We start from the raw sequence: 115,343 nt of genomic DNA, 5'->3' as shown, positions 1-115,343 counted from the left end.
ACAACGCTTGTATGGGTGTACGAAGATTTTAATCATTCATGGGTATGCGCTAACGGAAAATACGTACGTCCTGCTGCGGCAGAGAAGAAGACTGTGGATGTCATTTTACAGGTGACAGATTTGACAACAGAATAATGCTTTTTCTCTACACTTGCCGCACGGCACGTCTATTTCCTTATGCCGCCCACATTACAATCATTGGACGGAGGAATTTTATAATGTGTGGTATTGTAGGATATATTGGTAATCAGAATTCGCAGGGGATCCTGGTAGAAGGACTTAAAAAGCTGGAGTACCGTGGTTATGATTCAGCAGGTATTGCTGTTTTCACGAAGGAAGGCTTGCAGGTTGTTAAGGCAAAGGGCCGTATGGCTAACCTGGAATCCAGACTTGAAACAACTCCGCTGACGGGCAGTGCCGGTATCGGACACACCCGCTGGGCGACTCACGGTAAACCATCCGACGAGAACTCCCACCCGCACACAGATAACAGCCAGAAATTCTCGGTTGTACACAACGGGATTGTCGAAAACTACCTGGAACTCAAAGAAGAGCTGATTGCCGGCGGATGCCACTTCACTTCCGAGACGGATACAGAGGTTATTTCCCACCTGATTGCCCGTGAATATGAAGGAGATATCGTTAAGGCTGTTCAGAAGGCAATCACCCATATGCGCGGTGCATTTGCCCTGGGCGTTCTGACTGAGCATGAGCCGGATAAACTGGTTGCTGTACGTCAGGCGAGCCCGCTGATTATCGGTCTTGGCGAAGGTGAAAACTTTATCGGGTCGGACATTCCGGCACTGCTGGAATATACCCGTAACGTATATATTTTGAACGACGGCGAAATGGCTGTACTGACAAGAGATGCTGTCGAACTGATGACGATTGAAGGCAACTTTATTTCTCGGGAAATGATTACTGTCGATTGGGATGCAGTTACCGCAGAAAAAGGCGGATACGAGCACTTCATGCTGAAAGAAATCCACGAGCAGCCTAAGGCTTACCGTGATACTATGCGCGGACGCATCAACGCCGAAGGCACGAAAGTTATCCTGCCGGAACTCAACCTGACTCCTGAGCAGATCAAGAACATCCGTAACATCCAGATCGTTGCTTGCGGTACTGCATACAACGCGGGTCTGGTTGGCCGCGGTCTGATTGAGTCCCTGGTTCGTATTCCGGTTGAGAATGATATTGCTTCCGAATACCGTTACCGTTCACCGATCGTAACACCGGAAACACTGGTTATCGTAGTCAGCCAATCCGGTGAAACTGCGGATACCCTGGCTGCCCTTCGTGAAGGTCAGGCTAATGGTGCACACGTACTGGCGATCACTAACGTAGTAGGCAGCTCCATTGCCCGTGAAGCTAACGATGTACTGGTTACTCTGGCTGGTCCGGAAATTGCTGTAGCATCGACGAAAGCTTACACTTCGCAGATTATTGCGTTCACCCTGCTTGGCCTGTACATGGCTGAAGTACGCGGAACCCAGACCGATGCACAGGTTGCTGAAATTCTGGCTGCCATGAACACCCTGCCTGAACAGGTTGAAGAAATCCTGGCTCAGAAGGATGCCATCAAAACTTATGCAGAGCAAATCTCCAGCCACAAGCACCTGTTCTTCATCGGCCGCGGCGTAGACTACGCTGTAGCTCAAGAAGGCTCGCTGAAGCTGAAAGAAATCTCCTACATTCACTCTGAAGCTTATGCTGCAGGTGAGCTGAAGCACGGTACACTGGCTCTTATCGAAGACGGCGTTCCGGTTATCGCCTTGGCGACTCAAGAAGCCGTACTCGAAAAGACTGTGAGCAACATCAAGGAAGTGAAAGCCCGCGGCGCAGACGTACTGGCGATCACTCACCAGGAGCACGTAACCGACCTGCTGAAATCCGTTGACCAGGCCTTCGTTATTCCAAAGACCCTGCCGTTGCTGACTTCCGCTCTGTCGGTAGTTGTAACCCAACTGCTGGCTTACTATGCTTCCCTGGCTCTGGGTCATGACGTTGATAAGCCAAGAAACCTGGCTAAGAGTGTTACTGTGGAGTAATTGTAGGGCTGCTTTTGAAGTTATTGTTAGAAGAAAATAAAGTGTTAGACTGAAAAATAAAGTATTAGACTCGGAAAATAAAGTATTAGACTGAGAAAATAAAGTTGTAGACTGGGAAAATAAAGTATTAGACTGACGTAATTGGCCATACTGCTATTAGGAGCTCTTCTACTGTCTACAGAACCTACATCCAGAATAACATCATGACTCCAAACGGGGCTGCCTTCGGGTAGCCCTGTTTTCTTTTAAGGAGGTGTTGTCATCTTGGCCAAAAGAAAACGTGAAATTACGGACGCGAAGATTGATAGGTTTATCAAAGAAGGCAGAGGACAAGGAACGGGAGCCGATTATCTTCCGTGGCTGCGAGTACAGGATGTGCCATCAACAGGCAGATCGACTCGGGGTGTCGGCTGGACCACAGGCAGACAACACACCTTCTTGTCCGATTTGGAACGCGATTATTTCTATGCCCTAGATTATGCCGATGGAGTAACAGACATCCGTGAGCAATATCCCCTCCTCCCGCTTGAAGAGACGAAGCTGATTGCTGACAAGCTTGGTATCGCACATCCCAAAGACCCTAGAACTGGCATGGATATCGTCATGACTACAGACTTTGTAATTACATATAAAGATAAGGAATATGCGAGGACGGTTAAGCCTGCTAAAGAGTTGGAGAATGAACGCATATTAGAGAAATTTGAGATTGAACGAATATACTGGGAGTCACATCAGGTAGATTGGGGAGTTGTGACTGAGCGTGATTTGCCTTATACGTTAATCCGCAATGTCGAATGGATTCATAAAGAGTATCACAATGAGGATGTCGAGAAACTTGGGATCTTTGCTGTCCAGAGCTTGGAGCGTTCACTCGCTGCTTTAATACAATCAGGGACTGCAATAGCTAAAGCGTGTCTCGCATGCGATGAACAAATGGGGTTAGAAGCCGGGACAGCCCTGGCTATGTTTAGACATTTTGTAGCCCGGAGAATCTGGTCTGTAAATATGAATGAGAAGATTAATCCATCGAATAGTGCTAATGGGTTTCATATCACTGGAGCAGATGGCTTATTGGCGAAAGGCGGCTGAGATATGCAGATACTCTATGAAAATATGGTAGTCGAATGGCAGTTGCCAGAGTCCGATGTGCGTCAGGTTGAGAGAATACTATGGATTTCCCCAAATGAGGAATACCTCTACAGCATTGCAATGGATGATGATAAAGCTTTTCCTGTTATGAAAGCTTATTCGGAATATGCTGCAGGTATTGCATCGAAGCTTTGTAGGCAAGTGGATTGGATTAATGATAGCGTCCCTGTAATTGATACTGATATTGCCCCTGAGCATTTGGCACTCCGTGATAAGTCATGGGACACCATCAAAGATATCGTCCTTGATGAACCAAATTGCTATGACAAGAAATTCAGAGGCGCTCAAATCCAAGAGGTTCAGGGTCGAACTGCTGTTCATAAAAGTACAATTTATCGCTACTTACGCAGATATTGGCAAGGTGGGAAAATGAAGAATACGCTGCTGCCTCACTATAACAATTGCGGTAGTTACGGCAATGATCGTACTCCTACCGAGGCCAAACGTGGGCGTCCTCGAAAGTTTGAACATGAGCCAGCGGGTATAAACATCGACGAAGAAACCAAGCAGTTACTGAGATCAGGAATACAATTATTTTATAACACTCAGGAGAAATCTCCTTTAAAACATGCTTACCAAAAAACACTGGAGAAATTCTTCGCGAGCGGGTACCGCCAAGAAGGACAAGCTCTGATTCCCGTTCTCCCTCCTCCGGAGAAGTTACCCACATTTGGCCAATATAAGTATTGGTTTCAGAAAGAGCAGGACCTTGAAAATACACTTAAAAGTCGACACGGTAAAAAAAGATATGAACTGAATCACCGTCCAATACTCGGGAGCTCTACTCTTGAGAGCTTCGGTCCAGGCTCCAGATTCCAGATTGATGCTACGGTTGCAGATGTTTATCTGGTTAGCGAATATCAGCGCGAATGGATTATTGGCCGTCCGATTGTTTACATTGTCATCGATGTGTTTAGCCGCTATATAACAGGGATATACATTGGTTTGGAAGGCCCTAGCTGGGTTGGCGCCATGATGGCTTTAGCTAATACAACAGCTGATAAAGTAAGGTATTGTGCCGAGTACGGCATTGAAATTACTGAGCAGGAATGGATGAGCAGCCATTTGCCGCAAAAGCTTACAGCAGACCGTGGTGAGCTTGAGGGTGATAAACCGGCTAGACTTATTGACGTTCTTGGTGTGGATGTCGAAAATGCGCCACCTTATAGAGCCGACTGGAAAGGAATTGTAGAGCAACAGTTTCGTCTGGTGAACTTGAGAAGTGTTCGATTTATGCCGGGGGCTATCAAGGAACGCTTCAGAGAACGCGGCGAACGGGATTATCGTCTTGACGCTAAATTGACGTTACGAGAGTTTACTCAGATTATGATCCAATACGTTCTTTATCATAACAACAAACACCGTATGCTCTGGTATGATCGCAATGAATTTATGGTAGCAGATAATGTTGAGCCGATCCCATACCAATTATGGCAGTGGGGAATAATAAACCGGACGGGGCGCTTAAAGAAGCTTCCGGAAGCTATTGTTAAGCTCAACCTTCTTCCCCAGGGAGAAGCTACCGTAACATCAGCTGGAATCCAGTTTAAAGGTGTCCATTATGGCTGCGATTTGGCTATGCGAGAGCAATGGTTCGTTAAGGCCAGAGTCGGCAAGACTTGGCGTGTAAAAGTGTGCTATGACCCGCGTTCCACTAATGAAATCTACTTATGGTTGGATGCGGGAAGACAGTTCGAGGTATGCACGCTACTTGATCGAGAAGAACGATATCTTAACAAGAGATTTGAAGAAGTAGACGACTTATTGGAGATTGAACGATATCATGGCAGACATCACGAGATAAATAATATGTTGGCCAAGATTGATTTGGATGCGCAGACCCAAGCCATTGTAGAGCAAGCGACGAAAAAGACAAATGAGGCGTTACGCAATAGTGATACAAGTAGTAACCAGCGTGTTAAAGGAATCAGGGGAAATCGGAGCGGAGAAAAGCAGTTGAATCGGCCACAGGAGGTTTTCCAACTAGCTGAATCTCGTACAGTTGAAGGAAAGAGCTCGAAGGATGATAACGTAGTACCGATTAACCGGGATGCGACAACAAGACCGCAAGAAGCCTATATACCTCCGGCTGACAAGCTTTCTAAGATTAAAGCCTATTTGCAGGAAGACGGTGATGAAGAGTGAACGAGATGGATGTTCCCTTATTTCACTTCAGTCGTGGTCATTTTGTGGAGGCAGATTATCAAGATCCGCTGCTTGAGGACTATAGGAATAATCCTCTCTTGGAGGCGTTGCCGCCTATTTGGGACGACAAGACTGTAGCAAAGCAGCTGGCATCCAATCCGAGTTTCAATGTTGCTGAACGAGAACTACCGGTCCACTTAAGAATGCATTGTGTACAACGGATTTCGAGAGATTTCTTCAGGCCATTATCGAGACATCTTGAACTGCAACAGAGTATCTCCAGACTTATAAGGGATGGTTATGTAGGCCGAAATCCTCTTACCCCTAATTATGCCTTCAGAGCCCGTAAAGACGCTTATGAGCTCATTATAAAAGGTCATACAAATGGTTATCCCGTGAACACACCGACATCGGCAGGCTTTGCTCTGGTTGGCATATCCGGAATCGGGAAATCAAGCAGTCTGATGCGTATTCTCCAGATGTATCCGCAAGTCATTTTGCATCGAAAGTATAAAGGTCAGGATATGCCTGCCCCCTATCAGATTGTATGGCTAAAAATGGACTGTCCGCATGATGGATCTATACGAGGTTTATGTTTGAATTTTCTATTGGCGGTCGACAGTTTAGTCGGGACGAAGTATTACAAGAAGAATACAACAAAAACGACGGATGAATTATTGCCGATTATGGCTCAGGCTGCCGCCGTACATTGTCTTGGCGTACTTGTCATTGATGAAATTCAGAATCTGCAGGAAGCGAAGGATGATCGGGCTGCGCAAATGCTGAACTTCTTCGTCCAGCTGGTGAATACGATTGGTCTTCCTGTCATTCTAGTTGGTACCTATAAGGCACTGCCTGCCCTAAATGGTGAATTCAGGAATGCGCGGCGCAATAGCGGGCAAGGTGATGCAACCTGGCACCATTTTCAGAAGGATGAGGAATGGGAATGGCTTCTGCAGGGGTTGTGGAAGTACCAGTGGACCGACAAAAAAGTGGAGTTAACACCTGAGTTTATAGATATCATGTTTGAGGAATCTCAAGGTATATCGGATATTGCAATTAAGCTCTTTATGCTGACGCAGTGGCGTGCGCTGGACAAGGAGATCAAGCATATTACACCGGAACTTATCCGCTCTGTGGCCAGAGATCGATTTACGCTGATTAAGCCAGCACTAGAAGCGCTACGATCAGGGAAGAAGAATCAAATTCAAAAGTTTGCAGACATATATGACAGCGTATCTATAGATGACTACCTGGATCGAATTGAAGCAGAGAAACGGAAGGCTGCTCGGCTTGAGGTGATAAAGACGGAGCTTGGATATGACCTGCAAGAGCAAACGGTGTCTGAAGTTAATGTGTGGCTGATTGAGGTTGGCATAGGAGAAGCCATGGCATTAAAAGCAGCGCAGGCTGTAGTACAAAAGCATCTTCATGAAATTGATACCGTAGATTTGCACAAAGAAGCGCTGAAGATTGCTTTACAGGAGCAGAGTAATACTTCTTCCACTAATAAGTCTATTCCGCGAAGCAAATCGAAAGTGAAGTCAAAACCGACAGAGCCAAATGATTTACGCGTAATTGTATCTCAGGGCAAGAAGCAAAAGCTGCCGGCATACGATTCCCTCAAAGTTGCCGGATATATTAAAGATCCAATGGAGTTTATCGGATAGAAGGCGGTGAAAGTATGGATATGTATAGCGGTATGCCTCTCCCTTACCCGGATGAGTTACTCTATAGCGTGATTACTAGATATCACCTGCGGATGAACAACTCCAGCCCGAAATGGACATTTCGGGAATTATTCGGTACAGATCAGGTTATTCCTACATTGGATCTTCCCAGTCATCTCGATAATCTATCCCCCAGAAGCCAGATCATAGGTATAACATCAGATCAATGGATTGACGAGCATACGTTATATTCATATTACGCCCCCTTTCTTCCTCAGAATAGGAGCCGACAATTACAGCAGATGATGAGGAGCAATGATGGTTCAGGAATTCATGCGCTGGTTGGTATTACAGCGAGTTCCATGGAGCGGAATGCTGAATTGCGATTTTGCCAATCATGTTATGAAGAAGATATCCAGCGGTTTGGCGAGCCCTATTGGCACCGTGTGCATCAGGCTACCGGGGTGATGGTTTGTCCTAAACATCGTATTGTGCTTCACAGAATAACACATCCTGTTTCAGATCGGCATGGTTTAACGGTGTTGCCTATTGCAAGACACTTATTTCAATTCAATCCATTGGTATTGCCTGACCCAGAAAGGACTTACCTAAGATTGCTTGAAATTGCTCAGGATGTTCAATTGTTGCTTAGCGTTGGTCACTCACTTCATCTGTACGATTCCAGAGACTCTCTATTACATAAATTAAGTGAACAAGGCTATTTAACCCCATCCAATCGAATTCGGCAGCGCGAGCTTGAGATGAAATTGAGTTCTCATTATGGCAAAGAAATGCTGGAGTTCCTGAACTGTCAGACCTATGGAAATGATTACTCCTGGCTGGCAGTGTCTACAAGGAAAGCTCGCAGAGCCGTTCACCCTTTAAGACAATTATTGCTTATACGCTTCCTCTTTGGTTCTTTCAGTAGCTTCCTGGAGCAAAGAGATACGAGCTATTCTCCTTTTGGTAAAGGCCCATGGCCATGTCTAAATAGGGCTGCAGATCATTACAGAGAACCATGTATCCGTCACTTAAAGATTACGCGTTGTTCAGACACTGGAGGACCGGTAGGAACATTCTCTTGTAGCTGCGGGTTCTGTTATTCCAGAAGAGGTCCGGACCATAGCTCAGAGGATCGTTACCGAATCGGACGCATTAAAGCCTTTGGACCTGTCTGGAAGAATCAACTAACAGCTTATATGGGAAAGGGTTTATCGTACCGAGCTGCCGCTGAGAAGCTTGGCGTGGATACAAATACCGTCATCAAGTACGCACGGCTTAGTCCGGCAAATGAGAGCTTCAGTGATGAAGTGAATTTACCGTCTGTGTCCCCCCTAACAATAAAAACGGGAGCTCTCAAAAAGAAACGTAACGCGCATGACCTACGTTACATTCGTGTTGACTGGGAGAAGCGCGACCTCGAATTGAGCTTGGAGGTTGAAGAGGCGTGCAATAAGATGCTTTCTGATCGGGACATGAAGCCTATTCGAATTACATATGCCTCAGTTGGTAAACGTATTAGAAACCTTGCATTAATTGAAAAGCATAAAGATAAGCTTCCGATCACGATGGCTATTTTATCGAACCGTCTCGAAACAGTTGATCAATTTCAAATACGCAGAATTGGATGGGCAGCAGAACATATGAATGATGAGTTTCCCATTAAACGATGGAAATTAATCAGAAAGGCCGGATTACGACCAGGTTATTCTAGTGCGGTAACTGACGCGCTTGATTATTACAGCGGTCAAGGATTACATACCTTGAACTTTGCAGATAGGGTGGCGACGCAGTGGCTTCAGTAGAATTTAGTCCTTGGCCGTTTGAAGAAAATGAGGATGTTGAACTGATTTGGTTCGGATCACCGTACACAGATTATAAAGGTGACTGGAGAGTTCGAATTGCCTTTAGAAGAGCACGTGGTGAGGTTAAAGTCCTGTCTCGAGCCTGGGGCGCAATTCCTCTATTAAGATTGGGCCAAATATACACGAAGGGTGTTCTTAATCAAGTCCGCCCGATGAGCGGATCGTCCTATACATTCACCATACCTTCACTTGATCAGGGGAAGATTGTAAATGGATTTCAATTGCCAAAGCGTCTCATTGACTTTGGAAAGAATCCAGAGTTAGGAACGCAAAATATTATTCAGTATACAGTGGGGAATATAACGGTCTGTATTCCTGTTATCGAGCTTCTTAGAGCAATGTTTATTAACTCGCAGCTAATGGCATATTCGCTAATGCAGCCCCATGGTCTAGAACAACTAATTGAACGATGTGAATTTGAGAATAATGTTCTACACTTTTATTTAGGAAACCGGGTACCTAATACAATGGCTAATGAGAGTAACGCCCGTCATATGTCTTGGATTTATCTGGACTCCCAAATATATACCATGTGGAATTCCATTTATCAAAGATTGTTAAGTAGAGCAGTAGCTGAGTCTCCTACTAATCCAAAAAAGGCATTTAGAAAGGGGAATCTTCTTGATGTGGAGCTTCCCTCTACCGGTCCAATCGAACTGATAGTAAGGGGCGATCAATTCATGAATATGGTTTTGGTGAAAGAAATCGTGGGGTTCTCCGGCTTCACGCATCCGGCAACCGAAATTGACTTCTGGCATCACTCCAAAAAGCGGCAGGAATCAGTCTTTGGAAACAGGCGGTTAAGGATACCCGATCAATTCAAGAACGACGACGTTATAATTAATGATAACAGTGAACATGCAAAAGAAGATACAAATCAGGATGTACTTGAAGCACCCCCTACTTTTATGAAATTTATTAATTTCCCGATCGTGAGAATTCGAAAGAAGAATCTGAAACAAACGCATGCGGGGGACGATATAGTTGTTAACTCGGGTAGAGGCGGCAAGAGCCTGGACCAACCAAGACAAGTCAGTGTTCAAGATTCAATCGTGGGAGGCGATACTCCACCTATAGATTTTCAAAGTTTAGAGATGGTTCCAATCTCTGAAGCTATTGGGCTTGAAGATTTTTTCAAAATGATAACACTACTGAAAGAAATGACTTCATATTCCATTCGAATGTCTATAGTGCGAATTCCTCCTGGTAAACGCTTTTCAATATGTCCGAATGGTACGCGCCGGACCTGTGCAATTGTTCAAGTATCCAATAGTATGTTTACAAAGTACATACTAGAGGTTGCACGGCCGGATGATTGGTCGATCTCGACGCTAATACTCGATCCAACCAATCTAATCCATTTAAAAGCTATTGAGAGGACAATCACGCAACTTCTCGACGGATTAGTACAAAAAGGTGGGCATTGGGATCAGTACGTTCTGAGTCAATGTTCTGGTGCACATATTGAAAAGCTAAAGCATTATCAGAGTGATAGTCCGCGTGACTGGTCAATAAAACTTAAAGGGAAATTGCTAAACTAAAGGATTGACTGATGTCAGTTCTTTTTTTAGTATTGTAATACTAGATTTTATTGTGGTATTATTTAGGAGTAAGTTCCTAGTGCTAGAGGGTGATAGATTGATTGAGACATTTTGGAATATTTGCTTACTTCATAACATTAGCACAAGGGATCAATTGCTACGAGAGGCTGTGCGGGTAGTTCAAACGAATAGAGCGTTACAGTTGCAGGGGGCAGAACATAGATCGATTCTGGAACCTGAAACGCTATTCCGATGGATGAACCAGTATGCCGGTGAGCGTGAATTCGGACATTTTCCTGGTGATCGGGAGTTGTTCTTTAGGCTCTATCAAGCAGGCAAAGATATGGATTTATTAGACTATGCTATTCAGACGATACAGCAAGACCGAGTAACAGGTGCGATTACCGTTCATACGAGCATTATGGACAGATTTAAAGATATGTGTGAACGACATCACTATCGAACGCTGTTGATTGCAGAAGCAGAGAAATACTTGCGCGGTCTAGCCGAAAGTCAATTGTACAAGCGTTCGTTTACGATTACGCTGGTAACCGAGAATTACATTATCGCCAAGCTGTTGAAGACTTATTTTGAGTCTTATCTGAATGTCCGCATCATTCAGGGATCGATTTATCAACCGTTGCCCCTGTCTGAGAAGTATGACGCTATCTTAACCATTCCGAAATTCGGAATAAAGATGGATGAAGTTGAAGATGCGATCATTAGAGACTCGGAAGGCGTTGCGGTTAATCACTTACTCCCCCTGTTACAAGATACCGGGAGGATAAGCGTTACACTTCCTGCACGGATGTTGTTTCAATCTGGGCGTAATGCGCAGTGGCGAGAACAGATAAATGAATCTGCTCCTATCCAATCTGTACATATGCTGCCTGATGGGTTATTTCGGCCTTATATATCGGTCAAGACTTATCAGATTGAATTTGGAAGGTCACCTTCACAGCAAGTGATTATAGGTCGTCTACTGCTTCATAAGATGTCCTTGGAACCAGAGCGAGAAATTTCAGTTCATGCTGAAGCTTTTGCGCGGCTTGAGAACTGGCGAATAGATATGCTGCTTGATGAAGATCAAGATACGTTGAGGTCTTTTCAACAAGCCCCTGTTCTTAAAGTAAAGTTAAGGGATGTTGCAGATATATTCCGGGGCAAATCTGTTCTTAAGCAAGATCTTAGAGCAGGAAACATCAAAATATTAAATATTTCCAACATTGAAGACGGCGAAGTACGAACGGATCAGTTGGAGACGATCGATGAAGAAGAACGGAAGATCAAACGCTATGAAATTCTTCCCGGAGATCTGGTCATGGCTTGTCGAGGCACGGTGAATAAACTGGCTGTCTTTCCAGAAACAGAAGGAACGGTAATTGCTTCTGCCAATATTATTGTCATTCGACTTAAAGAGTCCATTAGTAGCGGATATGCAAAGATATTCCTGGAAAGTCCGGTGGGAGTGACACTGATCCAGAGCTTCCAGCGAGGGACAACCGTTCTGAATTTGAATCCTTCAGATGTGGGTGAAATAGAACTGCCTCTTCTTCCCCACGACGAGCAGAATAATCGGGTAAAACGCTACAATGAGGAAAAAGAACGGTATAAGCAAAAGATTCGTGAGGCTACGGATCGATGGGAGCAAGTAAAAAACGAAATATACAGCGAGCTCTACTGAGGAGGAACTAAGAATGTCAACAGCAAATCTAGGTTTTGAAGAAAAATTATGGAGCATGGCCGACAAGCTACGGGGCAGCATGGATGCGGCGGAGTATAAGCATGTCGTTTTAGGCCTGTTATTCCTTAAATATGTATCGGATGCTTTTGAAGAGAAATATGAAGCACTGAGCAATGAACCTTATGCTGATCCCGAAGATCGTGACGAGTATGTTGCTGCGAATATCTTCTGGGTGCCGAAGGATGCTCGTTGGAGCCACATTAAGAATAATGCCAAGAAACCGGAGATTGGCCAAATCATTGACCAAGCGATGGTCGATATTGAGAAGGAGAACGCATCTCTGAAAGGTGTTTTGCCTAAGGATTATGCAAGACCTGCTCTAGATAAAACACGCCTTGGTGAAGTTATTGACTTGTTCTCGTTCAAAGTTGGCGATGAAGATAGCCGCTCTAAGGACGTGCTTGGCAGAGTATATGAATACTTCCTTAGTAAGTTCGCTAGCGCCGAGGGTAAGAACGGTGGGGAGTTTTACACGCCAAATAGTGTTGTTCGCCTGCTCGTAGAGATGATTGAGCCATTTAAGGGTCGTGTCTATGACCCGTGCTGCGGCTCTGGAGGCATGTTCGTACAGAGCGAGAAGTTCGTAGAAGAGCATCAAGGCAGGCTCGGAGATATCGCAGTATATGGACAAGAGTCGAACTCGACGACTTGGAAGCTTTGCAAAATGAACTTAGCGATCCGCGGTATCGACAGCAACTTGGGCGAGCATCATGCGGATACGTTCCATAATGATCTTCATAAGAACCTGAAAGCCGATTATATACTGGCTAATCCACCTTTTAACATTAGTGACTGGGGCGGGAACCGGCTCACTGATGACGCACGTTGGTCGTATGGAATTCCTCCAGCAGGCAATGCCAACTATGCTTGGATTCAACATATGGTAAACAAGCTGGCGCCAAGCGGTGTAGCCGGCTTCGTCTTGGCGAACGGTTCCATGTCTACGAGCACGACAGCGGAACTCGAGATTCGGAAAAAGTTAGTCACTGCGGATTTGGTGGATTGCATCGTTACGCTGCCAGGGCAATTGTTTTACTCGACGCAGATTCCTGTTTGCCTCTGGTTTATGGTGAAGAACAAAGCTCCAAGAGGACTGCGCGACCGCCGTGGGGAAATACTGTTCATCGATGCTCGCAAAATGGGACAAATGGTCGATCGTACTCATCGTGAGCTGACGACGGAAGATATCAAGAAGATAACGGATACTTACCACGCCTGGCGCGGGCAGGCTGACGCCGGAGCTTATGAGGATGTTAAGGGATTCTGCAAGGCTGCAAAACTTACGGAAGTGCAGGAGCATGAGTATATATTGACTCCTGGTCGGTATGTAGGTATTGAGGATGTTGAGGAGGAGAGCGAGCCGTTTGAGGATAAGATGGCTCGGCTGACGTCGGAATTGGCAGAGCAATTTGCAAAATCGCGGCATCTGGAAGATGAGATTCGCAAGCGGCTTGGGGGGATTGGGTTTGAGTTTTGAGAATCAAGAATGGCGAACATTTGAGTTAGATGAACTATGTACAGTTACTGATTGTCAACATAAAACTGCACCTGTAGTCAATTATAAGACTAATTTTAGAATGTTAAGAACAACAAACATTCGAAATGGTCGAATTAATTCAGAAGATGCGAGATATGTAACGGAAGAAACTTACAAGGCATGGTCTGTTAGAGGTAAACTCGTTGAGGACGATGTGATTCTAACTAGAGAGGCCCCTATGGGGGAAGTTGGCATTATCAAATCTTCAAATGAAAAGTTTTTTCTTGGACAAAGAATGCTTCAATTAAAGGCTAAAACAGATGTTATTCTACCATACTTTTTATATTACTCACTTTTGACGCCTGAAGTGCAAAATCAAATCAAAATGCATGAGGGTACTGGTTCAGTAGTTAGTAATATTCGAATTCCTGCTCTGAAAAAGTTCAAGCTTATGGTACCTGTATTGAAAATACAAGAGTCTGTTTCGACAATGTTGAGACTGATTGATGACAAAATTGATCTCAACAATGCCATCAATAAAAACCTCGAAGAAATGGCCCAAGCCCTTTTCAAACGCTGGTTTGTGGATTTTGAGTTCCCGAATGAAAACAGTGAACCGTATAAGTCTAGCGGCGGTGAGTTTGAGGAAAGTGAGTTGGGGCTGATTCCGAAGGGGTGGAAGGTAAAGACATTAGGCGAAGTCTCGATACAGGGGATTGTATGTGGAAAGACCCCAAGTACGAAGGAAAAAGATAACTTTGGAGAAGAAACCCCTTTTATTACGATTCCGGACATGCATAACAAAGTATTCGTAACGAAGACTGAGCGTGCGCTCTCTAGCAAGGGAGCGGGAACACAAGCTTCAAAGACAGTCCCAGCTTTTAGTGTATGCGTAAGCTGTATTGCAACACCCGGATTGGTAGTATTGACTTCTGAACCAAGTCAGACAAATCAACAAATAAATACGATTATTTGTAATAGTAATGAATGTTACTATGTTTATTTATCTCTTTCCCGTATTTCGGAGTACATTAAGAATATGGGATCAGGCGGTAGTGTCGCATTAAATCTGAGCAAATCGCGGTTTTCTAATATTAAAATGGTTTTACCAGAACAATCTATATTAGACCAATTTCATAACTTGGTTGAACCAATGTTTGCTACTATTCTGCTTATTCAAAAAGAAACGGAAAGCTTGTCTATCACACGTGACACCCTTCTCCCCAAACTCATGTCAGGTGAAATCCGAGTCCCTTTGGATGAAGAGTATCCATATTCTCAATCTTCCGACTTGCCACTAGCAGCCGAAAGCAAAGCCCAATACTCCACTACCTAACTGAAGGAGGTGTACCCATGGCCATTTACACCACATCTTATGCCGAGAGCGACTTGGAGCTTGCCACTTTAGAGTGGTTCGAAGAACTCAACTACAACAAAGCCTACGGGCCCGAGCTCTCACCTGAAGGAGAATATCCGGAAAGACAGTACTATCAGGACGTCATCCTAAAAGAACGCCTACGTGAAGCCCTTATCCGTATCAACAAGCATCTGCCGCGTGAGGCCATAGAGGAAGCGATTCGTATCATCGAAGTGCCTCGGAGCCCGAGTTTGATGATCAATAACAAAGCATTTCAGAAGATGATCACGGACGGCATCGATGTCCAGTATCGGAATGCTAACGGTGATTATCCGACCGAAAAAGTCTGGTTGTTTGATACTCATTTGGACCACGCTGACAATAACGATTTTCTTGTGGTGAATCAGTTTACGGTGATTGAGAACCAAGTCGATAAACGCCCGGATGTTGTGGTGTTCGTCAATGGCCTTCCGATTGCGGTTCTGGAACTGAAGAGCGCTTCAAATGAAGAAGTGGGAATTAGTGATGCATACAATCAGGTGCAGACTTATAAAAAGGCGATCCCGTCCCTATTCACATACAATTCCTTTATGGTCATCAGTGATGGGGTCAATGCCAGAGTAGGGACACTGACGGCTGACGAGGAACGATTCATGATGTGGCGCACCATTGATGGAGAGGATGTTGCATCCTCCTCCCTGCCGCAGCTCGAAGTGCTGATTAAGGGCATGTTCGAAAAAAGCCGGCTGCTCGACATCATCAAGCATTTTGTTTTATTTCAGACAGATGGTGAACATCTATTCAAAATATTGGCCGGATATCATCAGTATCATGCTACGAATAAGGCGATCGCGGCTACAGAAAGAGCGACACTGGAAGAAGGCGACCGCAAGATCGGCGTCATCTGGCATACACAAGGATCTGGTAAAAGCCTGTCTATGGTTTTTTATGCAGGCAAACTGGTCCTGACTCTTGATAACCCGACAATTGTGGTTGTAACGGACCGTAATGATCTGGATGATCAGTTATATGCCACATTTAGCAAGTCTATAGACTTGCTCCGCCAAACTCCGCAACACGCCGAAGACCGTGCTCACTTAAAGCAGCTGCTTTCGGTAGAATCGGGCGGGATTATTTTTACAACCGTGCATAAGTTCTCACCTGAAGAAGGCGAATCCCAGTATCCTGTGCTCACAGACCGTCGTAATGTCATCGTAATGGCGGACGAAGCACATCGCAGTCAATACGGCTTTCAGGCGGAAATGGTCGCATCGGATGAGGAAGCAAACATCAAATACGGCTATGCAAAATATATGCGTGACGCCTTACCGAACGCTTCTTATATCGGGTATACTGGAACACCTGTTGAGTTGACGGATAAGAACACTCCGGCTGTTTTTGGTGATTATATTGATATTTATGACATGACACGGGCTGTAGAGGATGGTACGACCGTCAAGATTTACTATGAGAGCCGGATCGCCAGGTTGGAGTTGTCGGATACGGAGCGGCCGGTTATCGATGAAGAATACGAAGAGATTACCGAGTATCAGGAGTATACTCAGCAAGAGAAGCTTAAGTCCAGATGGGCGCGTCTTGAAGCGCTTGCCGGTGCGGAGAAACGGATCAAAAAGGTCGCAAAGGATATGGTTGAGCATTATGAGCAGCGCCAAGGAGCCATGTTCGGCAAAGCCATGATCGTCGTGATGTCGCGGCGCATTGCTATCGACCTCTACAAGGAGATTATCGCTCTTCGTCCGGACTGGCATAGTGATGACGACAACGAAGGTAAAATCAAAATCGTCATGACCGGAAGCTCAAGCGACCCTGTAGAATGGCAGCCTTATATCGGGACAAAACGGCGCCGTGAGCATTTGGCCAAACGGATGAAGGATTTAAACGACCCGCTGGAGATCGTCATCGTGCGTGATATGTGGTTGACCGGGTTTGACGTGCCAAGCATGAACACCATGTACATTGATAAGCCGATGAAGGGCCATAACCTCATGCAGGCTATCGCCCGTGTTAACCGTGTATTTCGTGACAAACCGGGGGGGCTGATTGTAGATTATATCGGCATTGCAGATATGTTAAAATCGGCACTCCAGCAATACACCGAAAATGACCGTAAAACTGCAGGAATTGATACGGACCAAGCGATTGATTTCATGTTGGAGCGTATACAGCTCATTCGCGAACAATTGCATGGACAGGACTTTTCGAAATATGCGTCGGAGAAAGCTTCTGAACGGATGAAGGCAATTGTCGAGACTGTTGATTATGTGCTTGGGCTCGGCGATCAAGGCAAACGCAATTTTGTTAATTGGACCACGGAACTGGCAAAGGCCTATGCACTATGCGCAACGACAGAAGCTGCAGAGTCGGTTAACCTTGAAATTAGCTTCTATAAAGCAGTAAAATCGGGAATTGTCAAAATCATTACCACAGAGAACAAGAAGAAAACGACGAATGAACTTGATGCGGAACTGAACCAGTTGATCTCCAAGTCGGTCATGTCTGATGAAGTCGTCGATATTCTCGAAGCAGTTGGTTTGCAGAAGCCTAACATTGCGATTTTGTCGAATGAGTTCCTGGAGCATGTTCGCGGGTTGAAGCAAAAGAACCTCGCTGTCGAACTGCTCAGAAGACTCCTTCAAGGCAAGGTGAAGGCTGTATCTCGCACAAGCATCGTGCAGTCGAAAAAATTCTCTGAAATGCTCGATGAAGCTATTCGTAAGTACAATAATCGAACGATTGAGACAACCCAGGTCATTGAAGAACTTATTCAGATGGCTAAAGAGATGAACGCAGCCGTAAAGCGCGGTGAAGATCTAGGGCTCATTAAGGAAGAAGTTGCTTTTTATGATGCGCTTGCTTCTAATGAGTCAGCTAAGGAGCTTATGGGGGACCTGGTTCTTAAGCAAATTGCTCACGAATTGACACAAGCCATCAAGAACAACATCAAGGTGGACTGGACTCTTCGGGAGAATGTCCGGGCTCAGATGCGTATTACGATTAAGCGATTATTGAAGAAATACGGATATCCGCCAGATCTTGAAAAATTGGCAATTGATTTGGTGCTTCAACAGGCGGAGTTGATGGCACAGGCAGAGACAGAAGAATTTAAATACTAACTGACATCAGGCGTAGCTAAAAGAGCTGCGTCTTTAGAATGCAAAAGCTTATTGAATAAAAAACACTCGAAAATTGTAAGGAATTAGGTATAATAAATTAATAGGAATTATAGTAATTATAGGAATCTGGAGGGAAAATGGTCGGACATATTGTTGAATTATGCAATGATTTGCTGGAGGCTATAGAGAGCGAGGATTTCAAATCTGCTAAAGGCTTATACTACACAAAATACTTTTCTTTTATTAATACAGAGTTATCAATGTTAAATATAATGGAATTTGCTCCATCATATCGAACGCAATTTTTATTTTTAAAATCGGACTTTGATAATTTTTCAAAACAAGCTGCTGGTTTGACTTTAAATGATATATTTAAAACAAATTTACGTGATAAAACAACACAATTAATTAATAATCTAAGTTCATATGGCCAAATTGCTGCATCAAGAATGATTGATCTATCTTTTATGGTTGATCCGGAATTGAAAGCCTTTGCTACCAGAGATTTTCACGACCTCGCAACGAAATTGATACTTGACCGAGCGTGGAAAAGTGCAGTTATATTAGCTGGAAGTATCTTAGAAGCTATTTTATTTGATGTGATAAGTAATCCAATCCACAATTCTAGGGCTAGACTAGCTCGAAGAGCTCCAAAAGAAAGAGGAACGAATACGGTATTAAGACTTGATAAGTGGAAATTAAAAGACCTAATCAACGTTGCTGTTGATATCAATTTATTGGATCGTACAACTGAGAATACGATTCATCAAGTTTTGCGAGATTACCGGAATTTTGTTCATCCCCTTCTTGAAAAAAACATGGGATTACAGTTGGATGAAACGGAAGCAATACTTGCAAAGGGTGCAATTATGTCGGTTTGTAAGAAACTCTTGCAAAGTGTGTAGCAGTATATTCAGAGGAAAAGGAAGAATAACTTCATGTACAATGAATGGGGCTTTAAGAGATCACCCTTCGATACTAATCCGTTACCTGCAAATAATGAGGGTAAGGAATTATTAATTGGAAGACAAAATGACTTAAATAAAATTAAGAGACGATTGGCTAGCTCCTCAAACATTATAACAGTCGAAGGCAATAATGGTATTGGAAAGACTTCTCTTGCAAACATCACCGCATATGCAATGTATAATGATTACTTAGAATCAGGTGAGGGTGTTTTCTTGGTCCCTTGTTCTGAACCTATTCAAATGACTTCAGATAAAGATTCTGAGGAGTTTATTGATGAAGTGCTTATTAAAGTATTTCAAACATTATTAACAAAGGGGCATGAACTTGCTGAAAGTGGATATCGATCGTCGTCAAAAAATATTAATATTTGGTTAAGTCAAGTTGAACCAATGGAGCAATACTTTAAAGACATGAAAATTAGTATAATTGGTAGTGCAAGAGTTGATTTTAGGATAAAAATATTGAATTGGTTAAAGGAAATATTCCCCTATAACACAAATGGGGGAGTTGTTTGCATCCTAGATAACTTAGAGTTGTTGAATACGTGTGATGATGCTCGTAAAAAAATAGAGGAATTCAGGGATACGTTATTTGGTTATACCGGTATAAGGTGGATACTTAGTGGGGCATTGGGGATTGTGTATGGATTAATGTCTTCTCCTAGGCTTGAAGGTAGATTAAGCCCTCCAATCGAGTTATATGGAATTGATAAGAAGTTTTCCTCCGAGATTCTTCAATCAAGAGTTAAAAAATATGCTCAAAGTGAAGATATTTACTTACCTTTAAATATTGACGAATTTAGCCACTTATTTGAGTTATTGAAAGAAAACACGCGTCATACACTCAGTTATTGTGATGATTATTGTATTTGGATTTCCGACTATTCCCATAATCCACAGACATATGAAGAAAAGAAGCAAATGTACTTTACTTGGCTTGAAGTGAAAAGTAAAAAGAAGGTCGAATCCTTAAGAAAGAACATTACGCCAACTACCTTAAAGACATTTATATCTGCGGCAGAAATGGGTGGAGAATTTACTCTTAGTGACTACGAAAGTTTTGGATTTAAAAGTATTAATAGCATGAGACCATACATTAATAATCTCGAACAATATAACTTAGTCATGAGGTCAACTGATGAGAATGATAAAAGAAGAAAAACTATTCAACTAACTCCTGAGGGATGGATTTATAACTTCGGATTGAGTCTACTTCAACAAACCTAGGGATGCCCATTTAGTGATCCATACTGCTACAGTTCGGATAAGTTCTAGTCTAATACTTTATTTTTCACTGTTCATAAACATAGGAATGAGTTTTTAGATTTCAGTCTAAAACTTATTTCTCAATACCTGACGATTTTGTAACCAAAAAACCGCGTCAGATCAACAACCTTAGTCTAATACTTTATTTTCTTCGAACAGTTATGAAATTAACCAGTAACAAAAGCATAATGACTAAATTCGACGAGCCGTCCTGAAATTCAGGACGGCTTTTTTTGCGCAATCAACTTAATTGAATTTTCTTGTGTGTAAATTATTGTAGAGCAAAGTTATTGTTTTCCTATTAAGCAGGGATAGCGAAGTAATCCTCCGAATATTCTGCATAAAGAGGATGTTTTCAAAATTTAAATCCTTTATGAACAGGAGAAGAACTATGTGGTTAGTTATTCCTGAATTAATACTGTTGTTGTTATGGATTGGAATTAGATCCGTCGTGTTCATTTATTACAACGGAAGCAGTCAGAATTCATATTTCGTTCATTACCTTTATCATTCCTATTTTGGCTTTCCAATAGTATTTATTTTGATGCTATTGGTCTTGGGGATATTTATAATTCATTTTAAGATTAAAGAATTAAAAATAAAGAGAACCTTTAAGTTACGTATACTTGTTAATTCGTTGCGTATTTTAAGAATATTTTCCTTTTTATTTGTTATCTTAATGTGTATTTCCAGGGGCTCTCAAATTCAGGCTGATTACCATAATTACACTTCCAAGAAGATAATTAGGAACACTTTAACAATTACCGATTTCAAATTATCGGATGGGGCAAGAATTAGTAAAAGTGTTTTACCCTATCTGATCTACAGAACCATGTGTCCCTTGCCTTTGACTGAATAACGGCGGTACAGCCGGAATATACTGTAGGCTTTTTAGATAACCGAGTAATAAGCAACCGACTCTTTCATCAAAACCTTCGTCTGCAGATATCCGCTCTGCTCCCCGATCCCCTCAAGGGCAGCCTCCAATAAGCCAAGCTGGTTGGGGGCCAGCTCCTGTCCGTGCATCTGGACGTACTGTGCGGCTTCCTCAACTGTACAATGACAAATATTTTTTAGAAAAGCTCCCCATTTGATTAGATCCACTGCATGATCCCCTGCACAAAGAACACAACCCCCATAGCTGATCTGGTGTCCGCAGGTGAGCTTTAATACCCCATACCAGCATCCGTAAGGCTCTGAATGATGCATGAAGGTGGGGCGGCTGCTAAAGGCAAACAATTCGATCCGTGCCAGCCTGCCGTTAACCATGGATACAACCTCCTGGCATATCTACAAATTTAAACGCATGCTGCAGACGGTGGATCTGCTCAGCTTTGGTAATACAGGCTGCCAGCTCATCTTCATTCTCACAGACTGCGGCATGCTCAAGCCAAACCGAGACTTTTGTTTTGCGCACAATAGACAGGTGCAGAGGAAAAGCTCTGCGGGATCTCAGGATATACCAGCCCGGCGGCACATTGCTCCAGGGTTTTTTGAATGCGGCCAGAATAGACAGCCTCCTGCTGCATTCCCAATCCTGTTCCTGCTGTTTATCTCTGATGCTCCTGTAGATTTGATAAAGCACCTCTTTATCCGAACAGGTAAGATGCAGAGAGAACGCTCGGAACTGGGCTAATACGGAAAGCTGTGCTGCGCCGAACCCGTAGCCCACGATATGCCTCTGATTATTGTCCACGTACCAGAATGCGCCGAAGCTGGAGTACTCAAGACTCACCGGCTCTAGCACGTTAGGGTGGATGCCAAAATAATAGATTCGATTATTGTTCATTCCCTCTGCTCCTCATTCATCATAATCTGACCAACGCAAAAGCATGGAATTCTGCATTTGTTCAACAGGAATCATACGCCGGGGTGACTGTGTTTGTAAAATATATGAAATCAGTTTAACGCGCTATAAATGCGCTATTCCACTATAAGGACCTGCTTACTGGAACAGACTTGCTATATATCTTTGATTTTCTCCAAAAACCGCCTGTTTTCGGGCTCTTAATGCAATCTTAACTGGCCTGGAAATACCCTAATCCTGATCTAATGGCCGGGGTGTTAATCTGATTACAAAAGAGGAGAGAGGCGGTAAGGGCAATGACTGATGTGTATATGGCAGCAGCACTCGCTGTATTATTCACTCTGATGTATACATTCGTACAATGGTGCGGACGGGTTGTTGATGATAAAGGAGGGGCAGACCAATGACTGTGGTTATAGCGGCAACTGTATTGCTGTTTCTCTATCTGGTATATGCCCTGATTCATCCGGAGAAGTTTTAAGTGTTACAAGAGAGAGCAATTCATTTTAAGGAGGGGCATTCGTGGGTATTCTGCAAATCGTCATCGTTATTGCCATACTGGTACTGCTGGTAAAGCCGGCAGGAACTTATCTGTATCATGTATTTTCTAATGAGCCAAACCGGACTGACCGGATATTCGGAGGACTGGAGCGGGGGATATTCAAGCTCGGTGGACTCAGCAAGCGCGAAGGTATGTCATGGAAAAGGTACGCTGTCAGCTTTTTGACAACCAATATCGTGCTGGTGGCCTTCGGCTATCTGATCCTGCGTCTTCAAGGGGCACTGCCCTTTAATCCTGGCGGGATCGGTACGATGGAGCAGACGCTGGCTTTTAACACGGTAATCAGCTTTATCACCAATACTAACCTGCAGCATTACAGCGGGGAAACCGGGGTTTCCTACTTCTCGCAGATGGCAGTCATGACCATGCTGATGTTCACCTCGGCGGCGAGCGGGTTTTCTGTAGCGGTTGCTTTTGTCAGAGGGATAACCGGCCGTAAGTCGCTGGGTAACTTCTTTGAGGATTTTGTCAAAGTCCATATTCGGGTCTTTATTCCGCTGGCTTTGCTGGTAACGCTGCTTCTGATTGGGCTGCAGGTGCCGCAGACCTTGAAGCCGACACTCGAGGTCACTACGCTTGAAGGGCAAACCCAGCAGATTGCTGTCGGCCCGATTGCTTCCCTGGAATCGATTAAGCATATCGGTACGAACGGCGGCGGCTTTTTCGGGGCGAATTCGGCCCATCCCTTTGAAAATCCGAGTCCGCTCACTAATGTTATAGAGATCCTATCCATGTGGCTGCTGCCGGCTTCACTTCCTTACATGTACGGCAAATTCGCCCGCAATAAACGCCAGGGGTGGATGATCTTCAGCGCCATGATGACCTTATTCGTATTGCTGCTCGGTCTGAACTTTTATGCGGAATCGCAGGGGAATCCGGCTATTAATGCCATGGGTATTGATGCCTCACAGGGCAGCATGGAAGGTAAAGAGGTCCGCTTCGGCATCGCCCAGTCTGCACTGTTCACTACGGTAACAACCGCTGCGACCACAGGCAGTGTTAACAATATGCATGATACGCTAACCCCGCTGGGAGGGATAACCCCGCTTGCGCTGATGATGCTGAACAACGTATTCGGCGGCAAGGGTGTCGGGCTGATTAACATGCTGATGTATGCGATTCTGGGTGTGTTCTTATGCGGGCTGATGGTCGGCAGAACACCGGAGTTTCTTGGACGGAAGATCGAAGCGAGGGAGATGAAGCTGATTGCCATCGCCATCCTGATCCATCCGCTGATTATTCTTGTGCCGACTGCAGGGGCATTTTTGACAGCCTTGGGGCATGGCTCGATTTCAAATCCGGGCTTCCACGGACTAACCCAGGTTTTATATGAATACACTTCGTCTGCTGCCAATAACGGCTCAGGCTTTGAAGGCTTGGCTGACAATACCTCCTTCTGGAATATGACAACCGGGGTTGTTATGCTGCTTGGACGCTATGTATCGATTATTGCAATGCTGGCGGTCGCCGGCTCCATGATCCGTAAAAAGGCAGTGCCCGAAACCATCGGCACGTTCCGTACAGATAACGGTTTGTTCACGGGTATTCTGATCGGTACGGTACTGATTATCGGCGCGTTGACCTTTCTTCCGGTCATTGTGCTTGGTCCGGTTGCAGAATATTTGACTCTACGGTAGGGGAGAGAGTATAGAATGAGTACTGTGCCAAAAAAGAAGCTGCTGACAGGTCCGATCCTGCAAAATGCGCTTAAAGAGAGCTTCATTAAATTAAATCCCGTGACCCTGATTAAGAATCCGGTCATGTTCGTTGTAGAGCTCGGAACGTTTATCGTCCTGCTGATGATCCTGGCCCCCGGCTATTTCGATGCCCGGGATACGGCCGGATTCAATATTTCGGTATTCTTCATCCTGCTGTTTACCGTATTGTTCGCGAACTTTGCAGAGGCACTGGCAGAAGGACGCGGCAAGGCGCAGGCGGATACGCTCAAAAAAACCAAGCAGGAGATTTCCGCCAATAAGCTGACAGCCGGCGCGGTCAAGATCGTACCTTCCTTTGAGCTAAAAAAAGGGGATGTTGTGATAGTCAGCCAAGGCGAGCTGATTCCCGGCGATGGTGAGGTTATTGAAGGGCTCGCGTCTGTCGATGAATCAGCTATAACAGGAGAATCGGCTCCGGTCATTAAAGAAGCAGGCGGAGACTTCAACTCCGTCACTGGAGGAACAAGAGTAGTCAGCGATGAAATAAAGGTGCGCATTACAAGCGATCCCGGGGAATCCTTCCTTGACCGGATGATCTCCCTGGTGGAGGGAGCGAGGCGCCAAAAAACACCGAATGAAATCGCCCTGAATACGCTCCTGATCAGCCTTACAATTATCTTTCTGATTGTGGTAGTTACACTTCGTCCTATCGCAGCCTATCTGGAAATCGAGCTTGAAATTCCCGTGCTGATCGCCCTGCTGGTCTGCCTGATTCCAACAACCATCGGCGGCCTTCTGTCTGCGATCGGGATTGCGGGGATGGACCGGGTTACCCAGTTCAACGTCCTTGCCATGTCGGGAAAAGCGGTCGAGGCCGCCGGGGACATCAATACGATGATTCTCGATAAGACAGGTACGATTACCTTCGGTAACCGGATGGCCAGTGAACTGATTCCCGCAGGCCGGGAGACCGTAGAGGAGCTGGCCGTCTGGGCGGCTATCAGCTCGGTCAAGGATGAAACGCCGGAGGGCCGCTCTGTCATTGAGCTGGTCAAAAAGCTGGGCTACAGCTATGATTCCGGTCTGGAAGCAGGGGCAGAGTTCGTCGAATTCCGTGCGGAGACGCGGATGAGCGGAATGGATCTGAAGGATGGCCGGAAGGTCCGCAAGGGCGCAGTAGATTCCATTAAACGCTGGGTGGCTTCACAGGGCGGATCGATACCGGATAATCTGGAGCAGGGCTCGAATAGTATTGCCGGTAAGGGCGGGACTCCGCTTGCTGTAGCGGTGGATAACCGGATCTATGGGCTTATTTATCTGAAGGATACCGTTAAGCCGGGGATGAAGGAGCGCTTTGATGAGCTGCGCAAAATGGGCATCAAGACGATCATGTGCACCGGGGATAATCCGCTCACCGCTGCAACCATTGCCGCCGAGGCGGGAGTGGACGGCTTCATCGCTGAAAGCACGCCAGAGGATAAAATAGAAGTCATCCGTCGCGAACAGAGAGAGGGCAAGCTCGTGGCTATGACCGGAGACGGTACCAATGATGCACCGGCCCTGGCGCAGGCGGATGTAGGGCTTGCCATGAACAGCGGAACCTCAGCGGCTAAGGAAGCGGCCAATATGGTCGATCTGGATTCAGACCCGTCCAAGATCATTGAGGTAGTATCGATCGGCAAGCAGCTGCTGATGACACGCGGAGCATTGACAACGTTCAGTATTGCGAATGATATTGCCAAATATTTTGCCATCATTCCTGCGATGTTTACACTGGCTATTCCGGAGATGAATGTACTGAACATCATGGGCCTGGGCTCTCCAAGCTCGGCAATCCTCTCGGCGCTGGTCTTTAATGCGGTCATTATTCCCTTGCTCATTCCGCTGGCGATGAAGGGTGTATCGTATAAACCGATGAGCTCGATTAAGCTGCTGCGGCAAAATATTTTGATTTATGGCCTCGGCGGAGTTGTTGTACCGTTTCTCGGTATTAAGCTGATTGATATGGTCGTCAGCATCTGGATCTAATATACATGCGCTCGGGTGGCAGAGAGGATGAGAAAAGTGAGCAGTGAACATATAAATGTACAAGAAGAGGATTATGAGCATGGGGATGGGGATGTATCAAAGACTTCCTTTATTTTCAGTGTAATACGGCTTAGCGCCATCTTTATTATCATCTGCGGAATTGCGTATCCGCTGGCTTCCACAGCTATTGCACAGACGTTTATGCCTTCCCAGGCAAACGGGAGCCTGCTGAAGAACAGTGCGGGCCAGGTGGTCGGCTCCGAGCTGATCGGACAGAGCTTTACCAATCCGGCCCTGTTCAATGGCCGTGTGTCCAGCATTGAATATAACGCCGCCGGTTCCGGCTCGAATAACTACGGCCCGTCCAATCCCGATATGCTGCAGCGTACGAGCGACTCTATTCATCAGTGGAAGACGGATAACCCCGATGTTCCTATCACTGAGCTTCCGGCAGATCTGATTACCAATTCAGGCTCGGGTCTGGACCCGCATATCTCTCCGGCGGCGGCAGCCGTACAGATTCCCCGGATCAGTAACCTGACGGGCATTCCGGCGGAGCAGCTTGAGGCACTGGTAGCAGAGTATACGGAGGATCGCGATCTCGGATTGTTCGGGGAGAAGCGTGTTAATGTGCTGAAGCTGAATATGGCTGTACTGGAAAAGTAAAATATGGCACCGTACAAGCGCAAAACGCCGGAGGAAATCCTGGACTCGATCTCACGCCTGCACGCCGGAAGGCTTAAGATCATAATCGGCTCTGTCAGCGGCTCGGGTAAAACGTATCAGATGCTGCATGAAGGAAAGCTTTTGAAGCGGCAGGGAATCGATGTGGTAATCAGTGCAGTCTCGACCATGCAGCGGGCGGATACGATAGAGCAATCGCTTGACCTGGAACGGGTGCCCAGCATCCGCTGGCAGAAGGACGGCCGTGAGCAGAAGGATCTGCCCCTTACGGCATTGATCGAACGGAATCCCGAGGTAGTGCTGGTAGACGGATTGGCTCACCGTAACCGCAGCGGGGCACGTTTTCCGACCAGGCTTGAGGATATCCGTTATTTAATGGAGCAGGGGATCAGCATCATTACAACGATCAATGTGTATGAGCTGGCCGGAGTCGCCATGATTATCTATGAGAAAACAGGTCTGCGTGCGGAAGAAACCGTACCGCTCCACACGCTGGAGCTGGCCGATGAGGTCAGGCTGATCGACGTATCACCGGAAACGATTCTGAACCGGATCAGTGAAGGGGTACTGGGCGATCAGCTGCATCCGGCTATGTCTCACCGAGGAAATCTTGGAGTGCTTCGTGAAATCTCCCTTAGACTGGTGGCTGAAGGAGTCAATGATTCACTTGAAAAATACCGGGAGGAGCAAGGACTTATCGGCCCTTCCGGTGCAATCGAGCGGATTCTGGTATCGGCACAGTATCATTGGAACGGCTCGCTTTATGTCCGCAGAGGCCAGCAGATTGCCAAGCGGCTGAACGGTGATCTGCAGGTGGTAACCTTTATTGTGCCCAATCAGAAGCTGACGAAGGACCAGCAGGTGTTCAAACGCTCGATTCAGAAGCTGGTGAAAAAAGTGGATGCCAGGTTTGAGGAAATCCTGCTGCCGCATCGGCGCAAGCTGCCTTCCATGTTAGTCCGTTACGCGACCCAAAATAATGTAACACGGATCGTCATGGGCCACTCTAATAAAAACCGCTGGCAGGAATTCATGCAGGGCTCTATCGGAAACAGGGTGCTGAGAAGAACGCGGAATGTCGATTTGTTTCTTATGGCTGACCGTGCCGAGCAGGAGGGGGAACGCATTCTTCCCATAAAGGCTAAGCCCAAGGGAGCCGAGGAGCCTTTTCACCGCCTGAGCCGTACGGAAATTGAGCAAAGAATTGAAACCATCCGCCGGGGAACGTTCAAGGTATACATTGGAGCCGCACCGGGCGTAGGCAAAACCTATAAAATGCTTCAAGAAGGAAACCTCCTGCTTAAAAAGGGCATAGATGTTGTTATCGGCCTTCTGGAGACACACGGGAGGAAGGAGACTATTCAGCAGGTTGGAGAGCTGCCTGTTTTTCCGCGGGCCAGGGTCAGCTACCAGAGCACCCAACTGGAGGAAATGGATACCGATGCTATTATTGAACGTCATCCTGAGGTGGTGCTTGTCGACGAATTGGCGCACACGAACGTGCCGGGAAGCCGCACGAAGAAGAGGTATGAGGATGTGCTCCGGTTACTGGACAGCGGTATTTCTGTTATAACCACTGTTAATGTCCAGCATCTTGAAAGCTTGAACGACTCGGTGGAGCAGCTGACCGGCGTCCGGGTGAGAGAGACCGTTCCGGATGCAGTGTTGAAAATGGCGGATGAGGTGGAGCTCATTGACGTGACGCCCAAGATGCTGCAGGAGCGCATGCGTGAAGGAAAGATATATGCGCTGGAAAAGGTGAAGCAGGCGCTGGCCTCTTTTTTCAAAATAGGGAATTTGATTGCCTTAAGAGAGCTGGCACTGCGGGAAATAGCAGATGATGTAGATGAAAGGCTGGAGGCATGGGACCGTGACGGTTCCTTGCGGGGGGCCTGGAGCAGGCGTGAGGTGATTTTTGTCTGTGTGGACCTGGGTCCCCGTTCTGAGAGGCTGATCCGCCGGGGCTTCCGTATTGCCTACCGCCTGAAGGCGGACTGGTTCGTGCATTATGTGCATTGCGGCACGCATAAGACGCAGCAGGAGCAGAAGCGGCTGGATGCGCTGCGCCATCTGACTGAACGGCTCGGCGGCAAAATGGAGGTTGCTGAAACGAACGGCCGGCGCAGAGTCCATCACGATTTGCTCACAAGAATGAATGAGGTCCAGACCACACAGCTTATCGTCGGATACTCGCGCAAGCCGCTCTGGTACAGACTTTTTAAAGAAAGTGCCGTTCATTATCTGCTCCGGAATGCCCGTCATATGGATATGCTGATAGTCGCTGATTTTGACCCAGATATGGGGGATAAAATGCAATAAGGGTTCCCGTGAGGGAGCCCTATTCTATTTAGCCGGGGCCAGGAGTTGCTTATCGGGTATAGTAGACTGGTTCCGCTTTATACAAGGTCTGCTCAATAGCCGGGCAGAGATCATCATGCACCTTGTAGTATTTAACGCGGAAGTATAAGCTTTTCAGAAAATTCTTGATATTAACCCTTTGCCTGAAGGCAGGCAGGAACTCGGGGCTTTTCTCTACATCAGCGAAGCTGCGAATCCATTGCTCCACAGCTGCCCGGCTGAGCAGTTTCCGGTTTAGCACACTAACAACAGGCCGTACTAACCGCTCATCCTCCCCGTCGGCGTAAATCTGGTCTGTTAGGGTCACCTTTTCGTGGACGAGGCTAAGGATCGTTGAAAGATCGCTCCTATCCAGCACGGAACATTGAGCCAGCTCGTCTAATGCATCTGCTCCATGCGCTATGGCATGAGCCCAGCCCTTTTCCCCTTCATACCCGCGGTAATCCCGTTCCTTGCGCAGGCTGTTAAATACACTCTCTTTAATGTGATGAATTTGCTCTTTTGAGAGAAAGGGGGATTCATTATGCCGGGTAAAGACCAGCGGAATCACTAGCATAGAGAAAGAACGGGTGAAGACAGAGTCTGTGCCGGTCTCCCCCAGCTTAAACAGCAGATGCTCTTCATCTAAAAGAATAGGGAGGAGCTGCCCTAGTTCTCCTGCAGTCAGGATGTTTCCGGGAATCCATTGTGACAAAATTTCATAGATCAGCTCATCCCGCAGCTCAGCATCCGCCGATCCGATGTTATGTATCATTTCCTGTACCAGTCCGTAGACATCGGGAGGTGCCTGGTAGCCGTTTTCTTTTATCAAGATCAATCGTTGCTTTAATTGCATATTGCACGCTCCTGCTGAAAATTTATTTTTGAAATGGGAGATACCTTCTTCCTCTACTATAAGATACTGGGAGAAGCTGATACAATATTTAGGAGGGTTGAATGTTATGCCGGGAAAAGGAGGGCAGGTGCCAAAATATGAAACTTAGAGGGACCCTGACTGAGCAGGCTTTTAGAAAAGAATTGCAGGCCTCAAAGAACCATCTATTCAATGACAAATCCATGCTGAGAGCGTAGCCTTGGATTTAGCAAAGCAGGACCTTGAATGATAGCAGAAGGAGTAACAACCATGAGATACATCGGTCGGCCAACGGTTCTCAAGCCGGGTTGCTTAAGCGTGCCTTGATAAGGGTAATGTTGGAAATACATAAATTTTTGATTTCGGGAGGGAGTAACATGAGCCAGGAGGAAGTTGAAGCAACCGGCTGGGATGCCATCAATGAGCAGATGAACAGATTGTATGGAGAGCAGGAGCCGAAGCATTACGGTACCCTCATCCCATATGGCCTGGGAGGCAAGGACCCACTTCGGGGAATTAGTGCGTATAAGGCAGAGAAGCCTTATCCCCATTGGCATTTTGTAACGTATGGCTTCTCGGAGCTGTATGCCAAAGAGTCCAGTGATCCGGAATACAGCGGCTATGGCTTTGAGCTGACCCTCCGGCTGGTGCGTGCTGCGGATGAGGAGGAGCCGCCGGCCTGGGCGCTTAATCTTCTGCAAAATATGGCGAGATATGTGTTTTCGAGCGGTAATATTTTTGCGTCCGGACACTATCTGGATGCGAACGGCCCGATCTGTCTGGGGGCAGATACCAAGCTGACGGCGCTTGCCTTTACGGATGATCCGGAGCTTCCGGCCATCGATACACTTAACGGACGTGTGGAGTTTCTGCAAATGGTCGGAATTACGGCGGATGAGCTGGAGGCTATGACCACGTGGAATACGAATGCTTTTCTGCATGCGGCAGAAGAGGAGCTCCCCTACTATATTACCGATCTTTTGCGTGATTCGTTGCTGCTGGTTCCCGGTATAAAGGATGCCCTACGGACGGGAATTGAGCGGGACGGATCGAGCACAGGCTTTTTCTATGTGGACCAGCTGGAATGGGAGCCCGGCAAAAGCCGTTTATTCGGCAAAGCGCCAGCTGTCCTGACCATGGGCGCCAAGCAGGCCGAGATGGTGGCAAAACTCCTTAGCGCCCGGCTGTCGAAGGGCAAGGAGCTGGCCTTAATCAGCCAGAAGCTGCGGGTCATACTCGAGCCTTCACCGGAGACGGTGTTCGGGGAAGAGGAGCAGACTGTGCGGATTGGCCTAAGCGAGGCTGCTGTCCGGGAGCTGTCAGCGATACTCCAGCCAATAGAGGGTGAATATAAGCTGTCCTCCGGCAAAGGGCTGATCGTGCGGGTGAACAAGACGTATATTAAGGATCAGGACGGCCAGGTTGTTGAAACTATTGGCTGAGAGCTAGCCTGAAGGCCAGGTTGGCAGGATACTGCAGGTACTCCATAGGTAGAAGGTGTTTTAAGTGTACTTTGTACAACTAAAACACCTGTTTTTTTGCATAAATAGAATATAAATGTATTCTATACACTTATTTTTAAGAAAAAGCGCTGAATGCTGCTATTTGCCTCATTATAGTTGCACGAAATACACTTAAACGGTGCGAATTCAATTTTACACTGGATTTAATTGCACAAACTGCAGCTAAACTGGCTGGCCCAATCAGACATTAACGAATTCCGCTAAGGCACCGGGAGGAGCAACCTTGAACACCATTCTTTATCTTGTCCGTCACGCCGAATCGCCCTATATAGCGGGAATGGAGCTGGAAAGAGGCCTTTCGCCTAAAGGGCAGCAGGATGCTGAAAGAGTAAAGCTAATTCTACATAATGAAAAATGCGATCATTTCTATTCCAGCCCGTACGAACGGGCAATCTCGACGATTAGGCCGCTGGCGGAGGAACGGGGGCAGGATATACAGCTTATCGATGATTTGAGGGAGAGGACAATCGGAGATATAGCCGGTACCGGCTTTTATGAAGCTAAACACGCAGTATATAAGGACTTCACCTTTTCTTTTCCAGGCGGCGAGTCTTCTGCCACGGCACAGAAACGTGCTGTCCGGGTAGTAGAGCAGCTGCTCAGCCAACATGCCGGTGACAGCATCGTAATCGGAACGCATGGAGATATAATGACGCTTCTCCTGAATCATTTCGATCGACTTTATGGTTTTGACTTCTGGCAGTCTGCATCCATGCCGGATCTTTATAAGGCGGAGTTCTCCGGTCTGCAGTTAAACAGGGTAACGAGAGAGTGGAGCGGACAGAGTTAGTAGAATTAAAAGAGCTACTGGAATCAATTATCTCCCGCAATCTGCAAAAGCCCGATCCAAGCCTGAAGAGCCCTACGGCTCAGTCGGGCTTATTTGTGTATGCTCACCCGTCTAATCCCCGCCGTAATCCCTCCCGGAACTGACTCGGCGACTCCCCCGTCCAGTGCTTAAACTGCTTAGAGAAATACAGGGGGTCGGTGAAGCCGCAGGAATTCCCCACCTGTTCCACGCTTAAGTTTGTGCTCAATAGCTCCTTGGCCCGTTCCATGCGGACCTGATTGATGTACTGCTTGGGAGAGAGGCTGGTCAGCTGCTTGAACACTTTAGTGAAATGGGTCCGGTGATAGCTGAAGGAGGCTGCCAATTGTTCAATCGAGACGGGCAGCATGTACTGGGTCTGGAACCAGCGGATCGCCTGCTCCACTACTCGTTCGGAGTCGGTTAAGGCTTCGGCCGAGGAGTAACGCAGCTTATGGGTATTCAGGCGGGCAAATTCAGCCAGAAGGATGCGGAACCAGCCGTCTGTAGCTAAAGTAGTTACTGCTTCACCCGACTGCTGTCCCAGCACCCGCTCGATGGTTTCAAACAGGTCACCCAGATGTTCAGGATCAGCCCCTCTGACGATGGGATCGGTGATGGTCATGCCTGTTTTTTGCAGCATATCTAGAGCCTGCGGGCCTTGAACGGCAATCCAGCGGTAGCTCCAGGGCTCAGCATGATCTGCCTGGTAGCTGAATAATACACCGGGAAAAATAACAAAGGTATCGCCCTGGCCAAGCCGGTAGCTTTTCCCTTGCCAGACAAAGGTGCCGTACCCGCTTTCTACTGTATGAATCAGGATGTAATGATGGACGGCTGGGCCGATTTTATGACCTGGCTCGGGCCTGGCAGCACCGGCAAAGGTTATATTCAGATCCGTATTCAATAAGTAGGGGTTAATCTGTATCCTGTACTCATAATGCTCCGGGTTTTCCATTATAGCGCTCCTGGTTGTTAAAATGTATGAAAATAAATGATACTACAAATCTCCATGCAGAGGTGGCAATGTTCCATGCCTATTTTGCCGCTGTGATTTTATAGTAAGGGATATACAAATCATTATCAACCCAAAGGGTATTGAACAAAAGGAGCGTGTAATCGATGAGCAAAATTGTATTTTTAGGAGCCGGAAGCACTGTTTTCGCTAAAAATGTCCTGGGTGACTGTCTGCTCACGCCGGCACTTCAGGATTTTGAGATTGCCCTGTTCGATATTAATCCCGAGCGGCTGCGCGACTCTGAAATTATGCTTAACAATATCCGTACAACCTCTGGAAGCAGATGCAACATAAAGGCATATACAGACCGTAAAGAGGCACTGCGCGGAGCGAAGTATGCCATTAATGCGATCCAGGTCGGAGGGTATGATCCGTGTACCATTACCGATTTTGAAATCCCCAAGAAATACGGGCTGCGTCAGACTATTGCGGATACGATCGGGATCGGCGGGATTTTCCGGAATCTGCGGACCATTCCTGTGCTGGACGAGTTCGCAGCGGATATCCGCGAGGTGTGCCCGGATGTGCTATTCCTGAATTACACGAATCCGATGGCAGTGCTGACCAACTATATGAGCCGGTATGCCGGAGTGCAGACGGTCGGATTATGCCATAGCGTGCAGGTGTGTGTGCCGGAGCTTTTTAAATCGCTGGGGATGGATGATACGGGAGTTAAATCAAGGATTGCCGGGATTAATCATATGGCCTGGCTGCTGGAGGTTTCGCGTGACGGGGTAGATTTGTATCCTGAGATCAAGAGACGGGCTAAGGAGAAACAGCAGGCAGGGAAGCACTCCGACATGGTCCGGTTCGAGCTGATGAATAAATTCGGCTACTATGTTACAGAATCTTCTGAGCACAGTGCGGAGTATCATCCTTATTTTATCAAAAGAAACTACCCGGAGCTGATTGACCAGTTGAACATTCCGCTGGATGAATATCCGCGCCGCTGCCGCGAGCAGATCAGTAACTGGACGAAGATGAGAGATGAGCTGGTAGGGGATGTACATCTGGAGCATCAGCGGTCGCACGAATACGCATCCTATATCCTTGAGGCCATTGAGACGGACATCCCTTACACAATCGGCGGGAATGTGCTGAATACCGGATTAATTACGAATCTTCCGGATGAGGCCTGCGTCGAGGTTCCGTGTCTCGTTAACAGAAACGGGATTAGTCCGACCTATGCCGGAGACCTTCCGCCGCAGCTGGCTGCACTGAACAGAACGAATATCAACACCCAGCTGTTGACGATAGAAGCCGCTATAACCGGCAAAAAAGAGCATATCTACCATGCAGCAATGCTTGATCCGCACACGGCTGCCGAGCTGTCACTGGATGATATTGTGGCGCTATGCGATGATTTGATTGAGGCCCACGGCAGCTGGCTGCCTAAATTTAACTAAGGAGATTTATGCAATGAATATGAAAGACAAGCTCCATGACGTAAGTTTGTATCTGCCCGGTGACGAGGAGATTATGAAGGAGCAGACGCTTTGTCTCGAACAGCTGTATGATTTCAACCGCACCCGGCCAAGTGAATATGCCAAAAGAATGGAAATGCTGAGGGAAATGTTTGCAGAGATCGGCGAGAACTGCTACATCGAACCGCCGTTTCATGCGAACTGGGGCGGAAAGCATGTCCATTTTGGCAAAAATATATATGCGAACTTTAATCTGACGATGGTGGATGATACCCACATTTACGTCGGGGATTACACGATGTTCGGCCCGAACGTGACTGTTGCTACAGCCGGCCATCCCATCCTCCCGGAGCTGCGTGAGCAGGCCTATCAATATAATGCCGCCGTTACAATCGGTAAAAATTGCTGGATCGGCGCAGGGGCCGTTATTCTCCCGGGCATTACAATCGGCGATAATACGGTAATCGGTGCAGGGAGTATCGTTACAAGGGATATTCCTGCCAACGTTGTGGCTATCGGCAATCCGTGCAAGGTGCTGCGTGAGATTAATGAGCAGGATGAGCAGTTTTATTTTAAAGGGCGGCGGATTGTTAAGGCGGATTTGGTGTAGGAGCAGAATAGCAGGAGTAGAGGACCGCGCGCAGGCGCGGTTTTTTTATTGGCATCTATCTACCGGAGTCATTCTTAGGATTGAAATCTTTGTGGAAACTCTTTTTTTATTTGAGAATATATGGTAAGTTTATCCGGTCTTTACTTAAAGGAGGCTGGCACGCAATGACGGTTCTACAGTGCAATCAAGTATCCAAAATCATTAACGGAAAAGCTATCTTAAAAGACTTTAGTTTTTCCATACAAGCAGGTGAAATTGTAGGGCTGGTAGGGCCCAACGGGGCTGGAAAAACGACTCTGATGAGACTGATGACGGGGCTGTCCCGGATCTCCGCAGGTTCTATACATATAAAAGAAATGGATATAAATAAGCAATTTGTTAGTTACATCAGAGAAATTGGCGCAATCATTGAGACACCCCTATTTTATCCGTATCTTACAGGCTTCCAGTGTCTGAAATATTACTCCAAACTGCGCAGCGTCCATAATGACAGGCTCAAGGAGGTTGTCTCGTTATTAGGATTAACGGATGCCATTCATAAAAAAGTAAAAACCTATTCACTGGGTATGCGACAGCGTTTAGGCATTGCCCAGGCGATATTGGCAGAGCCCGCATTGCTGATTCTGGATGAGCCCTTTAACGGTCTAGACCCTAACGGAGTAGCGGAGCTGAGGAATATTCTTAAGAAAATGGCTGCAGGAGGAACCGCCGTGTTTCTTTCAAGCCATACGCTTAACGAGCTGGAGGCCATTTGCGACCGTGCCATTTTGATGAGTGAAGGAAGATTAATTCAGATTAAGGATATAAGAATTCAGGAGGCTGGCGATTTCTCCAACATGAGTTTATCGACGTCGGATGATGTCAAAGCAATGGCCTTAATTAAAACTCATTTTACAAAGGTCGACGTGAAAAGGGATCAGGTCATCCGCTTGAATCAGATCCATTTTGATGTATTTACGGATATTCTGCTGCTGCTGAAAACAAACGGAATTAAGGTCATCCATATGAAAGAAGAGAAGAATACACTGGAGGAGACATTTATGACCTTGCTGGGAGGCGGAAAGAGATGAGTGCTGTAGCTCAAGTTGTGAATGCTGAAATGTACAAGTTTTTTCGGAGTAAGAGCTGGTTCAGTTCGTTAATTATTATGCTGCTTGTTTCTGCTTTCCTGTTTCTTTCACTGCCTTCTTCCGCTGATTGGAAAGACAAATTAGAACAAGGGAACACTTCCATTGAACAGCAGCTGAATATGACTGCCGCGCAGCTTAATGCAGAGTCCGGTACTACGAATGTATACATAAAACAGTGGAAAGAAAATGAGGCTTATCTTCAAAATAATATTGTTCCGGCTAACGATTATAGTTATGGTACAGCAGCCGGCTATCTTAGTTCGGTATTATCGCTTCGGTCCTTAGGTCTCATTCTGATTGTATTTCCTGTGATCTATGCGGTGTCGATGGCAAAGGAATTTGAGAGCGGGACCATTCAATTTCTGGTAATGAATCCTTTTAAAAGAACACAGGTGCTGATCGGTAAATATATCAGTGTTCTCAGCAGCACGATCATTTTTTTAGTTGTAACGTTGCTGGCAAATGCAGCGCTTAGCCTGTTGACCCGGCCGTTTGGGAATTCTTTTATATACAGCTTTAATGACGGGCAGCTTACTCAACAAAGCACCATGCTTTTTGTGATCACCAATATTTTGCTGTCCCTGGTCTATTATCTCCCCTATATGACACTGGCCTTTGTACTCGCAACCGTGTTTCGCTCCACAACTCTAAGCCTTAGCATTACATTGCTGATTGCTTTACTGGGGACCCAGTTACTCGGTTTAATCAAGGAGGGCTCCGTCATGCTGAAATTTTTACTTCCTGCCGTTGTCGATGTGACCCATTCTCCGAGCAGAGCCAATTTTGCTGAGATTAATCAATATCCTTTAGTTCAGTGTATCGGTATAGCTATAGGTTATATCATTTTATTGTTAGGGGTGTCCCTGGTTCATTTTCAAAAGAAAGACATTGCTTAGAGTCAGGCCAACTCCTCTCCAATTGACAGCCCCCCACCCTAACCCTATAATTTAGATCATTATGAAAGCTGTTTCACATTTCGATAGCTAACCTGTGTATGTAAGATGGAACCCCTTTATTTAAGCGGGTTTCATTTTGTTTTTTTATATAGATTAAAATTGGAAAATAAAAATTAATTTAATCTCTATAAAGTATAGTTCCAAAAAGGAGAAGCCATGGAAACAACGTTCTGCAAAATCGTAGTGGTGGACGATGAGATGCTGGTGCGGCAGGGGATTATTCATCTGCTGGACTGGGAGGGGGAAGGCTTTCAGATCGCCGGGGAGGCGTCGAACGGACGAGAGGCGTTTGAGCTGATTGAGTCCCAGCGTCCGCATATTATCCTGACGGATATTGTGATGCCGGTAATGGACGGGGAGGAGCTGATCCGGCTCGTCAAGGGCATGTACCCGGAAATTGAAGTGATTGTGCTGAGCAGCTTCAGCGAGTTCGAATACGTGCGCTCGACGTTTCAGAGCGGAGTAGCGGACTATATCCTCAAACCAAGGCTGGACGCGGCTTCCCTGCTGGCGGTGCTGAAGAAAACCGCGCAGCGGATTCCCGTACTGCAGCAGGTGGACTGGAGGAATGACAAGCGGCAGTCGGCCGATTATATACTGGACAAGCTTGTATCCGGCTACCCTATTGATTATGAAGCTGAGGTGCTGGAGGAAGTCTTTCCTTATCCGGACTTCGCGCTGGTCATTGCCGATGCCGGAGAGGAGTCTGCATCCGTAGGCCGTAAGGAAGAATGGCTGGAGAACAGTATCCGTTCGCTGCTGCAGAGCGGCGGAAATCCGCTGGTCTTCCGGCGGCTGTCTACAGTGGAGGGGCATATCCGGCTGCTGTTTAATCTGAACACAGATGGACGTGAAGCGCTGATCCATACGGCAGAGCAGGTTTTTGCTGCCGGTATCAGAGCCAATATGTTTCAGAGTCTGGCGGTCAGCCGCAGCTTTACAGACCTGAAGGAGCTGCATGCGGTCTACTCGCAGGAGCTGATGAAGCTGCTGGACCAGCGGTTTTTCCTGCCGGAGCGTTCGCTGCTGGTAGATAACGGCGGAGGGGTTCAGCAGGGGGCGGCTTTTGACCAGGAGGCCTTTGCGGCAGAGCTTAACCGGCAGGAGTTCGACCAGGCGTTTGCCCGGCTGAGTGTCTATGTATCCTCGATGTCCGGCCGCCGCGATACGGGGGTATCCGAGTTCAAGTCCTTCCTGTGCCACAGCATTTTTCAGGTCATCGGGATGCTGCTGCATTTTCACTATGAAGCCAAAGCGCTGGATGAGAGCAAATATGAGTATTTCCGCTCCATTCATGAAGCCCGGCATATCGGCGAGACAGAGGCGCGGCTGATACAGTTCCTGCAGGATGCGACAGAATGCTTCATGAAGAACCGGGGCGGAACACCGGCCATGCAGAAGATCCTGCTGTACATCGACGAGCATTATTCAGGCCAGATTACCTTGACCGAGGTGGCAAAGGAGTTTCATTTTAACCCGTCTTATTTATCTAATTACTTTGCACTGCATAATAAAGAGGGCTTCAATGAATATCTGAACCGGGTACGGATTGAAAAGGCCTGTCTGCTGCTTAAGGAGAGCCCGGATCTGTCCATTTCTGAAATCAGCAGCCTTGTCGGCTACTCTGACCACAGCTATTTCACCAGAGTATTCCGCAAGCTGATGGCGGTATCGCCGAGCCAATACCGGAAAGGATAATGCAGCAGGAAGGAGTCCGCAATGGGACTAATGGAGAGATGGCTCAGTAAGCTCAGGAACCAGAGCCTGTTCAGTAAAATTTTCGTCGTTATGGTCATCAGCATTGTCCTCGTCACCGTAATGATTACCGCAGTGACAGTACAAATGTCGCAGACGCTGTTTGTGCAGACCTTCAGCATCACCAACTCCAAAATTATCGACCAGATTAAAAGCGCACTGGATAACTCACACTACACCACAGTCAATACAGCAATCAATGTTGGGCAAAGCGGGGTCATCCGCAGCTTTATGACGGAGCAGGACGGCAGCTCACTGGCTAATTTCCGGCGTTATTTCAGCATGCGTGACCAGATGGACCGCATTCAGTCCGGCATCGGAGCAGCCAATATGGGCCTGTCTATTCTGGGCGGAAACGGCAGGAGCTATACCAGCGATGTCACCTATTGGTCCGGCTCTGCCGGGGAGCTGAGGGATCATCCGGTTTCAAGGGCAGCTCAGGAGCAGGGCGGACGGCTCATCTACAGCTTCATGGATGCAGGTCCGCTGAATTCACAGAACCGCACGCTGGTAGCGGCCAAGGCGCTAACTGCACCGGGACTTGCAGAGCCGTACGGCACACTGTATATGTTCACGCGGGAAAGTGATTTCCGTAAGAGCTATGCCAGCTTTACAAGCCAGGGTAATGATGTCATGTTTCTGGATCCTTCAGGCCGGATTGTGTCGAGTAACCGCACAGAGCAGATCGGTGAGCTGTCTCCCGACCTCCTGAACAGTGCGAAGCAGATTGACGAGGGGAATCTGGACAGTGAGGAGCTGACGATCGGCGGTCGGGATGTGATTGTGCTGGCGGATTATCTGCCGGCTTACAACTTTTATATTGTGAATCTGATCGATAAAGAGGAAACCATCGGCACACTGCTTGATAAAAGAACACTTTTTCTGATCGGGGGAGCCATTGCCGCTGTTGCGGTGCTGGTCATCTATTTCCTGACGAAGCGGCTTACGCTATCCCTGCGCACACTGGTCAAAAAAATGTCCAATGTAACCAAAAAGAATTTCCATAACTATATGTCTGTCACCGGAAGCTATGAAACGAGGCAGCTGAGCACGGCATTCAACTATATGCTTAAAGAGCTGAATGACTATGTCGCCCAGCTGGTGGAAACGCAGAAGGAGCAGCGGAATGCCGAGCTGGCTGCACTGCAGCAGCAGATCAATCCGCATTTTCTGTATAACACGCTGGCCTCAGTCAATATTCTGGTGCAGCGGGGCAGCAAGGAGCAGGCGACGGAGACGATCCATGCCCTGATCTCCCTGCTGCAGAATACGATCAGCAATGTGAAAGAGACCATTACGGTGGAGGACGAGCTGATTAATCTGAAGCATTATGTCTTTATTAATCAGGTGCGCAACGGCAGCCGGGTCAAGGTTGAAACCTTCGTCTCGCCGGACTGCATGAGCGCCAAGGTGCCGAAGCTAATCCTGCAGCCTTTTATTGAGAATGCCTTTTTCCACGCCTTCAATATTAAGACCTCGGGCTATATCTATGTCACCCTTATGAAGGACCGGGATTCACTGCACTGCGAGGTGGTTGATACAGGAGACGGTATGGATCTGGACAACAAGGAGACAATCCCGGCTTCCACAAGCAGCCGCCAGCTGTTCAGCGGGATCGGCATCCGTAATGTCCATGACCGTCTGCTGCTGCTGTACGGTGAGCCGTACGGCGTAACCATCACCAGTACCCCCGGCCAGGGGACAAAGGTCTCTATCAGAATTCCTTGCTGAAAAAAACGCATTGAACCGCTGCCTTTGCAGCATACTATGACAGCTACGCCGCAAGCCGGCGCCGCACAACGGCGTCGGCTTCTTGCATCTGTGCGGCCTGTTTTACCTAAAAAAAGTGCGAAAGGGGAAAAATAATGCTAATCCGTGGACCGTGGAAGCGGATACAGAAGACAATATTATCACTATTTTAACTAAAATCATTTCTAACGGAATGATGAACCGGGATGATATTCTTGATAAAGAAAGCACTTTCAAATAAATGTTAGGGGGACTTACATCATGAAGAAAAAAGCTACCGCGCTTATGCTCGCCGGATTTACACTTCTGACAGCATGCTCAAGCAACGCAAATACGAATAACCAAGCCAATACAGGAGCCGAAGGAAATGCAGCTGGCGGAAACCAGAAAATTACCGTTTGGGCCTGGGACAAAAACTTCAATATCGCTGCAATGAACCTTGCTAAGGACGCTTATGTGGCAAAGAATGCAGATGCTCAAATCGACGTTGTTGAATATGCGCAGGATGACATCATCCAGAAGCTGAACACAGGGCTTAACTCAGGCTCCGCTTCCGGTCTGCCAAACATTGTTCTGATTGAGGATTACCGTGCACAGAGCTTCTTGCAAACGTATCCAGACGCTTTTCAGGAACTCGGCGATGCCATTAACACTGCTGATTTCGCTGAATACAAGCTTGGACCAACCAGCTTTGACGGCAAGCAATACGGCGTACCGTTCGACTCCGGTGTTGTAGGCCTGTACGTACGTACTGATTATCTGCAGGAAGCCGGCTACACGGTTGACGATCTGCAGGATATTGACTGGCAGCAGTACATTGAAATCGGTAAAGCCATTAAAGAAAAAACAGGTAAAGATATGCTGACACAGGACCCTAACGATCTGGGGCTGATCCGCATGATGATCCAGTCCGCCGGCTCCTGGTACCTGAAAGAGGACGGAACAACACCTGACCTGAAAGATAACGCGGTTCTGAAGGAAGCCTTCGAAAGCTACAAAGAGCTGATGAATGCTAATATCGTGAAAATCAACTCCGACTGGAGCTCCTTCCTGGCAGGCTTCAACAGCGGTGACGTTGCTTCGGTTCCTACAGGTAACTGGATCACACCTTCTGTAAAAGCATCGGCTGACCAGTCCGGCAAATGGGCGGTAGTACCGTTCCCTAAACTCAAGAATGCAGCAAACTCTGTACACGCATCTAACCTCGGCGGCAGCTCCTGGTATGTGCTGAACAATGACGGTAAAGAAGCAGCGATTGAATTCCTGGGCGCAACCCTTGGCTCTGATGCTGACCTGTACCAGAAGCTTGTAACAGATGTAGGCGTTGTAGGTACTTACAAACCGGCTGCTGAAGGCGAAGCTTACAGTGCGGCTGATGAATTCTTCGGCGGACAAAAGGTTATCGCTGACTTTGCAAAATGGACTGCTGAAATCCCGAACGTAAACTACGGTCTGCACACTTATGCGCTTGAGGATATTCTCAAGGTTGAAATGCAGAACTTCCTGAACGGTACGGACCTGGACAAAGCGCTTGCCGATGCACAGTCCCAGGCTGAATCCCAAATCCAGTAAAAGATCTTGTAATACCTGATTACTCCGCTGTCCTCCCTACCTGCCGTCTAGAGCCAGGACGGAGGATAGCGGCTTCTCCTATGTAAAGATATACGCCTGTATAGAGAAAGGAATGAGAGCTGTGAACCATACCATGCGCAACCGCGCTAAGCTTACCGGCTGGCTGTTTATTGCTGCAGCCGTCCTCATGATCTGTCTGTTTTATTTCTATCCGATGATTCAAGCCTTGCTGCTCTCGTTCAAAACGGGTGCAGGGGCTAATCTTCATTTTGACGGATTAACCAACTACAAACGCCTGCTCAGCGACAAAACCTTTTTTACCGCAGTAAAGAATACCTTCCTGTTCCTGATTGTACAGGTACCAGTTATGATCGTGTTTGCGATGATGATTTCGGTGCTGCTGAATGACAGCAAGCTGCGCTTCAAAGGCTTTTTCCGTACAGCGATCTTCCTGCCTTGCGTAACCTCACTTGTAGCTTACTCCGTCGTGTTCAAATATCTGTTTGGCAATGACGGCCTGATTAACCTGGCTTTAATGAACCTGCACATCCTGTCTGAACCGATCCAGTGGATCTCCGATCCCTTCTGGGCAAAGGTTACCATTATTATCGCCATTACCTGGCGCTGGACGGGATACAATATGATTTTCTTCCTCTCCTCGCTGCAAAACATCGACAGTTCCATTTATGAAGCTGCAAAAATTGACGGTGCTTCGGGTCCGAGACAATTTTTCGCGATTACCGTGCCACTGCTCAAGCCAATCATTCTGTTTACGTCGATTACCTCGACTATTGGTACCCTGCAGCTGTTCGATGAAATTATGAATATAACTAAGGGAGGTCCCGGCAACGCGACGCTCTCCATTTCCCAATATATTTATAATCTTTCGTTCAAATACACGCCTGACTTCGGATATGCCGCTACCGTGTCGTATTCTATCGTAGCCATGATTGTTGTTCTGGCCTTCCTTCAAATCAAACTGGCAGGTGATGATAAATAATGAGAAGCTTACGCCGTGCCCCAATTTATATTTTTCTGTCCATTGTCGCGTTCGTTTCGATTTTCCCGTTTCTGTGGATGATTATCAGCGCCACTAACCTTTCGGTTGACGTGACCCAGGGCAGAATGCTGCCCGGTACAGCACTGTTCGACAATATCAGAAAGCTGACAGAGTCGATCAACCTGGTGCCTGCACTCTGGAATACGCTCAAAATCGCTCTGACAACAACGGTTCTGGCCCTGCTGGTTGCTTCCCTGGCCGGCTACGGATTTGAAATTTACCGCAGCAAAGCGAAGGATATGGTCTTCAATCTGTTATTATTATCCATGATGATCCCTTTTGCCGCGCTGATGGTTCCGCTGTATCAGATGTTCTCCAAGCTGTCGGCTGCTGCTCCGCTGATCGGGGTTAATACAGTCGCTGCTGTCGTTCTTCCGACCTTTACGACGGCTTTCCTGATCTTCTTCTTCCGGCAGAGCTCAAAGATGTTCCCTCGTGAGCTGCTTGAGGCCGGACGGATTGACGGATTATCGGAGCTGGGCCTGTTCTTCAAAATCTACATGCCGACGATGAAGACGACCTATTCTGCCGCCGCAATCATCACGTTTATGTCCAGCTGGAATAACTACCTCTGGCCGCTGATCGTGCTGCAGACTCCGGAAAAACGGACGATTCCGCTGCTGATCTCGAACCTGGGCTCCAGCTACTCTCCGGATTTCGGTGTTATAATGGCCGCAGTCGTTATCTCTACACTTCCGACAGCACTCGTCTTCTTCCTGATGCAGAAGCAATTCGTTGCCGGTATGGTGGGATCAGTGAAATAATGATTTACAAGTTCACTTTCTATCAGAGGAGGAAATGAAATTGGCAGTTAACCCAAGCTTGAGCTGGCTGGAAGATCCGGGCACCTTTAAGGTGAACCGGGTCGAGGCTCATTCGGATCACCGCTATTATTCAAATCTGGCTGAGGCAGAGGCCGGAGCGCCGATGGATATGCGCTTCAGCCTGAACGGAAGCTGGAAATTCAGCTATGCGCCGAATCCGGCAAGCCGTGTGGAAGCTTTTTATAAGGAAGAATTCAATTGCACAGGCTGGGACAATATTCAGGTTCCCGGACATATTCAGCTGCAGGGCTACGGCCGGCCGCAATATGTAAATACAATGTACCCTTGGGATGGGCTGATTGATCTCCGTCCGCCGCACATCTCTCCGGACCATAATCCGGTCGGCAGCTACGTTAAGGAGTTCCGCCTGCCGGAAAATATGGAGAACGGACCGCTGTTCATTTCGTTCCAGGGTGTTGAATCGGCGTTCTATGTCTGGCTGAACGGTGAATTCGTCGGCTATGCCGAGGACAGCTTCACTCCCTCAGAATTTGACCTGACCCCGTTTATGCGGGCAGGCAAAAACAAGCTGGCTGTTGAGGTCTACCAGCGCAGCACCGGCGGCTGGCTGGAGGATCAGGATTTCTGGCGGTTCTCCGGGATTTTCCGTGAGGTGTACTTATATACGGTTCCAAAGGTCCATATCCGTGATCTCGAGGTACGGGCTGAGCTGGACGATACTTACACACAAGGCAGTCTGAATGTAACCATGCGCCTGCTGGAGTTGCCGCAGGATACGGTAAGTGCCAAGCTTGAGCTGAAGGACCGTGACGGGGAGGTTCGGCTCAGCAGCGGGGGTGTGTTTGACGGGCAAGAGCTAACCCTATCGGGTGAAGTAGCAGATGTTCTGACCTGGAGTGCAGAGACCCCGTATCTCTATACCGTTTGTCTCACTTTGACGGGGGCAGACGGAGCTGTTGTCGAAGCTGTTGTGCAGAAGGCAGGCTTCCGCCGGTTCGAGATGAAGAACAAGCTGATGTGCATCAACGGCAAACGGATTGTCTTCAAGGGCGTCAACCGCCATGAATTCAACTGCCGCACAGGCCGCAACATTACCCGTGAGGATATGCTGTGGGATATTGAGACGCTGAAGAGAAGCAACATCAATGCCGTCCGGACCTCGCACTATCCGAACCAGACTTTATGGTATGAGCTGTGCGATGAATACGGGGTTTATGTCATCGATGAAATGAACCTGGAAACCCACGGCTCCTGGCAGAAGATGGGCGCGGTCGAGCCGTCCTGGAATATTCCGCATAATGATCCGAAATGGCATGACATCGTGCTGGACCGTGCGGTCAATATGGTGGAGCGGGACAAGAACCATCCGTCCATTCTGATCTGGTCCTGCGGTAACGAATCGTATGCGGGGCAAGTCATTCTGGATGTGGCGAACTGGTTCCGCAGCCGGGACAACAGCCGTCTCGTTCACTATGAAGGCGTGTTCTATGACCGCAATTATAATGATACAAGCGATATGGAGAGCCGGATGTACGCGAAGCCGGCCGACATTGAGGAATATTTGAACAGTAATCCGGACAAGCCGTATCTCAGCTGCGAATACATGCACGCGATGGGTAACTCCGTCGGCGGCATGCATAAGTATACTGAGCTTGAGAACAAATACCCGATGTACCAGGGCGGTTTCATCTGGGATTACATCGACCAGTCCATTCTCAAGAAGGACCGCTATGGTAATGAATTCTTCGCGTACGGCGGAGATTTCGGTGACCGTCCGACGGATTACAGCTTCTGCGGGAACGGCATTGTGTTCGCTGACCGGAAGTGGACACCTAAGATGCAGGAGGTTAAATTCCTGTATCAGAACTACAAGCTTGCGCCAGACCTGACAGGCATCCGCGTGACGAATGAAAGCCTGTTCGCAGGAACGGAGCATCTGGCACTGGAATACAGCCTGTATTGTGAGGGCGAGCTGCTTGGCAGGTGGACCACAGATGTCAGCGCAGCTCCGCAAAGCGAAGTACGGGTACCGATTGAGCTTCCGCATACGGAAGGGACTCCGGGCGAGTACAGCATCCAGGCTTCTCTGGTACTGAAGGAAGCTGAGCTGTGGGCCGAAGCAGGATATGAAATCGCCTTTGGCGAGCATATCTTCAATGTGGAGGCTGCGCAGGCTGAACTGCCTGCAGGCGCACTGAACGTAGTAGAAGGAGATGTGCAGATCGGCGTAATCGGCGAAGGCTTTACCGTAATCTTCTCCAAGCAGGTCGGATCGCTCGTGTCGCTGAACTATCACGGACATGAGATGATTGAGGCTCCTCCGGCGCCGCTTTTCTGGCGTGCAGCTACTGACAACGACAAGGGAACCCAGCTCGGATACCATGGCGGAGCCTGGTACGCTGCCAGTCTGGCCCGCAAATGCGTAGAGGGAAGCCTTGAGCAGGAGGAAGGCGCAGTAACGGTAAGCTTTGATTACCGGTTCAGCATTCATGAGGAGCTGGCGTTTAAGACAGCTTATACTGTGTACGGCAACGGAACGGTAAGAGTTCGTACGCGTTATTCCGGTGCTGCCGGACTTCCGGATGTGCCGATCGTAGCCTTATTCTTCAAGATGTCGGCTGACTATGAGCAGTCCGAGTGGTACGCAATGGGACCTGAGGAGAACTACATCGACCGTGCGTTCGGCGCCAGACTCGGTGTGTTCAGCCGCAAGGTACAGGAACTGCCGTCCCGCTATCTTGTACCGCAGGAATCAGGCAACCGCACGGGTGTCCGCCGCGTGAGTATTACCGATAAAGCAGGAGTCGGGCTGCAGATTACAGCTCCGGCAAGCGCTCCTGTAGAATGTACCTTGTCGCCATATACCGCATTCGAGCTGGAGCATGCCGCTCATCCGTTTGAGCTTCCGCAGGTTCACTACACTGTAGTAACTGTTGCCGGCAGACAAATGGGCGTCGGCGGTGACGACAGCTGGGGCGCACCGGTCCATCCGGAATACAGAATTCCTGCAGACCAGCCGCTGGAATATGAATTCTTCCTGTCCGGTTTGGGTTTGGGAGAGAATTAATGTAATGCTGTAGAAATGAAGCCGGCCCCGCTCTGATGGTATTCAGAGCGGGGCCGGCTTTTGATCATTTACAGGAAATTATCTCCATGATAGATTAATGGTGGGACAAGTGCCCATGGCAAATATACTATGATCGGATAGCCGGAGGGGCAGCCTTGGGAGAGGTTTGCTGTGGCGGGCATTGCAATCCGAGAGGGAGATTCGGGATGAAAAGGGTACTAAAAACAATCGGCACAAGTCTGGTAGCGGGGGTTGTGCTGCTGTCGGGAGCGGCTGAAGGGGTGTCCGGCTCTGATACAGTGTCGGCAGCGGCTGCCAAGGCTCCTGCGGCTAAAGCATTAACGGCCGATCAGGTGATCAGCAAGGTAACTGCAGCAGCAAAGACACTTAAGAATTTTCACATTGATGTGACCAAGAAACAGGATGTACAAAGCGGAGGCGTGAAGATCAGCAATACCAACACGCTCAATCTGGATATTAACCGCCTGCCTGCCTTTGCTGCAGCAGGAAGTGTAAAAGTCAGCCTGCTGGAGACTTCTTATGAGCTGTACGCAAATGATAAGGAGTCCTACTATCTGGTAGACGGCAGCGAGCTTATCGCAGATTCTGAAGGAGACTATGAAAGTAGTGAAGAGCTTAGCAATACTGATACTGTAACGGACGGCGACGGAGAGCCGATTGATCCTGAGGCGCAGTATTGGATTGACCTGGAGAAGGCAGAGTGGAATACCTTTTACTCCAAAGGCCAGTATGATCCTGCAGCCATGCTGGATTCCGTCAAAGCCTACAAAAAATCCATGAAAATAAGTACTGCCGGAACACAGACTGTTATGCAGTTTACACTGACTGATCCGGCGGCAGCTAAGGCGGTCATTACCTTATATGATCAGGAGAATCTTTGGGATGGGGAGACCCTGCAGCCGAAGAGTGTAACCTGGAAGGTATTCGTCAATACCAAGACATGGCAGACAGAGAAGCTGACTGTTGACCTGAGCTATGTATTAGCAGCTGACGGAGCGAAGGATACATACACTACCAAGATTGAAGCGAAATACTCCAAGAATAATAAGATCCCAGCAATTGTTAAACCGGCTGAGCTGGAGTAGAGCTTATAGCGGAAATATTGAACAGCCCCGGGATAATCCAATCTCCGGGGCTATCGTTGTTTTAATAGTGAGTCTTACTTCGCAATAACAGTCTCCTGTAACGCTGCATTACATGCAGTGACACCCGTACTTTTCTTCACAGGCTTGCTCCAGTATTGCTCATTCCCCGGCAGGTCATCGAACCATTCGGCATCCTCCGGGCAGTCGAGGATCATGAATTTTCCGTACTCCTGATCACGGGACTGATGGTATTTAAGATAGGCTTTGCCGTCTTCAATGGCCAGAATTTCGATTTTGCCGGAGGAGTGGCTCATGGAAAGCCTGACTCTTTTGCCGAGGCCTGAGGTTCGGGCTTTGGCTTCTTCGACGATCCGGTATACCTGCTCAAGCGGCAGGACGAATTCACGGTTGCCGGCGATCGGCCGGTTAATAAAGAAATAGTAGGGCGTGATTCCGGCCCAGGACAGGCGGTCCAGCAGCTCACCCAGAACAGCAGGGTCATCGTTAATGCCCTTAAGCACCGGAGTCTGATTGACGATAATTGCCCCGGCGTCATGCAGGGCTCTTACGGCCCGCTTGGCCTCAGGTGTGATTTCCCGCGGATGATTAATATGCGCCATAATATAAATTCGTTTTTCTACAGTAGAGTGGGTGCGGATCAGCTCCAGCAGCTCGGGGTCCTGGGAGATACGCATCGGATTGAATACCGGCAGCTTGGAGCCGAGGCGGATGATTTTAACATGCGGGATGGCCCGCAGGCTCTCAATGATGAAGCGCAGCTTGGTTGTCGAGAGGATCAGACTGTCGCCTCCGGTCAGCAGAACGTTGTTGATCTCCGGATGGGCGGCGATATACTCAATTCCGGCGGTGACATCGAAGGAGGCTTCTTTGACATCATTGCGGAACAGCCGTTTGCGGAAGCAATAGCGGCAGTAGGCCCCGCAGACCTCGGAGACAATCAGCAGGGCGGTAGTCCGGTACTTATGCTGGCAGCCCGGCACCACATAGTTGGCTTCCTCATCGGAGGCATCCCACTGCCCATACTCCATGAGCTCTCCCTCTCCGGGAACAACGAGCCTGCGGATCGGATCATCCGGGTCCTCCCAGTCTATCAGGGACAGATAGTAGTCGTTCGCCCGGAACACAAATTTGTCCGTGACCTCCTTGAGCCGGGCTCTTTCTGCTTCGGGCAGTATTTCCATTTTGTTAATGTCGGTTATGTATCGTACCTTTTGCACATGAATCTCTCCTTTGTTCTCAGAATGGCGAGACAATAGGGAGCCTTGATGTCAAAAGCCAAACTGTTAGCCAGCAGGGTCTCTAAAGAACACAAAAAGAGACCCTTAGCACAAGGGTCTCATGTTATTAGAAACATAAAAAAGCAGACCCATCCACTACTGACGAGGTTAGCTGACGGACTCGGGTAAGATGGTACCCTACATTGCTGATCTCAATGATTCGCCCCAATTGACTGGTTCCCCCGCTTTCCAGCTGGAAATGCTGGAAATTAAGCGTAGTTCAAGTATAACCTGCAAAGTTTGCTTAAGTCAAAGTTGTTGGCGTCAGCTGCAAGGCTATCTTTTTACAGTTTAGTTTTAATTAAACGTTATTTGGTATTCCGTCTGATTATGTTGTACGATATCGGCATATCTTTTTACAACAAGGAGGACCTTGATGAAGCTGGGTTATTTGATTATTGATATGCAGGAAATCTATGTGCGGGATTCGGTCGATCAGAAGACGCTGGACCGCGGCTGTGAATATATTAATTATGTCGCAGACATGCTCCGGGAGAAGGATCAGCTGGTCATTCACATTCAGGATATTGAGGGCATAGAGGAAGCTACCAGGGAACGCTACAATATCATTCCGGAAATTCAGGTGAAGGACAGTGATCTGAAGGTAACCAAGGAGCACTCTAATGCATTCTGGAAAACAGGGCTGGAGCAGCTGCTGAACGACCATGGTGTCGAGCTGCTGATCATCGCCGGCTTCTCGATGGAGCACTGCGTGCAGTTTACCTACAACGGGGCAAGCGAGCGGGGCTTCCGTCCGGTTCTGCTGCAAAATGGCGTTTTGAGCGCATACAGCGACGTAATCACTGCTGCCTCTAGAGACCGTAATCTGATCTCGTATCCGGTGATTCCATATTTGATTAACCAGTAGCATTGAACACCAACGACACCCTGTTTGTCTGCAGTAGCTCTGCGGAACGGAGGGGTGTTTTTTATTTGGAGAAAGCCTCTTGTATATTGAAACTTTTTCCATTTACGCTCGTCCAATAGTACAGAAGCTATTCTATTATAGGGGAGACTTACATAATGAAAAATTGGAAGCTGGCTGCCGGCATTCTGGCAGCGGCTATTGCTTTAAGTCCGGGAGCAGCATCTGCAGCCTCGGCCAGCGTTATTCAGCTGAATTACAAAGAGACCTCACTGGGCCGCAGCCAGGTAGTTACTTCTGGTACTACGCTTGTTCCGCTGCAGCAGCTGGCACAGACGATGGGCTACGCCCTTACCTGGAATCAGAGCACGAGGTCGGCTAAGCTGATCCGTCCCGGCCGCGAGGTTGCTTTGACTGCCGGTACTGTTAGCGCAACTGTAGACGGTACTGCAGCAAGCCTGACTAAGGCGCCGCATATTCTCAAAGGTAAAATCTATGTACCGCTGGTATCAGCAGTCAGTCTGCTGGGCGGCAAAACGGTTTATGACAAGGACAGCGGCAGCTTGAACATTGTGGATGAGCTACGTTATTCGGTTGCTTCGGCTCAAGGCAGAACCTACTGGGTGTCACAAAAGAACGGCAATGTCTTCTATAGTATCTCTGCTTCCGGAAAGCCGGTGCTGATCGGAGAACTGCCGTTTGCTGATCTGATTTATACCCATGGTCTTGAGGTTAAGAATGTAGGTAAGGGTACGGAGCTTCTGCTGCTCACCGATAACCATTATGCAATGTTCCAGGACATAAGCAACGGCTACCAGGCGCTGATTCAAGACGGCACAATTGTAAAGCAGATGGACTATCACTATAATATCAAGTCATACATAAAGGCTCCTCTGCTAAAAACCCCCCAGATCTACATGACCGATGGTGCCGGCGTACAGTACATTAATGCAGACGGCAGCCTGGGCAAGCTGTTTGATCTGGAAGCCATCACAGGCATAGAAGGACAATACACTATTGAATATGCGGCAAAGGATATTATCCTGGCACGATTCATGACAAACACACAGCTGTATGCCATTAATACTGCAAGCGGGACAGGCATCAATCTTAGTGCGCAACTGATCAGTGCCGGGGACCGTAAAGAGTGGGACCGGGCAGACGGATCGGATGATTTTTATCTTAGTAAAATGCTTGTCCTAAAGAAGCGGGAGGGGAATCTGATGACCTTCACTTATGCCACGCTGCCTGACGGAAAAGTGAAGACCGTGACGTATACAGTGGGTTCGCAATAAATCCGGCGCGGGTTAAGGAGGAGCGTAATGAGAAAAATGACTGCTGTAGCAAGCTGTCTGTGTATCTTTATGGTTGCTATTATAGCGGGATGCAGCAGCTTAGCTAAAGGAGCGCCCAAAGAGGTAGAATTAAAGCAGCTTAGCAGTGGGGCTAAAAGCTTTGTAGACCAGATCAAGGATAAAAGCGGACTGTATCTCTATTCACCTGCTGGCGAGCAGACCTATCTCATTGTTAATCATCTGGTTGCCGGCCAAGATGAGGAAGCGAAATATCTGGAGTCACTGAAGACGGAATTAAAGGATCATTTGTTAAGACTGGACGTGAACGAGCTTGGAACGACGGAGTACTCGGATAAACGGCTGGGGCAAATAAGATTTTTCGAGCTGGGGAACAGCAGCAGGGATTACAATGCCATTCAAGTGTATAAAAACGGTGTGGTGAGCAAATTTGACTCCATCGGCGGTTAAGTATAGCTCAGGATATACATTGTTACAGAAAAAAGATGCTTCACAGGCCGGGGGACGGTCTGCAGAGCATCTCTTTTGTGCGGGTACAGGTTTATTTCCGGGCCAGCTCCTGCCGTACAATCGGGGCAACCTTGGTGCCGAGCAGCTCGATCGCGCGCATAACCTCGCGGTGCGGCATGGTGCCGACGTTGACGTGGAGGAAGAAGCGGGTTACACCGAGGTTTTTGTGCAGCAGAATGATCTTCTCTGCTACATACTCGGAGTCGCCGACATACAGTGCTCCGCGCAGGCTGCGGGCATCGTCGTAGGTAGCACGGTTGTAGCTCTGGCCCCAGCCGCGTTCGCGTCCGATTACATTCATCTGAGCCTGGGTGGAAGGATAGAACAGAGCCGCAGCCTGCTCGGTTGTCTCGCCGACGAAGCCGTGGGAATGGGTGGCAATCTGCAGCTTGTCAGGATTGTGCCCAGCACGCGCCGCGGCTTCCTTGTACAGCTTCACCAGCGGTGCGAAGCGTTCCGGCATGCCGCCAATGATGGCGAAGGCTACCGGAAGACCGAGCATGCCTGCCCGGATAGCCGACTCGGGATTGCCGCCTGTGGCAATCCACACCGGCAGCGGGTCCTGAACTGCACGCGGGTAGACCGGCAGGTTATCAATAGCCGGGCGGTGGCCGCCGCGCCAGGTTACCTTTTCGGAGGCGCGGATTTTCAGCAGCAGCTCGAGATTTTCCTCAAATAATTCGTTATAATCGTCAAGACTGTAGCCGAACAGCGGGAAGGATTCGATGAATGAGCCCCGCCCAGCCATAATCTCCGCCCGTCCGTTCGAAATGCCGTCAAGTGTAGCAAATTGCTGGTAGACCCGGACCGGATCATCCGACGACAGTACGGATACGGCGCTGGTAAGCCGGATGTTCTTAGTCATTGCTGCCGCAGCCGCCAGCACAACTGCAGGCGCACTTCCCGCATAGTCGGCACGGTGATGCTCACCGATTCCGTATACATCCAGTCCGACCTGGTCGGCAAGGACGATCTCCTCTACGGCCTCACGCAGTCTTTCCGCATGGCTGATTACCTCACCGGTCACCGGATCAGGTGTCGTCTCCAAAAATGTGCTAATTCCTATTTCCATCTTCATCCGCCTCCCTTTTCATATTGCTATCTTACTATACTTTTTAATGTTTCTCAACTTTAGTAAGTGAAAAACCGGGATTTATTTTGTGCTGCTCTGCCCGTCCGTGTCATGTGCCAATTTGGATAACCCCGACCCTTCTGCCGTTACTGCTATACACCGCAGGACATAGTTTATTGTATTACGGACGAAAGCGGTGATCAGGAGTGGGAGAAGGGATAGGTAATACGGCGAGCGGCTTCGCTGCCCATGCCGAAGGATTGAACACGACTGCGAGCGGTGCAGCCGCTCACTCGGAAGGCTATTCTACGGTTGCAAGCGGGAATAGCTCCCACGCAGAAGGAAGTACTACAGTAGCGAGTGCAAGCGCATCGCATGCCGAAGGCTACCTTACACAGGCAACGAATGATACGGCACATGCCGAAGGCACTTCAACAACGGCCAGCGGAGTGGCATCTCACGCTGAGGGATATATGACCCATGCAATGGGGGAGAGCACGCACACAGAGGGTTCAATGACGCTGGCAGCCGGAGCAGAGGCCCATGCCGAAGGCAATGCTACACAGGCCTGGGGAGACTATTCGCATACGGAAGGCCTCCGTACATCGACTCAGACCGGTGCAGCAAGTGCCCATGCCGAAGGGGAGGGAAACTCGGCAGCCGGAAGGGCCTCCCATGCGGAAGGCGGCGGTGCCGACCCGCTGGGCAATGCTGCACCTAACTTTGCCGGCGGCGCCGGCTCCCATGCCGAGGGGGTGGGGACGACCTCGCTGGGCTTTGCCTCCCATGCGGAAGGCGGAACCTCAGATGTAACGGCTGCGGCGGGGCCGGTGGCACAGGGCGACTTCTCCCATGCCGAGGGGCAGAGCACATCGGCCAGCGGTACGGCGGCCCATGCCGAAGGCTTCCGGACGATTGCCAGCGGAAATCTCGGCTCGCATGCCGAGGGGCAGAGCACAACAGCCAGCGGCACGGCCACTCACGCCGAAGGCTTTCAGACGACAGCCAGCGGCCCGTCGGCTCATGCGGAGGGCGCTAACTCGGTGGCCAGCGGTTCCTTCAGCCATGCCGAAGGCGTGGGTACACTGGCCAGCGGCGCCTACGCCCATGCCGAAGGTGCAGATACTACGGCTGACGGGCAAGCGTCGCATGCCGAGGGCTTCATGACCCACGCCTTCGGGGCGAATTCCCATGCCGAGGGTGAGAATACAACCGTGCTGCCCGGGCATACCGGCTCGCATATTATGGGCCAGAACGGATCAACTAGGTTCGCCTATTCCTGGCATCTGGCTAACGGGCTGGCGGTAGGGCCGAGTCTCAATTCAGCGGTAATTGAAGGGGCTACAGGGAATCTTTATCTGGACGGTACTGTTATTTCCCCGGCCGCAGCCGATTATGCGGAGATGTTCGAGACCTCAGACGGGCAGGCGCTGGAGCCGGGATATTTTGTGACCTTTGACGGGGGCAGTGAGAAGATCCGCAGAGCCCATGCCGGGGACTCATACATTCTGGGGGTAGTCAGCGGTAGACCGGCCATTCTGGCCGATTCCAGCGATTTGCGCTGGCACAAGCTGTTCGTGACAGATGAATGGGACCGGATCCAGTATCAGGAGGTAGAGGTGCCGGAGGTCCGGGATACGGAAGGCAATGTGGTGCGCGCAGCCTCCTCCAAAACCGAGCCGGTCCTGAATCCGGACTGGAACGCTGCAGAGGAGTATATACCGCGGCTGCAACGGGATGAGTGGGTGGCAGTTGGGGTAGTCGGCAAGCTGCTTGTCCGCGATGATGGCACCTGCCGGCCGGGAGGCTACTGTATGCCGAATGCTGAAGGCATTGCGACAGCAGCGGCTGCCGGATACCGGGTCATGAGCCGTACCCGGGATGACCAGGTGCGTATTTTTGTACGATAGGCCGAGATTTTAGGCAGGACTGGTGTGAACTGTATTAGCTGAAAGTGGCTTCAAACGGGACAGCAGGCCGTATGAAGCGACTATTTTCCACCTGTTCCCACTTAGTAGAAACGGCGGGCAGCGGATTGAGCGCCCCTGCCAAACGCTAACCTCAGTCAGCGGGTTCAGGGTCATATCAGGTTAAGTGTACTTTGTACAATTAAAACAGTGGAAATGAATCATTATAAGAAAATAATGGTATTCTGTACATCTATTTTCCTCGAAAAAGCCGGTTTCGGGCGTTTTTAGCAAATATAAGTGTACAGAGTGCAGTTAAAACCTGCAGCGGAGCCAATTAGTCGGGTTTAGTTGCAGAAAGTACAGTTATTTCGGCTCGGCTCATTCCTTATTCTGTGCCCTTAACTATAAAACAGGTCAAGTGCATCACCGGGAAGAAGAAAAGGGGGACACTGCCGCCTTTATTTGGTTTTACAGCTCCCTTCTCTCTGCTTACCCTAGCAGAAAAATATACTATATAGTTGTTGGAGCCCTCAGCACACTACTGCCAGCAGCACGCAGATTGCCTTCCGGCATCCGTTTAAACACCAAAGCCGGACAGCTTCCCGAACTTACGTCGGGGAGCCGTCCGGCCTGTTGGCGTGCAATTAGGATTTATCCTTCTTTACGGCAAGCTGTACGATCATAATGACAAGGCCAAGCAGGGCGATAAGCTGGTCAACACTCATGGTCCGATCCTCCAATCTGAATTGCAGAATGGCTCTCGGACCGGCATCTCCCCTCCCCGGAAGCTGCTTTTGTTTCCCTGATACATCATATGAGCCCCTGAGTGCCATTAGTCCTTCATTGCATAAATAATTAATGCCGCAAGCGAAATGCTCGGACCGGTAATTCCTGCGTATCGCTGTGAAACTTTTTCCAGCAGGCAGGGGTCTAAAGGATATAACTGCTGAGGAGGAGAAAGAACGTGATTAGATTGAGAAAAATAGGCTTCACCCTGCTGGCCGTCAGTCTGCTTGCCATACACGCCGCAACCGGGCAGATAGCAGAGGCCGCAGCTCCGATTGTAGGTTCAATTAAGGTTTCCGGAACACCGCTTGATTTTGAAACCGTCAAGCCGGATAACGATGCAGCCTTCCATGAAGGCTTGTTGTTCGGACTGCAGGCTGACGGGACAGAAGTATACTATAATACCTCGGGACAACCGGCATTCACATTGCCGGAGCATATTGTGCCCGAAGCCGAATTCGCAGAACAGCGTGCCGTAGTGCAGGATACAGCCACCGGATTATTCGGGTTTATCAACACGAAAGGCGATATAGCGGTTCCTTGCGTGTACGCCTCTGCCGGTAATTTCTCCGGAGGAGTAGCCCATGTAGCCTTGCCGGGCGGATCGGAAGAAGCACTGATTGACCGGCATGGCAGAACAGTAGCCGCACTTACGGAGAAGTTCAGCTCGGATTTTATTTTCACGGAGGGACTATCAACGGCTTATGCTCCCGGAGGCAGCGGTCTGATCGGTTATATTAACACAGCGGGCAGGCTGGCTATTCCCTATCAGTACCACTCCGGCTCAAGAGGCTTCACGGAGGGGCTGGCGGTGGTGCAGAATAAAGCCGGGCTGTACGGTTATATCGGAACCTCTGGTCAGACGGTCATCCCGTTCCAATATAAGTCCGCCGGTATGTTCTCTGAGGGGCTGGCTGCCGTGCAGAATGCAAAAGGGAAATGGGGATTTATCAACAAGCAGGGAAAGCTCGTAATCGATTATAAATATGCAAATACAGGGAGCTTCAGCGAAGGGCTGGTGAATGTCTATAACAGTGCCGGCAAGGCGGGCTTCATTAATAAGGCCGGCAAGCTGGTCATCGGTTATCAGATATACAACCACGCGTTTTCGTTCCGGGAGGGAGCTGCGCTTGTAGGAATCAGCGATTCAACAGGCAAAAAGGCTGACCAGTACGGCTACATCAATACAAGCGGAAAGCTGCTGACCAAGCTCATCTATACGCGGGAATCCTCGCCCTTCAGCGGATGTTATGCGGTAGGCGTGACGGAAATAGGTACCGGTTATATTCTGAATAAGCAGGGAGCGGGTAAACGGTAGCCAGGTCCCCTCTTGATTAATCCCTGTCCGCAGGATAGCATAGAGGGAAATGTCTATGTTTCATGGGATTAATTTCAGTTGGGGAGTGTTGGGGGCATGGTTGTCCTGAGCAGGCAGGAGGCTGGATCGTGGTTGTTCTAGCCAGTCTTATTTTTGTGATTACATTATTTTTTGTCATTTGGCAGCCGCGCGGCTTGTCCATTGGCTGGTCGGCCTGCGGAGGCGCGCTGCTGGCGCTGATCGCCGGGGTAGTGAGCTTTACGGATGTGCGTGATGTAACGCTGATCGTGTGGAATGCGACGCTGGCGTTTGTAGCCATTATTCTGATCTCACTTATTCTGGATCAAATCGGCTTCTTTGAATGGGCGGCTCTGCATATGGCGGCGGCGGCCCGCGGCAACGGTACGCTGATGTTCATCTACGTAATCATGCTGGGAGCGGTGGTTTCGGCTTTTTTTGCCAATGACGGGGCTGCGCTGATTCTGACACCGATTGTGCTTGCGATGGTAAGGGCGCTGAATTTTGATGAGAAAAAGGTATTTCCGTTCATCATCGCCAGCGGCTTTATCGCCGATACGACCTCGCTGCCGCTGATCGTCAGCAATCTGGTCAACATCGTGTCCGCCGACTTCTTCGGCATCACCTTTATGCAGTACGCCGGACGGATGCTGCTGCCTACCCTGTTCTCGCTGGCGGCCAGCATCGGGGTGCTCTATCTGTATTTCCGCAAAAGCATACCCAGGCATTACGACGCCTCCCAGGTCAGGGCGCCGCGTGAAGCGATCAAGGACCAGCGAATGTTCCGGCTGTCCTGGGCGGTGCTGGTGGTGCTGCTGGCCGGATATTTTGTCAGCGAGTTCCTGGGCATTCCGGTTTCGATCGTTGCGGGTGTGATCGCACTCTGCTTCCTGTGGATGGCCAGCCGGAGTCCGGCAATCAGGACTATGGAGGTGGTCAAGGGCGCGCCTTGGGCAATTGTTTTCTTCTCGATCGGCATGTATGTCGTAGTCTACGGCCTGCGCAATGCCGGACTGACCGACGTGCTGGCTGACATCATCAGCAGGCTGGCCGGGCACGGGCTGTTCACGGCTACAATGGGCATGGGCTTCCTGGCCGCCGTTATTTCTTCCATTATGAATAACCTGCCGACAGTGCTGATAGGTGCGCTGGCTGTGGATACAGCAAATACAGCCGGGCTGGTCAAGGAAGCGCTCGTGTATGCCAATGTCATCGGCTCCGATCTCGGGCCGAAGATTACACCTATCGGTTCACTGGCTACGCTGCTGTGGCTGCATGTCCTGTCCTCCAAAGGCGTGAAAATTTCCTGGGGCACCTATTTCAGAACCGGGATTGTCCTTACTATACCGACCTTATTCCTTACTTTATTAGGGCTTTATCTGACACTGAAGCTGTTCTAGCGGCGGCAGTAAGCACACGCACGAACAAGGATATCGGATTCCCAAACAGCGGCCCGGACAAGCTATGTCCGGGCCGCTGTTTTTACTATGCAATTCAGCCCTTGTCTGCCTCTGATCCGCATCCCGGGTACTTTACGACCGGCCATTTGACCTTCCGCAGGGCATCCATCAGCCCGGCTCCGATGTGCAGGTTGCTGCTGACCAGCTCGTGCGGGGTTAACGCCATCCACTGGTTCAGAGAGACATCGGCGAACCGGTCGCTTTTGAACATTTCCAGAAACCATAGCGTCTCTGTGCCGGTATTCTGGATGTAATGGCCCATGGCGAACGGTACATAGCCGACATCCCCGGCCCTGTAATTGAAGGTGCGTGCTGCGCCGTTGCCGCCGAACACAGTCATCCGGCCCTGGCCGCTCAGGTAATACTGCCACTCGTCGTTGTTCGGATGCCAGTGCAGCTCACGCATCGCTCCGGGCTCGATCTCGACCAGCGCCGCAGCAATGTTCCGCGAGATGGGGAAATTGGAGGAGTCGACAATCCGCACGCTGCCGCCCGGTGTCTTCAGCGGAGGCTGGGCCAGCAGCCGGTGCTTGAAGCTCAGCGGAATTTCCCCGTAAGGAGACTGGACCTTCTGCTGCTCGAGTGACCCGGGTACCTGATCCTGATAGATGTACACCTGATTCTCCGGTATACAGTCAAAGGCAGACTCAGGTACCCCGAAGTTAGCCGCAAGCACCTCCTTTGGCGTATGGGCGAACCAGTCCGAAATAGACAGGGTATTCAGGTCGGAGAAGCTTCCGTCGTCGAAGACCAGCAGAAACTCACAGCCCTGCTCCAGTCCCTGGATGGAATGGGGGATCCCCGGGGGAAAATACCACAGGTCGCCCGGACCGACATCGGCGATGAAATTGCGCCCGTTCTGGTCAACGGCGGTAATCCGGGCACTTCCGAGCAGCATATAGGACCATTCCGCCTGCTGGTGCCAGTGCAGCTCGCGGACGCCGCCGGGTGTCAGGCTCATATTGACTCCGGCGAGCGTGGTAGCGGCGGGAAGCTCCCTGACGGTCACCTCCCGTGACCAGCCGCCGTAATTAAGCTGCATGTGGGCATCCGAAAAAGAAAACTTCAGGTTCGGAATAAGCCCGTTATCGGTGACGGGCGGGACGAACATATCCGGGTTCTCCCGGTCGCGCAGCACATCACGCGGACCGAGGTCCACATTGCCGGCACCGTCATTTCTGATGGGCTGGGGGATGGGAGCGGTACTTTTCAAGGGGGATTGTTCGGAATTCATATCGGCTCCTTTCCGGATCACGAGGCATAGATGTTTACTGTATATGATCGGTAAATACCAAATATGATTGTGATTGGCAGCCGGGGAGATGTATGATGGGAGAAGTAGGCTGCGGAGGATGCTATATTCCGTTCGTATACAAACACACTGCAGCAGCAGGCAGGCTGCAATAATATCAGAGAGCAGGTTCAGAACCAGATGACAACAGGTGAACAACAACGATACCGCTTCAGCGAGGCCCCGATCTGGGAGCTGCAGCGTTCTTATTATGAACAGCTTGGCATGCAGGCCTGGCACAATGACCAGGTTCCGCAGTATATTACCAGCAATCCGATGATCGGAACGGCCTATGCAGAGATGATTCTTGGCTTCCTCCAGGACCGTGCGGCCCGGGGAGAAATCAATGAGCCGGTTATTATCCTGGAGATGGGGGCAGGGGCCGGCCGGCTAGCCTTCCAGACCCTCCAGAAGCTGAACGAGCTGATTGAGTACGCGGACATCCCGCTTCCGCCGTTCAAATACGTGATGAGCGATCTTCCGCTCCTGAATATTACCGGCTGGCAGCAGCATCCGCGGCTGATTCCTTTTGTAGAGCAGGGAATTCTCGATTTCGCCCGCTTTGATGCTGTGGAGGACACAGAATTGAAGCTGGTGCACAGCGGAACGGTCATCCGGCCGGGCGATCTCGCACAGCCGCTGCTCGTTATTGCGAACTACTTCTTTGACAGCATTCAGCAGGAGCTGCTGTATGTGGATGAGGGCAAGATTTTTGACTGTGAGGTATCTCTGAAGTATCCGGAGCAGGCTGACACCATGACTACTTCCGAGGTGCTCAGGGATATTGTGCCGGAATATCATTATGTCCGTGCGGCAGCCTATGAAGAATCAGACTATCCGTTTCATGAGGTAGTATCCTTCTATCAGCATCATCTGGAGGATTCGCATATTTTGTTCCCTGCGGCGGCGCTGTCCTGTATGGAGCGGCTGAACAAGCTGTCCAGAGAGGGCTTCATACTGCTGACTGCAGATAAAGGGGACCACCGGCTGGTGAACTGGGAATTTCTTGAGCCGCCGCAGCTGATGCATCACGGGAGCATCTCACTGACGGCGAATTATCATGCCATGCAGTATTATTTTGAGCAGAAGGGTGCACGGACGCTGACCACTCCGCATCATTATAAGAATCTGAACGTAGTCTGCATGCTGATGCTGAAGGACCCGGAGGCCCATGTGCAGACCCGGCTGGCTTACCGGCGGAGTGTGGAGCGGTTCGGACCGGATGATTTTTTCAGCATGAAGCTGTGGATCGACAATAATTATGATTCCATGGGTATGCAGCAGATGCTGGCCTTCTGGCGGCTGGGCGGCTATGATGCCGAGCTGTTTATCCAGAGCGCGGAGCGGATCTCAGCCCTGCTGCCGGATGCCAATGACGAGGAGCTGCTCGACCTTCAGCTGGGAATTCAGAAGATGTGGGACGGATATTATCCGATGCCGCAAAAATACGATCTGGCGCTGGACACCGGACTGCTGCTGTTCGAAATGGACCAGTACGGGGAGTCGCGCAGGTATCTGGAGCTCTCGCTGGCCGAGGGCGATGAGGAGCCGGTTGTAACGGTGCTGTACTGTCTGGCGATCTGCTGCTATGAGCTGGAGGATGACGCGGGAGCGCTGGAATATACCCGGCAGGCGCTGGTTATTGAGCCCGAGCATGAGGAGGCGCTGGATCTGCTGAATGCGCTCAGTCAGGGCTGACGGCGGCTTTACAGCGGCAGATTGATTTGTTATCCTAGAGCCAATAATGAAACGCGATGACGAGAAGAGTAGATGCGAGCAGTCCTTCACAGAGAGCCCCGGACGGTGAAAAGGGGCAGGGACTGCTGTATTGAAACAAGCCTCTGAGCGGCGTACCGGAACTAAGCAAGTCCGGGATGGTACGACAGGAGCTCCTGTTACAGAGCTAGAGTATAAGCCTTGCTGCCGCAGGTCTGCGGACAATGCCGTACTTGATGAGATTAATATGGCGACATATTAATGAACCTGGGGTGGTACCGCGAGAATCTCGTCCCCAAGACTAAGCAGTCTTGGGGGTGGGGTTCTTTTTTGTTGACCAGAGAAATTCAATAAGCGGAGATTGTACCAATCCACAGGAGGTTATCAGGATGAAGGATATTTCTATTGATACAGGTGCGGCTTTGGAGGACGCAGAAGCAGCCGGTGAGAATTTTATGGAAAGGCTGATCAGGGAGGATGTGGAGAGCGGAGTGTTCAGCAGGGAAATCTGCACCCGGTTTCCTCCAGAGCCTAACGGCTATCTTCATATCGGCAGCGCGTTTGCCATCCGTACCAGCTATGATCTGGCCCGTAAATTCGGCGGTAGGTTCCATTTGCGTTTTGATGATACCAATCCGTTAAAAGAGGACATGGAATACGTGAACGCGATCATTGAGGATCTGGATTGGCTGGGCTGTAGTCCGGGGGAGCACATTTATTACGGCTCCGATTATTCGGAGCAGATCTATGAAAGTGCAGTGACCCTGATCCGCAAGGGAAAAGCCTATGTCTGTGAGCTGGCACCCGATGAAGTTGCCGCCTACAGGGGCACATTAACGCAGCCGGGCAAGAACAGCCCGTACCGTAACCGCCCCGTAGAGGAGAATCTGGCTTTGTTTGCCGGAATGCGGCAAGGCGGATACCCAAATGGGGCGATGGTGCTCCGGGCCAAAATCGATATGGGCTCGCCTAACATCAACCTCCGTGACCCGGTTCTCTATAGAATCATTCATGCGCCGCATTACCGGACGGGAGAAGAATGGTGTGTCTACCCGATGTATGACTTTGCCCATCCGATACAGGATGCTATAGAAGGAGTAACCCATTCGTTGTGCTCGCTGGAGTTCAAGGACCACCGGCCGCTGTACGAATGGGTGCTGAATGAACTGGACATTTCCGAGCCGCCGCGGCAGAGGGAATTCGGCAGAGTCAACCTGACCGGAGTCGTTACCAGTAAAAGATACCTCCGCCAGCTGGTGGCCGGCGGCCATGTGGACGGCTGGGATGATCCGCGGCTGCCGACACTGCGCGGGCTGCGCAGACGGGGCTTTACCCCGGAAAGCATCAAGCGGTTTGTTACAGAGATCGGGATGGTCAGAAGCCAGTCGATGGTGGACTTTTCGCTGCTGGAGCATGTGCTGAGACAGGATCTGAAGGGCAGTGTGCCAGCCGTGATGGCTGTGCTTGAACCGCTCAAGGTAGTGATCACCAACTATACCGGAACTGAGACAGAGCTGCTGTGTCTGGATAACAACAGTGAAAATGCGGAGCTGGGTACAAGAGAGGTACCCTTCAGCAGCGTCCTCTATATTGAACGTGATGACTTTATGGAGCAGCCGGTGCCGGGCTTCAGGCGGCTGATTCCAGGCGGTGAAGTGCGCTTAAAGGGAGCCTATATCATCAAGTGCAACGAAGTGATCAAGGATTCGCTCACCGGGGAGATAAGCGAGCTGCGCTGCACCTATGATGAGGAAACAAAGAGCGGCAGTGCCATGAGCGGCCGGAAGGTCAAAGGGACAATCCACTGGGTGTCCGCCAGCCATGCAGTGCCCGCTGAAGTGAATGTGTATGAGCAGCTGCTGATGGACAACGATGGGCCGAAGGATGAGAGTGAAGCCTGGGAGGATGTTATCAATCCCAATTCCATCCGGACCTTGGAGCACTGCCTGGCCGAGCCGTATGTGCTTAAAGCGCTTGGCCTTGAACGATTCCAGTTCATCCGCCACGGCTATTTCACCTCTGACAACAAGCTATGCAGCCGTGACCGCCTGGTCTTCAACCGGATCGTACCGCTAAAGGACGGGTGGAAGGGGAAGAAGTAGGACGGGGATAAGCTTTTACCGGATAAGCGCTGCCTAAGCGGAAGAATGACACCTGGTGAGACTTGGGACGGAAAACGGGAGATCCCCGGTTTCTGTCTTTTTTTTTGCTGATTGCCAAACCCGTAATCGCGGTAATTGTACTTATGTATGCAAACGGAAGGCGAACCATGAAAATTACATTTACATTTTTCAAAAGGAGGAATATAATAATTGTAAAGTAAAAGTTGCCTGAGGGAAACTTTAGTGCACGAAGACAAATTTTCGGTGTTGAGACAACATTTCGTTGATATAGACAATTTTCCAGGCACAAGGAGGGATTAACATGATCGAGCAGACAGCGGTGGAGGCACCCAAGATCATAAAGGCTAAACAGAATAAAGTTACAGCACAGGCCGTATTAAACGGGGATGTAAAAGGGCTGAAGCGGCTGCTGCCGTTCCTGGGTCCGGCTTTTATTGCTTCAGTAGCGTACCTCGACCCGGGGAACTTCGCCACGAATATTACGGCCGGCTCGAAATACGGTTATCTGCTCCTCTGGGTCATTGCCGCCTCGAACCTGATGGCTGTGCTGATTCAGGCATTATCCGCCAAGCTCGGCATCGCTACCGGCAAGAACCTGCCTGAGGTGGCACGGGAGCAGTTTCCGAAGGGGGCAGCCATCTTTTTATGGATTCAAAGTGAGCTTGTCATAATAGCTACAGATTTGGCGGAGTTTATAGGAGCGGCACTCGGCTTATACCTGCTGTTTGGCATTCCGATGCTGCCGGCTGCACTCATTACAGCTGCAGGCTCATTCGCTATACTGGAGCTGCAGCGCCGGGGTTACCGGAGTCTGGAGGCAGGGATTGCCTCGATGGTAATGGTCGTCGTCTTGGCTTTTGCCTTCCAGGTCATAATGGCGAAGCCGGATGCCGGGGCGGTAGTCGCCGGAATCTTCACTCCGGCATTTCAGGGGGTAGACAGCGTGCTGCTGGCCGCAGGTATTCTCGGGGCAACCGTTATGCCGCATGCGATTTATCTTCATTCCTCGCTGACCCAGAGCCGGGTGGTCGGAGTAGACGAGAAGCAGAAGAAGCAGATTTTTAAATGGGAAATGATTGATATTGTCATTGCGATGGTGATCGCAGGGGCTGTGAATATGGCAATGGTTATTGTAGCTGCTGCCTTGTTCTTCAAAAACGGGCTGGTAGTCGAGGACCTCGATGTCGCCTTCGCACAATTTAGCAGCCTGGCCGGACCGGTTACGGCGGTTGCCTTTGGCCTGGGCCTGCTGATTGCCGGCTTATCCAGCTCCTCTGTGGGCACAATGGCCGGAGATGTGGTCATGCAGGGCTTCATCAACAAGAGAATCAACCTGTATCTGCGGCGGGCGATTACGATTATTCCACCGCTGGCGATCATCGCCTTCGGCATCAACGCCACAAGCGCGCTGGTCATGAGCCAGGTCGTGCTGTCGTTCGGGATTGCCTTTGCACTTATTCCGCTGGTCATCTTCACCAGCAACCGCAAGATTATGCATGGGCTGGTTAACCGCCGGATTACGACTATACTCGGCTGGTTGATCTCCGCGCTGGTAGTCGCGCTGAACCTGTTCCTGATCGTAGAAATGTTCGTTTAAATACAGCCTGCTCAAAAAAAGCACCTTCAATCCCGCCTGGGCGGTTTTGAAGGTGCTTTTGCATAACCCGATGATCTATTGCTTCACAATATCCTGCACCGCTTTATCCAGCTTCTCCAGCAGCTGGCCGCGGTCGATCTGCTCACCGAGGTATTCCTGCATCGCAGCGCCGAAGCCCTGGGTTACGCCGTCAGGGAACATATCCCAGTTCCAGCCGAGTGCGGTAGCCGATTTCTCCTGCACGGCAACAGCGACCTGGCCGATGTCAGCAGCGTCAGCAGCGATGTCTGTTTCCGCCGGAATGAATTTGAATTCCTTGGTCAGATACTTCTGGCCGGTTTCCGAGGTGACAAGCCAGTTCAGGAAGGCTTTTGCTTCCTCGGGATGTGCGGATTTGCTGTTCACGATATAGTTGTTCGGCACGCCGACGAGGATGGTGCCTTCTTCATCATTGATCGGCAGCGGGAGGAGGCCGAGGTTCAGCGCCGGATCGATTTTATCGATATCGCCCTGGGTCCAGTTGCCCTGCAGCATCATGGCTGCTTTGCCGGAGGCGAATTCGGCAACCTGTGTAGCGTAGTCGGTGGTCATTTTGTTGTCCTGGGCGTTGTCGAAGATCACATCCACGAGATCCAGCCACTGCTCGAATACGGCATTGCCCTTAATCGTTTGCGTGCCTGCTTTGACATCCTCGATGAACTGCTTCGGATCAGGCTGGTGGGCCAGGCCTACGTTAACGAGGTGAATCCCCATTGACCACCATTCATTGGTTGCCTCAAAAGGAGTGATGCCGGCGGCTTTGAGCTTGGCGGCAGCGTCCTTGAGCTGAGTCAGGGTTTTAGGCTCTTCAGTAATGCCGGCCTGTTCAAACAAATCCTTGTTATAAATAAGTCCGTAGCCTTCAACGTTCATCGGCATCCCATATAGCTTGCCGTCAACCGTAGCCGGAGCTTTGGAGGTTGGAATCAGCTTGGCCGCCCAGGGCTGGTCGGACAAGTCGGTGGCGCGGTCCATGTAAGGAACCAGTGCGGTATAGCCGCCGTTGTTGAAGATTTCCGGTTCAGAGCCGGAAGCAATTTCAGCCTTCAGCAGCGCGCCGTAGTCTTCACCGCCGCCGTGCGTTTCCACTTCAACCTTCACGCCGGTTTCCTTCTCATATTCTTCGGCCAGTGCATTCAGCTGCTCGGCGATTTCAACCTTGAACTGGAACATTTTGATCGTCACATCTTTGGCGGGAGCCGCCGTTGCTTCAGCAGCATTCTCTTTTGGAGCGTTGGTTGCAGCTCCGCCATTGCCCGCATTATTGCCGCCGTTGTTGCCGCAGCCTGCTACAATCAGAGTGCAAACGGTTGCCATAATCAACGCAAGCTTTCTTTTCATAGAATAACCTCCCTGGTCTGTGGTTCCTGCAACTAGATCGTATAGCATCCGGATGTTCACTTACACTTAATATTTTGCTCGAAAAAGTGGATATTGTTGCAGCCTGTGATTATGCACCACGTTATCCCTTAACGGAGCCGGCGGTTACACCTTCCACAATATAACGCTGCAGCGCCAGGAAGAACAGCAGAATCGGCGTAATCGCCATGACCAGTCCCGCAAGCGCAAGGTCCCACTTTTTCGTGTATTGCCCGAAGAATTTCGTAACCGCCACCGGCAGGGTGGTCAGGTCCTTATTGCCCCCGATTACCAGCACCGGCAGCAGGTAGTCGTTCCAGATCCATAGCGTATTGAGAATGATGACAGTCACAATGATCGGCAGCAGGAGCGGGAATACAATCCGGAAGAACACACCGTAAGGGTTGGAGCCGTCGACCCGGGCAGCCTCCTCAAGCTCATAAGGCACGCTTTTGATAAAACCGTGGAACAGAAAGACTGACAGCGGCATACCGAAGCCGAGATAACAGGCCACAATGCCGTACAGCTCACCTCGCAGCTCCAGCATGCTGGTTACCCGGACCAGCTGCAGCATCAGGGACTGAAAGGGAATAATCATCGCCGACACCAGCAGCAGGAACACAAAGCTGTTGAACCGCGACGGTTTTCTGACTATCTGGTATGCCGCCATAGAGCTGAACAGCACGATAAAGATAACGCTCAGCACCGTAATCGATAAAGAATTCCAGAACGCCTGCGGAAAATCAATCGCATCCCACACCTTGGCGTAATTATCCCAATGGTAGACCAGCGGGAAGGAGGCGGCATCGAGCAGGATTTCCTTAAGGCTTTTGACAGAGTTGCTCAGCACCAGATAGAACGGCGACAGGAAGACGAGGGCCAGAAGAATAGCCGCAATCTCCAGTACAAAATGCTTCGGACGGTATCTGCTTGTGTCCATTAGGCCGACACCTCTTTCCGTTTAGTGATCCATACCTGGGTAACGGTAATCAGCGACACAGCTACGAAGAACAGCAGTGCCTTTGCGGTGCCCAGCCCGTAACGGTTGTTGATCAGCGCTTCCGCATAAATGTTATAGGCCAGCGACTGGGTAGAGGTTCCCGGTCCGCCTTTGGTAAGCGACAGGTTGAGATCGAACATTTTGAAGGCATTAGAGGTGGTCAGGAACAGACAGATCGTGATAGCAGGCATGATCAAAGGCACATAGACACTTCTGAACAGCTGCGGGGCGCGGGCGCCGTCAATCCGGGCTGCTTCAATCAGATCCTTCGGGATTCCGGCCAGGGCCGCGATATAGATAACCATCATATAGCCTGCAGTCTGCCAGACAAATACGATAACGAGTCCCCAGAATCCGGTGCCCGGTGTCCCCAGCCAAGGAAGCTGAAAGAACGAAATGCCGGTAATTTCTCCGATCGTGGCGAAGCCTTTGGTGAAAATAAACTGCCAGATGTACCCGAGCAGAATACCGCCGATCACGTTAGGCATGAAAAAAATCGTCCGCAGCACCTTTTTGGTCTTCAGCGCGGTCATCAGCAGAAAAGCCAGCAGCAGCGCCAGCGCATTGGCCGCTACAACAGATACAACCGTGAAGCGCAGGGTGAAGAGCAGGGATTCCCAGAACTTATCGTCATTCAGAAAAATCCGTTTCCAGTTGGCCGCGCCGGTCCAGACCGCTTTGTCCAGATCGAGCCCGTTCCAGTCCGTGGAGGAGTAATAGAAGCCAAGGAAGAAAGGCGTAACCACAATGGTCAGGAAAAAAAGCAGGCACGGTCCGAGGAACACAATTTGCTGGCCCCAGCCTCTTTGAAGCCGCAGAGCTTTTCTCATATGGAGTCTCCTTTTGTATAGTTATTCTACAGGTTCACGACTTCATTATAGAAAGCCCCCGGCGGGTCCAACACTCAATTTGATGCTTAGAAAAGTGGATTATATTGCAGCACGCCCTTTCAGGGGCGGAAAAAATTCATAGTAGCGCTGCGCACGAAACTCGGTGTATGCTGTCGTTGCGAAGGTTGAAGGGATTGAAATGACAGCGTTCACAAAAGAAAACGGATGTCCTAACACTTACCGGGAGGCCCTTTATGTTCAAAGATAAGAAAGTATATTTTTCACGCAATCCTTTATCCTTATCTTTCCTGCAGAAACGGATACCGTCCTGTTTAGGACGGCGTAGCCGTTTCTACTTGAAAAACAGTATCCGCACCCGGCTGATGGCGCTTGTGCTGCTGGCCTCCGTGATTCCGTCGGGAATCTCGGTTACGTTCTCCTATCTCTATACCAAGCAGTCCGTAACAGAGCAGTCTGTAAAACAGAATACGAAGCTGCTCACGCTCGGCGAAGCCAATCTCCGCAGCTATTTCAGCGGAATGAACCAGCGGGCGATGTCACTCTACAGCGGAATCAATGTGCCCAGCTCCTTTTATACAACGCTGCTTACGGCCAAGAACCCGGATGATCTGCCTGCCGGTACAGCTGCGCCGGACACCCGGGCCGTGATTTCGACCCAGCTGTACAATCTGTTTCTCTCGGACCAGAATACGTTTCAGATTCATTTATACGTAAGGGCGCCGAAGCAGTCCAACCTGCTGCTTGGAGGATTTTTCCGCCGTGAAACGGACAACTATGTCCCCTCGGCCGTTCCGGGAGGAACCTACCGGCCGTTTATCGAGGTGACCCATCTGGATCACCAGTACGGGATGAAATCCGGCTTTCCGAATTTCAAATCAGGGACCGTGCCGGTTTTTACGGCTCATTTTCCGGTCTACCGGGCGCCAAGCGCCGAGGTGCTTGCTGATCTGTCGGTCGACTTCCGGCTGCATGAGCTGGAGGGGATCGTGAGGTCGATGTACAATTCGGATACGGAGCGCCTGTATGTGCTTAATGAGCAGGGGCAGGCCTTATTTTCATCTGATCCGGAATGGATCGGGAAGCAGGTATCAGCAGGCTGGAGCCGGCTGCCGGCGGACAGTGAAAGCGGCCATTTCAGCTGGAACAAGGAGGGTTTTGCGGGGATTGTGATGTACCGGCAGATCGACGCACCCTTATTCAAGGGGAGTATTATCAAGCTGGTGCCCTACGGTGATTTACATGCGGATGCGAAGGTGATCACCCGGTTCAACGCCGGAATAGGCGTGCTGTTTCTGATTCTCGGCGGGATTGTTGCCGTCATTATCTCCATCGGCTTCACCAGACCGATCAAGAAGCTGATTGCCTTCACCCAGAAGGTGCAGATCGGCCAGCTGGACGCTCATGTGGAAGCCGAGAGTGAGGATGAATTCGGTCTGTTGACCCGCAAAATCAACGGGATGACCCGCACCATCAATGATCTGATTCTCAAGGAATATAAGCTGGAGCTGGCTAATAAAACCAATCAGCTGAAGGCGCTGCAGGCCCAGGTGAATCCGCATTTCCTGTACAATGCCCTGCAGTCGATTGCCAGCCTGTCCTTACGCTATAATGCGCCGAAGGTGTACGACCTCATCTACTCACTCGGCAGCATGATGCGGTATTCGATGAATACGGAGCGGACTCGGGTTCCGCTGCGGGATGAGCTGGAGCATGTGCAGAACTATGTTATTCTGCAGACTGAACGCTTCGGCGACGAGAATCTGCGGCTCTATATCGAGACCGGCGAGGCTGCTTTAGACATTACCGTGCCGAAGATGATCCTGCAGCCGCTTGTCGAAAATATCTTCAAGCACGGGTTCGCGGATGGAATCCGCGAGGCGGTGATTACGATTTCCTGCACGCTTGATAAGCAGGGCAGGCTGATGCTTGTCGTCAAGGATAACGGCAAGGGAATTTCTGAGTCGAGGCTGACGGAAATCGCCGCCGGACTTGAGTATAGCGGCAGTAATGAGCGTGAAGCGATCGGCCTGTCCAATGTGCTGGCCCGGCTGCGGCTGCAGATGAGCAGCGGGACAGAGCTGCATTTGCACAGTGAAGAGGGGCAGGGAGTGACGGTTACGCTGCTGATTCCCCTGGAGAGCTGAAATCACCACATACACAAAGGAGCGGGTGACGATGAAGGTACTGATCGTAGATGATGAGAAGCATGTGCGGGAGGCAATCCGCTATTTTGTGCCGTGGGAGAAGCATCAGATTACCGGCATCTTTGAGGCGACGAACGGGCAGGAAGCGATGCAGATTATGCAGGAGGAGCAGCCGGCGGTTGTGTTCACCGATATGCGGATGCCGCTGATGGACGGTGCAGAGCTGCTGGAATGGCTGCACGGGCATTATCCCGGGACGAAGACGATTGTCATCAGCGGCTATCAGGATTTCAACTATGTGAAGCCGGCAATCGTCTACGGCGGGACGGATTATCTGCTCAAGCCGCTTAACAGCAAGCAGCTGATCGCCGCTGCGGAGCATGCCTTCAGGCTGTGGCGTGAAGAGGAGGCAGAGCGGCAGCAGACCTGCAGCCGGAATATACAGCTGAATGTGCTGCGGCCGCTCTACTGGGATAAAATGCTCTCGGATCTTGTGGCGGGCCATGCATCCTTTAAAGAGCTGAAGCCTGCGCTGCATGAGGAGCTCGGCATGCCGGAGCAGGCTGCCGGCTGCCGGGCTGCCGTTATCTCACTGCAGCAAAGTGACGGCCGGCTGCTCCAGCGGTTCCATGGCGATGTCGGGCTGACCGCCTTTGTGCTGGCTAATGTCTGCAATGAGGCTATCGCCGCACAGCAGAGCGGATACGCCTTCCGAAGCTGGCAGGCTGGTGCAGATATTGTAATGCTGTTCTGGGCGGATGTACCGGAGGCGGAGGCACAGCTGCAGCGTATCAACGAGTCAGTCAGCGCGGTTTATGGAGTACAAATGGATATCGGACTTAGCGGGGTATGCCCTTTCCCGGAAGGCCTGCAGTCTGCTTTCCGCCAGGCACTGGAAGGGCTGAGCGAACGCAATCTGCTGCAGCGGGAAGGGCGGATTCACCTGTACAGGGAACAGCAGGAGGGTAGTGGATCTGAAAAAGACTACGTCCTGGAGGCATTGCCGGAGAAGCTCGGAGTGGCTGTGTTATCGGGAGATGTGGAGCGGATGGAGCAGGTTATCGGTGAATGGGGTGAACGGCTCGGCGGGCTGCCTGTGCTGACAGAGGGCAGCCTCATGCACCAGCAGGAGCAGATTTGTGCCGTCCTGCAGCGCTGGCGGCCGGAAGCGGAAATGGTGATCGGACCCTGCCATGACGCAGAAGGGCTGTTCTCGGTCAGCAGCTGGCAGAATCAGCTGAAGCTGTTGCTGCAGCGCCTGTCCCGGGGAGGCCCGTCATCCCCGGACAGCCGGCTTGTCCAGGACATCCGCGAATATCTGGAGGCGAATTATGCCAGTGATATGACGCTGCAGCATATTGCCGAGCGCTTCTTCATCAGCCGCGAGAATGTATCACGCAAATTCAAGCAGATCAGCGGCGAGAACCTGTCGGATTATTTAACTTCCCTGCGGATCGGCAAGGCCAAGACGCTGCTGCACAATACGGGCCTGCGGCTGTCGCAGATTGCCGGGCTGGTCGGCTATGAGGATGAGAAATATTTCAGCCGTGTATTCAAAAAAGCCACCGGCCTGACGCCGCGCGAATACCGCAAGCAGTAGGCTGCTTGCGTGTATTGCTGTGCCAGGTATTATCTGAAATAATCGGCCAGCCCTTCGGCAATCGCCTTGGCGGCCTTTTTCTGATAGCTGGAGGTGCGTACAATCGCCTCATCGTAAGGATTGCTCAAGAACCCGAGCTCCACCAGCGCGGCAGGAATCCTGTTCTCCCGCAGAATATGATAATTGCCGTAGGACAGCCCGTTGCTCTTAAGGCCGATTCCCTGCCCCAGCCGGTTCTCAATTGCCCGGGCCAGCCGCAGATCATCCGATTCGGAGTAGAAGAAGGTAAGTGTCCCCGATACATTCTTTGGCGAAGAATTATAATGAACGCTGACAAAGGCATCTGCTCCCGCCGAATGGCCGATCTGCACCCTCCGGGCAAGCGTCGGCTTCTGGCTTGCTGTAGTCCGCGTCATCTGGACCGTTGCTCCCTTGGCAGTTAAGTAATCCCTTAAGTAAAAGGCGGTCTGCAGGGTCAGATCCTTCTCCATGGTATTGTAAGTGGTACCAAGCATGCCGGGATCGCTGCCCCCATGCCCGGCATCTATCACGATCAGCTTGCTGCCGATCTTGCTTGCTCCCTTGGAGCTTGTGCTTGTGGCGGATGCAGTAGTCACTCCGCCTGAGGAGCCGCCGCCGGAAAGATACTGCGCGGATACCCAGCCGATTTCCCCAGCGGCTGTCTTGATACGCGCCCAGCCGTCCTGGCGGCTCAGTATGGTTACTTTATCTTTAGCCTTCAGGGAGCCCACCACGGCATAGCCGGTTCCCGGGCCGCCTCTGATCCGCAGGGAATCCGCGGTTACTGTTGCTGAGCCGGTGCCGGAGGAGGCTTTGGACTGTGAGACAGAGGAGGACGCTGCCGGTAAAGCTGAACCGCTCTCTTTCTTCAGATAATATCCGGCTACCCAGCCGGTGAGCGAACCGGAGCGCACCTTCATCCAGCCGTGCTGTTCGTCCGTTACTGTAACTGTGGCCCCGTTCTTCAAGGAGCCGACAGCAGACGCCCCTGCGGCCGGCTCGCTCCTTACGGTAAGTGAACTGGCGTATACCTTTGCGGTGTAAGACGCCAAAGCGTCAGCCTGGCTGCCTGTAAGCAGGGCACCCGTTACGATGCCGGCCAGAAGCAGTGCCTTATGTATGCTTTTGATCATATGAATAGGAAGCCTCGTTTCCCCGGGTAATAAACTGATATTACCCGCTCTGCCGGCAGAGGAACAGGTTTTTATTTAATATTTTAAGAAAATGAGACTCTGTTCCTAGATGCTAAACGACTGTATAATTATTACAGATCGGAAACTGATAAAGGAGATCATCTGTGAGCAGACCAAAATGTTTCATTGGATCATCCAGGGAATCCATCCGTTATGCAAGGGCGATACATGAGCAGCTGAAGCGGGAGGTCCAGGTAACCCCCTGGTATGCCAATGCCTTCCGGGCGAACGAATACACAATGGAGTCGCTGGAGCGGCATCTCGACGAAAGTGATTATGCCGTCTTTGTCTTCTCGCCGGATGATGTGGCCCGGATCCGCGGCAAGTATTATTATGTGACCCGGGATAACACCCAGTTTGAGATGGGGCTGTTCTGGGCCCGGCTGCGCCGCAGCCGCGTGTTCTGCCTGCTGCCGGACCGAATTGAGCCACGCAGTGACCTCATTCCCGGCGCCAATGTGGAGGAATATCATCTGCTGTCCGACCTGGCCGGGCTTACGCCGCTGGAATACGAATGGCAGCATGAGAATCCGGTGGCGGCAGTTGATGTCAGCTGCGGGAAAATCATTGACAGGATTCATGAGCAGGGGGTCTACAACGACCCGCACAAGGAATTAGCAGAGCTGAAGCTTGAACTCAGGCGGAAAGAAAGTATCCTTCATTTCTTTTGGCAATATAATAGTAATGTGGCCGGACCTGAGGCAGCAGAGAAATATCAGGCGCTCAGCGAGGCTGTCCGCAACTCCTTCGTGCCGCCGGAGCAGTGCAGGGTGATTGGCGCAGCCTTGTGGCGGGCGTGCGGAGAAGAAGGGCTGAAGCAGGTCGGCGGCAATGTAGGCCGCGGGCATGTTTACCCGTTTGCGCCGGAAGGCGGAGATCAGGATAAGCGGCCGGGTGTAATGGATGCCTTTTTAAGCCGGGAATGGACCTTTTTTCAGCGGACGGAAGTTGCGGAGGTCTATATCCTATGCTATCCTTTAGGTGAAAAGCATGTCCTTTCTGTCCATTTTTCGGGCAACGACGGGCTGTCGGCCGAGGATTTGAAGGCAGCCGTCAGGGATAACCGCGATTTGTTCCGTACCGTCAATCATTTAGTGGGAGGGGACTAGAGCATGAAGAATATGAAGGGTGTCGTCAGTCTTTCAGGTGCTGTCCGCCGGTCCGCAGGCGGGAGCTCAGGCACAAGCCGCAGCAAAGGCAGGAAGAACGCCGGCCGTACCGCCAAGCCGTCCGCATCATCCGATCACGTCTATCTCGCACCGTCGGTTAACGGCGGAGATGAGGAATACAAGAAGCTGGTCAGCGGCAAGGTCGATAACAAGAAGCCATCATTCGCATAAATTCAGGTCAGTTACAGCTTATTTGGCCCGTTCAGGCTCCCGGAGATCCGGGGGCTTTTTTTGATTTGCGGGGTAGGGCTGTTCTTGGCCGGACGGGATAACCGGAATGAATTGGATTGGTGGGCCGGAATGGCCTGGCCGAAACAGCCGAAATCAAAGGCCCTTTTGCCTTTGGATCGGCCCGTCAGGCTGGAATGGCCGAAATCAAAGGCCTTTTTGCCTTTGAATGGGCCCGTCAGGCTGGAATGGCCGAAAGCAAAGGCATTTATGCCTTTGAAATGGCTCGGCACGCCGGAATGGCCGAAATCAAAGGCCTTTATGCCTTTGAATGGGCCCGTCAGGCCGGAATGGCCAAAATCAAAGGCCTTTATGCCTTTGAATCGGCCCGGTAGGCCGGAATGGCCAAAAGCAAAGGCCTTTTTGCCTTTGAAATGGCTCGGCACGCCGGAATGGCCGAAATCAAAGGCCTTTTTGCCTTTGAATCGGCCCTTCAGGCCGAAATGGCCAAAATCAAAGGCCTTTATGCCTTTGAATGGGCCAGTCAGGCCGGAATAGCCAAAATCAAAGGCCTTTATGCCTTTGAATCGGCCCAACCGCTGCGGCTCTTCCGAACGCACGGCGTTTAACTATCAGCAGCAGTATCCGGTGCTGCACCCGCTTTTCCCCTATTTCGCGTACGCAGGTGCTTCCACCCCGCCGCCCGGATCAGCCCGCTGCCGGCCAGCGTAATCATTGCCAGCAGCCCGAACACGGGCCAGGCTGCCTGAAAGCCGAACAGCCCCAGCAGCCCCCCTCCGACAACCGGACCGCTGATCGCTCCCGCCTTCACAAACTCTGTGCAGCCGAAGTACAGCCCCTTGTTATCTGCAGAAGACAGCTCATCGACCAGGGCATCAAACCGCGCGCCGATCAGCAGCTCACCGAGACTAAATACAACAATGAATAGCAGCAGCGGCAGGTAAGCGGCAGGAAAGAGGAAGAACAGAAAGCTGAGTCCAATCAGCAGATTGCTGAGCAGCACTACGTTGAACGGATTCCAGCCGGAAATCAGGCGCAGCACGGCGAACTGGGCAGCCAGAATCACAATGGCGTTAGCCGACAGCAGGATGGAATATAGCCGGGTACCGTCCGCGAGCATAGCAGTGTTCGACAGAAACTGGGAGACGGTTCCGTTCAGCTGCGAATAGCCAAAGTAGGAAAAGCTCATGCCCGCCACCAGCAGCAGGTAGACATGGTCTTTGCGGATCGCGGAGAGGGCCTGCAGGCTGAGGACGCCTTTAACGTGAGCAGGAACGGGGGCATTAGCAGCTGAAGTAAGCTCTATTCGGAAAAACAGCTTCGTGGAAGCACCATACAGAATATACATGACACCTAGGATGATATAGGGAAACAGGGTCATTTTCATATTGAACAGCAGGCTGAGCAAGGGTCCGGCAAAGCAGCCGATGTTAATCGCCATGTACCTCAGGTTAAAGACGAGCAGACGGTGCTCCGGTAGGGACTCAGCGGACAGCACCTTTTTGCTGGCAGGCTCAAAAAGGGAGTAACACATGCCGTTAAGGGCATTCAGCACCAGGAAGCTCCAGAAGCCGCCGGCAAAATAAAACAGGATGAACACGGTTCCCCAGACAAGAGGCGTGTAGAGGAGGATCCTATGGACCGGCAGTTTATCGGCTAGCGCGCCGCCAAGCCAGCTGAAGGCTACACCCGCCAGCGGATTAACTGCGAGGATCAGACTGGCGGGCAGCAGCGGAATGTGTTTTTGACTCATCAGAAAGATAGACAGATAAGGGACGCTCATGAACAGGGCCGTTCTCGTAAACAGAGTCCCCGCCAGAATATTCCACACTCTCATGTTCAGCTGCCGTGCTATGCGCAAATTCATCGTTACTTTCCCCCTGGAATGTGTATTTTCATTGCGCCGAGTGTAGCATATAATGGAAAATATTCTTAAAAAATGTGCCGGATACTCACACAGGAACGGGGGAGATAAGCCATGCTTCTCGGAAAAACCATCGGACAGATCCGCAGGTCAAAGGGAATCAATCAGGCCGTGCTGGCAGGCGGCATCATGAGCCGCTCCAACCTGTCGCGCTTTGAAGGCGGGCATTATTACCCTGGCTACGACAAGCTGATTCTGCTGCTGGACAAGCTGGAGATGTCGCTGGAGGAGCTGCTGTTTCTGCATCAGGACAATGCCCCGCAGGTAAAGCGGACGCTGCATTTGAGCCTGACGGAAGCCGGAAACCGCTACGATTTTGATCGGCTCAGGGCAGTCAGCCGGGAGTGCCGCTTCATGTACGAGTCCACACAGACTGAGGCCTATTACCATCTGTATCTGCTCGGCCAGGGTGTGCTGATCCAGCATCAGCAGGCGGATGAAATCAGGACTCTGCCTGAGATTGCTGCCTATATCAAACCGTATCTGCTGGGCGTGGACCGCTGGTACCTGTATGAGTTCAAGCTGCTGAACAATTTTTTGTTTACGCTGAGCAGCAGCGATGCGGTGTTTTTTGGCCTCAGGGGCGCGAAGGAGTTTGACAGGTACCGCTCTTTTCCCGAGAGCAGAACGGTCCAGCAGCATCTGCTGCAGAACCTCTCGATCCTGTGCCTGAAGGAGCGCAGCTATGAGCAGAGCCTGCAATTTCTTGAACAAGCGCTCCCGTTAGCCGACAAAACCCACCTGCTGTACGATAAAATCATTACGCTGATCTACTATGAGCTCACACTGCTTTGCCTGAAGCGGAAGGAGAGTACGGCTGAATTAAAGGCTTATCTGAATATTCTCAAGCAGCTGGATTTTGAGGACAGCCGCCAGGCTCTGCTGAAGGTATGCCGCGGGCATCTGGGAAAAGGGCTGTAGGAGCGGGGAACCGTCACTTTATGATGTGCTGTATACACAAAAAAGCCGCAGCCTCCAAGCGAATTGGACAGTGCGGCTTTTGTGCTGTGTTATTGTGGTGAGCCGGAAATTAATGCTCAGCGGACGATGGCGTAACGTTGTTCTTCTTGGCGATCTCCCGGCGGACAACCGGAGCGACCTCTGTCGCGAGCAACTCGATTGCAGTAGCCACCTTGCTGTATGGGAGGCCGCCGATATCGAGCTGGGTCATGAACCGGTTATGGCCGAACAGCTCATGCTGATAGAGGATCTTCTCGATAATCTGCTGCGGGCTGCCGACAGCCAGCGTATTGACCGGGGAGACGAAGCGGCCGAAATCGCTGCGGGACACCCGGTATTCCTGCCCGGCATGCGGGCTGATGGCGTTGCGGTAGCTGTAATAGTAAGGATAGTATTCATCGACCGCCTGCTGTGAGGTTTTGGCGATGTAGCCGTGGCTGGTGATGGCAATTTTCAGGTCTTCAGCTGCATGCCCGGCTTCTGCCCCGCTGCGGCGGTAGGTGGCAGCAAGGTTCTGGAACGGCTCCGGGCTGCCGCTGAGAATGGCAATGGCCATGCCGATGCCCAGCCGTCCGGCCTGCTCGGCGCTTTCAGGAGAGCCGCCGATGCCGACCCAGAGCGGGAGCTTCGGCTGCAGGGGACGCGGGGCAATCTCCGCATTCTTCAGCGGTGAGCGGAAGGAGCCGTTCCAGCTTACGACCTCATGCTTGTTCAGCTCCAGCAGCAGCTCCAGATTCTCGGCGAACAGCTTCTTGTAGTCCTCCAGATCATATCCGAACAGCGGGAAGGATTCCAGAAAAGCGCCGCGTCCGTTAATAATTTCTGCCCGTCCGCCGGACAGCAGATCCAGTGTCGCGAAGTCCTCAAAGATCCGCACCGGATCAGAGGTGCTCAGCACAGTAGTTGCACTGGTCAGCTTGATCCGCTTGGTCACCTGGGCAATGGCAGCAAGCACCACCGGCATGGAAGAGATGACAAAATCCAGCCGGTGGTGCTCACCCACGCCGAACACATCAAGGCCCGCCTCGTCGGCAAGCTTGGCCGCTTCAATTACCTCCTGCAGCCGCTGCTGCGGGCTGATCCGCTGTCCGGTATGGCAGTCTGTCACCAGGTCGCCCAAGGTATAAATGCCGAACTCAAATGCCGGGGCAGCTTCCGGCTTCACATGATTAGTATTATTCATAAAGTGGAGACTCCTTATATCTCAAAATAGTTGTCGTGCTTGTCCGTTGAACATAGGAATAGGCTAGTAATTATTATAACACAACAACTTACAAAATGTAAGTTTATGAGTAAATGTTTCTTTGTGTAAGCGCATTAGAGTCAATATTTTGCCAAGTCAGATGCATGGACATTTGATTTTAGTGTGTTGATTTTTACAAGATTCATACGGAAAAAAAGGGAATGTGGAAATAGCGGATCTGCTGTGGGGGGAGGTCCTCGGCCCCAAGCAAAAACCTGCAGTAGCTGCTGATAGACCAGGGTCAGCTTTTTGCCGTCAATAGTGATATTCTGGCTTATAATCTGCAGACAGGCAAGCTGCAATGAAAGGATAATTACAGTGAACCGCTGTGGCAGGCTGTTGAGGTCACTCCTGAAAAAATTATTGTGTCTTTTTGTTGACAGACCTGCAGATAGGTGATATTTTAAATGCACAAATTCAAATTGTTTTACTTTGAATTACATTGGCCGACTGTACAGACAGAGGTGCCCGTGCTATCCAGCGCGAGGTCCCTCTGTTTTTTTTGTATACCAGTTTGTATACCAGCAGAACCAGAAGGAGGAGCAGAGATGGGAGAGGTCATGCTGTCCATCGCACAGCTGAACAAAAGCTTTGACACCGCCGGAGGCCAGGTTAAGGCTTTGCATGAGGTGAATCTTGATGTGCAGCAGGGGGAGTTCATCACCGTAATCGGCCCGAGCGGGTGCGGCAAAAGCACGCTGCTGCGCATTGTCGCCGGCCTGGACACCGGCTATACCGGAAGTGTAACGCTGGAAGGGAAGGCAATCGGCGGTCCCGGGATCGACAAAGGGTTTATTTTTCAGGAGCACCGGCTGTTTCCATGGCTTACCGTTGAGAAGAATATCGCCTCGGATCTGCCGCTCAGCCGGCCGGATATCCGCCGGAAGGTGGATGAGCTGATTGAGCTGGTGAAGCTGACCGGCTTTGAAAAGGCCTATCCCCGTGAGCTCTCGGGAGGGATGGCCCAGCGGGTAGCCATTGCCCGGGCACTGCTGCGGAATCCGAAGATTCTGTTGCTGGATGAGCCGTTTGGTGCGCTGGACGCTTTTACCCGGGCCCATATGCAGACGGTGCTGCTGGATATCTGGCGGAAGAACCGGACAACGATGATTTTTGTAACGCATGATATTGATGAAGCGGTGTTTCTGGGGGGCAGGGTAGTTATTCTGGAGCCGCGGCCGGGCAAAATCCGCAAAATCGTGCCGGTTGACCTGCCGTATCCGCGCAAAAAGACAACCACCTCCTTTCAGGAGCTGCGGCTCAGAGTGCTCAATTATTTTGAGAAGGTGGAGGAGCTGGAATTGACGGACGGAGCGGGGATCTAACCGGCGTGTAAGCAGAAGAGAGCAGCGGACTTGAGCTGGTAGTTAAAGACTATACTAAGGTGTATTCTTGCCGCTATATATCCGACTTAAACCATGTGAATTGTAAAAATAATTTGAGGGGGCATTTATATGAGTAATCAGGCTGTGGCCGCAGGTGCCGGTAAACCCGGAAAAGCGGTTATTGCCGGGCTCGGCCTGCTGCTGCCGGTAAGCCTGCTGGTCTCGTGGCAGCTGCTCGGTCATTACGGAATGTTGTCGGAGATGCTGTTTCCGACCCCTTACACTATAGCCCAAGCTTTTATCGCGCTGGCTGCAAGCGGAGATTTGTGGAGCCATTTCCGGGTCAGTGCAGTGCGGGCCTTCTCCGGATTTCTGCTCGGCGGGGGGCTTGGGCTGCTGCTCGGCATTCTGGTCGGGCTGTTCCGCAGATCGGAGCGGCTGCTGGACCCGTCGCTGCAGATGATCCGGATGATTCCGAGCCTGGCGGTCGTGCCGCTGTTCATCCTGTGGTTCGGAATCGGTGAGGAGTCAAAGGTCCTGCTAATCGCAAAGGGCGCGTTCTTCCCGCTGTATATCAACACCTTCATGGGTATCCGCGGCACGGACAACAAGCTGTTCGAGGTATCCAGAGTGCTCGGCTTCAGCCGGGTACAGCAGGTTCTGCGGCTGGTGCTGCCGGCAGCGGTCCCGAACATTATGCTCGGTGTACGCCTGTCGCTGGGGTTGTCCTGGCTGGGGCTGGTCGTGGCAGAGCTTATTGCATCGACCTCCGGTATCGGCTACATGATGTCGGATGCCCGCCAGTTTGCCGATACGCCTGTAGTCTTCGTCGGAATCATTGTCTTTGCCGCAGCCGGGCTGCTTAGCGATTCGGTTGTCCGCCTGATTGAACGGCGGCTGCTGAGATGGAAGGACAGCTATCAAGGATAGGAGGAATGTACAGCATGAGCAACGGGGCAGAAATGATTGTGAAGTCAGCAAAAGCGGTAAGGGAGGCACATGATTACACTGGAACAGCACCTATTTCTGCTTCTAACAAGCAAAAAAAGACATATTCTGGCCGGACAAAGAATCTTCTGTCCGATTGGGCCGCCGGTGCTGCCATACCGGCGGCAGTCATTGCGCTATGGCAGCTTGGCGGGAGTGCAGGCTGGATTTCGCCGGAGTTTTTGCCGGCGCCCTGGTCCATTCTGTCGGCCTTTGCCGGACTTGCGGCCAGCGGCGAGCTGCTCCATCACCTCGGCGTCAGCATCGGCCGGGCAGGGCTCGGATATGTGATAGGCGGGGTCCTCGGCCTGCTGCTTGGCGTACTGACCGGGCTGTTCCGCAAAGCGGAATATCTACTTGACCCCAGTGTCCAGGTGCTGCGGCTGGTTCCCCATCTGGCGATTGCCCCGCTGATTATTCTCTGGTTTGGCTTCGGTGAGGTGTCGAAGATCGCTATTATTCTGAGCGGTGCTTTTTTCCCGCTGTATATCAATACCTTTATGGGGATCCGTAGTGTGGACAACAAGCTGTTTGAGGTAGCCAGAGTGCTTGGCTTCGGACCGCTGCAGAGGCTGCGCCGGCTGATTCTGCCGGCTGCGCTTCCCGGCATTTTGCTCGGGCTGCGTCTTTCAATGGCCGTGGCCTGGATCGGCCTGGTTGTTGCCGAACTTATCGGCTCTTCTTCCGGAGTAGGGTTTCTGATTAATGAGGCAAAGCAGAATTCCAATACGGAGGTTATTTTTGTAGGCATTATTATTTTCGCTATTGTAGGCAAGCTGATTGATTCCTTATTCCGCGTCATCGAACGCAAGCTGCTGCACTGGCGGGACAGCTATCAGGGCTAATTAAACCAAGGGGGCTGAAGGTAGATGAATCTTTCCATCGGATATACAGGAGTACTGAATCTGCAGGCGGATGTGCTGGTAATCGGCGGAGGTCCGGCAGGCACATGGGCGGCACTCACGGCAGCGGCCAGAGGCGCAAAGGTTATTCTGGCCGATAAAGGCTACTGCGGCTCCAGCGGAGCTACTGCTCCGTCAGGTACAGGAGTGTGGTACGTGCAGCCGGACGACAAGCTGCGTGAAGAAGCCAAGGCCAGCCGTTACTCGATGGGCGGCAAGCTGGCGGAGCACCGCTGGATGGACCGGGTGCTGGACCGCACCTATGAGAATATGAACCGGCTGGGCGTCTCCGGCTACCCGTTCCCGCTGGATGAGCACGGCAACCAGTATCGCCGGAGCCTGCAGGGTCCGGAATATATGCGGCTGATGCGTAAGCTGGTCAAGAAGGCGGGAGTGAAGATCCTGGATCACAGTCCGGCGCTTGAGCTGCTGGCCGATGAACACGGTGTCGCCGGGGCAACCGGTGTACAGACCCAGAGCGGAGAAGGATGGAGCGTCCAGGCGGGTGCAGTCGTCATTGCGACCGGCGGGTGCGCCTTCCTCAGTAAGGCGCTGGGCTGCAACGTACTGACCGGTGACGGCTATCTATTCGCCGCCGAGGCCGGGGCCAGCCTGTCAGGCATGGAATTCTCCAATGCCTATGCGATCTGCCCGACCTTTTCCTCGGTTACCAAGACAGCCTATTACAGCTATGCCAGCTTCTATTATGAAGACGGAAGTGTGGTGGAAGGTGCAGGCTCCAAAAAGGGCCGCTCAATCATCGCCCGTAATCTGCTGGCCGGCCGCCAGGTCTATGCCAAGCTTGACGGTGCTTCTGAGGATCTGCAGCCGCTGCTGCGGGTTGCCCAGACGAATTTCTTTCTGCCGTTCGACCGCCGGGGCATTAATCCGTTCAAAGATGCCTTTCCGGTTACCCTGCGGCTGGAAGGTACGGTACGCGGCACCGGCGGCATCCGGATAACGGATGAAGACTGCGGCACCGGCGTTCCGGGGCTGTATGCCGCAGGCGATGCGGCAACCCGCGAGCTGATCTGCGGCGGCTTCACCGGCGGCGGCAGCCACAATGCCGCCTGGGCGATGTCCTCCGGCTCCTTTGCCGGAGAAGGCGCAGCCGCCTATGCCGCCGGACTGGGGCAGCATGCCGCTGACCGCAAGCCGCGCGGGCTGTCCTCTTCCCCGCTGGTTGACCAGCAAGTGAAGCCGGGAACGGCGGCGCGTGCAGCGGAGTTTGTCTCGGCTGTGCAGGACGAAGTCAAGCCGTACGACATCAACCTGTTCCGTACGGAGCAGGGGCTGACCTCCTCACTCAGCCGCCTGGACGGACTGTGGAGAGAGCAGCGCAGCCGGGAAATTCAGCGCGCACCGGAAGGAGTAAAGGCCCGCGAAGCGGAAGCCATGACGGCAACTGCCCGCTGGATGTACAGCTCGGCACTGGCCCGCACCGAAACCAGAGGCATGCATAAACGCGAGGATTACAAGGAAACGGACAACGGCCAGCATCACCGGCTGATCAGCGGCGGGCTGGATCAGGTATGGGTCAAAACAGAAGAAGTTGCGAAGGAGAGTGTACTACTGTGATTGAAGTCATCAGCGCTGCCAGGTGTGTAGAGTGTAACCAGTGTGTATCCGTCTGCCCGACGAATGTGTTCGACCGGGTAGAAGACGGAATCCCCGTCATCGCCCGGCAGAGCGATTGCCAGACCTGCTTCATGTGCGAGCTGTATTGCCCTGTTGATGCACTATATGTTGCACCTGACTCTGAAACGGTTATCGGTGTGACTGAAGCGGAGCTGGAAGAGCAGGGGCTGCTCGGCGGGTACAGGGAAAAGGTAGGCTGGGGCAGAGGCAGACAGCCGGTGGCAAGTCATGACTTTATGTATAAGCTGGCAGCCAGAGCCGGGTTCTAGAAATAGCAATCATCAGACATCAGACCGAGGGGAGAACAACATTAATGAAAACGTACAGAGAGATTCAAGGCGGACGGAAAAAGGGTGCCCGCGGGCTGCTGCTCGCAAGCCTGGTCATGATTATGCTGGTGCTGCAGGCCTGCGGCAATAACGCCGGCTCCGGCAACGGTGCATCTTCAGCAGCAGGGGGCGATAATACTGCGGAGGCTGCAGGCAGTGAAACAACAGTAGCCGCGGCGCCTGCTGTACTGAATTTCGGCTTTATCGGCTCCAATAAGCTGAACGTGCCGGGCGGCGCGGAGGGCTGGGGCTTTTATAAGGGAATCATTCAGGAGGAGCTGAAAAAATACGGCATCACCGAAGTAAAGCTGACCGGCTTCCCGAACGGCCCCGACCAGACGGAATCGCTGATCAGCGGCCGGCTTGATTTCGGCAGCCTTGGGGATACACCCGCTATTATCGCTTACGCTTCCGGCGCCAAGACCCGGCTGATCTCTCAATCCTCGGCTCACACCGTAGGCTATCTGATCGGTAAAAAGGACGGCCCGAAGACCGTTAAGGATCTGCAGGGCAAGACCATTGCCATCCAGAAAGGCTCCTTCATGCACCGTTATGTGGCAGGATTGCTGCAGCAGGAGGGGGTAACCGACTACAAGCTGGTGCACATGCTGATTCCTGATGCTACGGCAGCACTCGCCAGAGGGGATGTGGATGCTACCACCAACCTCGGCGTTCCGGCATTGAAGCTGATTGCTGATGGCTATACGCACCTTGATGATGCCTCGAAGCACCCGGATCTGCTGGGCTCCAGTGCCACTGTTGTCTCCGAGGAGTACCTGGAGAAGTTCCCGGACTTCCCTAAGGTATGGAACGAGGCGCGTGAAAAAGCGCTGGCTGATCTCAAGCAGCATGAAGATGAATACTACGAATTCCTGGCTGAAATCGGCGATACCACGCCGGAGCTGGCCAAACAGGTGAATCCGATCAGCGACATCAAGGATACCGCATTTACGGAGGAAGGCACCAAGCTGCTGGAGGGCACCAAGAACTTCCTGGTCGAAGAAAAGCTGGCCAAAAAAGACTTCAGCATCACCGACTGGCAGCTGCAATAACGTTCAGGCGGAGGGAGGCGCTTATTGGCTTCTGCGAAACGGATGTGTTCATATTTAGATGGATTTTAGTCGCCTAATTCCCGTAATTATAGGAAAAATAGAGGATTAGCTTGAAAAAGTATAACTAATTTAGCCGCAGGGCCCCTTCGGAGCAAATTAGGCGGAATTAAGTGACCTTTTTTCAATTAATCCTCGTGCCTCTTGGCTTGGAGGGAAATTAGGTGTCACATTTCCACTTAAATTGATGAGCATACGTCCTGCAAAGCGATTTGTTGTGAGTAAGCAGGCTTATGGCGTTGCAAATTTCAACCATGGGAGCTTATTAACACAATCTTAAACTAACTCTCGGTAGCCTCACTTTGTTACGCAGCAGTTTGCCCGTAGATCAACTTGTGTGTGTATTCAGCTGTCTGCTTCTATATCAACTGGTGCGTGTAATCCTAAGATTGCCCGTGCTTCAACTTTTGTGTGTATTCACCCGCATACCAATTGCGCATGAGAGTATGCATACCTAAGGCTGCGAACGCCATACAGCGAGAGCTAGTATACATTGGAGGAGGAATACAAATGCCGCAGCAGCAGACAACAACAGATGTGCTTGTGCTGGGAGGCGGGCCGGCCGGGGCGTGGGCGGCATGGAATGCTGCCTCACAGGGCGCCAAGGTCATTCTTGCCGACAAAGGCTACCTGGGAACAAGCGGCGCTACAGCACCTGGCGGGACTACGCTGCTGGTGATTCCGCCGGTAGCCGAGCTGCGTGATGCGGCAGTCCGGTCCAGGCTGCAGGCAGGCGGCTACCTGTCGGAGAACAGCTGGATTCACCGGGTGCTGGATCAGGTGGAGCAGAATCTGAAGCAGATTGAGGAGTGGGGCTATCCTTTTCCGAAGGATCAGGACGGCACTCCGCTGCGGACCCATCTGCACGGCCCGGAGTATATGAAGATCATGCGGCGTGTTGTACGCAAGGCGGGAGTGAAGATCTGGGACCAGTCTCCGGCGCTGGAGCTGCTGCATGATGAGCATGGCGCCGGAGGGGCCCGCGGCATAAACCGGCTGACCGGTGAAGCCTGGGAGGTGCGGGCGAATGCGGTGGTTATCGCTACCGGCGGCTGTGCTTTTCTCAGCAAAGGCCTGGGCTGCAACGTGCTGACCGGAGAAGGGCTGCTGATGTCGGCTGAAATAGGAGCCGATCTGTCAGGAATGGAGTTCACCCGGCAGTATGCCCCGAGCTTTGCTGACGGCACAGTGACCCGCGGGCGGATGCTGGCCTGGGCAACGCTGTACGATGCGGCGGGAAATCCGCTGCACCGCGGCGACCGCACCTTCGGTAGCATTCCGGAGCTGATGCTGCAGGGGCCGGTCTATGCCTCGCTGGACCTGGCGGATACGGAGGCGAAGCAGCAGTTCCTGCGGAACGCCCATCCGGTGTTTTTCATGCCGCTGGAGCGGGCGGGCATTAATCCGTTCACGGATAAATTCCCGCTCACGCTCCGCTATGAAGGCACGATGCGCGGCACGGGCGGCCTGCGCCTGATCGACACCGACTGCAGGACTACGGTGCCGGGTCTGTACGCCGCGGGAGATGCCGCCTCCCGCGAGAAGGTCACCGGCGCCATCTCCGGCGGCGGCGCCTACAACGCCTCCTGGGCCATCTGCAGCGGCAGCTGGGCTGGCCTTGGAGCGGCCCGGCACGCGCTGGCGCAGGCGCGCCGGGCCGGCAGCCGGCAGCTCCGCGCCGCCGGCCGCATGGGGCTTGCCGGCGGCGCCTCGGCAAGCGGGACGCTGGACCCGAAGCCGCTGATTGCGGCGGTCCAGCAGGAAATCCTGCCGCTGCGGATCAATTACTTCCGCAGCGAGCCCGGGGTAGCCGCAGCGCTGCAGCGGCTGGATAGCCTGATGCCCTATAGCACCGGCCGCCCGCCGGCCACGGTACAGGGCATCGTGCAGTCCCGCGAAGCGGCGGCCATGCTGCAGGCCGGCCGCTGGATCTACACCGCTGCGCTCGCCCGCAAGGAGAGCCGGGGGCTGCAGCGGCTTGCGGAATATCCGGCGCTGGACCCGCGCCAGACCCACCGGCTGATTCTGTCGGGCATTGACCGGATCGGCACCAGCACCGAAAGGGTACCGCATGCCCGTGAGCTGCGGGTACCCGGAGAGGAGCGGGTCATATGATTGAACTCGTAAGCGCGGACCGCTGCATCGGGTGCAGGCTGTGCGTCAAGGTATGTCCGACGAATGTATTTGCTATGCAGGGCAAGCTTGCTGTGATTGCCCGCCAGGAGGATTGCCAGACCTGCTTCATGTGCGAGGCCTATTGTCCCGTGGACGCGCTTTACGTAGCGCCGCAGGCAGACGAGTCTGTTCAGGTAGATGAACAGGAGCTGATCGCCTCAGGGCTGCTTGGCAGCTGGAGGGCCGAGATCGGCTGGAACCCGGGGGCGGAGGACACCATGGCGGAGCGGGACACAACGCCCTTTTTTGAGGTGTTCACCGGGACCTTCCGGGGAAAATAAAAGAAGTACAGGGCCGGAGGCTTGTCCGGTCAATGCCGGCTGTGCGCTTCGGCTGCAGCAGTCCGGCAATTAAAAAAGGGTGTTCCCTAAGCCAGTTCGTTCTGCGGCTTCGGGACACCCTTTTTGAAATTGATCGCAGGATTAATGTTCATTTGAAGCTTTTCCGGTAAACCTAGGGTTACAGCAGCGCTTCAACAGCCGGCTCGATATCCAGCGGATCAACAGGAGATTCAAAGCGCTTCACCACATGGCCGTCACGGTCAATCAGAAACTTGGTGAAATTCCATTTCACTTCATCGTCGGCCAGGGAAGCGGGATCGCGTTCCTCAAGCATCTTCTGCAGCAGCCGGCTGCCGGAGTGGTCCTGGTCGAAGCCGGCAAAGCCCGCCTCAGAGGTCAGGTAGCTGAACAAAGGATGTTTATCTGGGCCTTTGACATCAATCTTCTCAAAAAGGGGAAAGCTGACCCCATAGTTAATCTGGCAGAACACATCAACTTCTTCGTTGGTGCCGGGTTCTTCCCCGAACTGGTTGCTGGGGAAGCCGAGAATCTGGAAGCCCTGGTCCTGATACTTCTCATGCAGCTTCTGCAGGTCGGAATATTGCGGAGTGAACCCGCATTTGCTGGCGGTGTTCACAATCAGCAGTACTTTTCCCTTGTATTGCTCCAGACTTGTTTCTTTCCCGCGGATATTGCGGGCCGTATATTGATGGATACTCATTGGCAGCTTCAGCCTCCCAGAAATCACTTGATAATTTGCCTACAATTAAATTGTATAAAATTAAATATCTGCTGTCAAACGCGCCTGATGAATTTTTTATGTACGAAGCAGGCTGTTAAGCTTATACTAAGATGAACGAACTGTTTCTTCAGCAGGCAGAGTTTCTCCCCAGGTAGTACAAAGAATATATTGCTGGAGGAAATTTAATGAGCACTACAGAACTTACTAGCCAACTTTCCAGTTTTACAGGTAGATTACTCAGAGAACGCTTCGGTAAAGGTCCCGAATCGATACATGCTTCCATCGGGCCGCAGTGCATTGCGCTGCACATCCGGAATTTTATCGGGCCTGTAGAGAGGTTTCTGCTGAACAAGGAAGAGGAGCAGGCTTTCCGTTATACACGGGAGCTGCTGATGAAATCTCTGCTTCCCGAGCTCTCGGCCTACCTGAAGGATGCGATGGCTATTGAGGTCAGTGAAATATTTTATGATTGGGGTATACATAATGCTTCCGGGATGATTGTTGCCCTTATCAAAAACGACGAAGTGGCTGTTGATGATTATGCCGGACGTGAACATGTGCATGCCCAGATCAACGAAGTAAGCCGGAAGGTGCAGAAGGAACCCGTGTTCACCGACTCCTGGTGGCTGGGACCCCGTATTCTGATCATTAAGCGCGAAGGCATTCTGATTCCTCTGGAGAAGGAACTGATTGGCCTCGGCTATGAGAATACACTCAAAACAACGAAACGCAAGATGGAAAAACGCTATCTGGAGGACACCACCACCATTGCGCCGATGCTGGGCAAGGAGCTGTCCGATATTTATGTAGATTGGGACTTTGATAAGGATACAAGTGTTATAGCATATACGTTTCACTAAATAACATATGGGGCGGAAATGAGTCGGACATGCGAATGAGCCGAACATGAGCCGAAGAAGGGGGATGGGTCCCTTTCTTCGGCTTTTTCTTTTTTCAGGAATTTAGCAACCGTGAATATGGGAGGGGATAAGGCAAATGGAGGAATTTCAGCAGAGTGTGCTGTACGTAGAAGATAATGAGCTGAATATGGCTCTGATGCATCATGTCTTCAAAAAAAATCTGCCCTCCGTATTGCTGCTGAAAGCTGAAACAGCGGAACTGGGACTGGAGATTGCAGTCCGCCAGCTGCCTGATCTGATTATTCTGGATATCGGCCTGCCCGGTATGGACGGCTATGAGGCTATGGAACGGCTGAAGGGCAATGCGGATACCCGGCATATACCGGTTATGGCTATCAGTGCGTTTGCGCTGCGTTCGGATATCGAACAAGCCATGGCAAGCGGCTTTGCCGCCTACATTACCAAGCCCTTCCAGGTCAAAGTCTTTACTGATACCGTGAAAAAAATGCTGGCCGGAGGTCCCTTTACAGACTAGGCCGCGATTTAAGCAAGATGATTAAAGGTGGAGAACTGGGGAGAGCTCTGTCTGATGGCCGGTTTGTCAGCAAAAGGATGGTATTTGCTGTGCAGCGACTTTTTCCGCTAAAAAGTGGTGTTTTTTTCCTGCGGATAGCATTTGACTTTCGCCCGTAGATGCAAGATATTAATATTACAGATTTTAATTAATTTCATTGCTTTTATTACTCCACAAACGGGCGGTGGATCAGATGGCGAGATATCATCCAGAAGCGCTTTCCTCCCTGGGGCAAGCGTATCAGGCGGGTACTGTCGGAGCAGCCTTTCTCTCTCTTGAGCACAAATGGACAAGCGTCAGTCCGGAAGTAGCCTCACTGCTGGGGTACATGGAGGAGCAGCTGCTGGGGCAGGATTTCAGGGAGCTTTTATCGAGTGATTATGTGGAGTTTTATAGCGGGGTAACGGGGGCTCTGAACGCAGGCGGGGTTCCCTTTTTTGAAGGCGGAATCCGGGTGCTTCACGCTCGCGGGGAGGAAGTCCCGCTGCTGCTGCGGACCATGCTTGTAAGGGAGCCGTCCACAGGCGCTGCGCTTTTTTATGCTATCCATCTGACGGAGCAAAGAGGTGAACCGGCTGTATCCCCCGGCTCTGCTCCAGAGGACGAGCTGTACCGGCTGATTGCGCTCAATATCAGGGACATTGTGTACTATGCGACACCGGACCGGATCTGCAGGTATTGCTCACCTTCTGTCCTGGAGGTGCTGGGCTATGAGCCTGCGCAGCTGATAGGGCAGGATATAAACAGCCTGGTGCATCCGGAGGACCTGACAATGCTCAGCGCCCCGCAGGCGGAGGACATACGGAGATTACAGCTGCGTGTTCTTCATGCGGAGGGGCATTACGTATGGATCGAATTTATGCTGCGTGCACTGGAGGAGCAGCGGTATCCGGGGATACTCGCTGTGGGCCGGGACATCACAGAACGCAAAAATGTTGAGCAGAAGCTGCAGGAATCCATAGAACGCTATACCTCACTAAAAAAATACAACCATGATGCGATCATCTCTCTGGATCTTTCAGGCAATATCATCAACGGCAATGAGCAGGCCTGCCAGCTGACAGGCTATACCATTCCTGAACTGGCAGGCATGAATGCAGGCCGGATTATCGGGGAGCAGCATCTGCAGGAGGTACTCGGCTACAACGGAGTCAATCACAGCGGGGAGCGGAATAACGACCTTGTCTGGCATAAAGACGGCCACAGTGTCGAAGTGCTGACTTCGGTTGCTCCAATTATCATTAACAAAGCCAAGGTAGGATTCTATATTATTGTTAAGGATATTACCGAACAGAAAAAGCTGCTGATTGCCAAGGAGACGGCGGAGAGTACAAACCGGGCCAAGAGTGAATTCCTGGCCATGATGAGCCACGAAATCCGGACTCCGATGAACGGGGTGCTCGGAATGACAGACTTGCTGCTTGATATCAGCGAGCCGGGCTCAATGCAGCGGGAGTACCTGGAAATTATCCGGCAGAGCGGCGACACTCTTCTGAGTATCATTAACGATATTCTGGATTTCTCCAAGAATGAAGCAGGCAAAACAGAGCTCCATGAGCAGTCATTTGTACTTAAAGAATGCATAGACTCTGTGCTTGAGCTGCTGCTGCGCAAAGCAGAGGTCAAGGGCCTGGCCATGGCGGTATATATCAAGCCGGATGTGCCCGGGACCGTAATCGGGGACAGTGAGCGGCTGAAGCAGGTGCTGTTCAATCTGGTTGGCAACGCTGTGAAATTCACCTACACCGGCGGGGTAACGGTGAGGGTCTCCCTGCTGGAGCAGCAGGAGGGGCAGGTCAGGCTGCAGTTCAGCGTGGCTGATACCGGCATAGGCATCCCCGAGCATTCCCGGAGCAGGCTGTTCGAGCCGTTTGTCCAGCTTGATCATTCCATGGGCCACAGGCATGAAGGAACGGGTCTGGGGCTGGCAATTGCGAGACAGCTGGTTGAGCTGATGGGAGGCTCCATCTGTCTGAATACCAGCGTGAAGCAGGGGGCCGTGTTTGATTTCACAGTTAAGCTGCGTTTGCCAAGCGGCCTGCCCGCTGAGCAGGGAAGTGCATTAACTGCAGGTTCAGGCCAGGTAAACCGGGTTCTGCGGATTCTGGTCGCTGAGGACAACGAGATTAATCAGATCGTCCTCCGTAAAATCCTGGAGAAGCGCGGCTACTCTGTCGAGGTTGTGGGCGACGGCCTGCAGGTGGTGCAGATGGCGGGTACAGCGGAATATGATCTGATCTTTATGGATGTGCAGATGCCGGGTATGAACGGGCTGGAGGCTACCAGAGTAATCAGACAGACGCTTTCTCCGGAGCGGCAGCCGGTAATCATAGCGGTTACGGCGAATGCACTTAAGGGAGACCGGGAGCATTGCCTTGAGGCGGGGATGGATGAATATATCAGCAAGCCGCTGCGCAGTGAGGCTGTAACGAGCCTCATATCCAGATTTTTCAGTGATGCAGAGGGAGCGAAATATCTGGTTGAACGGGAATAAGCGGGCGGAAAAGCTTCCTTATACGGGTTCATTTATATTTTGTTGCACTAAAGCTGCAAAACGGTGAAATAAGCCCTTGCGCCGCCAGCGCTTTTTGATTAAGATAGCAGAAACCAGCGCATAAGACGCGCCGGAATAGCTATAAAGGCAATGACGAAGAGAGTAAGCGCTGCAAGCGGATCTTAACAGGGAAGGTGTGCCGGAGACTGAGAGCACCCTCAAGAGACGTTTAGCGCCGAAGTTCACTTCCGAGCCGGCCCCTGAAGTATCTGCTGCAGCATTTATGCGTAGGAGGGTCCGCGCCCCGCGTTACCGGGTGTAAGACAGAGTTGGTTCAGGTCTGAGGGAAAGCAAGTTCCGTTTCCTCTGCCATGCATTTGGGCCAGGCTCTAAATAAGGGTGGTACCACGGCTCCTCGTCCCTTGCGGCGGGGGGCCTTTTTGCGTTCATAAATTTAATATGATTAAGAGGGAGTGGAAGGTTAAATGACTAACGTGGAATTGGATGAGCTGAGAGCACGCCTGGACGGAATTAACGGACAGCTGCTGGAGCTGATCTCGGAGCGTGCGCAGATCGTACAGGAAATTGGAGTAGTAAAAGAAAAGCAGGGCGTGCCGAAATTTGATCCGGAACGTGAAAAAGCGATGCTGGAGAAGCTTGTAGCGAGCAATAAAGGACCTTTCACCGCGGGAACGATCCGCAGCCTCTTCAAACAGATTTTCGCTGCTTCTCTGGATCTGCAGTCTGCCGAGCACAAGAAAAGCCTGCTCGTCAGCCGGAAAACCCACAAGGAGGACACGGTAATCGTCCTGCCGGGAGATGTTGCAATCGGCGGCCTGTCGTCTGTAATGGTTGCCGGGCCCTGCTCTGTTGAGAGTGAGCAGCAGACCCGCACGGTTGCCGCAGCCCTGCAGAAGGCCGGAATCAAGGTTATGCGCGGCGGTGCCTTCAAGCCCCGGACCTCACCTTATGATTTCCAGGGCCTTGGCATGGACGGACTTCGTATCCTCCGCGAAGCAGCCGATGAATACGGCCTGCTGACGATCAGTGAAATCGTGGATCCGGCCCATCTGGAGCCGGCGCTGGATTATGTGGATATTATCCAGATCGGCGCGCGCAACATGCAGAATTTCGAGCTGCTCAAAGCTGCCGGCGAGCTGAACAAGCCGGTGCTGCTGAAGCGCGGTCTTGCAGCAACCATGGAGGAATTCCTCCATGCGGCCGAATACATCATGTCACGCGGCAACATGCAGGTCATGCTGATCGAGCGCGGTATCCGCACCTACGAGAAGTGGACGCGTAATACGCTTGATATCTCTGCCGTACCGATTCTCAAGCAGGAGAGCCATCTGCCGGTGCTGGTTGATGTGACCCACTCGACCGGACGCAAGGACATCCTGATCCCTTGTGCAAAGGCTGCACTGGCTGCCGGCGCTGACGGCATCATGGTCGAGGTGCATCCCGACCCGGCTACTGCACTCTCTGATGCGGCGCAGCAGCTGAACATCGAGGAGTTCAACACCTTCTACAGTGAGGTTAAGGCTTCCGGGCTGTTCCGTTAAGCTAAATAAATGGTATTACTGAGTAAATCGAAGTAATGAAGAGGATTAACTATAAATAAACGCTTACACGCGTATGCGTAACTTTTGTGGCGGTTAAGGCTGTCGGGTACAATGTATAGCATTGGCGTTGCACCGGACCGGAGCATCTTAGGGATGCTCCTATAACCTTAACAGACACAGGAGGAAACAGTATTTTGAAGTACAATCAATTGAATAACGGCTGGTTTTCCAATACCCGCAGTGATGTTCTGTCCGGTATGACGGTGGCGATCGCGCTGATCCCTGAAGCGATCGCTTTTTCGATTCTGGCCGGAGTCAGCCCGATGGTCGGACTCTACGCCTCTTTTTGCATTGCGGTGGTTACTGCAATTGCCGGAGGGCGGCCGGGAATGATCTCGGCGGCGACCGGAGCGATGGCGCTGCTGGTCGGCAGTCTGGTGCTGAATCACGGCATCGAGTATCTGTTCGCGGCAACGGTTCTCTGCGGCATCATTCAGATTCTGATGGGCCTGCTGAAGCTCGGCAGATTCATCACCTTCCTTCCGCAGCCGGTCATGACCGGCTTCGTTAACGCGCTGGCCATTCTGATCTTTATGGCGCAGCTGGTGCATTTTGAAGGACAGGGCTGGGTGATGTATGCGCTTGTAGCGTTGACCCTGGTTATTATCTATATCGTTCCGCGCTTCACCAAGGCTGTACCGTCAGCACTTGTAGCCATCATTATCGTGTCGGTGCTCAGTATCGTGCTTGACCTTGATGTTAACCGGGTCGGAGATATGGGCGAGATTACCTCGGCCCTGCCGCTGTTCCATATCCCGCAGCTGCCGCTTACGCTGGACATGCTGCTGACTATTCTGCCGTATTCCTTGTCCCTGGCCGTAGTCGGGCTGCTGGAGTCACTGATGACAGCAACGCTGATTGACGATATCACAGGTACTCCGAGTGACAAGAACCGCGAGGCCAAGGGCCAGGGGCTGGCGAATATCGTCACCGGCTTCTTCGGCGGTATGGCAGGCTGTGCGATGATCGGCCAGTCAATGGTCAACATGAAATCCGGCGGGCGGACCCGGCTGTCCACCTTTGTATCGGGTGTTTTCCTGCTGATCCTGATTCTCGTGCTGGGGGATGTGGTCAAGCAGATTCCAATGGGGGCTTTGGTCGGCGTCATGATTATGGTCTGCATCAGCACCTTTGAGTGGAGCTCTTTAACGTCGCTGATCCGGGTTCCCCGTGCAGATGCACTGGTCATGATTGTGACAGTAGTAACAGTAGTGGCTACAGACAATTTGTCGATCGGCGTTCTGTTCGGTGTTCTGCTCAGCGCATTGTCCTTTGCCTGGAAAATCGCCTCGATCAGCCTGAACACTCATACATCGGGGAATACCGTTACTTATACCGTTACTGGGCAGCTGTTCTTCGGAACAACCAGCCACTTTGTCCATGAATTCAACTATGAGGGCGACCCCCAGAAGGTTGTCATCGACTTTGCCCATTCCCATGTATGGGATCAGTCCGGCGCAGGTGCTATTGCCAAGGTAATCAGCAAATATGAGGCGCTCGGCAAAAAAGTAACCATCACCGGATTAAATGAGCAAAGCACACAGCTCATTGACCGGATCGGGCCCGGTGTGTCCGGCGGGCATGCTTAAGCGGGTTAATGATATTCAGCAGACAGCCTTCTCCTCGGAGAAGGCTGTTTTTTAGTGCGATGATTATGGCAGCCGGAAATACAACAACATTTTAATCGGCAGGCGTCTGGAAAGTTACCTTTATTAACCCGGAACTGCTTATACTCAGAATGTATGAATTCCCGGTAGAGCAGAGGTGTCTCTTCATGAAAGTCATAGTTAATCCAAAAGCTTTAGCGTTGCTAGCCTCGCTGCTCCTGCTCACTGCAGGCTGCGGCTCCTCCGGCAGCAGTAATAATGCGGAGGACTCTCATATTAATTCGTCCGCCGTCTCTGCTTCAGCTCAGGGGGCAGTAATCACGCCGGATTGGCAGGAAGTGAAGCAGCTGCCGCAGGCGGAGGCCCGGCCAGGCATGCCTGCGGACGCGGTGACCGTTTCAGTGCAGCGGCTGAAGGATTTCGGCGGCGGAATTACAGTTACCTTTTATACCCTTCCGGGGGATGAGGATTATGTGTACGCTGACCTCAGTACAGCTGCAGCCCATTACAGTCTGGGCTCAATCGGTACCTACAATTACCGTAAGCCGGAGAATCTTATTGCAGAGGCAGTATCCGTTTTTAACAGTCGGATGCTGAAGATCACCGGCGGACTGGGAGCTAACTCAGCGCTCAGCAGGTATTACACGATAGATGAGAAGGGGGTGCCGGAAGGGGTTTTGCTTGTGGACACCGGCCATGCTCGTGAAATCGATATTGACCGCGACGGAGCGGCTGAAGTGCTGTCAGCCCACGGTACACCGACGGCAGCTTATGTGTACCGCTTGTATGAAGGCCATGCTGAGGAGGCGTATATAAATGCTGCTCTGCAGGCGGATTCCGTAGTGCTGAGGGATGATCTGATCTTTGAAGCCTCTCATTTGGGTCATGCAGACGTACAGGAATACCGGTTTACACCGGAAGGCCTGATCCGGCAGCACCCGTAGATACAAGAGAGCCCTGCCCGCGGTCATTCACCGGGGCAAGGCTCTTAATGATACCGGACTTCACCGGGCAGGCTCGTCTGCCAAGCGGTGCTAGTACTGATAGAGCATAGTAGGGATCTGCCAGCCGGCTCCTACAGACCAGAAGATAACATAATCCCCGCGCTGAATGCTGCCTTCCTCCACCCCGCGCTGAAAAGCGATAAACGGGCTGCTCGTTGCCGTATAGCCAAACTCTCCGCCTACATAGATGAACTTGCCGGCAGATGCTTCTGCTTCCAGGCCAAGCCCTTCACGGATCAGCTCGATGTTCTTTAGTGAAAACTGGGACAGGCAGAACGCCGAAATATCCCCGGCAGCAAGACCGTGGCGGTCCAGCAGCTCCTTAATATCATGAATGGCTGCACCGACACATACCGAGCCGTCAAAAGGAATCCAGCGGAGCCTGATATCCTCCGGCGTTAGGCCGTCCCGGTAAATGCCCGACAGCCCGCACGCCGGAAAAGTAATGCCCTCCCAGAGCCCAGAATCGGTATAATACAGCGAGTCCATGAAGCCCGAAGCCTCAGGTGTCCGCTCCAGAATCACAGCGGCTGCAGCATCACCGAAGTTGGCGTATGTAATCTCGTCGTCTGTCCTGCAGTTAATGGAGCTGTAGTCGCTGCCGACAATCAGCGCATAGCGGACGCTGCGGTTGGCCTGCATATAACGGCTGGCCTGCTCCACTGCGGTCACCATCCCAGCACAGTTGGCATTGCTGTCCATTGTGATGGTGCGGTGCTTGCCGCTGAGCCGGTGATGCAGCAGCAGTGCATTTGTCGGATATGTATATTCCGGTGTCTGCGAAGCGAATACGATCATATCGAGATCCTCACCCTGCAGTCCGGCCTCCGCAAGTGCCTTGGCCGCAGCCTCATAGCCCATGGTCAGCGCATTCTCATGGCTGTTATTAATAATGTAACGCTGCTCACGGCCCATCACTTCCAGAAACCTCTTGATATCCTTGCCGAGGGCGGCAAAGTGCTCCAAGTAATAATCATTGTCTACGACATGCTGCGGATGATAATAGGCGGCATTGCGAATTCTGATATTGTCTCCGGTATGTTCCATGAGCTTCACCTACACTTCGATAATTTCGTAGTTTTCAAGTTTGGTGCTGCGGGCCACCCGGCTGAGCTGCATTTTGAGGATAGGGCTCCTGGTGATGGTAAAGACAACCTTCTTAAAGCCGGACTGCTGATACAAAAGATAGCACTGCTCCAGCATAGGCAGCACATCAGCCGTGGAGACATTCAGTCTGGTGCAATCCAGTACAATGTCGTATTCGGCAGGGTTGAACCTGCTTACAATCTGATTGTATTCCTGGATAAACCGTCCGGCATCCTCCTCTGACATGGTTCCTTCGACCTGAACGTTCAGAATGGATTCTGCAGTATTCGTTGCAAAGTTAAAGCTTCCCATCTCTCTAAAACACTCCTTCTCCTCGATAAATGTTAATAAAAGCAAATCATTGCATTAATAAGGATACGAATCCATTATAACGGTTGTGAATGCTTTTAAAAGGGATATTTTTCATATTTAACCTATTTACTTTTTGATATTTATAAATAGGGATTGTTACCCCGCTGCCCGGCGGGTAAGCGTATTAATGCGGGGCGGCAGCCGTTCCGCTTTCCAAAGCAGGCTACTATTGGTATGATTACAAGGTATGAGAACATCTACAACCATGGAGGAATTAACAATGAGTGACAACACAATATCCCGGATCATAGATCATACGCTGCTTAAAGCGGATGCCCGTAAGGATGATATTATCAAGCTGGCGGAAGAGGCCAAAGCCTACAAGTTTGCCTCTGTCTGCGTCAACCCGGCGTGGGTAGCAACAGCCCATGAAGTGCTGAAGGATACCCCTGAAGTTAAGGTATGTACCGTTATCGGCTTCCCGCTGGGCGCCTCCACTCCGGAAACCAAGGCTTTTGAAACCTCGAATGCTATTGAGAACGGTGCCGGAGAGGTGGACATGGTGATTAACATCGGCGCGTTAAAAGACGGCGATAACGAGCTGGTGCGCCGCGATATCGCAGCTGTTGTAGAAGCGGCCCGCGGTAAAGCGCTGACCAAGGTCATCATCGAGACCTGTCTTCTGAGCGATGAGGAGAAAGTACGTGCCTGCAAGCTTGCTGTAGAAGCCGGCGCAGATTTCGTGAAGACCTCGACAGGCTTCTCCACAGGCGGCGCAACAAAGGAAGATATCGCCCTGATGCGCGCAACCGTAGGCCCTGACATCGGCGTCAAAGCTTCCGGCGGCGTACGCAGCAGCGAAGACGCGCTGATCATGATCGGTGCAGGAGCAACCCGTATCGGTACAAGCGGCGGCGTAGCTATTGCCAAAGGCGAGCAAAGCCAGAGCAGCTACTAACTGAATGATTTTATAGACAGGACAAGCAGGGGAACAGGATTAATTTGTGTTCTCCTGCTTTTTTGTATATACGGGATTGTAAGCAGGGAAGGACAGGAGGAAGGCTGATGGAGGGGAAGCTTGCTTTTCCGGAGCTGGAGACGGAGCGTTTATACATAAGGGTGTTAAAAGAAAGCGACAGCACAGCTGTATTCCGGCATTTTGCGGATGAAGAGGTTACGCGGTACATGGACATTCCTCCATGCAGGGATATCGCAGAGGCTGTTGAGATTATCCGGTTTCACACCGAGGATTCCGGCTGCCGCTGGGGACTTTTCGATAAGGCAACCGGACAGCTGGCAGGAACCTGCGGTTATCACTGCTGGGTAACGGGAGAACCGTCCAAGGCGGAAATCGGCTACGATCTGTCCAGCGCCTGGTGGGGCCAGGGGCTGATGACAGAGGCGATTACACCGGTTATCCGGGTTGGCTTTGAGCTGATGGGGCTGGAGCTGATTGAGGCCACCGCCGATCCGGCCAACGTGCGCTCTGCCCGGCTGCTGGAGCGGCTGGGTTTTCAGCGTAAGGAGGAGCTGGTGGACGGCCTGGTGTATTACTTTTTGCCGGGGCCGCCGGAAGGAGAATAGCGGGAGGTTCGGCAGCGGCTTCGCGGAGGATGTAGCGCTGGAGGCTGATGTGGAGCTGGGAAGCGGCTGGTGAGCTGTATGGGGCAGAAGATGAGCAGGGTGCGGCTAGTAAGCTGTAAGCAAGCGGAAGCTGGCTGATTAGCTGTGGGTGGGGCAAGATGTCCGGGAGATGGATTGCCGTTCGCTTAATGCACATAGTTGTATTTTGTACACTTAAAATGGGTGATTTTTAACCTTTGCAGGATATAGCTGCAGTTTGTGCAGTTAAATTAGCCCTAATTGGCTGATTTGATGATTTTGAGCGAAAATAGTTGTACCGGATACAGTTAAACCGTAAGTAAGAGGAAAAACAGCCTTTTTAGTTGTACAAACTGCAGCTATTGGTGATTGCCGAATGGAATCCTTCAAATTCAAAATGTAAGCGTGTACTTTTCTGCGGATATAGGCTAATCTGGAGTGAAGAGCAGGGTTAGAACGGATGTTTTTGTAAATATAATAAAACACACCGGATTAATGAGATTTTTTGCTTCCCAAATAACATCATTTGTGAGAGAATAGTTACAATTCTTGATTGTTAATGTTTGCCATTGATGATAACAGGGGAGGAAATACCAATGTCAGAAGACCGCAAGCTGTCGTTCGAAACCTTGGCTGTTCATGCCGGCCAGGAGATTGACCCTACCACATTATCGCGTGCAGTACCGCTGTATCAGACTACCTCCTATGGCTTCCGGGATGCCGAGCATGCCGCCAATCTGTTCGCGCTGAAGGAATTCGGCAATATCTATACCCGTCTGATGAATCCGACTACTGATGTGTTTGAGCAGCGGATTGCTGCGCTTGAAGGCGGTGCAGGTGCGCTCGCGACGGCTTCCGGCCAGGCGGCTATTTCTTTCTCGATTTTGAATATTGCCGGTGCAGGCGATGAGGTTGTATCTTCAGCAAGTCTGTATGGCGGAACTTATAATCTGTTTTCAACCACGCTGCCTAAGCTGGGGATTAAAGTGAATTTCGTAGATTCGGATAACCCGGAAAACTTCCGCGCGGCCATTACGGATAAAACCAAGGCGCTTTATGCTGAGACAATCGGTAATCCGCAGGGGAATGTGCTGGATATTGAGGCTGTCGCAGCGATTGCCCATGAGCATGGGATTCCGCTGATTGTTGACAATACCTTCCCTAGTCCGTACCTGCTGCGTCCGATTGAGCACGGCGCGGATATCGTGGTTCATTCAGCCACCAAATTTATCGGCGGACACGGCACCTCGATCGGAGGCATTATCGTTGACGGGGGTAAATTTGACTGGAAGGCAAGCGGTAAATTTCCCGGTCTGACCGAGCCGGACCCGAGCTATCACGGTCTTGTGTATACCGAAGCGCTGGGACCGGTCGCCTATATTATCAAAGCCCGCGTTCAGCTGCTGCGTGATCTGGGGGCGGCGATTTCACCATTCAACTCCTGGCTGCTGCTGCAGGGGCTGGAAACTCTGCATCTGCGGCTGGAACGCCACAGCCAGAATGCGCTCAAGGTGGCGCAGTTCCTGGAGAGTCATGAAGATGTAGAGTGGGTCAGCTATGCCGGCCTGCCGAGCCATCCTTCCTATAGTCTTGCGCAGAAATATCTGCCTAAAGGCCAAGGAGCCATCCTAACCTTCGGCATTAAGGGCGGGGCTGACGCCGGTGTTAAGCTGATCGAGAATGTGAAGCTGTTCTCCCACCTGGCAAATGTCGGTGATTCCAAGTCGCTGATTATTCATCCTGCGAGTACGACCCACCAGCAGCTATCTGCTGAAGAGCAGGCTGCCGCAGGCGTTAAGCCGGAGCTTCTGCGCCTGTCCATCGGCACGGAAGCGATTGATGATATTCTGCATGATCTGCAGCAGGCGATTGCCGCAAGCCAGCAGCAGGCGGAATAGATCACCCTATTAATGAGATGATCCTGCTGCACAGCAGGAACCGCGTTTGCAGCAGATTACTAAACTTCCGTAGTCTCTGAATGGTTTTACAGGATTGTCCCAGCAATTGGGGATCGTTCATCCTTTTCTGTACAAAGCCTCTACCGTATACTATTCCGTTCGGCCTAAGGGCCGGAGAGGAGTACGCAGGGTAGAGGCTTTTTTTGGCTGGATACGGCTAATCATCCGGTATCTGGCACAGGCATATATGTACCGGCGTCCGGAGTAATTCGTTGAATGGCGGGCTGCGGTTTATTTTCGTATTGAGACCGCTTGCATATTTCAGGTTCTCCTCCCGTATCTATAAGAGGTAGATACGCAACATGCCGGCAGCTGCGTGTATGTACAGCTTAGGCCGGCAGCAATCCAATGCCAACAAAGGTGGGTGCGGTGATGAAGGGTGAACGACAGCAGGATTTCAATCGTGATAGTGGGGAGCGCCCGTTCAAGTATAGTGCTGCTGACCGGGCGCTGGGAATCGAGATGAGCCAGGCTGCATCTGTGGCTTCCGCTGCAGCAGAGTTTATCACCGGAGAAAAGCGGAGCAGGAGCGCAGAGCCGCCCAGCCGTGCTTATCTGAAACGGACCGGCGACCGCCCTGCCTTCCTGGTGCTGCGTGAAGGAAGCGGCGACCGTCCTTTACTGCGGGATGAACCCGGCCCGCTCCCGGCCGGTCCCTGTCTGATCCGGAGTGAGGAATGGATGCAGACCCCCGAGCTGGCCGGCCTATGTGAATGCTGGCTGAACAGCGGGGATGCGCTGCAGGCCGAGCGTGCCCTGCAGCGCATCTATTACCGGCTGCGTGCTGCGTCAGCCGCCCTGCTGGAATCGGCGGACAGCGTCTGGGCCGCCGTTACCCTGCTGCACACGCCGGAGCTTGCGGCCCGGCCTACCAAGCTGGCGGAGCTGCAGGATGTGCAGCTCGAAGCCCTGTTCGCCGCCGTGGCGGCGAATCAGCGGCTGGGCAGCGACAGCCGCATCGATCTGCTGGCGGCGTACCCCGCCAGCGCGGCCGAATTCGCGGCGCAGCGCGAATTCATTGAGGACGTGGCCGAGCAGACCCTCGGCCACGCTTACGCGGCGGCGTGCAGCATCGGGGCGCTAATCGCCCCCGGTGTGCCGCCCGCCGCCGCGGGGGAAATCGCGCGCATCGCCGATTTCCTGGTGCTGGACGGCGCGGCGGACCTGGCCGCGCCGGAGGAGCCCGCTGCCGCGGACTTCGTCCTGGCGGCGGAAGCCGCACTTGCCGCCGTACGGCGTGTAAGGCCGGCGGCAGTTGTACTCGCCGCCGGGCCCGCGGCGGCGGCAGCGCTTGCCGATCTGTACCGGATCGGCATGAGCGGGCTCTTTTGCAGCGCCGGCCAGCGGACCGAAGCGCTGCTGCGGGCGGCCTGCCTGACCTGGATGGCCCGGCAGGAAAGCCCCGATACAGCCGCCGGAGGATGGCTGTAGGCTTGTACCCAGGGCTGTCCGTGAGCCTTCCGCTAACCGTCTGGGAGCCGTCCGTGGGCCCTATATGTTACCGTCTATGAACTAACCTGTATCCCCGAAGTAACTCCGGCGTCCCACTATGCTGTCTATGTTGTAGCAATGGTGCACAATCTACTGCATATATGGCTGGACTCGGAGAACACCTACGGCGCATTCGGGTGACTAAACTTCGCAGAAGGTTACCTAAACGGCATGGCGGGATTCGTGAAGACGCGGACGGTGCAAGCAGCTGACTAAAGCAATATGGTTTGTTGTTTAAACTGAATGGCTGGACCCGGAGAACACCTACGGCGCATGAGCGAATAAACTACGCACAAGGTTACTTAAACGGCATGGCAGGATTCGTGAAAACGCGGACGGTGCAAGCAGCTGACTAAAGCAATGTGATTTATTGTTTAAATTGAATGCCTTGACTCGGAGAACACCTACGGCGCAAGAGCGAATAAACTACGCACAAGGTTACTTAAACGGCATGGCAGGATTCGTGAAAACGCGGACGGTGCAAGCAGCTGACTAAAGCAATGTGATTTATTGTTTAAATTGAATGCCTTGACTAAGGCATGAATAGATTTAAGATGCCCATCGGGCAGGACGACACTTTTTATCCTACTGCCTGCCGGTTGATGCTGAAGCTGCTGCTGGGATTAGTGCAGCCCGCTCACCAGAACCCATGAATAGCTGCACTCTGTACAGTTATTTACCCGGCTTTTGCCAGAAAATAAGTAATAGCTGCGCTTTATACAATTATTCTGGCGGTATTCTGCTTAAAAGCGGAATACCGCCACTTTTAGTTGCAGAGAATGCAGATAAAGTGCTGGAATCTCCGTAGTAGCGGAATTTTAGTGTACGGAATACAGCTATCCTGGAATGAGCTAACGGAAACGATGTTACAGAGAATGCTGATTAAACTAAGTGGAAAATCGCCATCTATTTGCGGGCTGATCGCCGGGAAGGGGAGGTTAGTTAGAAAAACGACACTTAATTTTACTGTTTTTGCGGTCAAAAGGGGTTGAGGAGCTAATTAGATGCCCTATTTCCAATTAATGCTTACAAAAACCCGATAATTGTGAAATTAGGTGGCGGAAATCGAACTAATTTACAAATCTCTTGTTCGGCAGGGGACAGTGTCAGATCGGTTGGCGCAAGAATCTGGCCTATGCCCAGTTCCATTGCTGCTGTAGAGTCAACCACAAACTTCCTGCTCGCTGAAGCCCCCAGCCCCCGCCGAATCTACTCGCAGCAGCCCCAAGCCCCCCGCGAATCTGCTCCCTCAACTCAAGCCCACGCCGAATCTGCTCGCAGCAGCCCCCAGCCCCCGCCGATTCAGCTCGCAGCAGCTCCCAGCCCCCGCCGAATCTGCTCGCTGAACCCCCAGCCCCCCGCGAATCTGCTCGCAGCAGCCCCCAGCCCTCGCCGAATCTGCTCACTGAACCCCCAGCCCCCGCCGAATCTACTCGCTGAACCCCCAAACCCCCGCCAAATCCCCTCCCTGAGCTCCCCGAGCAACATCCCGCCCCTCTCGCTGTCAGCCCCAACGCAATCCCCTAAATTCCTCCCGTTCCCCGCCAACGCTTCCACAACTACCATTAACCAGCTAATATAGCCCGAGGGAAGTGCCCGGCCGCTGGCGCCATTTATTTCGGGCTTATCCCGGGGTTTACTTTCGCGCATAAAGTGGTATTATAAGGCTATAAGTTGCGCTAAGGAAATATATTTGCAGTAGTACAAAAATGATTATCATTCTCATTTACCATGCTGTCCCGGCTAAGCCGGGGCAGCATGTGTCATTTTAAGGGCTGTAAGAATGGCTCTCATTCTCAAGTGTGCATCCCATTACAATCAGGAAGGTGATTATCTATGCAAGCAACATCCAAACAACTCCCCAAATCAACAGCCCGCCAGGGGACCGGGCACCAGCCCCGGGCACCTAAGCCGCGGCGTTTTGATCCGGTGGCTATGCTCAGCAATCAGGAGATGCAGGCTGCGCTCGGCAGCGGACTGCTGATGCTTATTGCCTGGGCGGCGAGCGGCTGGTCGGAGGTGCTGTCCGTAGTGCTCTATGTGATCTCTTATACAGTAGGCGGCTGGATCAAGGCGAAGGAAGGCGTGGAGACACTAGTTAAAGAGCGCGACCTTGATGTTAACCTGCTGATGATTGCCGCTGCCCTGGGCGCAGCAGCGATTGGCTACTGGAATGAAGGGGCGATGCTGATCTTCATCTTTGCCATGAGCGGAGCGCTGGAAAGCTATACAATGGAACGCAGCAAAAAAGACATCTCCGCGCTGATGGCGCTCAAGCCGGCAACGGCGGTCCGCATTGAGCAGGGGGCGATGAGCGAGGTGCCGATCGACCAGCTGGCGGTAGGCGATCTGCTGCTGGTGCGTCCGGGTGAGCTGATTCCGGCAGACGGCAAGGTGTGCCGGGGAGAATCGTCCGTCAATCAGGCCTCAATTACCGGCGAATCGCTGCCGGTTGAGAAGGCGGCCGGCAGCGAAGTGTTCGCGGGTACGGTCAACGGGGAAGGCCCGCTATATATCGAGGTTACGACTGCTGCTGAGGATACGCTTTTTGCAAAGATTATCCGGATGGTTGAGGAGGCTGAAACGGAAGTTCCGGATTCGCAGCGGTTCATCAAGCGTCTGGAGTCGGTTTATGCCCGCGTTGTGGTTGTTGCCACGATAGCATTGATTGCTCTGCCGCCGTTTGTACTGGGTTGGAGCTGGAGCGATACCTTTTATAAGGCGATGGTGTTTCTGGTGGTCGCATCCCCGTGCGCGCTTGTTTCATCCATTATGCCTGCCATGCTGTCAGCCATCTCCAAAAGCGCACGCAAAGGCATTCTGTTCAAAGGCGGCGTCCATCTGGAGAATATGGCTAAGGTACAGGTGGTCGCTTTTGACAAAACAGGGACATTGACCGAAGGAGTACCGCAGGTTACTGATCTGGTTGCCGGAGACGGCTACAGCCGCAAAGAGCTGCTTGCAGTCAGTGCTTCCATTGAGCAGCTGTCGCGTCATCCGCTGGCTGAGGCGGTTGTGCGTCTGGCTGAAGAGGAGCAGGTGGAGCTGTACAGCACGGAAGAGAACAGATCGGTAACTGGCTGGGGCATAGAAGGCCGTATTGACGGCAGATTGTGGCGGATCGGCAGATCGGATAGGCTGGATGAGCCGGCAGCGGCAGATGCCGGGAGCCAAGCAGAATGGAAAGCGGTGCGGGAGCGGCTGGAGAGCGAAGGAAAGACTGTTTCGCTGATTCTTGACGGAGAGCATATTGCCGGGATGATCGCTTTGCAGGATACGGTGCGTCCTCAGGCAGCAGCAGCTGTGCAGAGATTGCAGAAGCTCGGAGTTAAGGTGGCGATGCTGACGGGCGACCGGAAGGCCGCGGCAGGTGTGATGGCCGGCAAGACGGGTGTGGATCTGGTATTTGCCGATCTTTTGCCGGAGGATAAGGTTACCCGGATCAAAGAGCTGCGTGAGCAATACGGGCAGGTAGTGATGGTCGGCGATGGCGTCAATGATGCACCTGCACTCGCAACGGCAACAGTGGGCATTGGTATGGGAATGAAGGGCAGCGGTGCGGCACTGGAAATCGCTGATGTTGTACTGATGAATGATAATATAGAAGAGATCGCTTCGACAATTGAACTGGCCCGCCGGACACAGCGGATTGTGAAGCAAAATATGATATTTGCGGTGACGGTAATTGTGACACTGATGCTGAGTAACTTTTTGCAGGGGATTGCCCTTCCATTCGGCGTGGTGGGTCATGAAGGGAGCACGATTCTGGTTATTTTGAACGGTCTGAGGCTGTTAAGATAATGTGCAATTAGCGTTATCCGGTTCGCTCCGGAAAATGAGTTGTTTAAAATTGAATTGTTCACAAAAAAGGACCATTCGCACGAGTCTGGCATATTGACATATTCCCTTGAGATCATCATAATAAATACTACATTATAATTATTTTAATTAAGCAACTGCAGATCCGGCGCTCAGCCGTCCATCTCAAGGAGGATATCATTATGTACAAATCCATTATCGTTGGTACCGGACCGGCCGGACTGACTGCTGCTATTTATCTGGCCCGTGCCAACCTGAATCCGCTGGTAATCGAAGGACCGCAGCCGGGTGGACAGCTTACAACTACAACTGAAATTGAGAATTTTCCGGGATTCCCTGAAGGCATTATGGGACCGGAGCTTATGGATAATATGCGCCAGCAGGCTGAACGCTTCGGTGCGAAATTTATTACAGGCTGGGTGAACAGCGTTGAGCTGGGTGACCGCCCGTTCAAGCTGCATGTCGAAGGAATGGGTGAGCTGGTTACAGATACCCTGATTATTTCCACCGGCGCAACAGCTAAATACCTGGGTATTCCCGGTGAGCAGGATAATATCGGCCGTGGTGTCAGCACATGTGCTACTTGTGACGGATTCTTTTTCCGCGGTAAAGAGATTGTTGTTGTCGGCGGCGGAGATTCCGCGCTTGAGGAAGCAGGCTTCCTGACCCGTTTTGCCTCCAAAGTAACCCTGGTTCACCGCCGTGAAGAGCTGCGCGGCTCTAAGATTATGCAGGAGCGTGTGCGCGACAACGCTAAGGTAACCTGGGGGCTGAACCGCACCCCGCTGGAGGTAGTGGCCGGCGATCGAGGCGTGAGCGGACTTAAGGTGCTTAACAATGTAACCGGTGAAGAAGAAATAATTGAAGCGAGCGGCGTATTTGTAGCGATTGGCCATCATCCGAACACCTCTTTCCTGGGCGGACAGATCACGACCGATGCGAACGGCTATATCGTGACCAATCCGGGCACCTCCGAGACTAATATTCCGGGCGTTTTCGCTTGCGGCGACGTGCAGGATACCCGCTACAGACAGGCCATTACAGCAGCAGGCAGCGGATGTATGGCAGCTATGGATGCCGAGAAATATATCGAGAGCCTGGAGCACAGCGCTGTAATGCTCTAATAGCTTTTCTGGCATTCAGCTTGGTCAAAAGCCACTCCGGTGCTACAATAGGGATTGATATTTAATCTTTTAGGGGGAATTATGCGATGGAGAATGTAATTGTGTACACTTCGACCAATTGCCCGCACTGCCGCCAGGTGAAGAGCTTCCTGAGCGAAAAGGGCGTGGCCTACGAGGAGCGCAACATTGAACAGAACGATGACTTTGCCCAGCAGGTTTGGGATATGGGAATGAGAGCAGTGCCTGTAACGGTTATCGGCGATTTCAAAATTGTCGGCATGAATAAAACCCAATTTGCCAAAGCGCTGGCAACGGTATAATTACGGCTTATCCATATATAAAATAATGACTGGCCGCTTCCTTTTTGGAGGCGGTCTTTACTTTCGCAATTTTTGCTGCACAAGGGGGGGGCGGTTTGCTTTGTTAATATGCTTAAGGGATTACTGGAACCAGGATGCGGTGAAGGAGCTGCTTGCCCTGTGCATGGCGGCCGGAGCCGGGACCGGGGCTGCGGAACAGGAGATGAATCGGTATTTTACCGAAGAATCCAGGGAGCTGTTCGGCTGCTTTGTAAATGGTGAGCTGAGCGGAATAATCGGGCTGCAGCAGCAGAACGGGCATACGGCAGAGATCAGGCATATTTCGGTAAAGCGGGAGTGGCAGGGCAAGGGAATCGGCCGGGGGATGATTGCCGAGATCAGCAGGGCTGCCGGAATGGAGACGATTACTGCGGAGACTGATCATGAGGCGGCCGGATTTTACAGAAGCGCGGGGTTTGCCGTTACCAGCCTAGGTGAAAAATACCCCGGAGTCGAACGCTTTGCCTGCGTATTGTCCGTAAATGCGCTGGCCCAGAGTAGAATGTAATATATTCATAAAGTTTCATAAAGTACAGTTATACAAAAAAAGGCCACGCCGCCCTATTGGGCAGTGTGGCCTTTGTCCTTGGCCCGCATGATAGATCATCCGGTACTATTCGTTAAGCAAACATGTGGGTGATTGACATGACAACCTGGAAAACACCGTAGACAGCGGCACCGCTGATGATCAGCATAATGCCTGATTTTTTCTTCGATTGAAACAGTCGCAGTACACCGAGGCTGATCAAAGGAGCGATAATGAGTAGAAGCAGCAGCACAGTGATGAACATCTGCGGCGAAATGTCAGATGTATCAACATAGGTCATAAACTCACTCTCCGTTCAGGGGAAACCAGTGTGACATATATCACACTTATATGAGTTTAATTATAAAACATTCCTGTTATTTTTGCTGCACTCCAGCGGCTCTAATTGCGGCGATTTTACGTCAATTTACTTTAGAGGGTTACCCGGATATTGCCGAGAAAGTGCATCACAGCCGAAAAGCCGGCGCCAATCACGGTTCCGCGGCTTCCCAGTCGCGAAAAAGTAATCTCCAGCTGCTGCTTGTGGTAGGGAAGCGTGCGCTCGGCAACTACACGGCGCAGCGGCCCGCCCAGCCACGGCTCAGCCTCCGAAAGGGCACCGCCGATGACGATCAGCTCCGGATTAAAGCTGTTGATCAGATTGGTTACGCCGATTCCGAGATATTCCCCGATTGAAGTGAAGTGGTTAAGGACATCCTCCTGTCCCTGGATAGCGTGCCGGACAAGCTCGCTTGTTGTGCGTGCAGGCAGGGAGAGACCCGGATTGTCATAGGTTTTCTCTGAGGCGTACAGCTCCCAGCACCCGCGGCTGCCGCAGCTGCAGGGCTTGCCTTCTGCTTCAATCGTCATATGCCCGGTCTCCCCGGCATAGCCGCGTGCACCTTTATACAGCTCACCGCCGATGATAATTCCGGACCCGATCCCTGATCCCGCACTGATATACAGCAGATGACGTACATTACGTGCTGCGCCAAAATTCAGCTCGCCCTGCGCTCCGGCATTTGCCTCATTGTCGATGGTAACCGGCACGCCGAAGCTGCTCTCCAGAAGGTCCCTCAGCCCGACCATCTCCCAGCCAAGGTTGGGTGCGAACAGTACAACCCCGTCATCCACCATGCCCGGAACACCGACGCCGATGCCTACGATCCCATAGGGAGAGGGGGGAGCCTGGGCGATTAATCCGGTGATAATGCTCTTCATCTGCTCCAGCACATAGGGGAAATCATGGGCAGTTAGCGGGTAATCCACCTCCTGCAGGACGCCTCCGTCCAGATCGCACAGCACTGCAGTCAGCTGCTTCACCCGCAGCTCGATGCCGATTACGCTGCCGGCTGTAGCATTGAAATGCAGAATCAGCGGTTTGCGTCCGCCGCTGGACTCGCCGGGTCCGGCCTCGGTGACGAGCTCCTGGCCGCACAGCTCGGCAACCAGATTGGATACAGTAGCTTTATTAAGACCGGTCATCTCAGAGACTCTGGCCCGTGAGACCGGGGCATTCATGCGGATGGTATGTAGAATAAGCGACTTATTAATCTTTTTGACCAGCGCCTGGTCGGCGGTAACCTTCACACAGCACACTTCCTTTTTGACAACGTTCTCATTAACATATGACCTTTAGTCTAGAGCGATGTCCGTTAAAAAGCAACAGCCGGCAGTCCGGAAACCGTCAATATACAGCTGCAGAAAGGTTTCGCCGGGGGATGCATAGCAGCTGCTGCAGGCGGGGATTTTATGTTCATGCCAATAGTCAAAAAATTCGAAAAAAACTTTGTTTAACCAATATACAAAGTCAAAAAGATATGTTAAGATGATGCTGTAAACGCTTGCGGGCGTAGCATAACAGAGGAGGATTTTAATAATGGCGTATTTTGAAACAGTGGGCAAAATCTCGTACGAGGGCAGCCGTTCCACTAATCCTTATGCATTTAAATTCTACAATCCTAAAGAAATCGTAGCCGGCAAAACGATGGAAGAGCATCTGAAATTTGCAATGGCTTACTGGCATACATTAACAGCAGGCGGCTCCGATCCGTTTGGCGCAGAAACTGCAGTCCGTTCATGGGATAAGCTGTCCACGCTGGATAAGGCTAAGGCACGTGCAGAAGCAGCTTTTGAATTCATGGAGAAGATGGACCTGCAATACTATTGCTTCCACGACGTGGATATCGCTCCTGAAGGCGCATCCCTGCGTGAGTTCTACAGCAACATCGATACTATCGTAGATATTCTTGAGCAAGGCATGAAGGCTTCCGGCAAAAAACTGCTGTGGAACACAGCCAACATGTTCACCAACCCGCGCTTCATGCACGGTGCAGGCTCCACCTGCAATGCTGATGTGTTCGCACATGCAGCTGCACAGGTGAAGAAAGGCCTGGAAGTCGGTAAACGTCTGGGCGCTGACAACTATGTATTCTGGGGCGGCCGTGAAGGCTACGAAACCCTGCTGAACACAGATATGTCTCTGGAGCAGGACAACATTGCCCGTCTGTTCAGCATGGCAGTGGATTACGCTAAGGAAATCGGCTTCGACGGCCAGTTCCTGATCGAGCCTAAGCCAAAAGAGCCTACTAAACACCAATATGACTTTGATGCGGCAACCTGTATCGCGTTCCTGCAGAAATACAATCTCGACAAGCACTTCAAGCTCAACCTTGAAGCCAACCATGCCACACTGGCAGGACACACCTTCGAGCACGAGCTGCGTGTAGCACGCATCAACGGTATGCTGGGATCGCTGGATGCGAACCAGGGCGATCCGCTGCTGGGCTGGGATACAGATGAATTCCCTGCAAGCATTTATGATTCTACATTGACCCTGTATGAAGTATTGAAGAACGATGGACTCGGCAAAGGCGGAATCAACTTCGACTCCAAGGTACGCCGTCCTTCCTTCGAGCCTGAGGATCTCTTCCTGGCACATATCTCCGGTATGGACGTTTATGCCAAGGGCCTTAAGGTTGCTGCCAAGCTGATCGAAGACCGTGTATTCGATGACTTTATCGCTAAACGCTACAGCAGCTTCAATGAAGGCGTAGGCGCAGACATCGTATCCGGTAAGGCTACTCTGGCTTCCCTGGCTGACTACGCGCTGAACAACGAAAATCCGCGTCCGAACCAGTCCGGACGTCAGGAGCTGCTCAGAGCTACGTTGAACCAGTACATTCTTACTGTAGAGTAAGCAGTACTGGCAGGACCCGGGGGACTGCCTGCAGACTTCCGGTCGGCTAATCACTAATGCAACGGGGGTTGCTGAAGAAAGCATTCTTCGGCAGCCCCTTTTCTTGTTTACATGAATCAGATATGCTACATATAACGAAAGAGAACGCTTACGCAGTTAGTTTTGCCGGAGTAATTAATAAGAAGCACATTTTTAGGAGGGCCAACCATGAAATATGTAATCGGTGTCGATCTCGGAACGAGTGCAGTAAAAACGGTGCTTGTTGATCCGCAGGGAAAGGTAGCGTTTGAGCATTCGGAAGCTTATCCGCTGAGCAGACCGCAGCCGAACTGGAGCGAGCAGAATCCGGAGGACTGGGTGCAGGGAACACTGGTCAGCCTGCGCAGGCTGATCGAAACGTCCGGGGTTGATCCGTCACAGGTAGACGGACTAAGCTTCTCCGGCCAGATGCACGGGCTGGTGCTCGTGGACAATGAAGGCAAGGTTCTGCGTCCGGCCATTCTCTGGAATGATACACGTACTACAGCCCAGTGCCGCAAGATCGAGAAGACGCTTGGCACGAAGCTGATCGACATCGCCCGGAACAAGGCGCTGGAAGGCTTCACCCTGCCGAAGATTCTCTGGGTTCAGGAGAACGAGCCGGAGGTGCTGGAGCAGGCTCATCAGTTCCTGCTGCCTAAGGATTATGTGCGTCTTCGCCTGACCGGCGATTATGCGATGGACTACTCCGATGCGGCCGGCACGCTGCTGCTGGATGTTGGTGCAAAGCAGTGGAGCCCGGAGATTGCCGAAGCGTTCTCCCTGCCGCTGTCCCTGTGCCCGAGACTGGTGGAATCCTTCGAGCAGACCGGCACGCTGCTGCCTGAAATTGCCGAAGCCTCCGGGCTGCTGGCTTCGACGAAGGTGTTCGCCGGCGGTGCCGACAATGCCTGCGGCGCATTAGGTGCGGGTATCCTTGGTGAAGGCCGGACGATGTGCAGTATCGGCACCTCCGGTGTTGTACTGTCCTATGAAACCAACAAAGATCTCAACCTGGAAGGCAAGGTCCATTTCTTTAACCACAGTGAGAAGGATGCCTTCTATATCATGGGTGTAACGCTTGCGGCAGGTCACAGCCTTACCTGGTTCAAGGAAACCTTTGCTGCCGAGAAGAGCTTTGATGAGCTCCTGTCCGGCGTGCCTTCCATCCCGGCAGGCAGCGGCGGCCTGCTGTTCACGCCTTACATCAGCGGTGAGCGTACTCCGCATCCGGATGCCAATATCCGCGGCAGCTTCATCGGCATGGACTCCGGCCATACGCTGGCCCACTTTACACGCTCGGTGCTTGAAGGCATCACGTTCTCGCTGCGTGAATCCATTGAAATCGTGCGTGAATCGGGTAAAGAGATTACAGAAATCATCGCGATCGGCGGCGGCGCCAAGAATGAGGCCTGGCTGCAGATGCAGGCTGATATCTTTAATGCTTCCATTATTAAGCTGGAAAGCGAGCAGGGTCCGGCGATGGGCGCAGCTATGCTGGCTGCCTACGGCAGCGGCTGGTTCAATTCACTGGGTGAATGCGCCGAAGCCTTCATCCGGCCTGCAGAAGTATTCAAACCGAATGAGGAAGAGGCGGCAGTCTACGACGGATTGTTCGCTCTTTACCAGGAAGTATACGGACAGACCCGTGAGTTGAACGACAAGCTGGCGGCATACCGCAAATAACAGCTGAATTGCTGCAGTGTTAAACGGATAAAGGCTGATCATACTGCTGCCGGTAATCCTTATATTTCCCGCAGAAACGGTTGCCGCCTTCTCTGAAGGACGGCAAAGCCGTTTCTACTTGTTTCCGGATTTGTGTTAGAGGGGGTTGAGAGCTGATGATAAAAGTACTGATTGTAGATGATGAGCCCAAGCTGAGGGAGGGACTGCGCAGCCTGATTCCATGGGAGGATGAGGGCTATACGGTTGTAGCGACTGCGGCGAACGGATTCGAGGCGCTCGAGAAGTACCATACGTTTGCTCCCAAGCTGGTTGTCGCCGATATCCGGATGCCGGGAATGGACGGCCTGGAGCTGATTACGGAGCTTCGCAGGCAGAATGCCAGATGCCATGTGCTGATTCTAAGCGGCTATGCCGATTTTGAATATGCCAAGCGGGCCATTTCAAACCGCATTGACGGATACCTGCTGAAGCCGGTCGATGAGGATGAGCTGATCTCCTATCTGCGGGACATGCGCGTGACGATCGGGCAGGAGGAGATGCTGAGCGTTCTGCAGAATGTGGTGGAGGAAAACAGCCGGGAGGTGTGGCTGCGCGGACTGCTCCAGCCCGGTCCCGGGGATCTCGATGCTTCCGAGGCGGCAGCCAAGCTTAAGCTGCAGGGCAGC

Annotated in this window: 89 protein-coding genes, 1 riboswitch and 1 other annotated feature (1 of these 91 only partly in view); of the genes, 69 read left to right on the top strand and 20 right to left on the bottom strand. The window is 51.4% G+C overall.

Translation table 11 applies throughout. The features are described 5' to 3' along the window. The first annotated feature begins 218 nt into the window (after positions 1-218). From glmS to R70723_RS27955, 12 genes are all read left to right on the top strand, one after another. The gene (gene glmS / locus R70723_RS28010) at positions 219-2,051 is read left to right on the top strand and encodes a glutamine--fructose-6-phosphate transaminase (isomerizing) (protein WP_039877342.1); all 1,833 of its coding nucleotides are present in this window, start codon (positions 219-221) and stop codon (positions 2,049-2,051) included. Between the two features lie 264 nt (positions 2,052-2,315). Further along, positions 2,316-3,140 carry a heteromeric transposase endonuclease subunit TnsA gene (locus R70723_RS28005; protein ID WP_039877341.1) on the top strand — a complete coding sequence of 275 codons (825 nt, stop codon included), beginning with the start codon at positions 2,316-2,318 and terminating at the stop codon, positions 3,138-3,140. Positions 3,141-3,143: 3 nt separating this feature from the next. Beyond that, entirely contained in the window at positions 3,144-5,345 is a 2,202-nt protein-coding gene (locus tag R70723_RS28000) for a TnsB C-terminal domain-containing protein (RefSeq protein WP_039877340.1), read from the top strand. A 5-nt stretch (positions 5,346-5,350) separates the two neighbouring features. Next, on the top strand, positions 5,351-7,015 hold the full coding sequence (locus R70723_RS27995; RefSeq protein ID WP_039879386.1) for an ATP-binding protein: 1,665 nt from the start codon (positions 5,351-5,353) through the stop codon (positions 7,013-7,015). A gap of 14 nt (positions 7,016-7,029) precedes the next feature. Then, complete coding sequence (locus R70723_RS33140) at positions 7,030-8,820, top strand: TnsD family Tn7-like transposition protein (RefSeq protein ID WP_076418470.1); 1,791 nt, start codon at positions 7,030-7,032, stop codon at positions 8,818-8,820. Continuing rightward, positions 8,808-10,421 (top strand): Tn7-like element transposition protein TnsE, encoded by a 1,614-nt coding sequence (locus tag R70723_RS27985; RefSeq protein ID WP_039877338.1) that lies wholly within the window; start codon positions 8,808-8,810, stop codon positions 10,419-10,421. Before R70723_RS33140 ends, R70723_RS27985 begins: the two co-directional genes overlap by 13 nt. Before the next feature lie 97 nt (positions 10,422-10,518). Next, positions 10,519-12,105, top strand: coding sequence for a restriction endonuclease subunit S (locus tag R70723_RS27980; protein ID WP_039879385.1), 1,587 nt, complete (start codon positions 10,519-10,521; stop codon positions 12,103-12,105). A gap of 13 nt (positions 12,106-12,118) precedes the next feature. Then, positions 12,119-13,642: a class I SAM-dependent DNA methyltransferase gene (locus R70723_RS27975; protein WP_039877337.1), complete on the top strand. Its 1,524-nt coding sequence runs from the start codon at positions 12,119-12,121 to the stop codon at positions 13,640-13,642. Next, the gene (locus R70723_RS31740; protein WP_047171256.1) at positions 13,632-14,978 is read left to right on the top strand and encodes a restriction endonuclease subunit S; all 1,347 of its coding nucleotides are present in this window, start codon (positions 13,632-13,634) and stop codon (positions 14,976-14,978) included. The genes R70723_RS27975 and R70723_RS31740 overlap by 11 nt, the downstream gene beginning before the upstream one ends. Positions 14,979-14,995: 17 nt before the next feature. Next, positions 14,996-18,133: a type I restriction endonuclease subunit R gene (locus R70723_RS27965; protein ID WP_039877336.1), complete on the top strand. Its 3,138-nt coding sequence runs from the start codon at positions 14,996-14,998 to the stop codon at positions 18,131-18,133. A gap of 137 nt (positions 18,134-18,270) precedes the next feature. Beyond that, positions 18,271-19,038, top strand: a complete 768-nt coding sequence (locus tag R70723_RS27960) for a hypothetical protein (RefSeq protein WP_039877335.1) — start codon at positions 18,271-18,273, stop codon at positions 19,036-19,038. A 33-nt stretch (positions 19,039-19,071) separates the two neighbouring features. Then, a complete protein-coding gene (locus R70723_RS27955; RefSeq protein ID WP_039877334.1) occupies positions 19,072-20,328 on the top strand; it encodes a helix-turn-helix domain-containing protein in 1,257 nt (418 codons plus the stop codon). A gap of 930 nt (positions 20,329-21,258) precedes the next feature. On the opposite strand, the gene R70723_RS27945 is transcribed toward R70723_RS27955, so the two are convergent. Together R70723_RS27945 and R70723_RS27940 are read right to left on the bottom strand one after the other, a co-directional pair. Then, on the bottom strand, positions 21,259-21,636 hold the full coding sequence (locus R70723_RS27945) for a hypothetical protein (protein ID WP_039877332.1): 378 nt from the start codon (positions 21,634-21,636) through the stop codon (positions 21,259-21,261). Beyond that, positions 21,629-22,156 carry a hypothetical protein gene (locus tag R70723_RS27940; protein WP_039877331.1) on the bottom strand — a complete coding sequence of 176 codons (528 nt, stop codon included), beginning with the start codon at positions 22,154-22,156 and terminating at the stop codon, positions 21,629-21,631. The genes R70723_RS27945 and R70723_RS27940 overlap by 8 nt, the downstream gene beginning before the upstream one ends. Before the next feature lie 421 nt (positions 22,157-22,577). On the opposite strand from R70723_RS27940, the gene kdpF reads away from it, so the two are divergent. The 5 genes from kdpF to R70723_RS27920 are packed head-to-tail and all read left to right on the top strand — an operon-like array spanning position 22,578 to position 29,425. Further along, positions 22,578-22,655 (top strand): K(+)-transporting ATPase subunit F, encoded by a 78-nt coding sequence (gene kdpF / locus R70723_RS34445; RefSeq protein ID WP_076418478.1) that lies wholly within the window; start codon positions 22,578-22,580, stop codon positions 22,653-22,655. 41 nt (positions 22,656-22,696) lie between these two features. After that, complete coding sequence (gene kdpA / locus R70723_RS27935) at positions 22,697-24,373, top strand: potassium-transporting ATPase subunit KdpA (protein WP_039877330.1); 1,677 nt, start codon at positions 22,697-22,699, stop codon at positions 24,371-24,373. Between the two features lie 15 nt (positions 24,374-24,388). After that, positions 24,389-26,422: a potassium-transporting ATPase subunit KdpB gene (gene kdpB, locus R70723_RS27930; protein ID WP_039877329.1), complete on the top strand. Its 2,034-nt coding sequence runs from the start codon at positions 24,389-24,391 to the stop codon at positions 26,420-26,422. Positions 26,423-26,449: 27 nt separating this feature from the next. After that, on the top strand, positions 26,450-27,088 hold the full coding sequence (gene kdpC / locus R70723_RS27925) for a potassium-transporting ATPase subunit KdpC (protein WP_081957510.1): 639 nt from the start codon (positions 26,450-26,452) through the stop codon (positions 27,086-27,088). A gap of 3 nt (positions 27,089-27,091) precedes the next feature. After that, the gene (locus R70723_RS27920; RefSeq protein WP_039877328.1) at positions 27,092-29,425 is read left to right on the top strand and encodes a histidine kinase; all 2,334 of its coding nucleotides are present in this window, start codon (positions 27,092-27,094) and stop codon (positions 29,423-29,425) included. A 49-nt stretch (positions 29,426-29,474) separates the two neighbouring features. On the opposite strand, the gene R70723_RS27915 is transcribed toward R70723_RS27920, so the two are convergent. Further along, the gene (locus R70723_RS27915) at positions 29,475-30,299 is read right to left on the bottom strand and encodes a DUF2785 domain-containing protein (RefSeq protein ID WP_039877327.1); all 825 of its coding nucleotides are present in this window, start codon (positions 30,297-30,299) and stop codon (positions 29,475-29,477) included. A 395-nt stretch (positions 30,300-30,694) separates the two neighbouring features. Between R70723_RS27915 and R70723_RS27910 the strand changes: the two genes are divergently transcribed. After that, complete coding sequence (locus tag R70723_RS27910) at positions 30,695-31,759, top strand: suppressor of fused domain protein (RefSeq protein WP_039877326.1); 1,065 nt, start codon at positions 30,695-30,697, stop codon at positions 31,757-31,759. A 304-nt stretch (positions 31,760-32,063) separates the two neighbouring features. Next, a complete protein-coding gene (locus R70723_RS27905; RefSeq protein ID WP_039877325.1) occupies positions 32,064-32,630 on the top strand; it encodes a histidine phosphatase family protein in 567 nt (188 codons plus the stop codon). 103 nt (positions 32,631-32,733) lie between these two features. On the opposite strand, the gene R70723_RS27900 is transcribed toward R70723_RS27905, so the two are convergent. Then, a complete protein-coding gene (locus R70723_RS27900) occupies positions 32,734-33,606 on the bottom strand; it encodes a helix-turn-helix transcriptional regulator (protein ID WP_039877324.1) in 873 nt (290 codons plus the stop codon). A gap of 164 nt (positions 33,607-33,770) precedes the next feature. Here R70723_RS27900 and R70723_RS27895 point away from each other — a divergent pair, with 164 nt between their 5' ends. The 11 genes from R70723_RS27895 to R70723_RS27845 all read left to right on the top strand — a co-directional run bounded on the left by R70723_RS27895 (position 33,771) and on the right by R70723_RS27845 (position 48,880). After that, positions 33,771-35,072 (top strand): alpha-glucosidase/alpha-galactosidase, encoded by a 1,302-nt coding sequence (locus tag R70723_RS27895; RefSeq protein WP_039877323.1) that lies wholly within the window; start codon positions 33,771-33,773, stop codon positions 35,070-35,072. 13 nt (positions 35,073-35,085) lie between these two features. Then, entirely contained in the window at positions 35,086-35,700 is a 615-nt protein-coding gene (locus R70723_RS27890; protein WP_039877322.1) for a sugar O-acetyltransferase, read from the top strand. A gap of 164 nt (positions 35,701-35,864) precedes the next feature. Then, entirely contained in the window at positions 35,865-36,770 is a 906-nt protein-coding gene (locus R70723_RS27885) for an ABC transporter ATP-binding protein (RefSeq protein WP_039877321.1), read from the top strand. After that, complete coding sequence (locus R70723_RS27880; protein WP_039877320.1) at positions 36,767-37,726, top strand: ABC transporter permease; 960 nt, start codon at positions 36,767-36,769, stop codon at positions 37,724-37,726. The genes R70723_RS27885 and R70723_RS27880 overlap by 4 nt, the downstream gene beginning before the upstream one ends. 216 nt (positions 37,727-37,942) lie before the next feature. After that, on the top strand, positions 37,943-39,484 hold the full coding sequence (locus R70723_RS27875; RefSeq protein WP_039877319.1) for a response regulator transcription factor: 1,542 nt from the start codon (positions 37,943-37,945) through the stop codon (positions 39,482-39,484). Positions 39,485-39,505: 21 nt separating this feature from the next. Continuing rightward, positions 39,506-41,272 carry a sensor histidine kinase gene (locus tag R70723_RS27870; protein ID WP_039877318.1) on the top strand — a complete coding sequence of 589 codons (1,767 nt, stop codon included), beginning with the start codon at positions 39,506-39,508 and terminating at the stop codon, positions 41,270-41,272. Positions 41,273-41,551: 279 nt separating this feature from the next. Beyond that, the gene (locus R70723_RS27865) at positions 41,552-42,862 is read left to right on the top strand and encodes an ABC transporter substrate-binding protein (protein WP_039877317.1); all 1,311 of its coding nucleotides are present in this window, start codon (positions 41,552-41,554) and stop codon (positions 42,860-42,862) included. 112 nt (positions 42,863-42,974) lie between these two features. Further along, positions 42,975-43,862: a carbohydrate ABC transporter permease gene (locus R70723_RS27860; RefSeq protein ID WP_039877316.1), complete on the top strand. Its 888-nt coding sequence runs from the start codon at positions 42,975-42,977 to the stop codon at positions 43,860-43,862. Beyond that, positions 43,862-44,686: a carbohydrate ABC transporter permease gene (locus R70723_RS27855; protein WP_039877315.1), complete on the top strand. Its 825-nt coding sequence runs from the start codon at positions 43,862-43,864 to the stop codon at positions 44,684-44,686. Before R70723_RS27860 ends, R70723_RS27855 begins: the two co-directional genes overlap by 1 nt. A gap of 34 nt (positions 44,687-44,720) precedes the next feature. After that, complete coding sequence (locus R70723_RS27850; protein WP_231574791.1) at positions 44,721-47,774, top strand: beta-galactosidase, LacZ type; 3,054 nt, start codon at positions 44,721-44,723, stop codon at positions 47,772-47,774. A gap of 206 nt (positions 47,775-47,980) precedes the next feature. After that, entirely contained in the window at positions 47,981-48,880 is a 900-nt protein-coding gene (locus tag R70723_RS27845; protein WP_039877313.1) for a DUF6612 family protein, read from the top strand. Between the two features lie 74 nt (positions 48,881-48,954). Here the strand turns inward: R70723_RS27845 and R70723_RS27840 are convergent, their stop codons facing one another. Further along, complete coding sequence (locus tag R70723_RS27840; protein ID WP_039877312.1) at positions 48,955-50,118, bottom strand: KamA family radical SAM protein; 1,164 nt, start codon at positions 50,116-50,118, stop codon at positions 48,955-48,957. A 142-nt stretch (positions 50,119-50,260) separates the two neighbouring features. Further along, positions 50,261-50,404, bottom strand: a riboswitch (cyclic di-AMP (ydaO/yuaA leader). 150 nt (positions 50,405-50,554) lie between these two features. Here R70723_RS27840 and R70723_RS27835 point away from each other — a divergent pair. The 3 genes from R70723_RS27835 to R70723_RS27825 all read left to right on the top strand — a co-directional run bounded on the left by R70723_RS27835 (position 50,555) and on the right by R70723_RS27825 (position 52,806). After that, a complete protein-coding gene (locus R70723_RS27835; protein WP_039877311.1) occupies positions 50,555-51,046 on the top strand; it encodes a cysteine hydrolase family protein in 492 nt (163 codons plus the stop codon). A gap of 155 nt (positions 51,047-51,201) precedes the next feature. Next, positions 51,202-52,338 (top strand): copper amine oxidase N-terminal domain-containing protein, encoded by a 1,137-nt coding sequence (locus R70723_RS27830; protein WP_039877310.1) that lies wholly within the window; start codon positions 51,202-51,204, stop codon positions 52,336-52,338. Between the two features lie 27 nt (positions 52,339-52,365). Next, a complete protein-coding gene (locus tag R70723_RS27825) occupies positions 52,366-52,806 on the top strand; it encodes a hypothetical protein (protein ID WP_039877309.1) in 441 nt (146 codons plus the stop codon). A 91-nt stretch (positions 52,807-52,897) separates the two neighbouring features. Here R70723_RS27825 and R70723_RS27820 read toward each other — a convergent pair whose 3' ends face one another. After that, complete coding sequence (locus R70723_RS27820; protein WP_039877308.1) at positions 52,898-53,938, bottom strand: LLM class flavin-dependent oxidoreductase; 1,041 nt, start codon at positions 53,936-53,938, stop codon at positions 52,898-52,900. Between the two features lie 206 nt (positions 53,939-54,144). Here R70723_RS27820 and R70723_RS27815 point away from each other — a divergent pair, with 206 nt between their 5' ends. Then, entirely contained in the window at positions 54,145-55,848 is a 1,704-nt protein-coding gene (locus R70723_RS27815; RefSeq protein WP_047171255.1) for a peptidase G2 autoproteolytic cleavage domain-containing protein, read from the top strand. Between the two features lie 644 nt (positions 55,849-56,492). Here R70723_RS27815 and R70723_RS33635 read toward each other — a convergent pair. After that, complete coding sequence (locus tag R70723_RS33635) at positions 56,493-56,681, bottom strand: hypothetical protein (RefSeq protein WP_156123854.1); 189 nt, start codon at positions 56,679-56,681, stop codon at positions 56,493-56,495. A 131-nt stretch (positions 56,682-56,812) separates the two neighbouring features. Between R70723_RS33635 and R70723_RS27810 the strand changes: the two genes are divergently transcribed. After that, a complete protein-coding gene (locus R70723_RS27810) occupies positions 56,813-57,952 on the top strand; it encodes a WG repeat-containing protein (protein WP_231574790.1) in 1,140 nt (379 codons plus the stop codon). Between the two features lie 125 nt (positions 57,953-58,077). Beyond that, on the top strand, positions 58,078-59,370 hold the full coding sequence (locus R70723_RS27805) for an arsenic transporter (RefSeq protein ID WP_076418475.1): 1,293 nt from the start codon (positions 58,078-58,080) through the stop codon (positions 59,368-59,370). A gap of 94 nt (positions 59,371-59,464) precedes the next feature. On the opposite strand, the gene R70723_RS27800 is transcribed toward R70723_RS27805, so the two are convergent. Next, positions 59,465-60,664 carry an oxalate decarboxylase family bicupin gene (locus tag R70723_RS27800; protein WP_047171254.1) on the bottom strand — a complete coding sequence of 400 codons (1,200 nt, stop codon included), beginning with the start codon at positions 60,662-60,664 and terminating at the stop codon, positions 59,465-59,467. 198 nt (positions 60,665-60,862) lie between these two features. On the opposite strand from R70723_RS27800, the gene R70723_RS27795 reads away from it, so the two are divergent. The 3 genes from R70723_RS27795 to R70723_RS27785 all read left to right on the top strand — a co-directional run bounded on the left by R70723_RS27795 (position 60,863) and on the right by R70723_RS27785 (position 66,157). Next, positions 60,863-62,419 (top strand): tetratricopeptide repeat protein, encoded by a 1,557-nt coding sequence (locus R70723_RS27795; protein WP_039877306.1) that lies wholly within the window; start codon positions 60,863-60,865, stop codon positions 62,417-62,419. A 47-nt stretch (positions 62,420-62,466) separates the two neighbouring features. Next, positions 62,467-62,737 (top strand) — a binding site (T-box leader). Between the two features lie 89 nt (positions 62,738-62,826). After that, a complete protein-coding gene (locus R70723_RS27790; RefSeq protein WP_047171253.1) occupies positions 62,827-64,539 on the top strand; it encodes a glutamine--tRNA ligase/YqeY domain fusion protein in 1,713 nt (570 codons plus the stop codon). A gap of 322 nt (positions 64,540-64,861) precedes the next feature. After that, on the top strand, positions 64,862-66,157 hold the full coding sequence (locus tag R70723_RS27785; protein WP_047171252.1) for an Nramp family divalent metal transporter: 1,296 nt from the start codon (positions 64,862-64,864) through the stop codon (positions 66,155-66,157). A gap of 75 nt (positions 66,158-66,232) precedes the next feature. Here R70723_RS27785 and R70723_RS27780 read toward each other — a convergent pair whose 3' ends face one another. The 3 genes from R70723_RS27780 to R70723_RS27770 form a co-directional block, all read right to left on the bottom strand. After that, the gene (locus R70723_RS27780; RefSeq protein WP_039877305.1) at positions 66,233-67,537 is read right to left on the bottom strand and encodes an ABC transporter substrate-binding protein; all 1,305 of its coding nucleotides are present in this window, start codon (positions 67,535-67,537) and stop codon (positions 66,233-66,235) included. A 121-nt stretch (positions 67,538-67,658) separates the two neighbouring features. Continuing rightward, entirely contained in the window at positions 67,659-68,495 is an 837-nt protein-coding gene (locus R70723_RS27775) for a carbohydrate ABC transporter permease (RefSeq protein WP_039877304.1), read from the bottom strand. Next, positions 68,495-69,385 carry a carbohydrate ABC transporter permease gene (locus R70723_RS27770; protein WP_039877303.1) on the bottom strand — a complete coding sequence of 297 codons (891 nt, stop codon included), beginning with the start codon at positions 69,383-69,385 and terminating at the stop codon, positions 68,495-68,497. Before R70723_RS27770 ends, R70723_RS27775 begins: the two co-directional genes overlap by 1 nt. Before the next feature lie 254 nt (positions 69,386-69,639). Here R70723_RS27770 and R70723_RS27765 point away from each other — a divergent pair, with 254 nt between their 5' ends. Both R70723_RS27765 and R70723_RS27760 read left to right on the top strand, forming a co-directional pair. After that, positions 69,640-71,550: a sensor histidine kinase gene (locus R70723_RS27765; protein WP_231574789.1), complete on the top strand. Its 1,911-nt coding sequence runs from the start codon at positions 69,640-69,642 to the stop codon at positions 71,548-71,550. A gap of 31 nt (positions 71,551-71,581) precedes the next feature. Beyond that, positions 71,582-73,150, top strand: coding sequence for a response regulator (locus tag R70723_RS27760; protein WP_039877302.1), 1,569 nt, complete (start codon positions 71,582-71,584; stop codon positions 73,148-73,150). Positions 73,151-73,179: 29 nt separating this feature from the next. On the opposite strand, the gene R70723_RS27755 is transcribed toward R70723_RS27760, so the two are convergent. Beyond that, on the bottom strand, positions 73,180-74,304 hold the full coding sequence (locus R70723_RS27755) for an N-acetylmuramoyl-L-alanine amidase family protein (protein ID WP_039877300.1): 1,125 nt from the start codon (positions 74,302-74,304) through the stop codon (positions 73,180-73,182). A 164-nt stretch (positions 74,305-74,468) separates the two neighbouring features. Here R70723_RS27755 and R70723_RS27750 point away from each other — a divergent pair, with 164 nt between their 5' ends. Both R70723_RS27750 and R70723_RS27745 read left to right on the top strand, forming a co-directional pair. Further along, a complete protein-coding gene (locus R70723_RS27750) occupies positions 74,469-75,473 on the top strand; it encodes a TIR domain-containing protein (RefSeq protein WP_039877299.1) in 1,005 nt (334 codons plus the stop codon). 3 nt (positions 75,474-75,476) lie between these two features. Further along, entirely contained in the window at positions 75,477-75,704 is a 228-nt protein-coding gene (locus R70723_RS27745) for a hypothetical protein (RefSeq protein WP_039877298.1), read from the top strand. Between the two features lie 11 nt (positions 75,705-75,715). Here the strand turns inward: R70723_RS27745 and R70723_RS27740 are convergent, their stop codons facing one another. Together R70723_RS27740 and R70723_RS27735 are read right to left on the bottom strand one after the other, a co-directional pair. Then, the gene (locus R70723_RS27740; RefSeq protein WP_039877297.1) at positions 75,716-76,297 is read right to left on the bottom strand and encodes a hypothetical protein; all 582 of its coding nucleotides are present in this window, start codon (positions 76,295-76,297) and stop codon (positions 75,716-75,718) included. Between the two features lie 29 nt (positions 76,298-76,326). Beyond that, positions 76,327-77,589, bottom strand: a complete 1,263-nt coding sequence (locus tag R70723_RS27735) for an MFS transporter (protein ID WP_039877296.1) — start codon at positions 77,587-77,589, stop codon at positions 76,327-76,329. Between the two features lie 111 nt (positions 77,590-77,700). On the opposite strand from R70723_RS27735, the gene R70723_RS27730 reads away from it, so the two are divergent. Further along, positions 77,701-78,567 (top strand): helix-turn-helix domain-containing protein, encoded by an 867-nt coding sequence (locus R70723_RS27730; protein WP_039877295.1) that lies wholly within the window; start codon positions 77,701-77,703, stop codon positions 78,565-78,567. A gap of 109 nt (positions 78,568-78,676) precedes the next feature. Here the strand turns inward: R70723_RS27730 and R70723_RS27725 are convergent, their stop codons facing one another. Next, positions 78,677-79,789: an LLM class flavin-dependent oxidoreductase gene (locus R70723_RS27725; protein ID WP_047171251.1), complete on the bottom strand. Its 1,113-nt coding sequence runs from the start codon at positions 79,787-79,789 to the stop codon at positions 78,677-78,679. A gap of 608 nt (positions 79,790-80,397) precedes the next feature. On the opposite strand from R70723_RS27725, the gene R70723_RS27720 reads away from it, so the two are divergent. The 8 genes from R70723_RS27720 (at position 80,398) to R70723_RS27685 (ending at position 88,595) form a co-directional block, all read left to right on the top strand. Further along, on the top strand, positions 80,398-81,174 hold the full coding sequence (locus R70723_RS27720; RefSeq protein ID WP_039877294.1) for an ABC transporter ATP-binding protein: 777 nt from the start codon (positions 80,398-80,400) through the stop codon (positions 81,172-81,174). A gap of 129 nt (positions 81,175-81,303) precedes the next feature. Further along, positions 81,304-82,104, top strand: a complete 801-nt coding sequence (locus R70723_RS27715) for an ABC transporter permease (protein WP_039877293.1) — start codon at positions 81,304-81,306, stop codon at positions 82,102-82,104. A 14-nt stretch (positions 82,105-82,118) separates the two neighbouring features. Further along, positions 82,119-83,006, top strand: a complete 888-nt coding sequence (locus tag R70723_RS27710; protein WP_039877292.1) for an ABC transporter permease — start codon at positions 82,119-82,121, stop codon at positions 83,004-83,006. A gap of 24 nt (positions 83,007-83,030) precedes the next feature. Next, positions 83,031-84,641, top strand: coding sequence for an FAD-dependent oxidoreductase (locus R70723_RS27705; RefSeq protein ID WP_039877291.1), 1,611 nt, complete (start codon positions 83,031-83,033; stop codon positions 84,639-84,641). Next, a complete protein-coding gene (locus tag R70723_RS27700; RefSeq protein WP_039877290.1) occupies positions 84,638-84,970 on the top strand; it encodes a 4Fe-4S dicluster domain-containing protein in 333 nt (110 codons plus the stop codon). The genes R70723_RS27705 and R70723_RS27700 overlap by 4 nt, the downstream gene beginning before the upstream one ends. 44 nt (positions 84,971-85,014) lie before the next feature. Further along, positions 85,015-86,082 (top strand): ABC transporter substrate-binding protein, encoded by a 1,068-nt coding sequence (locus R70723_RS27695; protein WP_039877289.1) that lies wholly within the window; start codon positions 85,015-85,017, stop codon positions 86,080-86,082. A gap of 567 nt (positions 86,083-86,649) precedes the next feature. Next, positions 86,650-88,254, top strand: a complete 1,605-nt coding sequence (locus R70723_RS27690) for an FAD-binding protein (RefSeq protein WP_039877288.1) — start codon at positions 86,650-86,652, stop codon at positions 88,252-88,254. Beyond that, a complete protein-coding gene (locus R70723_RS27685; RefSeq protein ID WP_039877287.1) occupies positions 88,251-88,595 on the top strand; it encodes a 4Fe-4S dicluster domain-containing protein in 345 nt (114 codons plus the stop codon). The genes R70723_RS27690 and R70723_RS27685 overlap by 4 nt, the downstream gene beginning before the upstream one ends. Before the next feature lie 178 nt (positions 88,596-88,773). On the opposite strand, the gene R70723_RS27680 is transcribed toward R70723_RS27685, so the two are convergent. Then, positions 88,774-89,316 (bottom strand): glutathione peroxidase, encoded by a 543-nt coding sequence (locus R70723_RS27680; protein WP_039877286.1) that lies wholly within the window; start codon positions 89,314-89,316, stop codon positions 88,774-88,776. Positions 89,317-89,522: 206 nt separating this feature from the next. On the opposite strand from R70723_RS27680, the gene R70723_RS27675 reads away from it, so the two are divergent. The 6 genes from R70723_RS27675 to R70723_RS27650 all read left to right on the top strand — a co-directional run bounded on the left by R70723_RS27675 (position 89,523) and on the right by R70723_RS27650 (position 97,438). Beyond that, entirely contained in the window at positions 89,523-90,197 is a 675-nt protein-coding gene (locus R70723_RS27675; protein WP_039877285.1) for a Na-translocating system protein MpsC family protein, read from the top strand. A 136-nt stretch (positions 90,198-90,333) separates the two neighbouring features. Next, positions 90,334-90,732: a response regulator gene (locus R70723_RS27670; protein ID WP_039877282.1), complete on the top strand. Its 399-nt coding sequence runs from the start codon at positions 90,334-90,336 to the stop codon at positions 90,730-90,732. A 232-nt stretch (positions 90,733-90,964) separates the two neighbouring features. Further along, complete coding sequence (locus tag R70723_RS27665) at positions 90,965-93,265, top strand: PAS domain-containing hybrid sensor histidine kinase/response regulator (protein WP_052421502.1); 2,301 nt, start codon at positions 90,965-90,967, stop codon at positions 93,263-93,265. 485 nt (positions 93,266-93,750) lie between these two features. Beyond that, the gene (locus R70723_RS27660) at positions 93,751-94,827 is read left to right on the top strand and encodes a bifunctional 3-deoxy-7-phosphoheptulonate synthase/chorismate mutase (protein ID WP_039877281.1); all 1,077 of its coding nucleotides are present in this window, start codon (positions 93,751-93,753) and stop codon (positions 94,825-94,827) included. A 191-nt stretch (positions 94,828-95,018) separates the two neighbouring features. Further along, a complete protein-coding gene (locus R70723_RS27655) occupies positions 95,019-96,476 on the top strand; it encodes a SulP family inorganic anion transporter (protein ID WP_372238257.1) in 1,458 nt (485 codons plus the stop codon). 185 nt (positions 96,477-96,661) lie between these two features. After that, positions 96,662-97,438: a hypothetical protein gene (locus R70723_RS27650; RefSeq protein ID WP_039877279.1), complete on the top strand. Its 777-nt coding sequence runs from the start codon at positions 96,662-96,664 to the stop codon at positions 97,436-97,438. A 90-nt stretch (positions 97,439-97,528) separates the two neighbouring features. On the opposite strand, the gene R70723_RS27645 is transcribed toward R70723_RS27650, so the two are convergent. Together R70723_RS27645 and R70723_RS27640 are read right to left on the bottom strand one after the other, a co-directional pair. Beyond that, positions 97,529-98,545, bottom strand: a complete 1,017-nt coding sequence (locus tag R70723_RS27645) for a 3-oxoacyl-[acyl-carrier-protein] synthase III C-terminal domain-containing protein (RefSeq protein WP_039877277.1) — start codon at positions 98,543-98,545, stop codon at positions 97,529-97,531. A gap of 9 nt (positions 98,546-98,554) precedes the next feature. Next, positions 98,555-98,896: a hypothetical protein gene (locus R70723_RS27640; protein ID WP_039877275.1), complete on the bottom strand. Its 342-nt coding sequence runs from the start codon at positions 98,894-98,896 to the stop codon at positions 98,555-98,557. Between the two features lie 280 nt (positions 98,897-99,176). On the opposite strand from R70723_RS27640, the gene deoC reads away from it, so the two are divergent. The 8 genes from deoC to R70723_RS27595 all read left to right on the top strand — a co-directional run bounded on the left by deoC (position 99,177) and on the right by R70723_RS27595 (position 109,757). Further along, positions 99,177-99,854, top strand: coding sequence for a deoxyribose-phosphate aldolase (gene deoC, locus R70723_RS27635; protein WP_039877274.1), 678 nt, complete (start codon positions 99,177-99,179; stop codon positions 99,852-99,854). A gap of 107 nt (positions 99,855-99,961) precedes the next feature. Beyond that, positions 99,962-100,480, top strand: coding sequence for a GNAT family N-acetyltransferase (locus R70723_RS27630; protein WP_039877273.1), 519 nt, complete (start codon positions 99,962-99,964; stop codon positions 100,478-100,480). A gap of 614 nt (positions 100,481-101,094) precedes the next feature. Further along, entirely contained in the window at positions 101,095-102,396 is a 1,302-nt protein-coding gene (locus tag R70723_RS27625) for a homocysteine synthase (RefSeq protein WP_039877271.1), read from the top strand. Positions 102,397-102,828: 432 nt separating this feature from the next. Continuing rightward, entirely contained in the window at positions 102,829-103,887 is a 1,059-nt protein-coding gene (locus R70723_RS32420; RefSeq protein WP_052421501.1) for a hypothetical protein, read from the top strand. A gap of 1,896 nt (positions 103,888-105,783) precedes the next feature. Next, a complete protein-coding gene (locus tag R70723_RS27610; protein WP_039877269.1) occupies positions 105,784-107,748 on the top strand; it encodes a heavy metal translocating P-type ATPase in 1,965 nt (654 codons plus the stop codon). A 200-nt stretch (positions 107,749-107,948) separates the two neighbouring features. Next, the gene (gene trxB, locus R70723_RS27605; RefSeq protein WP_039877268.1) at positions 107,949-108,890 is read left to right on the top strand and encodes a thioredoxin-disulfide reductase; all 942 of its coding nucleotides are present in this window, start codon (positions 107,949-107,951) and stop codon (positions 108,888-108,890) included. 86 nt (positions 108,891-108,976) lie between these two features. Continuing rightward, positions 108,977-109,210 (top strand): glutaredoxin family protein, encoded by a 234-nt coding sequence (locus R70723_RS27600; RefSeq protein WP_039877266.1) that lies wholly within the window; start codon positions 108,977-108,979, stop codon positions 109,208-109,210. Positions 109,211-109,310: 100 nt separating this feature from the next. Next, on the top strand, positions 109,311-109,757 hold the full coding sequence (locus tag R70723_RS27595; RefSeq protein WP_039877264.1) for a GNAT family N-acetyltransferase: 447 nt from the start codon (positions 109,311-109,313) through the stop codon (positions 109,755-109,757). A gap of 112 nt (positions 109,758-109,869) precedes the next feature. Here R70723_RS27595 and R70723_RS27590 read toward each other — a convergent pair whose 3' ends face one another. Beyond that, positions 109,870-110,076 carry a hypothetical protein gene (locus tag R70723_RS27590; protein ID WP_039877263.1) on the bottom strand — a complete coding sequence of 69 codons (207 nt, stop codon included), beginning with the start codon at positions 110,074-110,076 and terminating at the stop codon, positions 109,870-109,872. Positions 110,077-110,207: 131 nt separating this feature from the next. Then, entirely contained in the window at positions 110,208-111,365 is a 1,158-nt protein-coding gene (locus R70723_RS27585) for an ROK family transcriptional regulator (protein WP_039877261.1), read from the bottom strand. A gap of 289 nt (positions 111,366-111,654) precedes the next feature. Here R70723_RS27585 and xylA point away from each other — a divergent pair, with 289 nt between their 5' ends. The 3 genes from xylA to R70723_RS27570 form a co-directional block, all read left to right on the top strand. Further along, complete coding sequence (gene xylA / locus R70723_RS27580) at positions 111,655-112,974, top strand: xylose isomerase (protein WP_039877260.1); 1,320 nt, start codon at positions 111,655-111,657, stop codon at positions 112,972-112,974. A 207-nt stretch (positions 112,975-113,181) separates the two neighbouring features. After that, positions 113,182-114,678, top strand: coding sequence for a xylulokinase (gene xylB, locus R70723_RS27575; RefSeq protein WP_039877259.1), 1,497 nt, complete (start codon positions 113,182-113,184; stop codon positions 114,676-114,678). Positions 114,679-114,833: 155 nt separating this feature from the next. Further along, positions 114,834-115,343 carry the beginning of a response regulator transcription factor gene (locus tag R70723_RS27570; RefSeq protein WP_039877258.1) on the top strand. It continues 1,041 nt past the right edge of the window, so the window shows 510 of its 1,551 coding nt (coding positions 1-510); it begins with the start codon at positions 114,834-114,836; its stop codon lies beyond the right edge, outside the window.

This window comes from Paenibacillus sp. FSL R7-0273 (assembly GCF_000758625.1).
Classification (GTDB): Bacteria; Bacillota; Bacilli; order Paenibacillales; family Paenibacillaceae; genus Paenibacillus_AQ.
The sequence above is the reverse complement of the archived record's forward strand: the minus strand, read 5'-3'. Positions and strand labels throughout refer to the sequence as shown.

Excerpts from the sequence above, each read along its gene's own strand:
- glmS (WP_039877342.1), top strand. The coding sequence starts at position 219 with ATGTGTGGTATTGTAGGATATATTGGTAATCAGAATTCGCAGGGGATC.
- R70723_RS28000 (WP_039877340.1), top strand. The coding sequence starts at position 3,144 with ATGCAGATACTCTATGAAAATATGGTAGTCGAATGGCAGTTGCCAGAG.
- R70723_RS27995 (WP_039879386.1), top strand. The coding sequence starts at position 5,351 with ATGGATGTTCCCTTATTTCACTTCAGTCGTGGTCATTTTGTGGAGGCA.
- R70723_RS33140 (WP_076418470.1), top strand. The coding sequence starts at position 7,030 with ATGGATATGTATAGCGGTATGCCTCTCCCTTACCCGGATGAGTTACTC.
- R70723_RS27975 (WP_039877337.1), top strand. The coding sequence starts at position 12,119 with ATGTCAACAGCAAATCTAGGTTTTGAAGAAAAATTATGGAGCATGGCC.
- R70723_RS27965 (WP_039877336.1), top strand. The coding sequence starts at position 14,996 with ATGGCCATTTACACCACATCTTATGCCGAGAGCGACTTGGAGCTTGCC.
- R70723_RS27960 (WP_039877335.1), top strand. The coding sequence starts at position 18,271 with ATGGTCGGACATATTGTTGAATTATGCAATGATTTGCTGGAGGCTATA.
- R70723_RS27955 (WP_039877334.1), top strand. The coding sequence starts at position 19,072 with ATGTACAATGAATGGGGCTTTAAGAGATCACCCTTCGATACTAATCCG.
- R70723_RS27945 (WP_039877332.1), bottom strand. The coding sequence starts at position 21,636 with ATGGTTAACGGCAGGCTGGCACGGATCGAATTGTTTGCCTTTAGCAGC.
- R70723_RS27940 (WP_039877331.1), bottom strand. The coding sequence starts at position 22,156 with ATGAACAATAATCGAATCTATTATTTTGGCATCCACCCTAACGTGCTA.
- kdpF (WP_076418478.1), top strand. The coding sequence starts at position 22,578 with ATGACTGTGGTTATAGCGGCAACTGTATTGCTGTTTCTCTATCTGGTA.
- kdpB (WP_039877329.1), top strand. The coding sequence starts at position 24,389 with ATGAGTACTGTGCCAAAAAAGAAGCTGCTGACAGGTCCGATCCTGCAA.
- kdpC (WP_081957510.1), top strand. The coding sequence starts at position 26,450 with ATGAGAAAAGTGAGCAGTGAACATATAAATGTACAAGAAGAGGATTAT.
- R70723_RS27920 (WP_039877328.1), top strand. The coding sequence starts at position 27,092 with ATGGCACCGTACAAGCGCAAAACGCCGGAGGAAATCCTGGACTCGATC.
- R70723_RS27915 (WP_039877327.1), bottom strand. The coding sequence starts at position 30,299 with ATGCAATTAAAGCAACGATTGATCTTGATAAAAGAAAACGGCTACCAG.
- R70723_RS27910 (WP_039877326.1), top strand. The coding sequence starts at position 30,695 with ATGAGCCAGGAGGAAGTTGAAGCAACCGGCTGGGATGCCATCAATGAG.
- R70723_RS27900 (WP_039877324.1), bottom strand. The coding sequence starts at position 33,606 with ATGGAAAACCCGGAGCATTATGAGTACAGGATACAGATTAACCCCTAC.
- R70723_RS27895 (WP_039877323.1), top strand. The coding sequence starts at position 33,771 with ATGAGCAAAATTGTATTTTTAGGAGCCGGAAGCACTGTTTTCGCTAAA.
- R70723_RS27890 (WP_039877322.1), top strand. The coding sequence starts at position 35,086 with ATGAATATGAAAGACAAGCTCCATGACGTAAGTTTGTATCTGCCCGGT.
- R70723_RS27885 (WP_039877321.1), top strand. The coding sequence starts at position 35,865 with ATGACGGTTCTACAGTGCAATCAAGTATCCAAAATCATTAACGGAAAA.
- R70723_RS27880 (WP_039877320.1), top strand. The coding sequence starts at position 36,767 with ATGAGTGCTGTAGCTCAAGTTGTGAATGCTGAAATGTACAAGTTTTTT.
- R70723_RS27875 (WP_039877319.1), top strand. The coding sequence starts at position 37,943 with ATGGAAACAACGTTCTGCAAAATCGTAGTGGTGGACGATGAGATGCTG.
- R70723_RS27870 (WP_039877318.1), top strand. The coding sequence starts at position 39,506 with ATGGGACTAATGGAGAGATGGCTCAGTAAGCTCAGGAACCAGAGCCTG.
- R70723_RS27865 (WP_039877317.1), top strand. The coding sequence starts at position 41,552 with ATGAAGAAAAAAGCTACCGCGCTTATGCTCGCCGGATTTACACTTCTG.
- R70723_RS27860 (WP_039877316.1), top strand. The coding sequence starts at position 42,975 with ATGAGAGCTGTGAACCATACCATGCGCAACCGCGCTAAGCTTACCGGC.
- R70723_RS27855 (WP_039877315.1), top strand. The coding sequence starts at position 43,862 with ATGAGAAGCTTACGCCGTGCCCCAATTTATATTTTTCTGTCCATTGTC.
- R70723_RS27850 (WP_231574791.1), top strand. The coding sequence starts at position 44,721 with ATGAAATTGGCAGTTAACCCAAGCTTGAGCTGGCTGGAAGATCCGGGC.
- R70723_RS27845 (WP_039877313.1), top strand. The coding sequence starts at position 47,981 with ATGAAAAGGGTACTAAAAACAATCGGCACAAGTCTGGTAGCGGGGGTT.
- R70723_RS27835 (WP_039877311.1), top strand. The coding sequence starts at position 50,555 with ATGAAGCTGGGTTATTTGATTATTGATATGCAGGAAATCTATGTGCGG.
- R70723_RS27830 (WP_039877310.1), top strand. The coding sequence starts at position 51,202 with ATGAAAAATTGGAAGCTGGCTGCCGGCATTCTGGCAGCGGCTATTGCT.
- R70723_RS27825 (WP_039877309.1), top strand. The coding sequence starts at position 52,366 with ATGAGAAAAATGACTGCTGTAGCAAGCTGTCTGTGTATCTTTATGGTT.
- R70723_RS27820 (WP_039877308.1), bottom strand. The coding sequence starts at position 53,938 with ATGGAAATAGGAATTAGCACATTTTTGGAGACGACACCTGATCCGGTG.
- R70723_RS33635 (WP_156123854.1), bottom strand. The coding sequence starts at position 56,681 with ATGGCACTCAGGGGCTCATATGATGTATCAGGGAAACAAAAGCAGCTT.
- R70723_RS27800 (WP_047171254.1), bottom strand. The coding sequence starts at position 60,664 with ATGAATTCCGAACAATCCCCCTTGAAAAGTACCGCTCCCATCCCCCAG.
- R70723_RS27795 (WP_039877306.1), top strand. The coding sequence starts at position 60,863 with ATGACAACAGGTGAACAACAACGATACCGCTTCAGCGAGGCCCCGATC.
- R70723_RS27790 (WP_047171253.1), top strand. The coding sequence starts at position 62,827 with ATGAAGGATATTTCTATTGATACAGGTGCGGCTTTGGAGGACGCAGAA.
- R70723_RS27785 (WP_047171252.1), top strand. The coding sequence starts at position 64,862 with ATGATCGAGCAGACAGCGGTGGAGGCACCCAAGATCATAAAGGCTAAA.
- R70723_RS27780 (WP_039877305.1), bottom strand. The coding sequence starts at position 67,537 with ATGAAAAGAAAGCTTGCGTTGATTATGGCAACCGTTTGCACTCTGATT.
- R70723_RS27775 (WP_039877304.1), bottom strand. The coding sequence starts at position 68,495 with ATGGACACAAGCAGATACCGTCCGAAGCATTTTGTACTGGAGATTGCG.
- R70723_RS27770 (WP_039877303.1), bottom strand. The coding sequence starts at position 69,385 with ATGAGAAAAGCTCTGCGGCTTCAAAGAGGCTGGGGCCAGCAAATTGTG.
- R70723_RS27765 (WP_231574789.1), top strand. The coding sequence starts at position 69,640 with ATGTTCAAAGATAAGAAAGTATATTTTTCACGCAATCCTTTATCCTTA.
- R70723_RS27760 (WP_039877302.1), top strand. The coding sequence starts at position 71,582 with ATGAAGGTACTGATCGTAGATGATGAGAAGCATGTGCGGGAGGCAATC.
- R70723_RS27755 (WP_039877300.1), bottom strand. The coding sequence starts at position 74,304 with ATGATCAAAAGCATACATAAGGCACTGCTTCTGGCCGGCATCGTAACG.
- R70723_RS27745 (WP_039877298.1), top strand. The coding sequence starts at position 75,477 with ATGAAGAATATGAAGGGTGTCGTCAGTCTTTCAGGTGCTGTCCGCCGG.
- R70723_RS27735 (WP_039877296.1), bottom strand. The coding sequence starts at position 77,589 with ATGAATTTGCGCATAGCACGGCAGCTGAACATGAGAGTGTGGAATATT.
- R70723_RS27730 (WP_039877295.1), top strand. The coding sequence starts at position 77,701 with ATGCTTCTCGGAAAAACCATCGGACAGATCCGCAGGTCAAAGGGAATC.
- R70723_RS27725 (WP_047171251.1), bottom strand. The coding sequence starts at position 79,789 with ATGAATAATACTAATCATGTGAAGCCGGAAGCTGCCCCGGCATTTGAG.
- R70723_RS27720 (WP_039877294.1), top strand. The coding sequence starts at position 80,398 with ATGGGAGAGGTCATGCTGTCCATCGCACAGCTGAACAAAAGCTTTGAC.
- R70723_RS27715 (WP_039877293.1), top strand. The coding sequence starts at position 81,304 with ATGAGTAATCAGGCTGTGGCCGCAGGTGCCGGTAAACCCGGAAAAGCG.
- R70723_RS27710 (WP_039877292.1), top strand. The coding sequence starts at position 82,119 with ATGAGCAACGGGGCAGAAATGATTGTGAAGTCAGCAAAAGCGGTAAGG.
- R70723_RS27705 (WP_039877291.1), top strand. The coding sequence starts at position 83,031 with ATGAATCTTTCCATCGGATATACAGGAGTACTGAATCTGCAGGCGGAT.
- R70723_RS27695 (WP_039877289.1), top strand. The coding sequence starts at position 85,015 with ATGAAAACGTACAGAGAGATTCAAGGCGGACGGAAAAAGGGTGCCCGC.
- R70723_RS27690 (WP_039877288.1), top strand. The coding sequence starts at position 86,650 with ATGCCGCAGCAGCAGACAACAACAGATGTGCTTGTGCTGGGAGGCGGG.
- R70723_RS27685 (WP_039877287.1), top strand. The coding sequence starts at position 88,251 with ATGATTGAACTCGTAAGCGCGGACCGCTGCATCGGGTGCAGGCTGTGC.
- R70723_RS27680 (WP_039877286.1), bottom strand. The coding sequence starts at position 89,316 with ATGAGTATCCATCAATATACGGCCCGCAATATCCGCGGGAAAGAAACA.
- R70723_RS27675 (WP_039877285.1), top strand. The coding sequence starts at position 89,523 with ATGAGCACTACAGAACTTACTAGCCAACTTTCCAGTTTTACAGGTAGA.
- R70723_RS27670 (WP_039877282.1), top strand. The coding sequence starts at position 90,334 with ATGGAGGAATTTCAGCAGAGTGTGCTGTACGTAGAAGATAATGAGCTG.
- R70723_RS27665 (WP_052421502.1), top strand. The coding sequence starts at position 90,965 with ATGGCGAGATATCATCCAGAAGCGCTTTCCTCCCTGGGGCAAGCGTAT.
- R70723_RS27660 (WP_039877281.1), top strand. The coding sequence starts at position 93,751 with ATGACTAACGTGGAATTGGATGAGCTGAGAGCACGCCTGGACGGAATT.
- R70723_RS27650 (WP_039877279.1), top strand. The coding sequence starts at position 96,662 with ATGAAAGTCATAGTTAATCCAAAAGCTTTAGCGTTGCTAGCCTCGCTG.
- R70723_RS27645 (WP_039877277.1), bottom strand. The coding sequence starts at position 98,545 with ATGGAACATACCGGAGACAATATCAGAATTCGCAATGCCGCCTATTAT.
- R70723_RS27640 (WP_039877275.1), bottom strand. The coding sequence starts at position 98,896 with ATGGGAAGCTTTAACTTTGCAACGAATACTGCAGAATCCATTCTGAAC.
- deoC (WP_039877274.1), top strand. The coding sequence starts at position 99,177 with ATGAGTGACAACACAATATCCCGGATCATAGATCATACGCTGCTTAAA.
- R70723_RS27630 (WP_039877273.1), top strand. The coding sequence starts at position 99,962 with ATGGAGGGGAAGCTTGCTTTTCCGGAGCTGGAGACGGAGCGTTTATAC.
- R70723_RS27625 (WP_039877271.1), top strand. The coding sequence starts at position 101,095 with ATGTCAGAAGACCGCAAGCTGTCGTTCGAAACCTTGGCTGTTCATGCC.
- R70723_RS32420 (WP_052421501.1), top strand. The coding sequence starts at position 102,829 with ATGAAGGGTGAACGACAGCAGGATTTCAATCGTGATAGTGGGGAGCGC.
- R70723_RS27610 (WP_039877269.1), top strand. The coding sequence starts at position 105,784 with ATGCAAGCAACATCCAAACAACTCCCCAAATCAACAGCCCGCCAGGGG.
- trxB (WP_039877268.1), top strand. The coding sequence starts at position 107,949 with ATGTACAAATCCATTATCGTTGGTACCGGACCGGCCGGACTGACTGCT.
- R70723_RS27600 (WP_039877266.1), top strand. The coding sequence starts at position 108,977 with ATGGAGAATGTAATTGTGTACACTTCGACCAATTGCCCGCACTGCCGC.
- R70723_RS27590 (WP_039877263.1), bottom strand. The coding sequence starts at position 110,076 with ATGACCTATGTTGATACATCTGACATTTCGCCGCAGATGTTCATCACT.
- xylA (WP_039877260.1), top strand. The coding sequence starts at position 111,655 with ATGGCGTATTTTGAAACAGTGGGCAAAATCTCGTACGAGGGCAGCCGT.
- xylB (WP_039877259.1), top strand. The coding sequence starts at position 113,182 with ATGAAATATGTAATCGGTGTCGATCTCGGAACGAGTGCAGTAAAAACG.